Below are 110304 nucleotides of genomic sequence, written 5' to 3' on the forward strand. Positions count from 1 at the left end.
AGCTGCTGCGCGCGCCACTCGCGGAGCAGCTGCGAAAGATCCTCGCCGAGACCGGCGTGCCACCCGGCCGCATCGAGCTGGAGGTCACCGAGAGCATGGTCATGCAGAACGCCGAGCAGACGCTGGCGGTCCTGCACCAGCTGCGCGAAGTCGGCGTCCGTCTCGCCATCGATGACTTCGGCACCGGCTATTCCTCGCTCATCTACCTGAAGCGCCTGCCGATCGACACGCTGAAGATCGACAAGGAATTCATCGGCGACCTCACCGACGACCCGGACGACAAGGCGATCACGGCCACGATCATCACGATGGCGCATTCCTTGGGCCTTCACGTCGTCGCCGAAGGCGTGGAAACCCCCGCCCAGCTCGGCTACCTGCGGGGCCAAGGCTGCGACGAGATCCAGGGCTACTGGCTGTCGCGCCCACTCGAGACCCCCCAAGCCTTCGCTTTCGTCCGCGAGCGCAGCGACATCCCGCGCAGCGGGGCCAGTGCCGCTTGACCGCCTTTCCCGCCGCCGAACAAGATGCCGCCATGAGCCGCCATCCCGACCCGCGCGACGACCTCGCGACGCTCGCCGCCCGCATCGACGCCCTCGTCGCGGTCGTGCAGCGCCTCTCCGACGAGAACCGGCGGCTGGTGCAGGCGCAGGAGCAACTCGCCGGCGAGCGCGCCCAGCTGCTGTCGAAGAACGAGCAGGCGCGCAGCCGCGTCGAGGCGATGATCCAGCGCCTCAAGTCGATGGAGGCCAGCCCGTGAGCGAGGGCGTCAACATCCGCATCCTCGACCGCGAGTTCACCATCGGCTGCCCGCCGGAGGAGCGCGAGTCGCTGCAGGCTGCCGCACAGCTGCTGGACGCCCGCATGCGCGGCATCCGCGGCGACAACAAGATGGCGGCTTTCGACCGCATCGCCGTGATCGCCGCACTCAACCTCGCCGCCGAAGTGAACGCCTTCCGCCGCGAGCTCGACGGCCGCGACGGCGATCTCTCGCGCGGCATCGCCGACCTCAGCCGCAAGCTCGAGTCGCTGCTCGCCGTCCACTCGGCGCGCTGAACGACGGCGTCGCCCCGCGACGCCCGTCACGGCATGGCGACGCCATCGGGCGGCTATACTCCGCGTGCGTCCTCTGCTGTGCTCGACAGCGTGCGCTAACATTTCGCCTTGACCCATAAATACGGCCCGGGAATTCAGCTTCATCGCCGGTGTGCATGTCCGCCCTGTTGCGGAAAGCCTGAACGCGGTGACTGCACTCCCACTTGATCCTCGGGATCAAGGTCGTTTCGTACGCATCGGCACGGCGGAGGACGTCTTCTTGAACCCCAGCGAGCTTCGAGCCTCGATGCGCGAGCGCCGCCGTGCGCTGTCCGTCCGCGAGCGGCTCGACGCAGCGGCTGCCGTCGCTTCCCACCTGTTGCCCGAGCTTTCGGCATTCGAAGGCCGCGTGGCGGGTTACTGGGCCGTCGGCGGCGAGCTGCCGCTGCACGCGGTGCAGGCCAACCTGCCTGCGACGCTGCGCTGGTGCCTGCCCGTGCTGCACGAAGACGGCCGCTTGCGCTTCCGCGAGTGGTCGGCCGGCCAGGCGCTGGAACCCAACCGCCACGGCATCCCCGAACCGTCGCAGGGCCCGCTGGTCGGCGCCGAGGCGCTCACCGTCGTGCTGGTGCCCCTGCTCGCGTTCGACGCGAAGGGGAATCGCCTCGGCCAGGGCGGCGGCTGGTACGACCGCAGCTTCGCGTTCCGGCGCACAGAGCGCGATCACGCGACCTCGCCCGACCGCGCACCCTTCCCGCGGCTGATCGGCATCGCCTACGACTGGCAGCAGGCCGACGCGCTCGAGGCGGCCGCCTGGGATGTCCCGCTCGATGCCGTCGCCTCGCCTTCCGCTCTCCACCGCTTCGACCCCTGACATGCCCAAGCCCGCCCGCCAGTACTGGCTGATGAAGTCCGAGCCCGACGAGTTCTCGATCGACGATCTCGAACGCGTCGGCGCCGAGCCCTGGAGCGGCGTGCGCAACTACCAGGCGCGCAACTTCATGTGGAAGCAGATGCGCGTCGGCGACGGCGTGTTCTTCTACCACTCGAACGCGGACGTGCCCGGCATCTACGGGCTCGCGACCGTCGCTTCGACGCCCTACCCCGACCCGACGCAGTTCGACGCGAAATCCGACTACTTCGACGCCAAGAGCAGCCGCGAAGACCCGCGCTGGTGGCTGGTCGACGTCGGCTTCGAGCGCAAGCTGTCGCGCGCGATTCCCCTAGACGAGCTGCGCAGCCACGCCGACGCGCTCGACGACTTCGTGCTGCTGCGTCGCGGCACCCGCCTGTCCGTGCTGCCGGTCACGGCCGCACAGTGGAAACACATCCTCACGCTGGAGAAGAAACGCCCATGAGCACCGCCGACGAACAGAAACGCGCCTCCGCGCTCAAGGCCATCGACTACGTCGAGGACGGAATGATCATCGGCGTCGGCACCGGCTCGACGGTGAAGCACTTCATCGACGGCCTCGGCGCCATGAAGGACCGGATCGAAGCCGCCGTCTCCAGCTCCGAGCAGAGCACCGCCCAGCTGAAGTCGCTCGGCATCCGGGTGATGGACTTGAACGCCGCCGGCCCGCTGTCGCTCTACGTCGACGGCGCCGACGAGTGCGACCCGTTCAACCGGCTGATCAAGGGCGGCGGCGCCGCGCTGACGCGCGAGAAGATCATCGCGGAGGCCTCGGCGAAGTTCGTCTGCATCATCGACAGTGCGAAGGAAGTCGACGTGCTCGGCCGCTTCCCGCTGCCGGTGGAGGTGATCCCGATGGCGCGCTCGCTGGTGGGCCGCAAGATCGTCGCGATGGGCGGCCAGCCGGTGTGGCGCGAAGGTGTCACCACCGACAACGGCAACTGGATCCTCGACGTGCACAACCTGCACATCGTCGATCCCCTCACGCTCGAGCGCGAGCTGAACCAGATCCCGGGCGTGGTCGCCTGCGGGCTGTTCGCGCGGCGCGCCGCCGACGTGGTGATCAGCGCCGGCAACGTCCGCAAGAACCGCTGAAACTCAGCCCTTCGCGGCTTCGGCCATGGCCTGCTGCTGCGCCTGCAGGCGCAGCATCGCCGCCAACCCGCCGTGGATCGCGCTCACGTCGTACTCGAGGCGCGAGAGCACGAAGGCGGCGGCGGCGGAACGCTCACCGGTGTTGCAGTACACGATGACGGGACGGCCGGGCGGCAGCCGGCCCGGCGCATCCTCTCGCAGCCGGGCCAACGGGACGTTCAGCGCACCGGTGATCGAGCGTTGGGCGACCTCTTCCGGCAGGCGCACGTCGAGCACGATCGCGCCGTCCTGCGCCCGCTTCGCCGCTTCGGCCGGCAGGAGCCACTTGATGACGGGCGGCTTCAGCACCGAGTCGAAATCCGCGCGCGACAGCCGAAGCAGACGACCGCCCTGCAGCATCCGAACCGTCGCGTTGCGCGGCTGGTTCGAGAGCAGGCCGTCCTCGCCGAAGGCATCGCCTTCCGCCAGGTAGGCGACCACCTTCGGCGCACCGTCGAGAGTCTTGGTCACCGAGGCCGTGCCTTCGCGGATCACGTAGAAGTCGCCGGGCACGTCCCCTTCGCTGACCACCACTTCGCCCGGCGCGACGGGCTGCTCGACGAAGGCCTGGAACAGCTTCTCGAGGTTGCCGGTCGGCAAGCGGCTGAACGCCGGCGCCTGCAGCAGCCGGTAGGCCCAGTCGTTCCCGTTCGCGCGCTCGTCGAAGAATCGGAAGCTGGGCTGGCGGCTGATCTGGTCCCAGGCGATCAGCTTCTCGACCTGGCGGCGGTTCAGGCGCAGCAGGCGGGCGTCGCGGCTTTCGACCGTGGCGCGGAAACGCCGGGGCACTGCGTCGTTGAGCGGGTAGCGCCCATGTACCGGCGAGTCGGCCTGGTGCAGCGTGCGGCGCCCGTCCGGGTAATCACAGCGCACGTCACCGCGGATCACGTACACGGTTTCGTCGTCGATGTCGCCCGCCTGGAACACCAGCTCGCCGCGACCCACGGTGTGTTCCAGCGCTTCGCGCGCGAGGTACTGCCGCGTCTCGGGGCGAAGGCCGCCAAGGGGAAAGAGCGGGGCGAGTTCCTGGCTGGCGACGGTCATGGTGGGCGTCCTTGGGGGAGGCCCTCAGGATGCGCCACCGGGCCCTGAAACGACAAACGGCCCCGAAGGGCCGTTGGTTGCTGCTGGAGTGGCAGCCCGTGATGGATTCGAACCACCGAATGCCTGAGTCAGAGTCAGGTGCCTTACCGCTTGGCTAACGGGCTGTGGATCCAGAGCACCAGCGCCAGCAGAGCCGGCGCCGGGCCGAAGCTTAGCGCTTCGAGAACTGCGTGGCGCGACGGGCCTTGTGGAGGCCGACCTTCTTACGCTCGACTTCGCGGGCGTCGCGGGTCATGTAACCGGCCTTGCGCAGTTCCGGCTTCAGCTGGTCGTTGTACTCAACCAGGGCGCGCGAGACGCCGAGGCGGATCGCACCGGCCTGGCCGGTGGTGCCGCCGCCTTCGACCGTCACGAGGATGTCGAACTGCTCGGTGGTCTTCGTCAGCTCGAGCGGCTGGCGCACGATCATGCGCGAGGTCTCGCGGCCGAAGAACTCGTCAAGCGGACGACCGTTGACGGTGATGTTGCCCGTGCCCTTGCGCAGGAACACGCGGGCGGTCGAGGACTTGCGGCGGCCGGTGCCGTAATTCTGCTGGAGTGCCATGTGCGGTCTCTTTTACAGGTCCAGCGGCTTCGGCTGCTGGGCGGTGTGCGGGTGCTCGGCGCCGGTGTAGACCTTGAGCTTGCGGAACATCGCGCGGCCCAGCGGGTTCTTCGGCAGCATGCCCTTGACGCCGATCTCGATCACGCGCTCGGCGTGACGGTCGAGGGCCTGCTCGAGGGACTCGGACTTCAGGTTGCCGATGTAACCGGTGAACCGGTAATACATCTTGTCCTTCAGCTTGTTGCCGGTGACCGCGATCTTGTCGGCATTGATGACCACGAAGTAGTCACCGGTGTCGACGTGCGGGCTCCAGGTCGGCTTGTGTTTGCCGCGCAAACGGAACGCCAGTTCCGAGCACAGGCGGCCCAAGGTCTTGCCGGCCGCATCGACGACGAACCAGTCGCGCTGGACGGTCTCGGCCTTGGCGCTGACGGTCATGCTCTTCATGACAGCTCCAGAAAGCGAATAGTGAAAGGGTAGACGAAAAAGGATAGCTGGCCGCCCGACCCTTTGCAAGGGGCAGGGGCGTGTCCGACGTTCAGGTTCCCGCCCGGAACCGGAGTTCACAGGGCGTGGCTGGCGCGACGGCGCGGGGGTGCGCGAGCATACGGCATCGCCGCCCACCACTCCAGAGCACCGTGCCCCTGCCCACGCTCATCCGCGACAACCGTCCGCTCGACCACTGGCTTGGCGAGCTTCAGGGCGCCCTGAACACCGTGTTCGCACGGCCCGAGGCACAGCGCACCAACCCGGGCGAAGCACACGCGGAGGCCGACCTCGACGAGGCCGCCCGCCGCCATGCGGCCGGCCTGATGCGCATCAACCACACGGGCGAAGTCTGCGCGCAGGCGCTGTACTCGGGGCAGGCCGCGGTGGCGCGCGACCCCGCGGTACGTGCCCAGCTGCGCGAGGCCGCGCAGGAGGAAACCGACCACCTCGCCTGGTGCGCCGACCGCCTCGACGAGCTCCACAGCCGCCCCAGCCTGCTGAACCCGCTCTGGTACGCCGGCAGCTACGCCATCGGCGTGGCCGCGGGGCTGCGTGGCGACGGCTGGAACCTCGGATTCGTGGTCGAAACCGAACGCCAGGTCGAAGCGCATCTGGCCGAGCATCTCGAGACGCTGCCCGAGGGTGATGCCCGCTCGCGCGCGGTGCTGGAGGTGATGAAGGCCGACGAAGCGCGGCATGCCGACCACGCGCTCGAAGCCGGCGCACGCACGTTGCCGACGCCCATCCCGCAGGCGATGGCGGCCGTTTCGAAGCTGATGAAGGCGACCGCCTACCGGCTCTAGGCCGAGGTGAGCTTCAGCCCGATGATGCCGGCGAGGATCAGGCCGACGCAGAACGCGCGCGGCCAGGTGGCCGGCTCGGAGAACAGCAGCACGCCGGCGATGGCGGTGCCGACGGCGCCGATGCCCACCCACACCGCATAACCGGTCCCGAGCGGGATCTCGCGGAGGGCGCGGGCCAGGCACCAGAAGCTGGCACCCATCGCGGCGATGGTGATCGCACTGGGCCCCAGCCGGCTGAAGCCTTCGCTGTACTTCAGGCCGACCGCCCAGACGATCTCGAACAGGCCGGCCGCCAGCAACCAGAGCCAGGCGGCGCCCATGGCCCGGTCAGGTCAGGTTGCGGCCGTGGAACAGCTCTTCGATCTCGCGCTTCAGCTGCGCCTCGATGCGCATGCGGTCCTTGAAGCTGAGGTTCTTCGCCTTTTCCTCGAACAGGTAGGTGTCGAGGTCGAACTCCTTCAGGTGCATCTTCGTGTGGAAGATGTTCTCCTGGTAGACGTTCACGTCGATCATCTCGTACTTCGACTTGATGGGCTTCGCGAGGAAGTCCTGGATCGAGTTGATGCGGTGGTCGATGTAGTGCTTCGTGCCCTTCACGTCGCGGGTGAAGCCACGGACGCGGTAGTCCATGATCACGATGTCGGACTCGAAGCTCTCGATCAGGTAGTTCAGGGCCTTCAGCGGCGAGATGACGCCGCAGGTCGCCACGTCGATATCGGCGCGGAAGGTCGCGATGCCGTTGTGCGGGTGCGTTTCCGGATAGGTGTGCACCGTGATGTGCGACTTGTCGAGGTGCGCGACCACCGAGGCTTCCGGGGCCTCGTCGTGCTCGACGACGGCGTCGGCGATGATCTCCTTGCCGGCGGCCTTCTTGTCGATGACCGGCTCCTCGCTGATGAGGATCGTCACCGAGGCGCCCTGCGGGTCGTAGTCCTGGCGGGCCACGTTCAGGATGTTCGCGCCGATGATCTCGGCCACGTCGGTCAGGATCTGGGTCAGGCGCTCGGCGTTGTACGCCTCGTCGATGTACTCGATGTAGCGCTGGCGCTGCTCCTCGGTGACCGCGTAGCAGACGTCGTAGATGTTGAAGCTCAGCGCCTTGGTCAGGTTGTTGAAACCTTGCAGGCGGAGACGCGGCAGCGGCTTGACCACGGCGGGGGTCCTTGAGGAGGGGTGGCGCTAAGGGGCCGGGATTATGGGTCAAGGCGACCCCCGGGGCCACCCCGGCCGCGTGACAGGTTGAAACTGCGATTGAATCCACAGTCCCCGGGGCCATAAGCTAAGGAAACGCTTCGAAGGGACGCCCCATGATCCAGACCGCCTCCGCCACCCTGCTGACCCCGACGGTCCGCTCGCAGGTGGCCAGTTCGCCACTGGACCTCGACAAAGCCACGCTGGCGCGCTTCCTCGACCAGTGCCATCGACGCAAGTACCCGAACCGCACCGACGTGTTCCGTCCGGGCGATGCCGCCACGACGCTCTACTACGTGGTCACCGGCTCAGTCAGCGTGATCAGCGAGGAATCCGAGGATCGCGAACTGGTGTTGAGCTACGCCAACCCCGGCGACTTCGTCGGCGAGATGGGCCTCTTCGTGAAGGCGGACAAGCGCGTGGTGACGCTGCGCACCCGATCGCCGGTCGAACTCGCCGAGATCAGCTACGAGCGCCTGCACCAGTTGCTCACCGGCCCCCTCTCGGCCGATGCGCCCAAACTCCTCTACGTCATCGGCGGCCAGCTTTCGAAGCGGCTGCTCGAAACCAGCCGCAAGGCCAGCCGCCTCGCCTTCCTCGACGTGGGCAGCCGCATCGTCCGCGCGCTGCACGACCTCTGCCAGGAGCCCGACGCGATGAGCCACCCGCAGGGCACGCAGATCCGCGTGTCGCGCCAGGAGCTGGCGCGGATCGTCGGCTGCTCGCGCGAAATGGCCGGCCGCGTGCTCAAGCAGCTGCAGGAGCAGGGCCTGCTGCACGCCCGCGGCAAGACCATCGTGGTGTACGGCACGCGCTGAGGCGCCTCGAGGCCCGCCGCGCAACGCCGCCGAGCGCGCGGGCATGCCGTTGGGCGAGACGTTCCTGTGGTTCGTGGCGCTCGGCGCCATCGCCCAGCTCGTCGACGGCGCGCTGGGCATGGCCTATGGGCTCGTCTGTTCGACGGTGCTGTTGAGCCTCGGTTTCCCGCCCGCCACGGTCAGTGCCGCCGTGCACACGGCGGAAGTCGTGACCACCGGCATCTCCGGTGGTGCCCATGCCGTGTTCGGAAACGTCGACCGCGACCTCTTCGTGCGCCTGGCGCTACCCGGCGCGCTGGGCGGCGTGGCGGGGGCACTCTTCCTGGTGCACGTGGCCAGCGCCTGGATCAAGCCGTTGATCGTGCTCTACCTGCTGGCGCTATCGGTGCTCATCCTGCTGCGCGCCGCGCGACGTTGGCGCTACCACGCCACACCGCGGCACGTGCCGCCCCTCGGGCTGGTGGCCGGCACGCTCGATGCCATCGGCGGCGGCGGCTGGGGCTCGGTGACGACCTCCAGCCTGCTCGCCGGCGGCCACCCCCCGCGCAAGACCCTTGGCACCGTCGCAGCGGCGGAATTCGTCGTGACCCTCGCCATCGCGGCGACGTTCGCCAGCACGATCGGCCTGCAGCATGCGGAGATCGTTCTTGGCCTGCTGATCGGCGGCGCGCTGGCGGCGCCGTTCGCCGCCTTCGCGGTCAGCCGCCTGCCCGAGCGCGCGCTGCTTTGGATGGTCGGCGGGTTGGTGATGGTCCTCGCGCTCGTGCAGGCCGCGAAGCTGCTGGCGGGCTGATCGGCCCGCCGACGGGAATCAGTCGAACAGCGCGCGCAGGGCCGTGCCGGGATCCTCGGCACGCATGAACGCCTCGCCGACGAGGAAGGCATGCACGCCGGCGGCGCGCATCGTTTCCACGTCCGCGCGAGCGAGGATGCCGCTCTCGGTGACGAGACGGCGGTCCATGGGCACCGAGGCCTTCATGCCGAGCGTCGCATCGAGCGACACCTCGAAGGTGCGCAGGTTGCGGTTGTTGATGCCGATCAGCGGCGAGGCCGTCTGCAGCGCACGCTCGAGTTCGTCGGCGTCGTGCACTTCGACCAGCACGTCCAGGCCCAGGCCCATCGCCAGGTTGCTGAACCCGGCGAGCTGCGCGTCGTCCAGCGCCGCGACGATCAGCAGCACCGCATCGGCGCCGAGCGCGCGGGCCTCGTGGATCTGGTACTCGTCGACGGTGAAGTCCTTGCGCAGCACCGGCAGCGCGCAGGCCGCGCGGGCCTGCACGAGGTAGTCGTCGTGGCCCTGGAAGAAATCGACGTCGGTCAGCACCGAGAGGCAGGCCGCGCCGCCGCGCTGGTAGCTCGCGGCGATGTCGGCAGGGCGGAAGTCGGCACGCAGCACGCCTTTCGACGGGCTCGCCTTCTTCACCTCGGCGATCACGGCGGCGTCGCCGGCGGCGATCTTCGCTTCGAGCGCAGCGGCGAAGCCGCGGACCGGCGCGGCATCGCGGGCACACGCGACGACCTCGGCCAGCGGCGCGCGGGCGCGGCGCGCGGCCACTTCCTCGGCCTTGCGGGCGAGGATCTTCTGCAGGATGTCGCTCATGCGGCGGCTCCGGCCTTGGCGTTCGTCAGAGCGACGAACTGGTCGAGCTTGGCTCGCGGCGTGCCCTTCGCCATTTCGGCGCGAGCACGGGCGAGGCCGTCCTGGATGCTCACGGCGATGCCGGCGGCATAGAGCGCGGCGCCGGCATTCAAGGCCACGACGTCGGCGGCGGGGCCGCCTCGACCATCGATGGCTTCGAGCAGCATCGCCTTCGAGGCCTGCGGGTCGTCGACGCGCAGCGCGGAGAGTGGCGCGCGATGCAGGCCGAAGTCCTCGGGGGCGATCTCGTACTCGCTGATGTCGCCATTGCGCAGCTCACCGACCAAGGTGCGCTCGCCGAGCGAGATCTCGTCGACGCCGTCGCGGCCCCAGACCACCAGCGCGCGCTTGCTGCCCAGCTTCTTCAGCACGCGGGCCTGGATGCCGACGAGGTCGGGATGGAACACGCCCATCAGGATGTTCGGCGCACCGGCCGGATTGGTCAGCGGCCCGAGGATGTTGAACAGCGTGCGGACGGCCATTTCGCGGCGCACCGGCGCGACGTTCTTCATGGCCGGGTGGTGGATGGGCGCGTACATGAAACCCATGCCGCTCTCGGCGAGGCAGGCCGCCACTTGCGCCGGCTGCAGCTCGATGGCGCAGCCGAGTGCTTCGAGCACGTCGGCGCTGCCCGATTTCGAGCTGACGCTGCGATTGCCGTGCTTCGCCACCGTGGCGCCGGCCGCCGCCGCCACGAACATGCTGGCGGTCGAGATGTTGAAGGTGTGCGCGCCGTCGCCACCGGTGCCGACGATGTCGACGAAGTGCGCCGGATCGGCGACCTCGACCTTCGCGGAGAACTCGCGCATCACTTCCGCGGCACCGGCGATCTCGCCGACCGTTTCCTTGCGCACGCGCAGCGCGATGAAGATGGCCGCGGTCATCACCGGCGAGACATCGCCGCGCATGACCTGGCGCATCAGGTCGATCATTTCATCGTGGAAGATCTCGCGGTGCTCGATGATGCGCTGGAGCGCCTGCTGGGGGGACAAAGGCATGGTCAGGTGTCGTCGCTGGTTTCGATGTCGATGGTGATGTGCGTCGGCGCGGCGTCGGCGAGGCTGTCGAGCTCGGCCAGCGTCTTGCCGTCCAGCGCCGTGGCGAACTCCGCATCAGTGAGCGGGCGCCCGCGCTGCTCGGCCAACTTGGCCCGCACCTGCGCGAGCTTCATGTGCAGGGCGAGCTTCGCGGCACCCCCCATGTCTGCCTCGAGCGCGGCGAGGCTGTCGGCGAAGGCTTCGGCACTGGCGCCGTCGAGGCGCCCGACGCCCTCGGTCTGGGCCGTGGCGGCAGGCGCGGCGTCCGCCGTTCCGGCGCCGGACGCCGGCATCGCCACGAAGCACAGCGCGACGAGTCCCGATGCGAGCAGGAGGGCACGCATCAACGACGCTCGATGAAGTTCTTCAGCAGCGCGTGCCCGTGCTGCGTGAGGATGGATTCGGGATGGAACTGCACGCCCTCGACGGGGAACTCGCGATGGCGCAAGCCCATGATCTCGTCGATGGCGCCGCCTTCGCCTTCCGTCCACGCGGTGACTTCGAGCGCGGCGGGCAGGGTCTCCTGCTTCACGACGAGCGAGTGGTAGCGCGTGGCCTCGAACGGGTCGGGAAGGTCGGTGAACACGCCCTTGCCAGCATGCCGGATCGGCGAGGTCTTGCCGTGCATGATCACCTTCGCCCGCACCACGTCGCCGCCGAAAGCCTGCCCCAGCGACTGGTGGCCGAGGCAGACGCCGAACACCGGGATATGCGGGCCCAGCGTCTTCATCACAGCGACCGAGACGCCCGCCTCGTTCGGCGTACAGGGCCCCGGCGAGATGACGATGCGGTCGGGCTTCAGCGCGTCGATCTGGGCCACGGTGAGTTCGTCGTTGCGGACGACGCGCACCTCTTCACCCAGCTCCTGCAGGTACTGCACGAGGTTGAAGGTGAAGCTGTCGTAGTTGTCGATCATCAGCAGCACGAAGGGCTCCGGCGCGGGGTCGGCGGTGGGGGAAACGGCGGGCCGGAGAGTATGCCGGAGCCCCGGCGTGAATACGTATGCAGGGCGTTGTGGCGAACGCATCTGCGCAGAACCATTCGGCATCGCCTTCGCGCTGGACGCCGCCATGCCCACCCTGCCCCGCCCCATGGCACGCCTGCGCCGCCTCGCCGGCGCGTTCGTCTTGGCCTGCGTCGCCCTGCTGCCCAGCGCGGCTGGCGCCGAAGCCATCCTCCACGCCTTCAACTGGCGCTACGCCGACATCGAGGCGCGTGCCTCGGAAATCCGACAACTCGGCTACACGGGCGTGCTGGTGGCGCCGCCTTTGAAGAGCGAGGGCGGGCAGTGGTGGGCGCGCTACCAGCCGCAGGACTATCGCGTCATCGACCATCCGCTCGGCGACACCGAGGCCTTCGTGCGCATGAGCGCGGCCCTCGAGCTGCGCGGCCTGAAGCTCTACGCCGACCTCGTGCTGAACCACATGGCGAACGAGGCCGGCCAGCGCGCCGACCTGAACTTCCCCGGCGCCCGCGTGCGAACGGTGTATTCCGCGGACCCTTCGCGCTGGGAACGCCAACGCCTGTTCGGCGACCTCGCCACCGACCTGTTCGACGGGGCCGACTTCAACCCCGCGTTCTGCATCACCGACTACAACAACGTGACGCAGGTGCAGAGCGGCCGACTGTGCTCGGGCGGCGGCGACACCGGGTTGCCGGATCTGCAGGGCAGCGCCAAGGTGATCAACGCGCAGCGCCAGTACATCGCCGCGCTGATCGCGTTAGGCACGGACGGCTTCCGCCTCGACGCAGCGAAGCACATGACCCTCGCGCATGTGAGCGCGGTCTTCGATCCCGCGCTGATCGGCGGCCGGCCAGTGTTCGGCGAGATCATCACCGGCGGTGGCCGTGGCAACACGGAGTACGAGATCTTCCTCAAGCCCTGGATGGCACAGACGCCGCTGTCGGCCTACGACTTCCCGCTGTTCCACCGCATGCGCCAGGCCTTCGGCTTCGGCGGCGACCTGTCGATCCTCGTCACCGCGCAGGCCGACGAGCAGGCCATCGATCCGCGGCGGGCGTGGACCTTCGCAGTCAACCACGACATCCCGCTGAACGGCATTTTCCGCGGCTTGATCATGGACGCCACCGACGAGACGCTGGCTTGGGCCTGGCTGATGGCACGCGGTGAAGGCACGCCGCTCGTCTATTCCGACAACAACGAGAGCGGCGACAACCGCTGGAACAACCTCTACCGGCGCGCCGACATCGCCGCGATGCTGGGCTTCCACAACGCGGTGGCCGGCGAACCGATGCGCATGGTCTCGCAGAGCAACTGCCACCTGCTGTTCCGCCGCGGTGACCGCGCCCTGGTGGGCATCAACAAGTGCGGCGAGCCGCGGACGCTGGCCGTCGACATCGAGGCCCATCCGCTGCGCGCCCCAGGCCGCTTCCGCGACGCGCTGTCGGACCACGTGCTGGCGGTGACCGGCGGGACGCTGGCGGTGGAGCTGCCGCCCCGCTCGGCGCGGCTGTGGCGCTTCGACACGGAAGCGAGCGGCTGCGGGCCGCGGCGCTTGCGCGACAAGGTGCCGCAGCGCTGCACGCAGGGCGGCATGGATGGCCCCAGCGAAGGCTCGTTGCCGACGCGCGGCGAGGAGCGGATGCAGCGCTCGGCGCCGCCTCAGTCGACCAGCAGGAAAACCGCGTAGATCCGGTCCTTGAAGGTGGTGGTTCCGGCGCTGAAGCTCTCCGCATCGCGCAGGCGGGTGCCGGTGACGACCACCCTCTCAAGCTGGCCACCGTCCGCCGCGGCGGCCTGCCATTCGAGCCGCTCTGGCCAACGCCCTTCGCGGACCCCGTAGGAAAACTCCGGCGCCACGTCGGAAACGCTGTAGAGACCACCGAGGCGGACGCCGAAGTCCTTGGCGATGCGCTCGGCCTTGGCGCGGGCCGAGACGATGGCCTCACCGCGAAGCGCTGAGCGCAGTTCGCCCTCGTCCGAGCGCGCTGTCTCGATGCCGCTGACACTCACCTCCTCCGAGGTGCCGACCCGCGCGAGGAAAGCCCGCAGCGTCTCGATGTCGTCGAACGCGACATTCAGCTCACGCTCCACGCGCATGCCCGCGTACTTCTGACCCTCCGTCGCCCGGTCGTAGCGCTCTTCGCGCTCGATGCGCAGCGTCGTCGCCTCCACCGCACCATCGGGGACCTTCAGCGCCTGCAGCACACCGATCAACCGGCGGAAGTGCGCTTCGGCCTTATTGCGCGCGACGTCAACGTCGGGATCGAGGGTGCTGAGCGCGACTCCGATCCGGAAGCGATCGGGAACGGCACGCGCCTCAGCCTCGCCGTAGACGAGAATGTGGCGCTGCGCCGGGATGGCGTTCGCTTGGGCGGATGCAACCGACGTCGCGCACAGCGCGACGAGGCACACCAGCGCGAACCCCGGCAGGGTTCGGGACAGCTTGAGGTCCATACGGGGGCTCCGTGCGAGGGGGGATCCCACGATAGCTGAATGCCGTTGCGCGACGCTGCGCGCGGCCTCAGAGCCCCTTCGCCGCCTGCGCCACCGCGCGGAACAGCGCGCGGCTCTTGTTCATCGTCTCCTCCCACTCCTTCTCGGGGTCGGAGTCGAAGACGATGCCCGCGCCGGCCTGCACGTGCAGCTGGCCGCCAGTGATCACCGCGGTGCGGATCGCGATGGCGGTGTCGGCGTCGCCCCACCAGTTCACGTAGCCCACGGCGCCGGCGTAGATGTTGCGCTGGTGCGGCTCCAGTTCGCGGATGATCTCGAGCGCGCGGATCTTCGGCGCGCCGCTCACCGTGCCGGCCGGGAAGGTGGCCTTCAGCACATCGGCGTACGACAGACCGTCCTTCAGCCGCCCCTGCACTTCCGAGACGATGTGCATGACGTGGCTGTAGCGCTCGATGACGAAACGCTCCGGCACGCGCACGCTGCCCGCCTCGCTGACGCGGCCGGCGTCGTTGCGGCCGAGGTCGATCAGCATCAGGTGCTCGGCGCGCTCCTTCGGGTCGGCCAGCAGCTCGGCTTCCAGCGCCTTGTCGGCTTCGAGCGTGGCACCGCGCGGCCGCGTGCCGGCAATCGGGCGCACCGTGACCGTGCCCTGCTGCTGGCGCACGAGGATCTCCGGCGACGAACCCACGACCTGCAGCGCGCCGGTGTCGAGGAAGTACATGTAGGGCGAGGGATTCAGCGCCCGCAGCGCGCGATAGACATCGACCGGCCGCGCCTTGAAGGGGATCGACAGCCGCTGGCTCAGCACCACCTGGAAGGCGTCGCCGGCGGCGATGTAGTCCTTGGCCTTCAGCACGGCGGCCTTGAAGCCGTCCTTGCTGAAGCCGCTGACGAAATCCGATTCGTCGACGACGCCCGCATCGAGCACATCGGGGTAGCTGGCGCCCGCGTGGCGCAGCCGGTGCACCAGCGAATCGAGCCGCGCCTGCGCGCGGGCCAGCGCCTGCGGCTCGGCCGGGTCGGCATGCACGACGAGGTAGAGCTTGCCCTTGAGGTTGTCGAACACCGCGAGCTCTTCGCTGAGCATCAGGAAGATCTCGGGCGTGCCGAGGTGGTCGGGCGCGACGGGCTTGGCGAGCTTCGGCTCGATGTAGCCGATGCACTCGAAGCCGAACCAGCCGACGAGGCCGCCGGTGAAGCCCGGCAAGCCCTCGATGCGCGGGACCGAGTACGACGTGCGCAGGCGCTCGACTTCGCCCAGCGGATCGGGCAGCTCGCGGCTCTCGACGACCTCGCCGAACTCGCGGACGGTGAGCGCATGCCCGTGCACCGACCAGGTGCGACGCGCCGGCAGCCCGATGATGCTGTAGCGGCCCCAGTTCTCGCCGCCCTCGACCGATTCGAACAGGTAGGCGTTCGGGCCGTCGACGAGCTTCAGGTAAACCGACAGCGGCGTATCGAGGTCGGAGAGCACCTCGCGCACGACCGGGATGCGGTTGTGGCCTTGGGCGGCGAGGCGGGCGAATTCAGCGGGATTCATTGATGCGTCGCGAGCGGCAGGGGCCGCGGATCGGAGGGCCCCGCAGTATGCCAGCGCGGCCCCGACGAACTGTCATGGAGTGCCGCCAGACTTCGCCGCGCATAGCCAGGGACGAAACGGGGGCCACGGACGGCCCCAACCACCCCGATCAGGACCGAGCGCCCTCGCCCCCCGGCGCGCGCCGCCACGGCAGGCGCAGGCGGAACACCACGCCGCTGCCGTCCTCGAGGTTTTCCGCCTCGGCCCCACCGCCATGGGCCGCAGCCACCAGTTTCACCACGTGAAGGCCGAAGCCGAGGTGCACGGCGCCATCGGCGGTTCGCGAACGCTCGCGCAGCGACACCAGCGAGTCGAACAACCGGTGGCGCATCGATTCCGGCAGACGCGGCCCAGTGTTGCGGACCTCGATCAGCAGCTCGCGCGCCTGGCGCTTCAGGGCGATGCCGATCTCGCCGTCGTCCGGGGTAAAGCCGCGGGCGTTGTCGATCAGCTTGTCGAGGGCCTGCACCAGCAGCTCGGGCGCGCCCTGGAAGGCGCAAGCGGCCTCCATGCCCTCCAACGACAGGCATCGCGGCGCCAGCACGTCGCGGTAGCCCGCGCCGACATCGGCCAAAAGACGCGCGAGATCGAAAGCTTCGTGCTCGGCCGCATCAATCGCGTGCTCGATGCGCGTGGCTTCGCTCATCGTCCGCACCAGTTGGCCCATGCGCTCGACACCGTCGCGGGCGCGGGCGACATAGGGCCGCGCGTCGGCCGGGAGCGCGGCGAGGTCGAGGTTGTCGAGCGAACTGCGGACGATGGCCAATGGCGTCTGCAGCTCGTGCGAGAGCTTGCTGCTGAGCGAACGCAGGTAGCTGGTGTAGGCCGCGATCTCGTCGAGCAGCCGCGAGAAGCTGCGGGAAAGATCGCCGATCTCGTCGCGGGCGGTGGAGACCTCGAAGCGGCGCACTTCGCCGCTGCGATCGAGCGCCTGCTCGGCGGCATCACGAAGGCGGCGGATACGCTGCGAAAGCCGCGTGGCGAACAGGAAAGCCACGCCACCAGAAGCGAGGAAGGCCAGCAGGGTCAGCCCGAACAGGTGTGCCGCCGCGCGGTCGGCGAGCAGCAGGGCTTCGGCGTTGCTGCGGTCGAGCCGAAGCACGGCGCGAACCTCGCCATCAACGCGCACCGGCACCGCGCTGCTGAGGATCAGCCGCGTGCCCTGCGGATCACGACGCCAGCGCGATTCCACCCGACCCTGCGCCGCGGCGAGCCGTTCCGCCCGGTCGTCGCGCAGCGGCGAGGCTTCGGCGGCGAACGCCTCGAGCTCCGCGGCGTCGAGCATCGCGCGGTACAGCAGGCGCCGCCATGACAGCACGTCGTCGCCAGCGGCGTCCGCGCGCAGGGCGCCATCGGCGGCCAGCGCCCAGCCCCGGCCATCGACCACGACGGCGCGCACGTCGTCGGGCAGCAGTGCACCGAGCTCGCGCTGCAGGCGCGTCGACGGACGGTACAGGGCGAAGCGCGGCGAAGCGGATTCGGTAACGCCACCGCCCCCATCGGCATCGCGGCGGATGAGGCGCAAGGCGTCGAGCGACAGCCCCTGCGGCAAAGCAAGCTCGATGGCATAACCATCCGCGGTTTCGCGCCAGCCACCCTCCGCCAGCACCGACGCCGCACCGCCGTCCGCGGCCGCAGCGCGCGTGCTGCCGTCGGCGCGCGCCGCCAACTTCAGGCGCATCGGGCCGAGGCTGGTGTCGAGTTCGAGCAGCACCGCATCGATTGCCAGATCGCCGGGCCAATGCGCTTCGCCGCGCTGTGGCGTCACGTCGTCGACGGCGATGAACAGCAGCCGACGCTCGTTGTAGTGGCCCACCGCGAATCGCACGCCGGGCAGCGCCGCGTCCGTCTCCAACGGCAGGGCGACGCCGCCCCAGTCGCCGGCATCGCCGTCCAAGCGGGGCGAGGCCGCCAAGGCATGCACCGGCAGCGACGGCGCCGCCGGAGGCAGCAGGGCCGGGCGCAACGCGAGGCTGCGCGCCACCGCTTCCCCCGAGGCCTCCAGCGCCTGCTGCTGGCCCTGCCGGAGGAGGTTCTCCATCTGCACCAGCGCCTGCCACGCCGCCCACGGCAGCACCAGCGCGATCAGCGCGAGCAGCAGCAGCTGGCGGCGAAGGCTCAGTCGCACGCCGGGGCCATCGTCATCGGTGCGCGGCGGGTGCCGCTCACGGCCGCCAGCGGTAGCCGGCGCCGTGCACGGTATCGACCTCGTCGAACGCGGTGTCGATGGCCTGGAACTTCCGGCGGATGCGCTTGATGTGCGAGGTCACCGTGGCGTCGTCGACCACGACCTGTGCCTCGCGCATCAGCTGCTCGCGGTTCTTGACGTGGCCGGGGTGACGCACCAGCGCGTGCACGATCCAGAACTCGGTCACGGTGAGCGGCACGGCCTCGCCGTTCCAGCTCACCTGCATGCGCTCGAACTCGAGCTTCAAGCCGCGCAGGACGATCACCGAGTCGCGCGTCGCCGGCGCGCGCAGCGCCTCGACACGGCGCAGCAGCGCGTGGATGCGCGCGGTGATGTGCGGCAGCGAGACGCCTTTGCTCAGGTAGTCGTCGGCGCCCAGGCGGAGGCCGGAGATCACGTCGAGCTCGGAATCGCGCGCGGTGAGGAAGAGGATCGGCAGGCTGGCCGAGCGCGAGCGCAGCTCGCGGCACAGCTCGTAGCCGCCTTCCAACTCGTCGCCGAGGCCGACGTCGATCATCACGAGGTCGGGCAGCTTGGCGGCGAAGGCGGCACGCGCTTCCGGGCGCGAGGCATAGGCCGACACCGCGAAACCGTGCTTGCGCAGGGCTTCGGCGTAGTTGTCGCGGATGGCGGGTTCGTCTTCGACGATGGCGATGGCGTGGGTCATGGCGGCCAGTCTAGCGGCGCTTCCCCGCCCGGGAAGGCGCTGCCCGCGATTTGCCATGACGCGTCCGAAGCCCGCCGCGAAGCGGCCGGTGCACGGCATATCGCACGGATGAAATGCAGCTCACGGAGGATGCTACCCATGCCCAAGTTGACTTTCCGACGCGCCCCGCTGGGGCGCGAGCATCGCGTCACCGCTTCACCCCGTTTCCGTGCCGAACGCGGCGCCCTGTGGCTCGGACTCGGCCTGTGCTTCGCCACCCTGTTCGTGCTGCGCGCCACCGACCCCCGCTGAAAGGAACCCCGATGAGCCTCGAGATCGAACTGCCCCCCGGCGCCGCGCTGCCCCGCGGCGCGCACTTCGGTGAACCGCCGCGCGATGCCGCCTTGGCCCTCGCGCGCTTCCTCGGCCGCGTGCCGACGCCCCCCAGTGATGCCGAGATGGCCCGACGCTGCGGCTCAGCCGCGGGCGGCGGCCACTTCGGCGCGCATCTTCGCGATGACGGCGGCGTAGTCCGGCGCATTGAAGATGGCCGAGCCGGCGACGAACGTGTCGGCGCCCGCGGCGGCGATGCGGCCGATGTTGTCGGCCTTGACGCCACCGTCCACTTCGAGGCGGATGGGCTTGCCGCTTGAATCGATGCGCTTGCGGATCGCCTCGATCTTGCGCAGCGCCGAATCGATGAAGCTCTGGCCGCCGAAGCCGGGGTTCACGCTCATCACCAGTACGAGGTCGAGGTTCTCCAGCGTGTAGTCGAGGACCTCGAGCGGCGTCGCCGGGTTCAGCACGAGGCCAGCCTGGCAGCCGTGGGACTTGATGAGCTGGATCGTGCGGTCGACGTGGCGGCTGGCTTCGGGATGGAAGCTGATCACCGAGGCGCCGGCCTTGGCGAAATCCGGGACGATGCGGTCGACCGGCTCGACCATCAGATGCACGTCGATCGGCGCGGTGATGCCGTGCTTGCGCAGGGCCTCGCAGACCAGCGGGCCGATCGTCAGGTTCGGCACATAGTGGTTGTCCATCACGTCGAAGTGCACCCAGTCGGCGCCGGCCTTCAGCACGGCATTCACCTCATCGCCGAGGCGGGCGAAGTCGGCGGAGAGGATGGACGGGGCGATGAGGCAGTTCGACATGACGGGGCTCGCTGGGCAGATCGATTCGGGAAAGGCGCACGGGTTCCGTGCTGCGGCGCTCAGCGCTCGCGTCGCCGCTGCTGGATGAGGTCGTAGGCGCGGTTGATCTCCCGCAGTCTTTCGTCCGCCTGTGACTTGAGCTCGGGCGCCACGCCTTCGAGCTTGTCCGGGTGGTACTGCGAGACCAGCCGCTGCCAGGCGCGGCGGATGGTCTCGTCGTCGGCGCTCGGGTCGACGTCGAGCACCATGTAGGGGTCCGGCCCGCCGCGGCGGAACCAGCCGCGGTCGAAGCCCATGCCGATCAGCGCGCCGAGCACGCCACCGGCGGGGTGCCGCAGGAGCAGCCAGCCGGCGAGGAACCCGAGGATCGTGCCGTACCAGCGCATCTCAGCGCTCCGCCGGCGGGCGGAAGCCCGGCTGCGAGGCGTACCAGCGCGCGAGTGCCTCGATGTCGTCGGGCTGCAGCGCATTGCTGATGGCGTTCATGGCCGCGGCCTTGCGGCTGCCGTCGCGGTAGGCGTTCAAGGCCAGCGCAAGGTAGGCCTCGTCCTGGCCACCAAGATGCGGCGTGCCGGGCTGGCGCGCCGTGCCGTTCTCACCGTGGCAGGCCACGCAGAGGCCGAGCTGGGCGGGCTTCGCCGCGGCCACAGGCGATGGCGCGGCGGCCGGCGGCAGGCGCGGCGAACCGGCCGGTGGGCTGGTCTGGGCAAGGGCCGCGGCCGGGAGGCCGAGGGCGATAGCGGCGACGAGGAGCGGCTTCATGGCGGCGGATTCTAGCGTGCGGGCCGTGAGCGCCGGGGCGCGCCGCTACAATGGCGGCTTCCCCGCGCCGCCCTGCCCGCCGTGTCGACGACCCTGCACACCTCGAACCTCGCCCTGCCCCTGCGCCACCGCGGCAAGGTGCGCGATGTCTATGACCTGCCGCCCGGCGCTGACGGCCGCGGCCGCTTGCTGATGGTGGCCAGCGACCGGCTCTCGGCCTTCGACGTGGTGCTGCCCGACCCGATCCCCGGCAAGGGCGAGATGCTCTGCCAGATCTCGAACTTCTGGTTCAGCAAGACCGCCCACCTGATGCCGAACCACCTCACCGGCACCGACGTCGCCGGCGTGCTGCCGCCCGGCACCGACGCCGCGCTGTATGCCAAGCGCGCGGTGGTGACAAAGGCGCTGAAGCCCCTGCCCGTGGAAGCCATTGCCCGCGGCTACCTGATCGGCAGCGGCTGGAAGGACTACCAGAAGACCGGCCAGGTCTGCGGCATCGCCTTGCCCGGCGGCCTGCGCCAGGCCGAGCAACTGCCCGAACCCATCTTCACGCCCAGCACCAAAGCCGCCGTCGGCGACCACGACGAGAACGTGAGCTTCGACGCGGTCGTTGCCGCCATCGGCGGCGAGCTCGCGGAGAAGGTGCGCGAGGCCACGCTGGCGATCTACCGCTTCGCCGCGGCCTACGCGCTGGAGCGCGGCATCATCATCGCCGACACCAAGCTGGAGTTCGGCCTCGACGCCGACGGCACGCTGGTGGTGATGGACGAGATGCTCACGCCCGACTCCTCGCGCTTCTGGCCGGCCGACACCTACACGGTGGGCACCAGCCCGCCGAGCTACGACAAGCAGTACGTGCGCGATCATCTGGAAACGCTGGACTGGAACAAGACCGCGCCTGGCCCGTCGCTGCCGGCGGAAGTCATCGCCGTGACGCGCGCCAAGTACGCCGAGGCGCTGCAGCGCCTCGCCGGGATTTCGATCGACTGAACCCGCGCCACGCGGAGGAAACCATGAGCCGCCTGCACACCCTGCTCGAGCACTACGGCCGCGACCACGAGAACGCCACGAACCAGGCGATCCACCTCGTCTGCGTGCCGCTGATCCTGTGGTCGATCATCGCGATGGTGTGGACGATTCCGGTGCCGGGCACCTGGTTCCAGCCCGGCGCGTTCGCCGGCTTCCTGATGGCAGTCCTCGCCGCGTGGTACTTCCGCGGCTCGCGCCCGCTGGGTCTCGGCGCGGTCGTCGCCTTCACGCTCGCCGGCCTGCTGTGCTGGGCGCTCGCGGGCGCCATCGGCATGCGCGGCCTGCTCATCACGGCGGTCATCGTGTTCGTCGCGGCGTGGATCGGGCAATTCATCGGCCACCGCATCGAAGGCAAGCGCCCGAGCTTCTTCACCGACCTCGTGTACCTGCTCGTCGGCCCGGCGTGGACGTTGTCTAAGCTCTACCGGCGCCTCGGCATTCCGTATTGAACGCCCTTCCTCCGCGCGATATCGGCCTGGTCGCGATCGTCTGCGTCGTCTGGGCGATCAATTTCCTGACCTCCGCCTACGCGCTGCAGGAATTCCCGCCGCTGCTGTTCACCGGCCTGCGGATGGCGCTGCTGGCCGCGGTGCTCTGGCCCTTCCTGAAGCCTCCCGCGCCCGGGCAATGGCCGCGCCTGCTCGGCATCAGCGTGGGACTCGGCGTCGTGCACTTCGGCCTGAGCTTCTGGGCGCTGAAACTGGCCGGTGACCTGTCGTCGGTGGCCATCGTCATGCAGAGTTATGTGCCGATGTCGGCGCTGCTGGCGTGGTGGCTGCTCGGTGAGCGCTTCGCGTGGCGGACGGGGCTGGCCATCGCCGTGAGCTTCGCCGGCGTCCTCGTGCTCGGCTTCGACCCGCTGGTGCTCGACCGCCCGGCCTCCCTGCTACTGATGCTGTGCTCGGCAGGCTTCCTCGCGCTCGCCACCGTGATGATGCGCGGGCTGCAGGGCCAGACGCCGTGGAGCCAGCAGGGCTGGCTGGCGCTCATCAGCGTCGGCCCGCTGCTGGGCCTGTCGTTCCTCATCGAAGGCCCCCTCACTCAGAGCCTGGCCGGCGGCACCTGGATCGGCTGGAGCGGCGTGGCGTACTCGGCCCTGGTGTCGTCGCTGCTGGGCCACGGGCTTTACTACGTGCTGGTGCAGCGCCATCCGGTGGCCCAGGTCACGCCGTGGCTGCTGCTCGCCCCGGTGTTGGCCATCGGGCTGGGCGTGGCGTTCTGGGGCGACCGGCCCGGCCCGAAGCTGTGGATCGGCGGCGCCATGGTGCTGGGCGGCGTGCTCGCCATCGCCCTGCGCAGCTGGCAGAAGACGCGACAGACCGTCGCCAGCGCCTGAACGGAACCGGCGCCGGCCCGATTCACCGCAGTTTCACGCGACGCTGACAAGACTTCACCCACGACTGCGGGCCCCTCTGGTCATGCGTGATGCATGGCGATGTCGGAGTCGTTCATCGATCCACCGGCCCGCCGCACGGACGCTCCTCAGCCTCGTCACGAGGCCGGGCATCGATGACCCATCGACCTGCCTTCGGAGTAACTCATGGAACTGTTGACCGGCCTCTGGCTGGGCATGCCCGTCTGGGTGTGGCTCGCCTTCCTCGGCGCCGTCCTCGCCATCCTCGCGTTCGATCTCGGCGTCCTGCACAAGGAAGCCCACGAGATCGACGTCAAGGAAAGCCTGTGGATGTCGGCGCTCTACATCGGCTTGGGCCTGCTTTGGGCCGTCGCCGTGTGGTTCATCTACTACGAGTACGGTGGCGACAAGGCCATCGACCCGCAGATCGCCTCCTTGCCTACCCCCGAGGCGAAGGCCTGGGAGGCGACCAAGCTCTACTTGACCGGCTATCTGGTCGAGAAGGCGCTGGCAATGGACAACGTGTTCGTCATCTCGATGATCTTCACGTACTTCGCCGTGCCGCGGATCTACCAGCACCGCGTGCTGTTCTGGGGCATCCTCGGCGTCATCGTGTTGCGCGCGATCATGATCGGCCTCGGCGCCGCGCTGGTGATGAATTTCTCGTGGATCCTCTACGTCTTCGCGGTGATCCTGATCGCCACCGGCGTCAAGATGCTGATGTCGATCGACGACGAGCCCGACATCGCCAACAACCGCGTGCTCGCCTTCCTGAAGGGGCGGATGCGGCTCACCAACGAAATGCACGGCGAGCGCTTCTTCGTGAAGCAGCCGGACGCCAGCGGCAAGCTGCTCTGGTTCGCGACGCCCCTGTTCCTCTGCCTCGTGCTGGTCGAGATCGCCGACGTGGTGTTCGCGATCGATTCGGTGCCGGCGATCTTCGCGATCACCCCGGACCCGTTCATCGTCTACACCTCGAACATCTTCGCGATCCTCGGCCTGCGCGCCCTGTACTTCGCGCTGGCTGCGATGGTGCACCGCTTCCACTACCTGAAGTACGCGCTGGCCTTCGTGCTGATCTTCATCGGCAGCAAGATCTTCGTCGGCGACTGGCTGTTCGACGGTAAGGTGCCGGCCGAGATCAGCCTCGGCGTGACCTTCGGACTGCTGGTCGGCGGCGTCGTGTACTCGCTGTGGAAGTCGCGCGACCAATCGCCCGCCCCACACGCCTGAACCGGCCCGAGCGAAACGAGAAGCCCGCATCCGTGCGGGCTTCCTCGTTCAGGGCAACGAGCAGCCGAGATCCATTGAGCGATGGATGAAGCGGTAGCAAGGCTGCAACATGCCAGTGATGAATCGCTGCATCACCAGCAGCGAGGATGAAGCGACCGGCCCGTTCTCCATGCCATGGCCGTGGAGCTCGCGCTGTTGCACGGCGAACACGGCTGGTCCGAGCGTCTTCTGGAGCTCGCCATCCGGCCACGCCCGGAGCGATGGCGCCGTAAGGCGAGGCGCGCCGTAGCGCTCCAGCTCAAGCACGGCCGTGGCTCGCAGGCAGGCGAGCGTCGCATGGTCATGCACCTCATTGGCGACAAGCCCGTGGTAGCCGCCTGTCACCGACGCATGGAGCCTAAGGCACAGCTGGGTGAGCTCGCCGATCATGGCGTCGATGGCGTCACTGCGCAGGATCGACCGATGCATCGCAGTTCCGACGATGTGGAACACCTCATCACGGTACGTGCGCCCCGACGAATCCTGCGCCTGTGCATCCGGATGGTTCACCAACTCGTGGAGGGCACCGAGCCCGGTCTTGAGCCCGTTGCGCTCTGATGTCGCCGCGACCAGCAACAGCGTGGGTGCCGCGGCGATGGCACGCTCCGGGTACCCGAGGGAGTGGCGGCACCACGCGCCCGATGCGGGCGGGATTTCCGCCAGGACCAAGGCCTGGCAAGCGGCGGGGGCCTTGTCGAACGCTTCGCGCCATTCGGCGTTACGCGCCTCGATCCATGCGCTGTACTCCTCATTGGCCAACGACATCGACGGCGTCAGGGGCACGGCCGCCGATGACCATGCCGATGAGGGGAGCGCGGCAGAGGACGCCAGCAGAACGAAGAGGGTGGTGCGACGGAACGGGGAGGCGAGCGTCACAGGACGTCCTTGCCGGTGCGGGGGGGGGGCGGAAAGCGTAACGCACCGCCTCGCTGCCACCTACCCACCAAAGACGAAGGGGCCTCGCGGCCCCTTTGTCATTGCCCCGACCCGCCTTGCGGCGGGCTTGGCTATAGCCTGACCGCGCGGCTTACGCCGGCGGCTTCCAGGTGTCCTTCTCGGTCGGACGCAGCAGGAAGCGGCACAGCGCCGGCAGGAAGACGATGGCGGCCACCATGTTCACCACGAACAGGAAGGTGAGCATCAGGCCCATGTCGGCCTGGAACTTCAGGTCCGAGAGGATCCACGTGGCCACGCCCACCGCCAGCGTCAGCGCGGTGTAGAAGATGGCGATGCCGGTGGTCTTCAGCGCGATGAAGTAGCTCTCCGACAGCGTCTTGCCCGAGAGCATGGCCTCGCGCATGCGGGCGAAGATGTAGATCGCGTAGTCCACGCCGATGCCGACGCCCAAAGCCACCACGGTGAGCGTGTTGACCTTCATGCCGATGTCGAGCTCCACCATCAGCGAGTGGCCGAGTTCGGTCACGAGGATCAGCGGCAGCACGATGCAGGCGGCGGCGAGCGGGTTCTTGAAGCTCAGCAGGCACATCACGAAGACCGCGGCGTACAGCAGCCACAGCATGATGTGCTCCTGCTCGCGCACCTCGTCGTTGATCGCCGCCATCACGCCGACGTTGCCGGTGCCGATGCGCGGGTTGACGACGTTGAGCGCCGGCGCCGACGGGTCGCTCATCGCGGCCATGTGCGCCTCGGCGAGCTTCTCGCGGATGCCGGTGCGGTCGAGGTCCGGGATCGCGGCGTCCTCGGCAAGGCCGAGCACGGTGCGGATGCCGGCCACGTTCTCGGCTTCGGCGTCGCGGAAGTCCTTGATGGCCTTCACCACGCGGTCGATCGTCGTGGCCTTGTGGTCGGTGAGGAACACCGTCACCGGCATCACCGAGCAGTCGGCGTTGAGCAGGCCGGTGTCGGTCTCGAAGCTCTGCGTCGCGGTGCGCAGGTTGTCCGGCACGCGCGGCAGCTCGCGCCAGCGCACGTTGCCTTCGTTCCAGCCGGCGTTGGCGATCTTCGCGGCCATCGGCAGGCTGATCACCTGCTGCACGCCCTCGACGTTGGCGAGGTGCCACGACAGGCGGTCGATGACCTCCATCACGCGGTAGTTGGTGCAGGCGTCCGGGCTGGTCTCGACGATCACGTTGATGGTGTCGATGCCGAGCGCGAAGCGCTGGGTGATCTGCGCGGCATCCTGGTTGAAGCGCGACTCCGGACGCAGCTCGGCCACGCCGGACTCGGCGTCGCCGATCATCACGTTGTCGCCGTGCGCTTCAGCGAAGAACCAGATCGCCACGCCGGCCACGACGACAATCGCGGCGGGCCCGGGCTTCGAAAGCCGCGAAAGCACCGCCCAGACCTTGTCGAACTGGGTGAGCTGGCGCAGGCGGAACTCGCGCTTCTTCTCCATGTTGCGGAGCGTGGTGTAGCTCAGCAGCACGGGCAGGAGCACGAGATTGGTGAGCACGGTCAGGCCCACGCCGACGGTCGCCGTGATGGCGAGCTCGCGCACCATCTGGATCTCGATCAGCATGATGGTGGCGAAGCCGATGCAGCCGGCCGCGAGGGCGACGGTGCCCGGGATCAGCAGCATGCGGAAGCTGGCCTTCGCGGCCTCGAGCGGCGAGATGCCGTGGCGCTGGCGCAGCTCTTCGGGGCTGCCGTCCTCCATGCCGCCGAAGAAGATCTCACCGCGGAAGCGGTTGATCATCTGCTCGCCGTGGCTGACCGCGATCGCGAAGATCAGGAACGGCGTGAGCATGTTCATCGGGTCGATGCCGTAGCCCAGCAGGCGCAGCGCGCCGAGCATCCAGATCACCGCCACGAACGAGGCGAACACCGTCAGCGTCGCGAGCTTCGCCGAGGTCGAGTAGATGAACAGCAGCAGCCAGGTGAAGGCGATGGTGATCGCGAAGAAGATCACCACCGAGGCGGCGCCGTCGGCGATGTCGTCCACCATCTTGGCGAAGCCGATGATGTGCACCGAGTACTGGTCGTTCTCGTACTTGGCGCGGATGCCCTCCAGCTGGTCGCCGATGACCTGGTAGTCGAGCTTGCCGCCCGGCGCCTGGTCTTCGGGGATCAGCTCGGCCCACACCATCGTCGCCGACCAATCGCGGGCGACGAGGCGGCCGAGGATGTTGGCCTTCACGATGTTGCCGCGGATGCGGTCGAAGTCCTCCGGCGCGGCGGTGTAGCCCTCGACGTTCGGCGAGAAGGTGTCGGGGATGACGTTGCCGCCCGCGAAGCCGTCCTCGACCACTTCGACGAATCGGGTGTTCGGCGTGAACAGCGAGCGCACGCGCGCGTCGTCCGTCGCCTCCATGGCCATCACGTCCTTGGTCACGTTCTCCAAGGTCGCCATGTACTGCTGGTCGAAAATGTCGCCGTCCTTCGCGACCACCGCCACCAGCACGCGGTTGGCGCCGCCGAACTCCGCCATGTACTCGACGAAGGTCGACATGTACGGGTGTTCGCGCGGGATCTGCTTCATGAAGCCCGCATCGACGCGCAACTGGCTGGCGAAGAACGCCATCGCCACCGTCACGATGGCGAAGAACACCATGACGATCCCGCGGTTGTTGAAGATCACGCGCTCCAGCGCGCGGTGGAAGGCGCTGTCGCCCGAGGAATTACCGAGCGCCATGGCGGTCCGCTCCCTTGTCGCCGATCAGGATGAGCCCGCCCGCGGCATCGGGGATGGCGCCCGAAAGGACCGGCGTTTCGCCGTCCGCGTTCTGGAAGGTGGTGCGTTCGAACGGCGAGGCGCCGTCCGCGCGCTGCAGGATGGTGCCTTCGTTGCCGGCCAGCACCGCGCCGCCACCGGGCAGCGCCGTGCCGCCCATCAGGGCGACCTCGGTGCCGGTGTCGAGGCGACTCCAGCTGTCGCCGCCGTCGGTGGATTCGTAGACGTTGCCGCGCAGGCCGAAGGCCAGCACGTGGCCGGCATCCCAGGCGACGATGCCGAACATGGAGCCCTCGTAGGGGAATCCGAGACGCTGCCAGGTGTCTCCGTTGTCGCGCGAGCGGAACATCGCACCACGTTCGCCGGCGAGGTAGAGGGTGCCGGCGGCGTCGCGGCCGATGGCGTTGAGGTGCGGGTCCACTTCGTCCTCGAGGACGAGGTCGTCGGCGAGCAGCACGCCGCTGTCGTCCATGCCCATGTCCATGCCTTCGTCGGCCGGCGCGGTGTCATCCGCCGGTGCGGCATCGGCGGCCGGGGCCCTGCCCTTCAACGAGAGCGCGACCCAAGACTGGCCGCCATCGGTGGTGCGCAGCAGGGTGCTGAAGGCGCCGACCGCGAAACCGTTGCTGGCGTCGACGAACAGCAGGTCGAGGATCGGCGCGCCCTGCGAAGGTTCGATGCTTTCCGGGTTCCAGATGTCGATCCGCTGCCGCGCCCAGGTGTCGCCGTTGTCGCTCGAGCGCAGGATCACGCCGGAGTGGCCGGCCACCCACAGCTCGCCGTCGGCGCTGGCCACGCTGGTGAGGGCCACGCGCGTCGGCGTGGCGAGCTGGCTCCACTGCCCGGCGTCGTCGCCGCGCAGCACGATGCCGTGCTCACCGACGGCGAACAGGCCGGCGCTGGTCCGCGCCAGATCGAGCAGCAGGGCCTTCGGCGCCAAGGGCAGGAGTTCGGAAGGCTGCACCGAGGGATCGGTGGCCGGCGGCTCTTGGGCCGTCGCTACGCTCGCCCAGAGCAGGGCAGCGCCCAAGGCGAGGACGAGCGGCGTCCGGGATCTCGCGAGATTCGAAGACATGGAACCCTCAAGAAAAACGGGCGGCGCCGTGAAGCGCCGCCCGCGGAGAATGACGCGCCACGATGGAGGTCGTGGCGCGACGGATCAGCGGACGCCCGCGGCGCGCAGGTTCTGCGGCGAGAAATCCGCCGGCGTGGCCTGGTAGCCGAAGTCGAACGGCCGGTCCTCTTCGTTGTCCAGCAGGCCCGCCAGGTAGCGACCCGACTTCAGGTCGTAGTGGGCTTCGATGGTCGACCAGAACGTCGGCACTTCGTAGTAGTTGATCGACGGGGCCTCCGACACGCGCCAGATCGCACCCTGGCCGTCGTAGTGGTCGATCGCGAGGATCTGGTAGCTGTCCTCGTCGAGGTAGAAGGTGCGGCGGCTGTTGATGTGACGCGCACCGGCCTTCAGCTTGGCCTCGACCACCCACACGCGATGCAGCTCGTAGCGCATGAAGTCGGGGTTCAAGTGGCCCGGGCGGACCAGGTCGGCGACCTTCGTGTTGTTGCTGTGCGCCTTGTAGGAGTTGTACGGGACGTACATTTCCTTCTTGCCGACCAGCGTCCAGTCGAAGCGGTCCATCGCGCCGTTGAACATGTCGGTCATGTCGTTCGTCGACAGGCCGTCGGAGGCGGTGGCCGGGTTGTCGTAGGCGACGTTCGGAGCGCGGCGCACGCGGCGCTGGCCGGGGTTGTAGATCCACGCCTGACGCGGTGCCACCGAGTTGTTCAGGGTTTCATGGACCAGCAGCACCTGGCCGGCGAGACGCGCCGGGCCGAGCACGTCCTGCAGGAAGTACAGCAGGATGTTGTTGATGTTCTCCGAGGTGTTGTTGGGCTTGTAGTACAGGCCCAGCAGGCGTTCCTGCAGGCGGATCATCGTGTACTGGCCGCCCGGCGTCGGCGCGACGCGGTTCGCCCAGCGACGGCCCGAGACGCCCTTGTACTTGAGCTTGTGGTTCCAGATCAGCTCGTAGGCGTTCTGCGGCACCGGGAACGGGAAGCCCTCGGCGCAGTTCTGGATGCCTTCGCCATTGGCGACCAAGCGGCAACGGGTCGCGTTGGTCTTGGTGAAGTCATAGGTGCGCTGCGGGAACGCGGCCGAACGGCGCGTCGGGTAGACGTCCATGCGGAAGGTCGGGTAGCGCGTGAACATGGCCTTCTGGCCGGCCGTCAGGTTGTTGCCGTACTGGCCGACGTTGGCGCGGGTGATCTGGAACTTCGGACGGTCCGCCGCGAACGGATCCGGGTGGAACATGCCGTTGCGGTAACCCGCCGGCGGACGGGTGACGCCGCCTTCCCAGGCCGGGATGGTGCCGGCGGCATTGCCGGCCTTCTCGGCGCCGACCGGGGTCAGCGTCTGGCCGAGCTGGGCGGCCTTCGCCGCATCCACCGCGGCGTTGGCGACGCTGGCCGACAGGGCCAGCGCGCCGAGGGTGGCTGCGAGTGCAGCCTTGGTGGTCAATTTCATGCTGTTCCCTCCCAGGAGCATCAGAACGAGTAACGGACGCTGGCGGACGCGAAGTCGCGGTCGGCGATCTGGTTGTAGATACCGCCGCCCGAGAACGACGTGTAGGACAGGTCGAAAATCCACGAGTTCAGGTAATTGAACTCGGCACCCAGCGTGAGGGACTTGCGGCCTTCGAGGAAGTTGCCACCCGGACCCGGCGAGATGCCATCGACGTCATGGTTGTACGCGAGACGCGGCGAGAAGGTGAACGCGGTGCCGAGGAAGCTGTTGTAGTCGGCGCGCGCCGCGAGGCGGTAGCCCCACGAGAACTTCGTCGGGAAGCCGCCGGTGAGCGTCTGCGGATTGCGGGCGCAACCGGCGAGCGCCGGGTTGAACACCGCCGGCAGGCCGCCGGAGAGGGCCGCCGCGACGTTGGCGACGCTGCAGCCACCACCCGTGTCGGTGCCTTCGCCCTCGTAGCGGACATTGCTGTCGAGGTCGACGTCGGTCCAGCCCACTTCGGCCACCGTCGAGATCTGGTCGGCGCCCAGCACCTGGCCGAAGACCTTGGTGAAGGTCATCTGCACCTGGGTCTGCGCGTGCTCGCGCCAGCCGCGGATTTCCTGGCCGAGCGCGGCCGTGCCGAGCTGGCTGCGGAACTCATAGGCCGGCGGGGCGCCCTGCGCGCGGATGAAGGTGTTGAGCGGCGTGAGCGCAGCGAACAGCAGCTCGACGTCGTCCATCTGGATCGGCGCGTTCGGGCGGTAGCTGACTTCACCCTGGAAGGCGATGCCGGCCGGCAGGTTGGTGTTCCAGCTCATGCCGTACAGCTGGACGTCTTCCGGGTACTCCACGAAGAAACGGCCGGTGTTGGCCGACGTACCCGTGACCGCGCGGCCCGAGAGCAGCGGCAGGCGGCTGTGGTAGTTCATGAAGTAGAAACCGAACTCGGTTTCGTTGAGGTTCTCGGCGTACCAGCGCACCGCGCCGCCGTACTGGCCGTCGTCGCGGGCGTTGCGGTTCGGCAGGCGGGCCACGGCGCCGCCGCAGCCGATGCCGGCGATGGTGGCGTTGGACACGCCCGGCGGCAGGCCGGTGAAGTTGAGGTCGGTGTTGAGCGGGCCGGTCGGGCCGCCGAAGCAGGTCGCGAAGAAGCGCTCCGGGTTGTTGACCGGCTGCGGCACGGTGCCGAAGCCCAGCATCACGTAGGTGCCGCCCGGGGTCGCGAAGTCGTTCGCGCTGAAGTAGGTGCCGGCGGCGTCGACTTCGATCTCTTCGAACTCGAAGAGGTAGAAGCCTTCGATCGCGACGTTCTGCGTCAGGTTGAACGAGCCGTAGATCGCATCGACCGGCAGGAAGGCTTCCTTCAGCTCGGCACCGGCGACGCGGAGCGCCGAAAGGTCGACCGGGTTGACGGAGTTGATGCCGTTCTGGATGAAGGTGCTCTCACCCCAGCTGATCACCTGGCGGCCGAGGCGCCACGTGCCGCTCTGCTCGCCGATGTTGAAGTCGCGGAAGATGAAGGCGTCGAGCAGGCGGAAGCGCTCGCCGATGCGGTCCTTGGCTTCGGACGTGAGGTCAGCGCGGTCGGCGTTTTCGAAGTCGTAGAAGTACGTGGCGCGGGTGAAGGCACCCCAGTTGCGCCAGCCGAGCTTCATCTCGGAGGTGATCTTGAAGGTGTTGGCGATCGCGTCGCCCTTGTCGTACTTCAGGTTGCCGTCGTCACGGTTGACCGAGAAGCGACCCCGCGCGGCGATCTGCGCGGCCGAACCCGGGAAGCCGCCGGAACAGGCCGGGAACGGGTTGGCCGGCGACGGGGCCGGCAGCGGAATGATGGCCTGGTTCTGCGCGCAGATCAGCGGATTGAACTGCGCCTTGCCGATCAGGTTCGGGTCCTGGTCTTCGGTGCGCCACGAGTAGCCGTAGGACACGGTGGTATCGATCGTGCCGGTGAATTCACCGCTGCCGAACTCGAAGGCCTGGGCCGTCGGGGCCATCAGCGCCAAGCCGACGGCGGCGGCCAGCGGAGCGAGCGCGATGCCGCCGCGCAGGTGGGTTTTGGACTTCATCAGGACTTCCTCGGGACAGGATCAGATAACAGGACAACCCCCGGGGCCTCCGGGGAGAGGGCTCGATCCCTCGAACCGGGGCGCGCGATGGGCTCGCGGCGCCCTAGATCAAAAGCTCGAAAGTGACGACGACCCCATATTAAGAGTCCGTTAGGAAAAGGCAATGCTCCGGCGTATGGCGGACGCGCTGCGTCGCAACATGCCGCCGCCCCCGGCCTCAGGCAGGAAAGTCCGCCGCCGCGGGGACGAAGCCGCGCGGCGCCCAGCCCAAGGCCTCGCGGGCCGGGCGGTCGTCGAACACCAGGTCGTCCGCGAGGCGCGAGGCCCAGCCCCCGAGCCGCCCATCGACCCGGCCGGCCCACGCCACCGTCGCCCACGGCAGGGGCCACGGCCGGCACGCCGGGGCCCCCGCGACCACGCTGCGACGCAGCATCTCGCCGAAGGCCACCCGCTCTCCGCCCGGCAGGTCGAAGGCGCCGGCAGCACGGGCATCGGCCGATAGCGCAGCCACCGCGGCCTCGGCGAGATCGAGGGCATGGACGGGCTGGCGGAGGCCCGGCGCACCGAGAGGGAGGGGCAGCAGCGGCCAACGGCGGGCGAGACGGACGACGCGGCTCACGGTGGCGTCCCGGCCCATGCCCCAGACCAGGGTGGGCCGAAGCACGATGCAGGGCGTGCCGCTGGCCCGGCAGGCGGCGAACAGCGCCGCCTCGGCCTCGGCCAGGCGTTGTGCGACGTCACGCTCGGCGGCATCGGGCGAGCGCCCCTTCACGTGCAGGCTGGTCGAACCGAAGGCGACGATGCGGCCGGCCCGCACGCGCCCCGCGGCCACGGCACGGGCGAAGGCGTCGAGGGGCCCGAGGCTGAGGGCCGCCTCGAAACGGTGCGGCTCCTCGAAGGTGTCGAGGCCGCCGCCCTGCCATACCACGCCGTCCTCGCCCGTCTGCGGTGCACGCGGCTGCCGCGAGATCGCCAGCGCCGAGCACGGCAGTCCTCGGCGGCGCAGGGCGTCACCGAGTTGGCCACTGAGGCCGAAGACGAGAAGCGGCGGACGACGCACGGCATGGCCTCGGAAAACGACGGCGAGGATGCCATGCGGGCCAGCGACCGTGCCGTGCCCATGCGATGCTCCGCGCCGACCGAGGCCACCTGACTCCCGATGACCGACCCCCTCGAAGCCTCGCCGCCCTCACGACCCTGGTCCCTGGCGCTGGTGCCTGCGATCGCCCTCGCGGCGTATGTCGCGCTGCGCGCAGGAGGATCGGCGCACGCCCTCGCGTTCACCGCGGCCCTGACCCTGTGGTGCGCGGGCTGGTGGGTGCGCGAACCGGTGGCCCCGGCGGTGACGGCCCTTCTGCCGCTGGCCCTGCTGCCGATGGCGGGACTGCTAACGCCCCAGCAGGTGGCGCAGGCCTACGGCAACGAACTGATCCTGCTGCTGCTCGGCGGCTTCGTGCTTTCGATGGCGGTCGAGAAAAGCGGCGCGCACCGGCGACTCGCGCTCGGCATGGTGCGCGCGGTGGGCGGTGGCTCGGGGCGCGCGGTGCTATGGGGCTTCATGATCGCGGCCGCGGCCTTGAGCATGTGGATCTCGAACTCGGCGACGACGCTGCTGCTGCTGCCCGTGGCGCTCGCCGTCCTTGCCGACTACCGCGACGCGCGCCTCGCGGCACCGCTGATCCTCGGCATCGCCTATGCCGCGAGCATCGGCGGTCTCGGCACGCCGGTCGGCACGCCGCCCAACCTCGTGTTCATGAGCGTTTACGAGGAGACCACCGGGAAGGCCTTCGGCTTCGTCGATTGGATGCTGATCGGCGTGCCGATCGTCCTGCTGCTGGTGCCGCTGATGGCGCTGTGGCTCGGGCGCTCGCTCGGCGGCACGCCACACGCGGCACTGCCGGAGCTGCCGGCGTGGTCGCGCGGCGAACGGCGTGTGCTGGCGGTGTTCGCGGTGACCGCCTGCGCCTGGGTGTTCCGCGAACTGCCGTTCGGCGGCTGGAGCGCATGGCTGGGCGTTCCGGGCGCGACCGACGCGAGCGTCGCACTGTGCGGCGCTTTCGCGATGCTGCTGGTGAGCGACGGGAAGGGTGCGCGCGTGCTGGCATGGAAGGATGCCGAACGCCTGCCCTGGGGCGTACTGGTGCTGTTCGGCGGCGGCATCGCCCTGTCGATGGCTTTCCAAGCCAGCGGCTTGAGCGACCTCATCGCCCAGCAGCTGCGCGGCCTCGCCGCCCTGCCCCTGCTGCCGATGCTGGTGATCATCGTCGGGGTGGTGGTGCTGCTCTCCGAGATCGTCAGCAACACCGCGACCGCGGTGCTGCTGATGCCGATCATGGCCAGCGTGGCGCAGGCCATCGACGTCGACCCCGCCCTGCTGATGTTCCCGACCGTGATGGCGGCGAGTGTCGGTTTCATGCTGCCGGTGGCGACGGCGCCGAATGCCATTGCCTACGGCTCCGGGCAGGTACCGGCGCAGCGGATGCTGCGCGAGGGCGCGGTGATGGACCTGCTGGGCGTCGTCGTGGTGTGCGCAGTCTGCTACGCGATGTTCCGCTGAGCGCCGCGCGCGATCAGCCGGCGAGGAAGAGCACCGCGGCGAGCAGGGCGACGGTGGCCGCGAGGAGGACGAGGCCGAGACCGCGTCCAAGCGGCTTGGCCGGCACGGCTACGGCGGCGAGCAGGCCCAGCAGCGCCAGGCCTTGCGGCAGCGGGTGCGCGAGCAGGCTCAGGTCGAACCCGGGCATCGCGACCAGGAACGCCGTCATCGAGGCAGCGACGACGAGCAGCGCACCGCCGCCGAGGATCGCCGCATAGGCCGCGGCGGCATCGCCAAAGCGGGCGTTGAAGGTCGCGACGATCGCGACCGCCGCGCCGATGCCGACGAGGGCCGAGACGACGAGCGCACCGTCCGCGTCGAGGCCGGGCAGGCCCGCGAAGAAGGGCGCACCGGCCAACACGCCGCGTGCGCCGAGGGCCAGCAGGGCCGCGCCGAGCAGGAGACGGAACGCGTTGCGCGTCCAGCCCTCGCGGCTGGCCGCGAACTCGGCGAGTTCGGCCTGCGCCTTGTCGCCGTCAAGCATCCGCCACGGCCGCACGCGCAGCACGACGCCGGTGCTGATCAGCAGGCCGGCCGCACCGAGGCCCAAGGTGCCGAGCATCGCGCCTTGCGCGACCGTCGCGGCCACCGGCAAGCCCTGCCATGCGGCCGCACCGGCAATGAGCGCCAAGCCCGGCAACGCATAGCCGACGGCAACCAGCACGAGGCCCGCGGTGAGCGCCGAGGCCCCGGCCTGCTGGACCAGTCCGGACAGGCCCTTGGTGGCGGTGTCGGTGCCGAGCAGCAAGGCGATCAGGCCGCCGAGGAGGTAGAGGAATTCCATGGGCGTCACCTCGGGCGGGCGCGGCGACGAGGCCGCGCGCCGCTTACTTCTTCTTTGGGATGTAGAGGTCGGTGATGGTGCCTTCGGCCACTTCCGCCGCCATCGCCACCGTTTCGATCAGCGTCGGGTGCGGATGGATGGTGTGGCCGATGTCGCCCACCTCGGCGCCCATCTCGATGGCCAGCGCGATCTCGCCGATGAGATCACCCGCATTCGTGCCGACGACGCCGCCGCCGATCACTCGGTGCGTCTCCGCATCGAGGATGAGCTTCGTCGAGCCTTCGGTGCGGCCGTTGCCGATGGCGCGGCCCGAGGCCGCCCACGGGAACTTGCCGACCTCGATGGCGAGGCCCTTGGCCTTGGCTTCGGTCTCGGTGACGCCGACCCACGCCACTTCCGGGTCGGTGTAGGCCACCGACGGAATCACGCGCGCGACCCACTCGCGCTTCTCACCCGCCGCGACTTCCGCGGCGAGCTTGCCCTCGTGCGTGGCCTTGTGGGCCAGCATCGGCTGGCCGACGAGATCACCGATGGCGAAGATGTGCGGCACGTTGGTGCGCATCTGCCGATCGACGGGAATGAAGCCGCGCTCCGTCACCTGCACGCCGGCCTTCTCGGCGGCGAGCTTGCCGCCGTTCGGACTGCGGCCCACCGAGACCAGCACGCGGTCGAACGCCGCGCTGCTCGGCGCTTTCTCGCCTTCGAGGCGCGCGTGCAGGCCGTCGGGCTTGGCGACGACCTCCGGCACCTTGGTATTGAGGTGCACGATGACGCCGCGGCTCTTGAGCAGGTCGGCCAGCGGCTTGACGAGGTCGAGGTCGGCGCCCGGCATCAGCTGGGGCCCAAGCTCCACCACCGTGACCGCGCTGCCGAGGCCGGCATACACGCAGGCCATCTCGAGACCGATGATGCCGCCGCCGACGACGAGAAGCGTCTTCGGAATGTCGGCGAGCTGCAGCGCGTCAGTGGAATCCATCACGCGCGGGTCGCCCCACGGGAAGCCCGGCAGCTTCACCGGCTGCGAGCCGGCGGCGATGATCGCCTTCTCGAAGGCGAGGCGCTGCGTACCCTCGGCGCTGGCGATGTCGAGTTCATTCGGCGAGACGAAGCTCGCCGTGCCCTGCAACACGCGCACCTTGCGCTGCTTGGCCATGCCGGCGAGGCCCTTGGTGAGCGTGCCGATCACCTTTTCCTTGTAGCCCCGCAGCTTGTCGACATCGATCTTGGGCGCGCCGAAGCTCACGCCGACCGCGTCCATGTGCTTCGCTTCCTGGATGACAGCGGCGGTGTGCAGCAGGGCCTTCGACGGAATGCAGCCGACGTTGAGGCAGACGCCGCCGAGCGCCGGGTAGCGTTCGATCAGAACGACGTCGAGGCCGAGGTCGGCGGCGCGGAAGGCGGCGGTGTAGCCGCCGGGGCCGGCGCCGATCACGACCAGCTGGCAGCGGTGGTCGGCGGCCTTGCCGTCGCTGGACGCGGCTTTGGGGGCGGGCGCGGCCGGCGCCGCGGCGGCAACAGGCGCCGGTGCGGGGGCGGCGGGCGCGGGCTTCGGCGCCGCGGGCGGCGATGCGACGACGCCAGCTTCGGAGATCTCCAGCGTCGCGATCAAGTGGCCTTCCGAGACCTCGTCGCCGAGCTTCACCTTGAGCGCGGTGATCACGCCGGCGGCCGGCGACGGCACTTCCATCGTCGCCTTGTCGCTTTCGAGGGTGACGAGGCCCTGGTCCTTCTTCACCGTGTCGCCGGCCTTCACCAGAAGCTCGATGACGGGAATACCGGCGCTGCCGCCGATGTCGGGAACCTTGACGTCAATGCTGGCCATGCGTGTTCTCTCTTGAATCAGGCGCCGCGCAGAGCGGCATAAAGATCGGGGCGACGGTCGATGAGGTTGCGGACGCTGCCGCGCTCGCGGGCGCGCTTCAGCGCGGCGCCGTCGAGCTCGGCGACGACGAGCTGCGCCACGTTCGGCGTCGCGGCCTGGGCCACGCCGTCGGCGGCGAAGGCGCTGATCGCGTCGTCGCAGGGCGTGAGCACGGCGGACTCGGCGTACTGCTGGTCGAAGTTGGCCACGCCGGGGCAGAAGCCGGTATTGCCGGCGGTGACGACGTAGACCTGGTTCTCCACCGCGCGTGCCTGCGCGCTGTGGCGCACGCGAAGGTGGCCGCCGCGCAGGTCGGTGCAGTAGGGAACGGCGAACAGCCACGCCCCCGCATCCACCTGCGCGCGACCCAGTTCGGGGAATTCGCTGTCGTAGCAGATCTGCACACCGACCTTGCCGACGGGCGTATCGACCGGTGCCACATCGTGGGCGTCGCCGCCCTCAACCGCCCAGCTGCCGGCCTCGCTCGGCGTGATGTGCAGCTTGTCGCGGCGTTGCAAGGCACCGTCGGGCGTGGCCACCCAGCAGACGTTGCGCGGGCGGCTGTCGATCCACGTCAGGTGGGTGCCACCGACAAGGGTCAGGCGGTGCTGCTTCGCGAGGTCGCCGAGCAGGCCGGTCCACGCGGACGTGTGCGCGGACAGGCGATCCAGCGCTTCGGCGGGGCCGAGCCGCGTCGGCTCGGCGCTGAGCAACTGGCAGGTGATGAGTTCCGGCACCACCAGCAACTCGACGCCGTAATCCGCGGCCACGCGCACCCACTCGGCGAACTCGCCGGCGAAGTCCTCGAAACCCGTGACGCGGCGCTGTGCCCACTGCAGCGCGCCGACCGTGGCGCGCGCCGGAATGGCGTCGGACCCGGGCGGCAGCGGGATCATCAGAGCAGCAGGCGGCGCAGGTCGCCCAGCGACTTGGCGAGGAAGCTGGTGAAGCGCGCGGCGTCGGCGCCGTCGATCACGCGGTGGTCGTAGCTCAGGGACAGCGGCAGCATCAGGCGCGGCGCGAAGTCCTTGCCGTTCCACACCGGCTTCGTGGCACTACGGGAAACGCCAAGAATCGCGACTTCCGGCGCGTTGATGATCGGCGTGAACGCGGTACCGCCGATGCCGCCGAGCGAGCTGATGGAGAAGCAGCCGCCCTGCATGTCCGCCGGGCCCAGCTTCTTGTCGCGGGCCTTCTTGCTGATCTCCCCCAACTCACGGGCGAGATCAAGAAGCCCCTTCTGGTCGCAATCGCGGATCACCGGGACGACGAGGCCGTCCGGCGTGTCCACCGCGATACCGATGTGGAAGTAGCGCTTCAGCACGAGGGTGTCGCCGTCGAGCGAGGCGTTGAACTTCGGGAAGGCCTTCAGTGCCGCCACGGCGGCCTTGATCAGGAACACCAGCGGCGTGAGCTTCGTTTCCTTGCTCTCCTCGCCGAGCTGCTTGCGGAAGGCCTCCATCTCGGTGATGTCGGCGTCGTCGAACTGCGTGACGTGCGGGATCATCGCCCAGTTGCGGGCGAGGTTCTGTCCGGAGAGCTTCTGGATGCGCGAGAGCGGCTGCGTCTCGACCGGGCCGAACTTGGCGAAATCGACCTTCGGCCATGGGATCAGGTTCAAGCCACCGCCACCGCCGCCCGAGGGCGCCGCCATCGGCACGCCCTCCGCCATCACCTTCTTGACGAAGGCCTGCACGTCTTCCTTTGCGATTCGCCCTCCACGACCGCTGCCGGCCACTTTCGCGAGGTCGACGCCCAGCTCGCGCGCGAACACCCGCACGGCCGGCGAGGCGTGCGGCACCTTGTCGGGCAGCAGCGATTCGGCAGTGAAGGCGATCGGCGGCGTGCTCGGCGGCAGCGCTTCCGGATCGACGCCCGGGGTGTTGGCCAAGGCCGGAGCGGGGCCGGTGGCGACAGGTGCCGCCGCGACGGCCGGTGCCGGAGCGCGCTCGGCCACCGCGGGAGCGGCGATGGCGGCCGGCTTCGCGGCCGGCGCCGGCGCGGCCACCGGCGCAGCGGCGGGCGCGGGCACGCCCTCCTCGACCTCGATGCGCGCGACGACGTGGCCTTCGCTCAGCGCATCGCCGAGCTTCACCGTGATCTCGCGGACGATGCCGGCGAAGGGCGACGGCACTTCCATCGTGGCCTTGTCGGATTCCAGCGTGACGAGGCCCTGGTCTTTCTTCACCCGGTCGCCCACGGCGACGAGCAATTCGATGACGGGAACGTCGCTGCTGTTGCCGAGGTCGGGCACCTTGGCGTCGCGGATATCGGCCATGTCCCCTCCGAGGGACGCAAACAAGACCTTCATTCTGGCCTCCGCGCCGGTGGGGCGCCATCCCTGCCGGCCCCGGGCCGGTCGCGAGGGGCCCGCATACGTTTACAGCGCGGCCAATTCACGCCCCGGGGACGCGCCTTTGCCATCCCGAGGACAAATCCTTGCCGTTCGCTGCACTGCGACATGCGCAGTCTTGCGCGGCCGCTGGCGATCCCGCCGCGCTGCCCCCCTCGCCACCAGAAGGAAGCCTCCCATGCGTTCAATCCTCGCACTCACGTCGATCACCCTCGCCGCCGCGCTCGCGTCCACTGCCGTCTCCGCACAGGGCTTCGCTGTCCGCGCCGGCGCCGCGAACGTCAACCCGAAGTCGGACAACGGCACGGTCGCCGGCGCCGCCGCCTCGATCGACAGCGACACGCAGGCCGTGTTCGGCACCTCGTACTTCTTCGACGGCGGCGTCGAACTGACCTTCGACATGCCCATCAGTAAGTTCGAGCACACCGTCACTTTGGCGGGCCTCGGCCAAGTCGTCACGCTCAAGCACCAGCCGATCAGCCTTGGCGCCAACTGGCACTTCCTTGGCGGTGACGAGGGTGGCTTCAGCCCGTATGTGGGCCTCGGCTACAACTGGACCTCGCTGTCCGACGTCCGCGGCATCAACGCCTTGAACGGCGCGCCGGTGGCGATCGATGATTCGAACGGCCTCACGGCGGCGCTGGGCGTCGATTTCCTCGCCAGCGACACCTGGTTCCTGCGCGGCGAAGCGCGCTGGATCGACTTCGATGCCGACGTGACGCTCGGCGGTGCGGCCATCGGCACGGCGAACGTCGACCCCTGGGTCTATTCGGTGCAGGCCGGCCTGCGCTTCTAAGGCCTCGGCCTCGACCCGCGGCGGTGCCTCAGGCGGATGCCGCCTCGAGGGCCGCCGCCGCGTGGTCCAGCGCGTCCAAGTAGAGCGGTTCGACGAGGCGGCGGAGCATGGCCCGGTCGCGCGCCGGAAAGACGCCGCTCCGGCGGCAGCGTGCGAGCAGCAGTGCGTGGTCCTGCGCCCGACCCATCCGATCCGCCAGATCGGCGACGCCCGGCGTGGCGTGGTCCGAGGCGGGCGCGACGCGCGCCAGCGCATTTTCCTGCTGGCGCAAACGCCGAAGTCGGCGTCGCAGGGTGTGCCAAGCCTCGGCGTCCGCACCGCCACGCGCCTGCTTGAGCGCCTTTCGCAGACGCTTGCGCGAGAAGGCTTGCGCGGCCGCGATGTCGGCGTCGCGCACCTGCGCCCACGGGAGAAGCCCGATCCGCACCTGTGCCTGCTGCAGCCGCGACCGCCGCCGCGCGAAATCCGGATCGCGCGCCAGGGCCGTCGCGAGGCGTCGGGCCCGGACGACGGCGACGAAGGCACAGAGGCGTTCGCATTCGATCGGCCCGATCACCGCATCGCGCGAGAGGTGCAGCAGCGCGTCGCGCAGGGCGTCGGCATCGCGGAGGGCGGAGAGCCCGCGGCACAGGCTGCGGAGCGAGGCGTCGAGGCGTTTCACCGACGGCGTGGCGGAAAACGCAGCCCCCGCGAGCGCCAGCAACGCGCGCACGCGGCGGATGGATTTCCGCGCCTGATGGATGCCCTGGTGGCGCTCCTCGCCGGGGCGCGCCAACTGGCGCGCCGCCCGCTCCATCTCTTGCTCGGCTTCCGCCTGAAGCACTACCCCCAGACCCACGATCGCCCCGCCACGTCTTCGAACTCCGAGAGGCTAGCAGCCCCTCGACGCGCGCAGGTTACAGCGCGGGCGGCGTGCTCAGCCGGCGCGCGACGCGCGACGCGCCTCGCGTTCCGCCTTCAGGTGCTCGCGCAGTTCGTCCGGAATGATGCGGCCGTCGCGATTGCGGTCGATGGTGGCGAACTGGCCGGCGAGACGCGGCGCGTCGGTGCCGATCTCGGCCAACGTCAGGCTGCGGTCGCCATCCGCGTCGAGGAAAATGAATCGCGCGCGCATCGCTTCGCGCTGGGCTTTCGCCAAGTCGCGGCGTGCCTCGGCCAAACGGGCAGCCTTGCGCAGTTCCTGCGGGGCGAGACGCTGGTCGCCATTGCGATCGATGCGCTCGAAGCGCTCGGCCAACCGGGGGGCCGTAGCGGCTTCACCGCGATCGATCACGCCGTCGCGATTGCGGTCGAGCTCGGCGAAGCGGCCGCCCGGCGTCGCGCCCGCTTCGGGGCGGACGGGGACAGCGCTGGCGACGGACGCCGCCAAAAGGGTGATCGCGAGGGCATACAGGAGAGGACGGGACATGGCGGGACTCCTTCGGGTGGTGAGTCCATCAACGCGCCACGCGCGCGCCGGTTGACCGGCCGACCGGGCGCCTCGGATCAGCGCCGGGCCAGCCAACGCCCACGGCGACCCATGGGCGTCGCGCCCGGCCCGAAGCTCCGCTCTTCGAACCACAGCCCGTCGTCGCCCACCAGCACCACGGTGCTGGCCCGCGTCCCGTAGGCCTCGCCGCGGATGAAGGCGGCCGAGAGCCGGCGCTCCCATTCGAGGCCCACGCCGGTGTCCGGCAGCATGGCGTCCGGCGCTTCGTGCGGATCGGCAAGCGCCTCGAAGAGGGGTTCGAGCAGGTCGCCCCCTTCGCGAGGCGTGCGGCGATCGACGCCCGTCAACCAACGCGTCATTGCCACCCGCAGGGCCTCGGTCTTCGGCCACGGCGTGTCGAGGTCGGCGTTCGACAGTGCGTGCACCCCGGGCGCCAGGGTCCGCGCACCGTGCGCGGGATGGTTGGACGCGTAGTGGGCCGCGCCATCCCACAGCAGCAGGTTGAAGCGGCCGTACTCCGACGCGACCGGCTGCAAGGCGTCGAGGTAGGGGTTCGCCGTCGCCGTGCCGAGGACGAAGTCGGCCACCAGCGCGCCCCGCGATCGTGCGAATGCTTCCGCGCGGCCGAGGCGAACGTTGGTGACCGCGGCCACGCGCCCATCGCGCGCCACCTGCAGCCAGCCGCCACCGGCCTGCAGATCGCGGCCGCCATAGGTGGCTTCATCCCCGTCGAGGAAGCCCGCCGCCGCGGTGGGGCGCGCGTGGAACTCGTCGCGGTTGCCGGCAAGCACGAAGCGCCAGCGCGGATGCGCGTCGACGGCGACAGCGATCAGGCACATGCGCGTTCGCCCTCTGGGGCGTGCAAGGCCGCGGACAGCGCCGCCCAAGCGTCGGCTTTCTCGATGAACGTGCGGGAAGCGTGGGCCGGGCTCGTCGACGGCAGGCGGAGGATGCGCAGCGACGCGAGGCGCGCCCCCAGCGACGGCGCGACATGGCGATCGAACAGCCGCGCCGCGGCGCCGCCGTTCAAGGCGATGACACGAAGACCGACATGATTCGCCAGCAGGCCGGTGATTTCGTTCACCGCGACGCTGGCGGGCGCGATGGCGCTGTCGAGGCTGCCCTCGCGCTCACATTCGGCGAGGACATCCCACAGGGCGACGCCGGCCTCGCCGAGCGCAGCGAGACGCACCGCATACGGCGCCTGGGAGGGCACCGCGAACAGCGCCTGCATCAGCGGCCAGAAGGCATTGCGCGGATGCGCGTAGTACTGCCCGGCGCGCAGCGAGGCGATCCCCGGCATCGACCCGAGCACGAGCGCGCGCGGGGCGGCGGGAACCGCGGGAGGAAAGGAAGCAATGCGAGGCATGCCGCGAGCATAGCGGGGTGGCCCGCGGCGGGCGTCAGCGCGGCGTTCGCGCGGCGTCCTCGTGCCGGAGGGCATCGCGAACGCCGGCGGCCAAGCCAGGTTGGTCGGCGAACACCCCGGTCACCCCCGCCGCGGCCAGCTGGCGGACCAGCGCTTCCGGCGGCTGTTCGCGGCCTTCGGCATCGACGAAACGGTACGGCGGCTCCGCCCGCACGGTGTAGGCATGCACGACGAAGCCGAGCCGGCGCGCTTCGGCCAGCCACGGCGCCATCGACGCACCCAGTCGCGGCCGAGGATCGGCCGCACCCGCGGGCGCCGGACTCGCCTGCACGAGGCTGGCGATCCACGGCCCGAGGCCATCGACGTCGCCGCGCAGGGCGGACAGCGCGGCCGGGGTCACCAGCTCGCCGTAATGCGTGGCGGCGCCGAAACCCGGCACCGTCGCCGCCAGCGCGCCATAGCGGGCCGCGAGGTCGTCGCCCTGCGCGGCGAACCAGACGAGGTCGTAGGGCTGACCGAAGTTGGTCGTCGTCGGATCGCTTTGGCCGGAGGTGTCACCGATCAGGAACACCAGCGGCAACTCGACGCCGGCCTTCGGCATCAGTGTGTGTCGGAGCCGGCGGAGGTTGTCGATCTCGAAGCTCTGGATGAACACCCGCGCCGGATCGGTGAAGTCGAGACGCACCAAGGCGTCGACCAGCATCGCGCTGGTGTCGATCGCGATGGGCGTGCCGTCGCGGTGACGGCCCTCGTGCAGGAAGAACGTGGGGTGCTTGGTCTCGGGGTAGATGCCGATCGGCCGACCGAGGCGCTCGCCCTCCGCCTTCGCCAGCGCGACCACCTCGTCGAGGGTCGCTATGCCGAAGCGTCCGTCGTAGGCGGTGTTCGCCACGCGCACGTCCGGGCGCGTCTCGCGCGCACGGAGCTGGCGGATCTCGTCGAGCGTGAAATCCTCGGCGAACCAGTCCTCGATCCACACACCGTCGATCTTCTTGCGCACCTTGCGGTCGGCGAACTCCGGGCGTGCGGCGACATCGGTGCTGCCGGAGAGCGCGTTCTCGTGGCGGGCCACCAGCACGCCGTCGCGGGTCGGGACGAGGTCGGGTTCGATGAAATCGGCGCCCTGCGCGATCGCGAGCCGGTAGGCCTCGAGCGTGTGTTCGGGGCGCTCGCCCGAAGCACCGCGATGGGCGATCACGAGCAGCGGCGGCATGGCGAAGGCGGGCATGGCCGCGAGCATAAGCGCGAACGCGGCGGACCAGGATCGGAAGGTGGCATTCATGCCGCCAGCGTGCCCTCGCCGCGTGTCGCCGGCGTGACGCCCCGGTATCCTCGCCGGCATGCGGAAGATCGTGCACATCGACATGGATGCGTTCTATGCCTCGGTGGAGCAGCGCGACGATCCCACCCTGCGCGGAAAGCCCGTGGTCGTCGCATGGAAAGGCGCACGCTCGGTCGTCTGCGCCGCCAGCTACGAAGCCCGCAAGTTCGGCGTGCGCTCGGCGATGCCTGCCGTCCGCGCCGAACGCCTCTGCCCGCAGGCCATCTTCGTGCCGCCGGACTTCGGGCGATACAAGGCGGTCTCGAAGCACGTGCGCGAGATCCTCGAGCGCCACACGGACCTGATCGAACCCCTGTCGCTCGATGAGGCCTACCTCGACGTCAGCAGCAACAAGCAGGGCCTCGCCACCGCCACCGAAGTGGCGCAGGCGATCCGCGCCAGCATCCGCGAGGAGCTGTCGCTCACCGCTTCCGCGGGAATCGCCCCGAACAAGTTCGTGGCCAAGATCGCCTCCGACCATCGCAAGCCCGACGGCCTGTACGTCGTGCGCCCCGAGCGCGTGCTGTCCTTCCTGACGCCGCTGCCCGCCGCCCGGCTGCCCGGCGTCGGCCATGTGATGGCCGAGAAGCTCGCGGCGCTGGCCATCCATACCGTCGGCGAACTGCGGGCCGTGCCGACGCCCCTGCTGGTGCACAAGTTCGGACGCTGGGGCCTGAAGCTCGCCGAACTCGCCCGCGGCATCGACGACGAGCCGGTGGTGCCTTCGCGCGTGCGCCAGTCCATCTCGTCCGAGGACACCTTCAGCGAGGACCACTTCCTCGACGAGCTCGGGCCCACGATCACGCGACTGGCAGAGCGCGTCTGGGCGCTGGCCCAGTGCGAACCGCGGCGCGCGCGCACCGTGCAGCTCAAGCTGAAGACCTCGGATTTCCAGACCCTCACCCGCAGCCTCAGTCCCGAAGCCATGCCCACCAGCGCGCAGTCGCTGGCCGAAGTGGCGCTGGCGCTGCGCGATCGCGTCGACCTGCCGCCGCGAACGCGCTTTCGGCTCGTGGGCGTGGGCCTCGCGCATTTCGACGACTCCGCCCACTCGCCGCAGGACGCGCTGTTCCGACCCGACGCCGCCGTCGCGGCCGAACCGCCCCGCCCCTGCTAGTCTCCGGGGTCCGTCATCGCACCGGAATCGCCCATGCGCCTTCGCGCCGTCCCGCTGGCCCTCGGCCTCGCGCTCGTCACCGCCCTCCCCGCATTCGCCCTCACCCCTCCGGCCACGCCGGCGGTGCAGCGCGAGGAAGTGGGCAACCGCATCAGCGAGGACATCCCCGCGCCGTCGGCCGAACTGCTCGAGCAGCTCAACCGCTACCAGAACACGCGCGGCGCCAACTTCGCCGGCTGGTCGGGCAACGACGCGATCCTCGTGACCACGCGCTTCGGCGAGACCAACCAGGTGCACGTGGTTCGCCAGCCACTGGGCATGCGCGAGCAGCTCACGTTCTATCGCGAACCCACCGTCGCCGTGCAGGCGCAGCCGGCCCGCGGCGGCTTCGTGTTCGGCAAGGACGAGGGCGGTTCGGAGTTCTGGCAGCTCTACCGCTACGACTTCGCCACGCGCGAGGCCACGCGCATCACCGACGGCCAGCGTTCGCGCAACGAGTCGCCGCTGTGGTCGCACGACGGCACGCAGGTGGCCTTCACCAGCACCATGCGCAACGGCCGCGACAGCGATATCTGGGTGAAGACCGGCGATGCGCCGGCCCGCGTCGTGCTGCAGGAAGGCGGCACGTGGTTCGCCACGGACTTCTCGAAGGACGGCCAAAAGCTGCTTGTCACCCGCACCGTCTCGATCAACGAGAGCTATCCGGGCGAACTCGACCTCGCCACCGGCAAGCTCGAGATGTTCCCCGTCGATGGCGGCAAGGCGGCGTTCGGGCCGTTCCGCTACGCCCCGGACGGCAAGGGCGCGTACTACACCAGCGACGAGGGTACCGAGTTCCGCACCCTGCGCTACCACGCGCCGGGCATGGCGAAGCCCGTGATGCTGAGCGAAAACATCCCCTGGGACGTCACCGGCTTCGACATCGCCGACGACGGCAAGCACCTCGTGTTCGCCACCAACGAGGACGGCATCGGCAAGCTGCATCTGCGCACCCTGCCCGACCATCGTGAAGTCGCCCTGCCCGAACTGCCGGTCGGCGTGATCGGCGGCATCGCGTTCTCGCCGGACGGCAGCCGCGTCGCGCTGACGCTGAACACGGCGACGTCGCCCAGCGACGTGCACGTGATCGACATCGCCGCGAAGACCCTCACCCGCTGGACGCAGAGCGAGGTCGGCGGCCTCGACACCTCGCGCTTCGTCGCGCCAAGCCTGATCCGCTACGAAAGCTTCGACGGCCTCTCGGTGCCGGCCTTCTACTACCGCCCCGCGAACGTGCCGGCCGACCGCAAGTTGCCGGTGGTGATCCAGATCCACGGCGGCCCGGAGGCGCAGGCCTTCCCGACCTTCAGCCCGAGCATCCAGTACCTCGTCAATGAGCTCGGCATCGCCGTGCTGGTGCCGAACGTGCGCGGCTCGGCCGGCTACGGCAAGAGCTACCTGCAGCTCGACAACGGCTTCAAGCGCAAGGACTCGGTGAAGGACATCGGCGCGCTGCTCGATTGGGTCGCGAAACAGCCCGAGCTCGATGCCGAGCGCGTCGGCGTGTTCGGCGGCAGCTACGGCGGCTACATGGTGCTGGCCTCGATGGTCGACTACGCCGACCGCATCGCCGCGGGCGTGGACGTCGTGGGCATCAGCCACTTCGCCACCTTCCTCGAAGCCACAGAGAGCTACCGCCGCGACCTGCGCCGCGTGGAGTACGGCGATGAGCGCGACCCGGCCATGCGCGCGTTCATGGATCAGATCGCCCCGCTCAACAACGCCGCGAAGATCACCTCGCCGCTGTTCGTCGCCCAAGGCGCCAACGATCCGCGCGTGCCGCTTTCCGAAGCCGACCAGATCGTCGAGGCGGTGCGCGGCAACGGCCGCGATGTCTGGTACCTCGTGTTCAAGGACGAAGGCCACGGCTTCGCCAAGAAGAGCAATGCCGACTGGTTCAATGCCGCCACCGTGATGTTCTGGCAGCGGCATTTGTTGGCCGAGTAAGCCGCAACCAATCCAGGGAGGGATCCATGAAGACCAACTACGTCCTCATCGACTTCGAGAACGTCCAGCCGGCGTCTGTCGCCGCGCTGGACGCCGAGCATTTCCACGTCATCGTGTTCTGCGGCGCCAACCAGACCAAGGTTGGGCTGGATCTGGCAACGGTGATGCAGAGAATGGGATCGCGGGCGCAGTACCTTCAGATTTCCGGGAACGGCTCGAATGCTTTGGACTTTCACATCGCCTTCTACATCGGCGAACTGGCGAGCCGCGACCCTAGTGCGTTCTTCCACATCATCTCGAAGGACACCGGCTTCGACCCTCTTGTCGCCCATTTGAAGTCCAGAAAAATCCTCTCTGCGCGTTCGAAGACGATCGCAGACATGCCGATCTTTAAGGCGCCCGTTATCGCAACGGTGACGGCAAGCGCCGCAAGCTCAGGACAAGCAGCGAGAGCATCATCGCCCCCTGCGAAGCCACAGGTCGAGAAATCGGCGCCAGTGAAACAAGTGGCCGCTGATCGCATCGCAGACGCCGTCAAGGACCTGATCAGGCGAGGGAACTCTCGCCCGCGGACGGTCAAGACGCTGACGAGCAAGCTGCATGCCCTGTTCCAGAAGCAAATCGGTGAACCGGAGATTGCATCTCTGATCCAGGCACTAGCTCGGGCGAAGCACATCGCCATCGCCGGAACGAAGGTCACCTACACCCTCAAGCCAGCGAAGTAGTCAGCGTGCTTCTGCTGTCATCCCAGGTCAGTCTGGATCGACCCACGCCTTGGCCCGCTGCAACGCACGCCGCCAGTAGCTGACGATCCGCTCCCGATGCTCCATCGCCATCGCCGGCGCGAAGCGCCGGTCGCGCTGCCACAGCGCGGCGATCTCCGCGGTGTCACGCCACACGCCCACCGCCAGCCCGGCGAGGAAGGCGGCCCCCATCGCCGTCGTCTCGTTGACGGCCGGCCGCTCCACCGGCACGCCGAGCACGTCGGCCTGGAACTGCATCAGGAAGCCGTTCGCCGCCGCGCCGCCGTCGACCTTGAGCGTCGTGAGCGCGATGCCGGCGTCCTCCTGCATGGCGGCGAGGACGTCATGGGCCTGCAGTCCGATCGATTCCAGCGTGGCGCGCACGAGATGCGCGCGGTTGCTCCCGCGTGTGAGCCCGAGCACCGTGCCGCGCGCGTACATGTCCCAATGCGGGGCCCCGAGACCGACGAACGCGGGGACCACGACCACGCCGCCGCTGTCGGGCACCGACTGTGCAAGCGCCTCGGAATCCTCGACGCGATCCAGCACGCGGAGCTCGTCGCGCAGCCACTGCATCGCGGCGCCGGCGACGAAGATGCTGCCCTCCAGCGCATAGTCGACGCGGCCGTCGAGCCCCCACGCGATGGTCGTCAGCAAACCGTGCTTCGACGGCACGCGCCGCGTCCCGGTGTTCATCAGCATGAAGCAGCCGGTGCCGTAGGTGCTTTTGACCATCCCAGGTTCGAAGCACGACTGCCCGAACAAGGCCGCCTGCTGGTCGCCCGCGCAGCCCGCGATCGGGATCGCCACACCGCCGAAGAGATCCGAATCGGTCTGGCCGAACACGCCGCTGGACGGGCGCACCTCGGGCAGCATCGCCGCGGGGATGTCGAGCGCGTCGAGAAGGGCCTGATCCCATCGCAGCGCCTCGATGTCGAACAGCATGGTGCGCGAGGCGTTCGAAACATCCGTGGCGTGCACCCGGCCGCCGGTGAGCTTCCACAGGAGCCAGGTATCGACGGTGCCGAACAGCAGCTCGCCGCGCCGCGCGCGTTCGCGGGCCCCCGGGTTCTGGTCGAGGATCCACTGCAGCTTGGTCGCCGAGAAATAGGCGTCGATGACGAGGCCGGTGCGTTCGCGCACGTGCGGCTCGAAGCCTCGGGCCTTCAAGGCGTCGCACAAGGCCGCGGTGCGCCGGCACTGCCAGACGATGGCGTTGCCCAGCGGCTTGCCGGTGTCGCGCTCCCACACGAGCGTGGTTTCGCGCTGGTTGGTGAGGCCGATGGCCGCCACTTCGTCGGCGCGCACGCCGGCCTTCGCCAGCACCTCACGGGCCACCCCGAACTGGGTCTCCCAGAGCGCAACGGGATCGTGCTCGACCCAGCCCGGCTGCGGATAGATCTGCGCGAACGGCTGCTGCGCCACGGCGACCACGCTCGCCGCGCGGTCGAACAGGATCGCGCGCGAGCTGGTGGTGCCCTGGTCGAGGGCCAGCACAAAGCGCTTTTCCATCACGGATGCTCCTCGAAGTACTCGTCGAACTTGGCCTGCGCGTCCGGCCCGAACAGGATCTCGCAAGCGTCCATGAGGCCCTTCGCGGCGCGGATGTCCTCGCGGCGGACGACGAGGGCGATCTTCGAGCGCCGACGCAGGAAGTCTTCGAGCTTGGTGATCATCTCCTGCTGCTTGGCGAGGCGAATCTCGCAGCGAAGGTAATCGGTGCCTTCGATCAACACCTCGGCCTGCCGAGGATCTTCGCGAATGTCGGCCAGCAGTTCGAAGGCCTGCTGGTCGTAGCGCCGCCACAGGCGGCTGCTCAAGCGCTCGATGGAGGTCGGCGAGGTGTAGCTGTCGAGGTCCATGAGGCGCGCCTGGTGCAGGTACTCCTCGCGCACGCTGGGGTGTGGCTCGCCGTACCAGCGGTAGCCGGCATGCGGCAAGGCCACGCCCATCGCCGCGACGTGTTCCGCGATCTCATCGCCGACGTTGATGCAGTCGGTGAGCTTGCCGCCGAACACGCTCAGGTGCGCCGTGGTCGGATTCACGTCGATCTGGTGGCGGCGCGACATCTGCAGCCAGTCGTCGCCGTCGGCGGCCGCGCCGCCCGTCTTCACCACCAGCGGCCGCACGCCGCAGCGCTCGGCGATGATGTCGTCGCGCGTCAGGGGCGTCTTGAGGTTCAGCCGCTTGTTGATGTTGTCCAAGACGAACTGGCGGTCGGCGTCGGTCACGTCGACGTTGGGCGAATCCACCCGCGTATCGGTCGTCCCGACGCAGGTGCGCATGCCCATCGGGATGGCGAAGAACAGCCGGCCGTCGTCGGCGAAGAACGTCAGGATGCGCGGGCTCGAAGTGATCCGCGGCACCACGAGGTGGATGCCCTTGGAGAAGACATGCCGATGTGCCGTGCGCTCCCCGACCAAGGCGTTATGGGCGTCGGCAAACGGTCCGGCGGCGTTGACCAGCGCTGTCGAGCGAATCTCGAATTCCGCGCCGGACATCCCGTCGCGCGCCCGCGTCACCCACTGGCCATCGACGCGCCGCGCGCCGAGGGATTCGACGTAGTTCGCCGCGATGCACCCGCGATCCATCGCCGAGCGCACGAACTGGAAGACGAAGCGCGCGTCGTTGTCGTGCAGGTAGGCGTCGGAGTATTCGAGCCCGCCCGCGTAGCGCGTCGTGCCGACGACCGGCTCCTCGCGTTCGATCGAGGCTTTCGAGAGCCAGCGCGGCGGCGCGGTGCGGGCGTCGCCGAACAGCCAGTACAGCCAGGCACCGGCCCAGACCAGACGCGGCGGAAAGCGGAAGCCGCGATCGAGCGTCGAGAAGAAGCGGATGGGCAGCACCCGCGAGGGATAGGCGTCGAGCAGGCGATTGCGGCTCTTGCAGAGGTCGCGCACCAGCCCGAACTCGCGACTCTCCAGGTACTTGATGCCGCCCCAGGCGAGGTTGCTCGAATGCTGGCTGGTGAAGCCGGCGAAATCGCGCTGGTCGATCAGGGCCACCGACGCGCCCTTGCCCGAGAGGGCCGCGGCGGCGACGGCGCCGTTGATGCCGCCGCCCACCACCAGTACGTCGAAGCGCCGCGTGGCGAGCTTTCCGAGGTTGCTGCGGCGCAGCTGCATGTCGGCTCCCGCGTGGCGACGGATCTCGTGGTCCGCACCCAGTCTAACGCTGGCGCCCGACCTCGACCGGCCGCGCGACGCTGTATTCGGGCAGCACGAGCTGGGCATCCCAACCGGTGGAGTCCTGTGGCGTGCGCTGGAACCGAGGCCCCGGGATCGTCTCTCGCCCCCCCAGCGGCCACGGCTGGCACGCACCACCCATGCACCCCCAGAACTCGCCGCGCGTCGCCGTCACGTTCACGCGCAGCATCGGCACATCCGCCAGGTGGGCCATGGTCGGCACGGGCGGCGACTGGCCAGGTAGGAGGCCACCCACACGAGTGGGTGGTGCGCGCCGTGCGTGGTAGTTGCCCACCAGCACCACGAAGCGACGGTCCGGGTCGCGCGCGAACGCCTCGCGCAATGCCTCGGCCATCCGCGGGTTCCGCACGTTGGCGTCGCCGCCACCGCTGCCGGGATCGAAGGCGAGGACACGCAGGTCTTCACCCGCGGACCGTCGTTCGCGCATCGACTCGATCAGCGCCAGCAGCGCAACGCTGCGACGGCCGTCGCTGCGCTCAGGCTTGAGTGCCCAGTAGGAACCCGAAATCAGCGCGTCGCGCGCGGCGGGCTCCCCGGACGAGTCGAGGAAAGCATCGATACGCGCCTGCTCGGTCGCGTGGATTTCCAGCGCCAAGGTCACGCCCTCGTCGGGCGCTCCGTGGGCTTTTCGCCAACGCAGGCCCGTCAGCTCGCCCGCCAGCGCGGGGGCTTCATGGGTGCCGTGCAGTTCACCGAGCACGATGATGCGCTGCTGCGGCGCACTGGCCGAGACCAGCGCCGCAGCCTCACGCACGGCTGAAGGCGCTGGCACGGCTGCGACCGTCGATAGCGACAGCAACAATCCGGCGACGAGGCCGACACACCGCCGCACACCATGGTTCTGTTTCCTCACGGTCGTCCCCCCGATGGCCGTCGGCCGATTCGAGGGAACTGGTGCCAATACGCGCGGGGCGCAAGCCCCTCAGCCCACCCGCTCGAAACTCAGGCCAGGCGTCGCGTCAACGGCGGGGGCTTCGTCAACGAGGTAATGGTCGACCAGCAGGAAGGCGAACAGGACCATCAGGTAGATGATCGAGTAGTTGAACACCCGCATCGGGTACATCGGATCAGGCGGATTGAAGAGGCGCACGGCGTAGTAGAGGAACACGCCGCCGAGCACCAGTGCGCCGCCGAGATAGAACAGCCCGCTCATGCCGCTGGCGAAAGGCAGCACCGTCGCCGCGATCAGCAGCAGCGTGTAGAACAGGATCTGCCAGCGCGTGTACACCACGCCATGCGTCACCGGCAGCATCGGGATCATCGCCTTGGCGTAGTCGTCCTTGCGGAAGATCGCCAGCGCCCAGAAATGCGGCGGCGTCCAGACGAAGATGATCAGCACCAGCAGCAGGGCGTGGTGGTAGTCGTGCGGCGCGTCGAACAGCGCGGCGAAACCCGCGCCTTCCGGCCAGCCCTTCACCGCGGCCCAGCCGAGCAGCGGCGGCGCCGCGCCAGCGAGGCCACCGATGACGATGTTCTGTGGCGTCGCGCGCTTGAGGTAGCCGGTGTAGATGATCGCGTAGCCGATCAGCGAGGCGAAGGTCAGCGCCGCGGTCAGCGGGTTCACCCACAGCGCGAGGATCAGCATCGACAGCGCGCCGAGTGCGATGGCGAAGCCCAGCACCTGGGCGCCGGTGAGCGAACCGGTCGGCAGCGGACGATGCTGGGTGCGCGCCATGACCGCATCGATGCGCTGGTCGAGCAGGTGGTTGATCGCCGCGGCGGACGCCGCAGCCAGCCAGATGCCGAGGCTTCCCAACACCAGCGCGCGCCAGCCCGGCAGTTCGGGCGTGGCGAGGAACATGCCGATCACCGCGGTGAAGACGATCAGCGCCACGACGCGCGGCTTGGTGAGTTCCCAGTACTGGCTGGCGAGGTTGGCCATCGGCTCAGGCCTCGGGCGAGCGCAGGCGCGCCAGCAGGGTGGCGACGGTGAAGAGCATCAACACGGCCACCAGCAGGTGGGCGGTCGCCACGTACAGCGGCAGGCCCATCACCACGTTGGCGATGCCCAAGGCCACCTGCGCGCACAGCAGCACGAGCAAGGAGATGCCGGAGGTGCGGAAGCCGGGCGCGAACGCCAACCGGAAGCCGAGGAACAGGAAGTACGCACTCACCACCGCGGCCCCGATGCGGTGCGCGATCTGGATGGCGGCGCGCGCCGAGGCGTCGAGCACGCCGCCTTCGTAGTCCACGCCAATGCCACGCCAGAGCACGAAGCCTTCGGCGAAGTCGGTCGACGGCCACCAGGCACCCTTGCACTTCGGGAAGTCGAGGCCGCAGGCCAGCGCCGCGTAGTTCGAGGCCACCCAGCCGCCCAAGGCGATCTGCACGGCGAGTAGGGCGAGCCCGATCCACAGCAGCCCGCGAAGGCGCGGCGCATCGACATGCACGCGGCTCGCATTGGGCGTCGTCCACCACGCCAGCACGGTCAGCAGGGAGAACGTGGCGAGGCCGCCCATCAGGTGGCTCATCACGATGACCGGCTTCACCAGCCACACCACCGTCCACATGCCGAGCAGGGCCTGGAAGGTGACGAGCATCAGCAGGCCCACCGACAGACGGCTCACGCCATCGGCCCATCGGACGATGCCGGAGAGCCACACCACCTGGCCCGCCGCGGCGAGGCCGAGCGCGAGCACGTGGTCCACTTTCATGTAGGCGAAGATCGCCGCCACCACCAGCGCCGCGCCGATGCCTACGGTGGCGACACCCTGCGGCTTGCGACGCACGGCCAGCAGCGCGAGCACCAGGACGAGCGTGCCCAGCGTCGCCGCCATGTGGCGATGCACCTGTTCCCAGACCGCCTTGCTCACCTCGACCGCGCGCTCGAAGTTGGCATTGGCGTGGGCGATGTCGGCTTCGGTCGTCGGCCAAGTCACCTTGCCGTAGCAGGTCGGCCAGTCCGGGCAGCTCAGGCCGGCATTGTTCAAACGCGTGAAGCCGCCGAGGAAGATCACGCCGAAAGCGAGGATCACCGCGACCCAGGCGATGCGGTGGAAGTGCCTCACGGGGATCATTCGGTCACCTTGAGGAGGCGCGCGAGGTCCTTGCGCAGGCCGGTCGGGTCGAAGCCGGGCGCATACCGCATCACGAGGAAGCCATTGGGATCGATCAGGTACACCGCGAGGCTGCCATCCACGTGCGAGGACGGCAGTTTGGCACGGAGCGCCGGCGACGACGCCATCGGCAGGAACGCGCGGTATTCCGGGGCCTGGGCCGGCACGTCGCCGAACCAAAGCACTTGAACGCGGTCGGCGTGGCGGCCTTCCGAAATCCACACGCGATAGAGCGAGTCGCTCAGGCGCAGGCAGGGCTCACCGCAGTCGGCGGGGGGCAGCACCACGACGCGCCACAGGCGCTTGTCGCCGTCCCACTCCGGATAGGTGCTGCCATCCGCGCGGTTCAGGCCCAGCGTTCCGAGTTCGATGGGCGCGGCCAGCAGCTCGCCGGCGTTGCGCGTCGCGGTCGGGCGCCAGCCCGAATAGATCAGGTACAGCGCGATGCCGAACGAGGTGAAGAACAGCGCGACGACCAGCAGCAGGGTCGTGCGGGAACGCAGGAGAGTGGTCATGGACGGCGTCGGAACTGGAGAAAGAGGGAGAGCAACAACAGGCCGGCGGCGAAACCGAACCACTGCAGCGCGTAGCCACGGTGCTTGTCAGGCGACAGGGTATTCGCCAGCAGGTCGAGGTCGCGTTCGTGGCCGAGCGGGGTGGCGGGATCCAGGCGCAGCACTGCGCCATCGAGCGCCTCGCCGGCCTCGCGCAGCACCTCGGGTTCAAGGCGGAGCGCCAGCCGGCCACCGTCCGGGAGCGCCGAGGCCGCGGGGCCGAGCGCCAGGCCCGCCGAGGGCGGCGGCACCAGCAGGCCCTCAAGGCGCATCGGGGTGGGCGGCATCGGCATCTCGTCCGGCACCCGGCGGTCGGCCGGCAGCGGGCGCCAACCGAGGTCCACCCAGAGGCGCCGGCCATCGTCGAGCCGGAACGCGCGATACACCTGCACACCCACCTGCGGGCCACGGCGCTGGTTGTCGAGCCGAAGCGCGGGGATCGCCTCGAAGCCCCCCTCGACGGCAACCCACGCGGGCATGGCGGCCAAGGCGTCGGCCAAGGGTTTCGGCTGGCGCTCGGCGAGCACGCGCGCGCTGTCGCCGAGCAGCGCCTCCTTCTCCGCCGCGCGGCCGGACTGCCAGAGCCCGGCGCGCACGAACGCGAGGCAAAGCCCCAGCGCGACGACCCACAGCAACGCGCGGCGCAGCGCGGGTTTCACCCGACACTCCCATCGGCCGCGGATAATCCGCGCACGCCCCGTCTTTCAGGTCCGCCCGTGGAAAAGCTGCTGGTCATCGCGTTTCTCGCCGTCATCGTCTGGAACCTCTTCGCCGCGCTGTTCCACATGGTGTCGAAGCCGCAGGCCGACGGCCGGATGGTGCGCTCGCTGAGCTGGCGCATCGGCCTGTCGATCGCGCTTCTGGCCATCATGACTGCGGGACACTTCCTGGGGTTCTGGCGTTTCCACGGCATCGGCCAGTAAGCGCCATCAGATCCCCTGAATGCGACAAGGCCGGCGCGAGCCGGCCTTGTGCATTTCCGCCGGATGGCGGGATCAGAGCACGTAGACGAACAGGAACAGGCCGAGCCACACGACGTCGACGAAGTGCCAGTACCACGCGACCGCCTCGAAGCCGAAGTGCTTCTCGGCGGTGAAGTGGCCCTTCAGCACGCGGAACCACACCACCAGCAGCATGACCGTGCCGAGGAACACGTGCAGGCCGTGGAAGCCCGTCAGCATGTAGAACGTGGCCCCGTAGATGCCCGAGCTGATGCGAAGGTTCAGGTCGCCCCAAGCGTGGATGTACTCGTAGGCCTGCACGCCGAAGAAGCAGAAGCCCAGCAGGATCGTCGCACCGAGCCAGGTGAGAACCTTGCTGCGCTGGCCGACCACCATGGCGTGGTGGGCGATGGTCAGCGTCAGGCCCGAGGTGAGCAGGATGACGGTGTTGATCAGCGGCAGGCCGAACGCCGGAAGCGTCTCGAAGGCGCCACCAATGGCCTCCGGGCCGTTGGCCGGCCATCCGGCGACGTAGCCGTTCCAGAGGAATTCGTTGGCGAGGCCGCCGTGGCCTTCACCGGAGATCCACGGCAACGCGAAGGTCCGGACATAGAACAACGCGCCAAAGAACGCCGCGAAGAACATCACCTCGGAGAAGATGAACCAGATCATCCCCTGCCGGAACGAAATGTCGACCTGGCCGTTGTAGTTGCCGCCCTCCGACTCGCGGATCACGTCGCCGAACCAGCCGAACAGCGTGTAGATCATCATCGCGATGCCGGCCATGAAGATCCAGAACGACGTGTCGCTGCCGTTGAACCAGTTGATCAGGCCGATCATCAGCACGAACAGCGAGATCGAGCCGACGAACGGCCACTTGCTGTGGTGCGGGACGAAATAGACGTCGGCATCGTGGTGGGCGGTGGCCATGGAAACCCCTAGCGGTGCAGCGGTGGAATGGTGTCAGCGTGGCGCGAAGACCGGGGCCGACGCAACCGCGGGCACCGGGCCGGCGGCGGCGCGGGCGGTGGCCGCGTCGTTCTTGAAGAAGGTGTAGGACAGGGTGATCGTCTTGACCTCGGCGGGCAGGGCCGGGTCGACGATGAAGCGGACCGGCATGGTCTTGCTCTCGCCAGCCATCAGGAGTTGCTCGGTGAAGCAGAAGCACTCGGTCTTGACGAAGTAGCCGGCCGCGACGACCGGCGCCACGGACGGGGCGGCATTGCCGACCACCGGCATGGCGTCGCGGTTGCCCGCGACATAGCTCATCTCGTAAGCCTGGCCGGGCACGACGTCCATGGTCAGCACTTCCGGCTGGAAGCTCCACGGCAGCTTGGAGTTCACCGTGCCATCGAACTCGATGCGCACCGTGCGGTTCGGATCGACCTGCATCCCGACGACGCGGTGCTCTCCGGCCGCGGTGTCTTCGAGCTTGATGCCGAAGACCTTCTCGCAGGCGATCTCGTACAGCGGCACCAGCGCGAACGCGGCGACGAAGCAGCCCGCGGAGACGAGGGCGATGGTGCGGGCGGTGGCGGCGTTCGAGCTCATGCGTTGGCCTCGGCCACGACCATGAACATCGCATAGACGTAGAGCGCCGCCGCAACCCCGCCGAGCAGCCACGCCGTGCGCCGCACCGAGGTGCGGCGGGCCGGGGTGTCGTTGGGGTCGCGAGGGGCGTCCACGTCAGTCGCTCGTCAGGCTCAGTGCGCGACGTCGCCGTGCGACAGGTCTTCGTCGCGGATGACCGGCGGCTTGGTGAAGGTGTGATGCGGGGCCGGCGACGGCACCGTCCACTCGAGGCCACGGGCACCTTCCCACGAGCGCGCCTCGGCCTTGACGCCGCCGCGGGCGCACTTCCAGACGATGTAGACGAACAGCAGCTGCATGAAGCCGAAGCCGAAGCCGCCGACCGACGACCACATGTTGAAGTCGGCGAAGGCCACGTTGTAGTCCGGGATGCGGCGCGGCATGCCGGCGAGGCCGAGGAAGTGCTGCGGGAAGAACAGCAGGTTCACGAAGATCGTGCTGCCCCAGAAATGCCACTTGCCCAGCGTCTCGTTGTACATGTAGCCGGTCCACTTCGGCAGCCAGTAGTACACGCCGGCCATGATGCCGAACACGGCGCCGGTCACCAGCACGTAGTGGAAGTGGGCCACCACGAAGTAGGTGTCGTGGTACTGGTAGTCGGCCGGCACCATCGCGAGCATCAGGCCCGAGAAGCCGCCGATGGTGAACATCACCACGAAGCCCAGAGCGAACAGCATCGGGGTCTCAAAGGTCATCGAGCCGCGCCACATCGTGGTGACCCAGTTGAAGACCTTCACGCCCGTCGGGATGGCGATCAGCATCGTGGCGTACATGAAGTACAGCTCGGCGCCGAGCGGCATGCCGACCGTGAACATGTGGTGCGCCCAGACGATGAACGACAGGAAGGCGATCGAGGCCGTGGCGTACACCATCGCCTGGTAGCCGAACAGCGGCTTGCGGGCGAAGGTCGGAATGATCTCCGACACGATGCCGAAGGCCGGCAGGATCATGATGTAGACCTCGGGGTGCCCGAAGAACCAGAACACGTGCTGGTACAGGACCGGGTCACCGCCGCCGGCGGCATTGAAGAACGAGGTGCCGAAGAACTTGTCGGTGAGCAGCATCGTCACCGCACCGGCGAGCACCGGCATCACCGCGATCAGCAGGAACGCCGTGATCAGCCAGGTCCAGACGAAGATCGGCATCTTCAGCAGGTCCATGCCCGGGGCGCGCATGTTGAGGATCGTGGCGATGATGTTGATCGCGCCCATGATCGAGCTGATGCCCATCAGGTGGATCGCGAAGATCGTGAACGCCACGTTCGAACCGCCCTGCAGCGACAGCGGCGGGTAGAGCGTCCAGCCGCCGGCCGGACTGCCCGAACCGATGCCGAAGGCCTGCAGCGCGAGCGGCATCAGCAGCAGCGCGAAGGCGAACGGCATGATCCAGAAGGACCAGTTGTTCATGCGCGGCAGCGCCATGTCGGGCGCGCCGACCATGAGCGGGATCATCCAGTTGGCGAGGCCGACGAAGGCCGGCATCACCGCACCGAAGATCATGACCAGCGCGTGCATCGTGGTCATCTGGTTGAAGAACGACGGGTCGACCAGCTGGAGGCCCGGCTGGAAGAGCTCGGCGCGGATGACGAGCGCCATCGAGCCACCGACCAGGAACATGACCAGCGAGAAGACCAGGTACAGCGTGCCGATGTCCTTGTGGTTCGTGGACATGAACCAGCGCTGGAAGAAGCTCTGCTGGTGGCCGTGGTCGTCGTGGTGCGTATCAGCGTGCGTGTTTGCCATGGCGGAATCTCTCTGGCTCAACCCTGCGGGCCGGCGGCGGCCGGAACGGCGGAAGCGGTGCGGGCGGTCTCGTCGTTCGCCGACTTCATCGCGGCGAGGCGGGCCTGGAACTCGGCCTTCGGCACGGCCTCGACCACGATCGGCATGAAGCCATGGTCCTTGCCGCACAGTTCGGCGCACTGGCCGCGGTAGATGCCCGGCTCGCGGATCTCGGTCCACTGCTCGTTGACGATGCCGGGGATGGCATCGCTCTTCCAGCCGAGGGCCGGGACCCACCAGGCGTGGATCACGTCGTCAGCCGTCAGGATGAAGCGGATCTTGGTGTCGGTCGGCAGCACGAGGCGGTTGTCGACCTCGAGCAGGTAGTTCGGGTTGTTCGAATCCACCACCACGCCGCTCTGGCGGAGGCGGTCCGACTCACGGTCGAGGCGGCTGGTGAAGGTCACGCCCTCGCCCACGTACTCGTAGGTCCAGAGCCACTGCTGGCCAACGATCTTCACCGTCATCTCGTGGTCCTTCGTGTCGTAGGCCTCGATGACCTTGACGGTCGCCGGGTAGGCCATGACCACGAGGATCAGGGTCGGGATGGCCGTCCAGACGATCTCGAGCTTCGTGCTGTGCACGAAGGTCTTGTCCGGCACCGCGCCCTTCGACTTGCGGAACTTGACGATCGAGTAGGCCATCGCGCCGAACACGACGATGCCGATCACCACGCAGATGACCAGCATGATCATGTGCATGTCGTAGGCGCGCTCGGCGGTGGCCGTGACGCCCGGCGTCATGTTCAGTTGCCACGGTTCCGCCTTCTCGGCGGCCCAGGCGAACGTGGCGCTCAGGCTGGCCAGGAGGCCGGCGATCGCGTGTTGGGGTCGGAACTTCTTCATGCCGATGACCTCACCTCAATGTTCGTTGGCCGGCGCACGGCCCGAGGCCGCCGCCAACATCCATCGCAGCCGCTCCGCGAGCTCACTGCGCTCGCCGGGCGGCAGGAAACTGCCGATCTCCACCTCGCGCCCCTGCGAACCCAGCCGCAGGTGGTCCGGCGCGTCACGCACGCCCTCCGTGCGCAGTCGCACCCAGTAGGGATGCGCCTGGAACACGGCGGCGTCATCGGGCGAACGGCGCACTTCAAGCCGCTGTTCTCCCACGACGATCCGCTCGTAGCGGTCGCCCGATTGCCACACCCCGCGCAGCGCCACGGCCACGATCACCAGATCGAGCAGCGCGAACCACGGTGCGTAGGCGTTGCCCAGAGCGAATCCGTAGCCCGACACCGCCGCGACCGGCACCGAAATGAGTCCGAAGAGAACGAAAAACTGCCGCGACGTCAGGATGCGGCGAGGGCGCAGCAAAAGCTGCGCCTCGGAGCCGGGAACCGACGGCGGCAGTTCATCGATCACGTGGGACGCGAACCGGACCTGCGACAAGGTGACGCAGTTTACGGCCCGGCCGTCGGGGGGGGCAAGCAAAGCCCTGTGAGTGAAGGCCCCGGGAGGCGGCACCGCGGGAATTTCCCGAGTCAAACAGCAGGGGGTTACGGGGGTTCGGGGCGGCGGGCACACTTCCGCCTTTCCTCGCCGCTGCCGGTCACCGCGTGAAGCCCATCCTCAGCCCTGAACTGCCCGCCGCGCCCGGTCCGGCGCGTGAACGCACCACCGAGGCCTATGCCCGAGACGAGTCGGACCACCTGGCCGAGCTGCTGGCCGCCGCCCGGCTTCCGGCCGACGTCCAGGCCCGGGTGCAGGCCACGGCCGAGGCGCTGGTGGAGCGCACCCGCGTCCGTGCCGCCGACCCGGAGCTGGTGCAGGCCTTCATGCGCCAGTACGACCTCAGCTCCGAGGAGGGCGTGCTGCTGATGTGCGTGGCCGAGGCCCTGCTGCGCATCCCCGACCAGCTGACCGCCGACAAGCTCATCCGCGACAAGCTGGGCGACGCCGCTTGGGAGAAGCACCTGGGCGGGTCCTCGTCCGTCCTGGTCAATGCCTCGACCTGGGGCCTGATGCTGACCGGCCGCGTGGTGAGCCTCGCCGAAGACACCCGCCGCGACTTCGGCGGTGCCTTCCGCCGGCTGGTCGCCCGGACCGGCGAGCCGGTGATCCGCCTCGCGGTGCGCCAGGCCATGAAGATCATGGGCCACCAATTCGTCATGGGGCGCACGATCACCGAGGCGCTGGAGCGCAGTCTCAAGGGCGAGAACGCCCGCTACCGCTACAGCTTCGACATGCTCGGCGAGGGGGCGCTGACGACCAAGGACGCCTCCCGCTACTTCCAGGCCTACAAGGACGCCATCGGCGCGATCGGCGCCTCGCTGCGCTCCGTGGGTGGCTCCGAGAGCGTTTTCGCAGCGCCCAGCATCTCGGTGAAGCTCTCGGCCCTGCATCCGCGCTACGAAGTCGGCAAGCGCGCCCGAGTGATGGCCGAGCTGACCCCGATGGTGCTGGAACTGGCCCAGCACGCGAAGGCGCAGTCGATCGGCTTCACTATCGACGCCGAGGAAAGCGAGCGCCTCGAGCTCTCGCTCGATGTGATCGGCACCGCGTTCGCGGACCGGAGCCTCGACGGCTGGGAGGGCTACGGCCTCGCCGTGCAGGCCTACCAGAAGCGCGCCCCCTTCGTGATCGACGAACTCGCCGCGCTGGCGCGACAGGTCGGCCGCCGCATGCCGATGCGCCTCGTCAAGGGCGCCTACTGGGATTCGGAGATCAAGAAGGCGCAGGTGGAAGGCTTCGGCGGCTACCCGGTGTTCACCCGCAAAGTGAACACGGACGTCAGCTACCTCGCCTGCGCGCGTCGCATGTTCGCCGCCACCGATGCGCTGTACCCGATGTTCGCCACGCACAACGCGCAGACCATCGCCGCGATCCATGCGATGGCGAACGAAGGCGGCACGCGCCGTGACTACGAGTACCAGCGCCTGCACGGGATGGGCGAGGACCTCTACGCCGAGGTGATCGGCGCCGACCAGCTCGGCGTGCCCTGCCGCGTCTATGCCCCGGTGGGCTCGCACGAGGACCTGCTGCCCTACCTCGTTCGCCGCCTGCTCGAGAACGGCGCGAACTCCAGCTTCGTCAACCGCATCACCGACAGCCGCGTGCGCGCCGCAGACCTCGTCGCCGACCCGGTGGCCACGGTGGAACGCAACACCATCAAGCCGCACCCGCACATCCCGCAGCCGCGCGACCTCTTCCGCTCGCAGAACGAACCCCGGACCAATTCGATGGGCATCAACCTCGCCAACGACGCGCAGCTGCGCGACCTCGCCACCCAGATCAACGCCGCCGTGAAGCCGTGGTCGGCCCAGCCGCTGGTGCCGGGCGCATCGGCCTTCGGCGCGACCGTGAAGGTGACCAATCCCGCCGACCGCCGCGAGGCCGTGGGCGAGTACCTCGCCGCCTCGGAGGCCAACGTGCAGCAGGCACTGGCCAACGGCGTGAAGGCGCAGCCCGGCTGGGACGCCCTGCCCGCCGCCAGCCGTGCGGTCATTCTTGAGAAAGCGGCGGACCTGCTGGAAGCGCGCACGCCGGATTACATGGCGATGTGCGTCAAGGAAGCCGGCAAGAGCCTCTCGGCCTCGGTGGCCGAGGTGCGCGAGGCGGTCGACTTCCTGCGCTACTACGCCCTGCAGGCGCGCGAACTGTTCGCGCCGGTGAAGCTGCCGGGCCCGACCGGCGAGTCGAACCAGCTCACCCTGCACGGCCGCGGCGTGTTCGTCTGCATCAGCCCGTGGAACTTCCCGCTCGCGATCTATCTCGGCCAGGTGGCCGCCGCGCTCGCCGCAGGCAACGCCGTGATCGCCAAGCCCGCCGAGCAGACCTCGCTGGTGGCCTTCGCCGCGACGAAGCTGCTGCACGAGGCCGGCATCCCTGAGGACGTGCTGCAGTTCCTGCCGGGCGACGGCGCAACGGTCGGCGCCGGCCTCACCCGCGACCCGCGCGTGGCCGGCGTGGCCTTCACCGGCTCGAACGAGACGGCGTGGGCCATCAACCGCACGTTGGCCGCGCGCAACGCTCCGATCGCCTCGCTGATCGCCGAGACCGGCGGCCAGAACGCGCTGATCGCCGACTCCTCCTCGCTGCCCGAGCAGGTGGTGAAGGACGCCGTGGGCTCGGCTTTCGATTCCGCCGGCCAGCGCTGCTCGGCCGCGCGCGTGCTGTTCGTGCAGGACGACATCGCCGACAAGGTAATGCACATGCTCGCCGGTGCAATGGATGAACTCGTCATCGGCGACCCCGGCCTGCTCAGCACCGACGTCGGCCCGGTGATCGACGAGGACGCCAAGCGCAACCTCGAGACGCATGCCGCGCGCATGGACAAGGAAGCCCGCCTCATCAAGATGGCGCCGCTGCCCGAAGCCGCCGCGCACGGCTGCTTCGTGGCCCCGCGCGCCTACGAGCTGAAGTCGCTCTCGCAGCTCGACCGCGAAGTCTTCGGCCCGATCCTGCACGTGGTGCGCTGGAAGGCCGATAATCTCGATGGCGTCATCAACGACATCAACGGCACCGGCTTCGGCCTGACGCTGGGCATCCACTCGCGCATCGACGCGACGATCGACCACATCGCGAAGAACGTCCGCGTCGGCAACTGCTACGTCAACCGCAACCAGATCGGTGCGGTGGTCGGCGTGCAGCCCTTCGGCGGCGAAGGCCTCTCGGGCACGGGCCCGAAGGCCGGTGGCCCGCACTACCTCGCCAAATTCGCCACCGAGCGCACGCTCACGGTGAACACCACGGCGGCCGGCGGCAACGCCTCGCTGCTGACGCTGGCCGAGTAAGCGCGCGATGACGAAGCGCGGCGGAGCAAAGCACGGCGGAACACGGCGCGGGGGCGCGACAGGGCCGGTGTCCGGCACGACCTCCCCGGCCGTCCCGGCGGTCACGGGCCAGGGGCCGCTGCGCCTGCGACGCTTCGTCGCCAACCCGGGCTTCATCGCCTTCACGCACGCGCTGATCGCGATCAACGCGGTGGCGCTCGGGGTGGAAGCCCTGCCGCGCGCCAGCGAGTCATTCGAAAGCTTGCTCGAAGGCCTGTTCGCCTTCTCGACGGCGTGGTTCGTCATCGAGATCGCGCTGCGGATGCTGGCGCACGGCAAACCGGTGGCCGGCTTCTTCCGCGACGGCTGGAACACCTTCGACACCGCCATCGTGGTGCTGTCGCTGCTGCCGCTGGCCGGCGGCGTCGCCATCCTGGCGCGCCTCGCCCGCCTGCTGCGGCTGCTGCGCCTCGTCTCCGGCAACGACCTGCTACGGAGCTTCGTGGAGCGACGGCTGCCGGCCGGGCTCCACCTTCTGGCGGCGGCGTTCCTGCTGGTGCTGTCGATCTACGCCTTCGCGCTGGCCGGCTTCCACGTGGCCGGCGGCGTGCTCGCCGAACCCGGCGCTTGGGCCGACCTGCCGAGCGCCCTGCGCAGCACGCTGGGCTGGAGTGTCATCGTCGCGGCACCGGCCCTGCCTTCGGAAGGCGCGGCCGGCACGGCGTGGCTGGTGGCCCTCGCTGCGACGCTCCTCGCGTGGCTGGTGCTGACCGTGCGCGGGCTGTTCGGCGCGGGAGCCAAGCCATGAAGGCCGTGCTGATGCTCTTCGCCCTCGTGCTGCTGGCGCTCGCCGGTGTGATCGGCGTGCAGCGGGCGAACTTCGTCCGCCAAGCCGTGCCCACCAGCGGCATCGTCGTCGACATCGAATCGCGCAACACGCGCTGCGGCCGCAAGCCGCGTCGCGCCTGTACCAAGTTCACCGCGGTAGTCGAGTACAAGGTCGCCAACGACACCCGCCGGATGCGCACCGGTGCCGGCCAGTCTCGCGGCCGGGACGAGCCCGAAAGCGAGGCCCGCTACGACGTCGGCGACGCGTTCGCACTGCGGGTGCACCCGGCGACGCGCGAAGCCCTGCCCGACGACACGATGGGCCTGTGGGGACTGCCGATCATGCTGGGCATCGGCGGCGGGTTGTTCGCGGTGTTCGGGCTGTGGGGCGTCGGCCGGCGGCGCTGAGCGCGCCTCATCCGCGAGGGGCGCGCACCAGCCGGTTGCGGCCTTCTTCTTTGGCCACGTAGAGCGCCGCGTCGGCGGCCTGCAGCAGTTTCTCGGGCGTATCGACGGCGGTGGGGCGGACGGCCTGCACGCCGATGCTCACCGTCAGCTGCAGCGGCACGCCCGCGGCATCCAGCATCGCCCCGGCGATGCGCTCGCGGAACGCCTGCAGCTGGGCGAGTGCCTCCTCAATGCTGCCGCCGGTGAGCAGCACAACGAATTCCTCGCCGCCGTAGCGCACCAGCAGGTCGTCTTCGCGGCGGAACGCGGCGCGCAGTTCGGCGGCCATGGCGCGCAGCGCGCCATCGCCCACAGGATGCCCGTGGCGATCGTTGACGTGCTTGAAGTGGTCGATGTCGACCATCGCCACGACCAGCGGCAGGCCATTGCGCGCGCACAGGTGCAGGCGCGCCGGCAGCTGCTCGTCGAGGTGCATGCGGTTACCGAGGCCGGTCAGCGGGTCGCGCCGGCTGGATTCGGCGAGCTTCGCGTTCGCGAGGCGCAGCTTGGCATTGAGCCGCCGCAGGGACACCGACCAGGCGAGCAGGGCCAACAGGCCGACAAGGATCGGCACCGTGGTTCGCCAGAACCAGCGCGGGTCGAAGCCGGTATCGAAGCGCACGGCGAGCCAACGGTTGAGGATCGGCTGGCGCTCCTCGGGGCTCAGCGAGGCGACGAGGCGGCGGAAGATCCGGCCCAGCTGCGGCTCGTCGTTGCGGGTGGCGATGGCCGGGCGCGTAAAGTCGCCGGCCCAGCCGGCGATCTTCAGGTCGACGATGCCGTCGCCCTGCAAGGCATGGCCGATGCTGGCCATGTTGCCCAGCATCCCGAACAGCTCCCCGGCCTGCACCTTTTCGAAGCCCTCGCGATAGCTGTCGACCTCGACGAGGCGGATGCCCGGGTATTGCTCGCGCAGCGTCTTCACCGTGGAGAAGCCGCGCATGATCCCCAGCGGCTCGTCGAGCACCTGCACGAGATCGGTGACGTGGTGCACGTCGCCCCGGGTGACGATGACGCCGGGGATGTCGATGTAGGGCTCGGTGAAATCGAACCAGGCCTCCCGCTCCCGCGTGCGCGTGACCATGGAGAGCAGGTCGCACTCGCGGGCCTGAGCCTTGGCCATCGACTCCGCCCAGGACGCGGTCGGCACCAACCGGAGTTCGATGCCGGCACGGGACGACAGCAGGGCCACCACATCCGCACCGATGCCGGCATGGCGCCCGGAGGCGTCGACGCTCTCGAGCGGTGCCCAGGCGGGATCGACGCACAGGCGCAGCGGTCCCTTGGCGTCGAGGTAGGCGCGCTCGGCCGGCTCGAGGACGAAGCGCGGGGGAGGGCCCGCGTTCGCGCCGGTCGCCAGCAACACCAGGAAGAGGGCCGCGCATCGCATCGGCCGAGTGTGCAAGAGGGCGCCGGCCCCCGCCAGCGCCCTGCGCATGGCCAGGCATCCGTGGCAGGCTTACCGCCCATCCCGGTGATTCCCTCGAATGCTCCTCGAGTACTACGGCTTCGCCGAAGCGCCGTTCTCGATCACACCGGACCCGCGCTTCGTGTACCTGAGCGAGCGCCACCGGGACGCGCTCGCACACCTGCACTACGGCATCACCCAGGGCGGCGGTGGCGGTTTCGTGCAGCTGACAGGCGAGGTGGGCACGGGAAAGACCACGCTGTGCCGGCTGCTGCTGGAGCAGCTGCCCGAGAATGTGCGCGTCGCCCTGGTGCTGAACCCGCTGCTTTCGCCGGTGGAGTTGCTGGAAGCCATCGCCGAAGAGCTTCGCCTCGAGATCAGCACGGTGCGCGGCAGCCTGAAGGGCCTCTACGACCGGCTGAACGCCTACCTCCTCGACGCCTATGCGCAAGGGCTTCGCGTGGTGGTGATCATCGACGAAGCGCAGAACCTCTCGAAGGACGCGCTGGAGCAGGTGCGCCTGCTCACCAACCTCGAAACCCCGACGCAGAAGCTGCTGCAGATGGTGCTGCTCGGCCAGCCCGAACTGCGCGACCTGCTGGACCGCCCGGAACTGCGCCAGCTCGCGCAGCGCATCACCGCGCGCTTCCACCTGACGCCGCTCGACGCCGACGAGGTCGAGGCTTACGTCCGCCATCGCGTCGCGGTGGCCGGCGCCACGCGCTTCCCCTTCACCCGTCTCGCGGTGAAGCGGCTGCACCACCATGCCGGCGGCGTGCCGCGGCTGGTGAACGTGATCGCCGAGCGCGCCCTGCTCGCCGGCTACGCGCGCGACGAACATCCGGTCGGCGAACGCCTCGTCGATCTCGCGGCGCGCGAGGTGCTGGTGCGCCCGCTGAAGCGTTTGCCGAAGCCCTCGACGCCGGTGGTGGTCGGCGCGGCACTGGCGGTGGGCATCGCGCTCTTCGCGCTGGCGCCGCAACGCTCTCTTGCGCCACCGACGCCCGAACCCGCCGCGGGGCTGGTCACGCCGATCCCGCCGCCGCGCCTCGATGACGCGACGCTCGCGGCGCGGCTTCGCCAACTCGACGACTCGCCAGCGCCGGCCGCGGCCGAGCTGATGCGGATGTGGGCAGTGCGGGCGCAGGAGGCCACGCCGCGCCGCCTCGCCGACTGCCCGCCCGTGCTCGCGCCCGGCCTGCTGTGCCAGACCGGCACCACCAGCCTCGACGCCCTGGTGGCGCTGCAGCGCCCCGCCCTGATCCAACTGCACGGCCCCGACGATCAACGCGTCTGGGCGGTATTGCTCGGCGCGGACGCGCTGCGCGTGCGCCTGTGGCTCGGCGACATCGCCGTCGACATCGCGCGCGTCGACTTCAACCGCTATTTCCGCGGCCGCCACTTGTCGATCTGGCGCGGCCCCTTGGCCTTGGCGCGCGTGCCTGCCGAAGGCGAAACGGGGCCGGAAGTCGATTGGCTAGCCTCACGACTGGCGGCGCAGCGGCAGGCGGCCATGCCGCAGGGCCCCTCGGAGTTCGACGCCGCCCTGACTGACGCGCTGCGCGAGGTGCAGCAGGTACACGGGCTGGCCGTCGACGGCGTGCCGGGCCCGGCCACCTTGCGTTCGCTCGGCGCGGAACGCAGCGACGGCCCGCGGCTGCGTCGGACCTTGGATTGAGGGCCCGACCATGTCACTGATCCTGGAAGCCCTGCGCCGGTCGGAAGCCGAGCGCCGCCGTGCGTCGCCGCCGAGCCTGCTGGGCGATACCGCCCCGCCCCGACCACCCCAAGCCTCGGCCTGGCCGATGGCACTCGGTGGACTGCTGTTGGGCGGGCTGCTGGCCGCCGCCGCGGCATGGTGGTGGGGCTTCGGTCGCGCGGCGCCGGAGGCCGATGCGCCTCCCGCGGTGGTCCCGGCGGCCGCGGCGCCCGACGGGCCCATCGAGCCCGTGCCGGCCGCCGCCTACGCGCCGCCGCCCGCACAGGCATCGATCACCCCGGCACCGCGGCCCACTCCCGTGGCCGCGACGCCTCCGCCCGCCGCGGAGGTCGAACCCCTCGTTCCGGCGGCGCCGGCCGCCGAGACCACCATCACCGCGCCCATCGAGCCCGAGGCGGTCAGCCCCGCAACATCGGACTCAGGGCTTGGCCCGCGCGACGGTGACCTGCCCTGGTCGACCGTGTCCGGCGAGGCGCTCCCGGCGCTGCGCGTGTCGATGCACGTCTATGCGGACGATCCGGCTCGGCGATTCGCCATTGTCGACGGGCAGCGCCGCCGCGAAGGTGAAACCCTGCAGCCCGGCCTCACGCTGCTCGAGATCCGTCGCGACGGCCTGCGCCTGGGCTGGCAGGGCCGCGTGCTCTGGATTCCGCGCTGATGGTGTTCGTCGATGCGCCAGGGCGCCGCCACGTCACGTGGCGCTGGGCCACGCCCCTCGTGCTGGTGCTGTGCGTCGGCGCCTTCGCCCTGTTGGCATTCGTCGACCGCGCCACCCATGACGCGCTGCTGCTGCGCTGGGGCGCACTCTCGGCAGCAGCCGCGGACTGGCGCAGCCTGCTGCAGCCGGAGCGCGCAGCAACCCTCGTGACCACGCTTGGCCTGCACAGCAGCGGCACCCACCTGCTCGGCAACATGCTGTTCCTGCTGGTGTTCGGCCTGCCCGCCGAGCGGGCGCTCGGGTCGTGGCGCCTGCTGGCGCTGTTCGTGGCCGGAGGCGCGGTGTCGAACTTCGTGGCGGCGCTGTCGATGGACCGGCCCGACCGCGTGATCATCGGGGCTTCGGGCGCGGTGTCGACCCTGATCGGCGCCTACCTCGCCCTGTTCCCCAACGCGCGCCTCGGCGTGGTGCTGCCGCTCGGCCTCTGGCTGGAATTCGTGCGCATGCCGGCCGTCGCGCTGATCAGCCTGTGGGTGGTGCTGCAGCTGCTGTTCACTTGGGCGGGGCCGAGCTTCGGTGCCGTCGCGTGGTGGGCACACCTCGCCGGCTTCGCCTTCGGCTTCCTCGTGGCGCTGGCGGTGCGGGAATCGTTGGCGCGGCGGTCGCGACTGCGCGCCTGAATACCGCAGTTATCCCGCGCTTGTGGCGCGTCGCGCCGTTGCCTGCCGCGCCGCGGCAGCCTGCTTCACCCGTCGAAGCGCTTCGGCCACCGCGGATTCGCCCTCGACGATCACGCCGGTCGCGTAGCCGTCGGGCACCTCGGCATCGCCGGACAGGTGCGTGGGCAGGTCCTGCTCGCGCAGGCCGCGGATGGCGGTGCCGGGCAGAGTGACATCGGGGAGGATGCCGGTGGCCTGGATCGAACGCCCCGAGGGCGTGTAGTAGCGCGCGGTGGTGAGCTTCAGCGCATCGCCGTTGCCGAGGTCGACGACGGTCTGCACTGAACCCTTGCCGAAACTGCGCGCACCGAGAAGCAAGGCACGGCGCTGGTCGCGCAGCGCGCCGGCGACGACTTCCGCCGAGCTGGCCGTGCCGACATCGAGCAGCACGGCGATGGGGGCGCCCTGCAGCGCATCGCCGGCGGCGGCCCGGTACAGGACATTCGATGTCGCTGTGCGGCCGCGGGTGCTGACGATCGGGCCGCCTTCGAGGAACAAGTCGGCGACTTCGATGGCCGTTGTGAGCAGGCCGCCGGGATTGTTGCGCAGATCGAGCACGAGGCCGGAAAGCGGCCCGCCCGAGGCCACTTGCAAGGCGGCGAGCTGGCGCTTCAGTTCGTCGGCGGTGTCGCCTTCGAAATAGCCGATGCGCAGGTAGCCGTAGCCAGGCTCAAGCAGCCGCCCGCTGACGCTCGACAGGGCGATGCTCTGGCGCACCAGCACGACGTCGCGCGGCAGGGCTTCGCCGGGGCGCAGCAGCGAGAGGCGGACGCTGGTGCCGGCGGTGCCGCGCAACGCGCGCGACGGATCGGGCTCGCGAAGGCTGCCGGCGGGGCGGCCGTCGATGGCGACGATGACGTCGCCGGTGCGCAGCCCGGCCTTGTGTGCGGGACCACCCTCGATCGCGCCGATCACCTTGAGGCTGCGGTCGGGTCGGACCTCGACCTCCACGCCGACGCCGTCGTACATGCCCTGCACTTCCTCGGCGAGGGCGCTGGCGCTGGTGGCCGGCAGGTAGGCGCTATGCGGATCGAGGTCGGCGAGCAGGGCACGCACCGCGGATTGCATCAGCGTGCGGTCGTCGATCGGGTCGACGTAGCCCTCCTGCACGGTGCGGAAGACTTCGGCGAAGCGGCGGATCTCCTCGAGCGGCACGGCCGACGATGGCGCGGGCGCCAGCGGATCGACGGCCGCATCGACCTGCGCCCGAAGGGGCGTTGAGGCGGCGAGCGCAAGGAGGATCGGAAGGGGGGAGAGTTGCATGGCGTCCACCGGAGAGGCCGCCATTATGCGGCTCAGCGCCACCAGCCGCGCGGATCCACGGGTTGGCCGTTGCGGCGCAGTTCGAAATACAGCGCGGTCTGCGGCGCGCCGCCGGAGTCGCCGGCGCGGGCGAGGGTCTCGCCCTGCCCCACCCAGTCACCCACGCCGCGACGCAGCGTGTCGTTGTGGGCGTAAAGGCTCATCCAGCCCTCGCCGTGGTCGAGGATCAGCAGCAGGCCGTAGCCCTTCAGCCAGTCGGCATAGGCCACGCGCCCTGGGGCGACGGCGCGCACCGGCGTGCCGCGGGCCACGGCGAAACGCACGCCGTCGCTCTGCAGGCCGCCGGGCAGCGCGGCACCGAAGCGCTCCAGCACGCGCCCACCGTCCACCGGCAGCGGCAGCTGGCCGCGACGGCTGGGGAAGGGGCGGTCGTCGTCCAGTCGCTTCGGGATGTCGGCGATGGCGTCGCGCAACTCGGCCAACAGGGCTTCGACCGCGCGCTGGTCGCGGCCGAGCGCGGCCAACCTCGCTTCGCGGCCCTTGAATGCGGCTTCGAGGCCCGCCAGGGTCTGGCGTCGCGCTTCCCGCTCGTCTTCCAGCGCACCGAGCGCCGCCGTGGCCGACGCCGCGGCCGCCGCGACCTCGGCCTGCTGGCGCTGCACGTCGGCGGTGAGCGCGGCCAGCGCGTCGAGTTCGGCCAGCACGCCCTGCACGCGGCGCGCGCGGTCGGCCTGCACATGGCGGTGGTAGGCGAGCGCCCGGCCCATGGCACCAACCTGATCCTGCGCCAGCAGCAGCTTCAGCTGCTCGTGGCGGCCCGCGGCATACGCGGCACGCACCAGCCGGGCCAGCACCTCGCGCTGCGCCTTCAGGGCCTCGGCCAGCGCGGCCCGTTCGGCCTCCTTCGCGGCCAAGGCATCGGCGAGACGGGCCTGTTCGGCGTCCGCGGCATCGACCGCCTGCTGCGCCTCGGCCACGCGGGCGTCGGCCTCGCGCAAGGCGGACAGCGTCTCGGACTTCTCGGCCTCCGCGCGCTTCTGTTCCGCAGCCAATGCCGCCACGCGCTGCTTGAGCGCATCGAGCTGGGCCTGCGCTTCGGCCTCGCGCGCCGCGCGCTGCGGGTCGGGGGCCTGGGCGAAGGACGGCGTCGCGACGAAGGCCGACGACGCCAGCAGCAGCGCCCACGCTCCGGCCGCGAACGCGCGGGCTGGCCTCAAGCGGGCTGCACCAGCGATTCGCCGGTCATCGCCGCCGGCTTCGGGAGGCCCATCAGCTGCAGCACCGTCGGCGCGATGTCGCGCAGGGCGCCACCCGCGCGCAGCGTGGCCTTGCGGCCGACGTAGACGAAGGGCACCGGGCCGACCGTGTGCGCGGTGTGCGGCTGGCCCGTTTCGGGGTCGCGCATCATCTCGAGGTTGCCGTGGTCGGCGGTGACGAGCATCTCGCCGCCCACCGCCTCGATGGCCTCGCGCAGGCGGCCGAGGGCGGTGTCGACCGCTTCCGCCGCCTTGATCCCGGCCTGCAGGTCGCCGGTGTGGCCGACCATATCGGGGTTGGCGATGTTGCAGGCGATGAAATCGACCTCGCCGCCGCGAATGGCGGCGACCAGCTTGTCGGTGAGTTCCGGGCAGCTCATCTCCGGCTGCAGGTCGTAGGTGGCGACCTTGGGCGAGGGCACGAGCTCGCGCGATTCGCCCGGCAGCAGGGCCTCGCGGCCGCCGCTGAAGAAGAAGGTGACGTGCGCATACTTCTCGGTCTCGGCGATGCGCAGCTGCTTGAGGCCTGCCGCAGCAATGACTTCGCCCAGCGTTTCGCGCAGGTCTTCCGGCGCATAGGCCACCTTCGCCGGCAGCTCCGACGAGTACTCGGCCATGCCGACGAAGCGCGACAGCGCGATCGCGCGCGGCTTCGCGAAACCGTCGAAGCCCGGCACGGTGAAGGCCGCCGTGATCTGGCGGGCGCGATCGGCGCGGAAGTTGAAGAACACCACCGCGTCGCCATCGCGCATCGGCTGCGCGCCTCCGATCACCGTGGGCTTCACGAACTCGTCGTTCTCGCCGCGGGCGTAGGCGGCCTCGAGCGCGGCCAGTCCATCAGCGGCGCGGAACTCGGCGACGCCTTCGGTCATGGCGCGGAACGCGAGCTCGACGCGATCCCAGCGTTTGTCACGATCCATCGCGAAATAGCGGCCGGACACACTGGCGAGGTGCGCGTTACCGGCCTTCGCCATGGCTTCGGCCAAGGCGCGCAGCGAGGGTTCGGCCGACTTCGGCGGCATGTCGCGGCCGTCGAGGAAGGCGTGCACGGCCACGCGGGCGACGCCTTCGCGCTTCGCCATCTCGATCAGCGCGAACAGGTGCGCCTCGTGCGAGTGCACGCCGCCCGGCGAGAGCAGGCCCATCAGGTGCAGGGTGCCGCCGGCGTCGCGGGCCGCGTGGCAGGCGGCGAGCAGTTCGGGATTGCGGAAGAAGTCACCGCTCTCGATCTCGGCGTCCACCCGGGTGAGGTCCTGGTAGACGATGCGGCCGGCGCCGATGTTCATGTGCCCGACCTCGGAATTGCCCATCTGGCCGTCCGGCAGGCCGACGAAGCGGCCCTCGGTGTGGACGAGGGTGTGCGGGCACTCGGCCAGCAGGCGGCGCCAGTGCGGCACCCGGGCTAGGGCGATGGCGTTGTCGGCCGTCTCGTCGCGATGGCCCCAGCCATCGAGGATCAGCAGCAGGACGGGTTTCGGACGCGACGCCATGACCTTTGCACCAGTGACGAAAGGGAGGCGACAAGTCTAGCCGGCGGGCGGCAGGATGGCCGCGTCAATCCGACCCGGAGCCCGCCATGCGCCATCCCGTCCGCCTCAGCCCGCTCGTCCTCGCCCTTGCCCTCGCCGTCGGCGCCGGGCACGCCCTGGCCGACTCCCCGCCGAGCGAGTCGAAGGTGCTGGGCAGCATCACCGCCCAGGCCGGCCAGACCTACGACAGCCTCGATTCGGTGAACGGCGGCATCAGCGTCCAGCGCGGCGCCACCGTGCGCAGCGCCGAGACGGTGAACGGCGGCATCAGCATCGACGAAGGCGCCACCGTCGGCAGCGCCGAAACCGTCAATGGCGGCATCAGCATCGCCGGCAAAGTGAAGCTGGGCAGCGCCGAAACCGTCAACGGCGGCATCAGCCTCGATGACGACGGCGAAGTGTCGGGCGACCTCGAAACCGTCAACGGCGCCATCCGCATCGGCGCGCGCAGCGTCGTCGCCGGCAAGCTGGAAACGGTGAACGGCGGCATCCGCCTCGACGGCGGCACGGTGCGCGGCGTGCTGCGCACGGTGAACGGCGACATCATCCTCGCCCGCGGCGCGCAGGCCGGCGGCATCGAGATCGAAGAGCCGAACCGCGGCTGGTGGAACTGGGGCAGCGAGAAGCTGCCGCGCATCGTTATCGGCCCGGAGGCCAAGGTGAACGGCCCGATGGTGTTCAAGCGCGAGGTGAAGCTCTACGTGCACGCCACGGCCACCATCGGCGAGGTGCGCGGCGCCACGGCCGTGCGCTACGAGGGCGAAGACGCGCCCGAGTAAGCGGCCGAGAGGCGACCCGCTTAGAATCACGGGACGTTTCCACGTTGGAGTGTCCCCGTGATGCGATCCACCCTGATGGCGGGCGCCGCCCTCCTCACCAGCGCGGCCGCCTGCGCCACGCCGGTGCCGCCGGCCGCCGCCACCGCGACGGCCCAGCACAGCTTTGGGCCCGAGATCTCGGCCGAGGATTTCAGCGCCCACGTGCGCACCCTCTCCGGCGATGACTTCGCCGGCCGTTCGCCCGGCGGCATCGGCGAGACCAAGACCGTCGAGTACCTGATCGCCCAGCTGCAGCGCCTCGGGCTGAAGCCCGGCAACAACGGTTCGTGGACGCAGGACGTCCCGATGACCGAGACCAAGGCCGACGACAAGACCAGCACCTTCACGCTCACCACGGCGAAGCAGACACTGGCCCCCGTGATCGGGCCGGACGTGGTGGTCGGCACGCGCACTGGCCAGCCGGAAGTGAGCATCGACGCCAGCGAGCTGGTGTTCGTCGGCTACGGCGTGAATGCGCCGGAAGCCGGCTGGAACGACTACGACGGCCTCGACGTGAAGGGCAAGACGGTCGTGATGCTGATCAACGACCCGGGCTTCCACGTCGGCAGCGCCGAACTGTTCGGCGGCAAGCGCATGACCTACTACGGGCGTTGGACTTACAAGTTCGAGGAAGCCGCCCGCCAGGGCGCTGCGGCGGCGCTGATCATCCATGACGATGCCGGCGCGGCCTATCCGTGGGAAGTGGTGCAGAACAGCTGGGGCGGCCCGCAGTTCGACCTGCCGCCGAGCGAGGATCCGGAACCGCGCCTGCCGGCGCAGGGCTGGATCAATGCCGCCACGGCGAATGCACTGTTCGCCGACGCCGGCCTCGACTTCGAGGCGCAGCGCACGGCCGCCAACCAGCGCGGCTTCAAGCCGGTGCCGTTGAAGGCCACGTTCTCGCTGTCGCTGAAGAGCAGCTCGCGCACGGCGACCTCGCAGAACGTCATCGCGATGCTGCCCGGCACGAAGTACCCGGACGAAGCCATCGTCTACACCGCGCACTGGGACCACCTCGGCCGCAATTTCTCGGGCGTGGGTGATCGCATCTTCAACGGCGCCGTCGACAACGCCACCGGCGTGGCTGGCGTGCTGGAGATCGCCGAGGTCTTCACCGTGCAGAACCCGGCGCCGGAACGCAGCATGGTCTTCCTGTTCGTGACGCTGGAGGAATCCGGCCTGCTCGGCTCGAAGTACTACGCCGCGCACCCGGTCATTCCGCTGGAGAAGACCGTCGCCGTCATCAACCTCGACGCGATGAGCGTCATCGGTCCGTCGAAGGAGCTGGTGGTGATCGGCCTCGGCAACTCGACGCTCGACGACGTGGCCCGCCCCTTCGCCGAAGCGCAGGACCGCGTGCTGATGGAAGAGAGCGAGCCGCAGAACGGCTACTTCTTCCGCTCCGACCACTTCAACTTCGCCAAGGCCGGCGTGCCGGCGCTGTACGCGAAGGGCGGCGTCGACCACCGCGAGAAGGGCCGCGAGTTCGGCCTCGCGTGGATGGCGGACTACACGGCGGTGCGCTACCACAAGGTCGGCGACAACTACGACGCCGGCTGGGACCTGCGCGGCACCATGCAGGACCTGAAGCTGCTCTACGACGTGGGCCGCACCTTGGGTAGCAACCGCGAATGGCCGAACTACGTGGAGGGCAACGCCTTCCGCAAAGTGGAACAGCGCGGGCAGTAATCGTTCGGCTGGCCCGATCCTCGGGCCATCGCAATGAGAAACGGGCGCCGAAAGGCGCCCGTTTCCGTTTCAGCCCATGACCGGCGGGAACGCCGCCGGCCCCGGGCTCAGTCCGCCTTGCGGACGTGGGTGTCGAGGAACTTGAGGTAGGACTCCTGCGCGGTGATGCGGTTCTCGCGGCGCAGGAACCCATGGCCCTCGTCGGGGAACAGCACGTACTCCACCGGCACGTTGTTGGCGCGCGCCGCGGCCACCAGTTCGTCCGATTCCACCTGCAGCACGCGCGGGTCGTTGGCGCCCTGCACCACCAGCATCGGCCGCACGATGTTCTTCGCATGGAACAGCGGCGAAATGCGGCGGTGGCGCTCGGCGTCGGTTGCCGGATCGCCCATCTCGTCGTAGAGCGCCTGCCGCTGCGCGCCCCACCATGCCGGGATGGATTCGAGCGTGCGCACCCAGTTGGTCACGCCGAAGATGTTGATGCCGGCCTCGAAGGCTTCCGGGTGGAAGGTGAGCGCCGCCGCCGTGATGTAGCCGCCGTAGGAGCCGCCCATCACCGCCACCTCGTCGTCGGCCACCCAGTCCTGCGCGCGCAGCCAGTCGCCGCCGGCCACGATGTCGCGCAGGTCGGCTTCGCCGTGCTTGCGGTCATCCATGTGGAAGAAGGTCTTGCCGTAGCCGGAGGAACCGCGGTTGTTGGCGCCCAGCACGGCATAGCCGTGATTGACGAGGTGCTGCACCATCGCGCTGTAGCCGCGCCGCGTCTGGCCGCCGGGGCCGCCGTGCACCAGCACCACGGCCGGCACCGGGTTCGCGGCCGAGGCGCCCTTCGGGCGGTAAAGCACCGACGGAATCTCAACGCCCCCTTCGGCCGTGTAGCGGACGATCGTCGCTTCGACGAGATGCGACTCGTCGATGGCCGGATTCAAGGCCGTGGTGAGCCGGCGCACCTTGCGGTCGGCGAGGTCGGCGACGAAGACGTCGGACGGCGACGTGTCGGAGGCCACGGTGAAGGCCACGCGCGCTTCGTCGGGCGAGAAGCGCACGCTGCCGATGTCGCCGTCCGGCAGCCCCTCGAACGCGAGCGGCTTGCCGTCGCGGGTGTCGAGGATGGTGAGCGCGGTGCTGGCGTCGGCATTGATGGCCGAGACGCGGTAGCGGCCGCTCGGCGACCAGGAAACGAACATCACGTCCCAGTCGGCTTCGATCAGCGGCTTCTGCTCGCCCGAGGCGAGGTCATGCGTCCAGGCCTGGTTGAACTCGCCGTGCGAATCGGTGGCGAACACCAGCGTCTTCGAGTCCGGCGTGAAGCCATAGACACTCGTCGATACCGCGCCTTCGCCCGGCGTGATCAGCGTGGGCTTTCCCTCGCCCTTCAGATCAACGAGGTACACGTCGGAATCGGCCGATGTGTTGGGCTTTTCCATCGCGACCCAGCGGCCGTCGTTCGAGACCTCGGCGGGCAGGAAGCCGCCAGGGTTCTGGAACAGCACGCGGCTCTCGAAGGTCGTGGTGTTGTAGGCGAGCACATCGAAGGCCTGCGGGTCGCGGGCGTTCGAGGTGACCCACAGCGTCTTGCCGTCCGGGCTCAGGCCCGCGAAGCCGGCCTTGAGTTTGTCGCCGGGCGTGAGGTCACGGAGCGTGCCGTCGGCCTCGCGCAGGTAGACGTGCGTGAGCTCGTTGCCGCCCTTGTCGCCCTGCACCAGAACGCGACCGTCGGGCAGGTAACTCGCGGCGAACACGGCGTCGGTGGTCGAGGTGGTCAGCGGTACCAAAGCGCCGCCGGCCACCGGCAGCGCGTAGGCGTTGAAGACCCCCGTGGCGTCGGAGCTGATCAGCACCGAGCGGCCATCCGGCGAGAAGGCCAGACCGCCGGCATCCGCCACGCGGAAGCTGGTGGTGTCGAAGAACTGCGCGGCCGTGTACTTCGGCACGGCTTCGGCAGCGGCGGACCCGCCGGGCGCGAGCGCACCGGCGAGCGTCAGGGCAGCGGACAACAGGACGGTGGCACGCATCGACGAACTCCCAGGCTGGAAACGCCCGCCGAGCCTACTCCGGTCCGCGCGCGCTAGAGTCGGGCTCCCCCCGCCACATCCTGCCCCCCATGGCCCCTTCCCCCCTTGCCATCGAGGCGCGCTGGCAGCGCGTCGACGGCCATCCCCAAGCGTTCTGGCGGCTCTGCGACGCGCAGGCGCAGGTGCTGGCCGAACTGCATTGCTTGGCCCGCGGCGCCGACGCGCCCGGCTGGCGCCCGCCGGTCCGCCCGGTGCCGGCCTCCCGGCTCCGCCTCGTGCACCTCGTGCAGGCGTGCGCTGATTTCGATGCGACCATCCCGGGCCTGCCCGCACCCGCGCGGCGCGATGCCGACCCGTCCGAGCTCGTGCACCGGTTGGAAGGCCCACCCGACGCGATCCGAGCCCGTTGGGAGCAGGCGGCTTGCGCCCTGCCGCTGTTGAACCGCGCACTCGAGGCCGCGGACCCGGCCGACCCGCCGGTCGACAGCCACAGCGCGCTGGCGACCCTCGGTGAATGGATGGGCCTCCAGGCACCGCCGCCTTGGCCGGGCCGGCCCGCAGAGGCGGCGTCGGCCCTTCCTCCGATCCGCCCCCCCGAAGGATCGGCCCCATCGACGCTCTTCCCCTCGCCCGCCCCGATGCCGGGGGCGGCCACTGTCGATCCATGGGCCACGCATCCGCTGTACCCGCAGGCGCGCAGCGCCGTGGAACGGATGGAGGACGGCATCGGCCGCGCCTACGACGGCACCAGCGAGCGCCTGGCGCGTTCGCTCGTCGAACTCGCGCAAGCCCACGGCCTCGCCGGCATCGACCACGTGGTGCTGAGCCGGAGGAGTGGGCAAGCGCAATCCGGCGAGAACGTGTTCGTCATCCGCGGACGGCTGGACGATCCGGCCCACCAGCGGGTGGTGATGCGCACCGATGACGCGCTGGACGGCTCAGGGCGCTGAGGGCACCAGCACCGCGGCCTGCGCGCTCAGCGCGTCGGCCACCTCCGCCACCGCCGCCATCATCGGCATGTGGCCGCAGCCCGGCAGCATCACCGTGCGCGATTCGCCCAGACCCGCCGCAAAGAGCGCCGCCGAGCTCGGGTCGATCACGCGGTCGTCGTCGCACCACAGCAGCAGCGCGGGCGCACGGATATCGCCCAACAGCGGTTGCACCGCGAAGGCCTCGTCGCCGCGCAGGCGCGCGAGGACGTCGCGCTCGAAGGCGTTGTCGGCGATGCGCCGCGCGATGAGGGCGCGGTCCGCCGGCCACGGCACGAAGGGCGGGTCGGTGAAGACGAGACCGAGGTAGCGGTCGAGCGACGCGCGGTCCTCGACGGCGAACGGGTGCCCACCGTCGAGCACGGCGCGGCCGAATTCATTCGGCGCGAAGGGCACGCCCGCCGCCGACAGCAGGGCGATGCGCCGCACGCGCTCGGGATGGCGGGCGGCGACGAGGCCGGTGATGTGGCCGCCCATCGAGTGCCCGGCCAGAAGATCGGGCGTCCGCGGCAGCGTGCCGAGCCACGCGGCGATGCGCTCGGACTGCGCCACCACGCCGTAATCGGCGCCGGGCTCGCGCTGGCTCTCGCCCCAGCCGGGCAGGTCCGGGGCGATGACGCGATGCGTGGCCGAGAGCTCGGCCATCAGCGGCAGCCAGTTCTCCTTCGTCCCGGTGAAGCCGTGCAGCAGCACGACCAGCGGCGCGTCGACGGGGCCAGCCTCGAGCTGCACGATGCGCTGGCCATCCACCTCCACGCTGCGCACCTCGGCACCGGCCTGGAGGCGCTGCGCGGCGAACCAGCCCTGCAGCGCCCACTCCGGCCGCCACGCGAGCAGGCCGATGACGATCAGGACGTCGAAGGCGAGCGCCACGAGGATGATCGTGCGGCGCCGCGAGCCACGCGGCGCAGCGGACGACACGGTCGGCACGCGCGCGGCGCGCATCGCGGCGCGCATCGCGGCTTACTTCGCCGCCGCGTCGAGCACGGCCTGCACGGCGCCGCGGGTGATCGGGTGGTAGCCCGCGCTGGCCTGCTGCAACACCTGGGTCGCGAAGGCGAGGCCATCCGGCGTCTCGGCGAGGGCCACGTAGCTCGGCAGGATCAGCTTGCGACGGCCGACCTTGCGCAGGAACTGCGCCAGCGCCGGACGCGCTTCAAAGTAACCAGCGCGCACGGTGATGGGATACCAGCGCTGCGCGATCTCGCCGTTCGTGGTGCCGGTGAAGCGGAAGGCGCCGTCCAGCTCCAGCAGGCGCTCGGCGGCGATGTCTTCCGGAAGGCCCTCGAGGAAGTGCACCCACTCCTGCGTGATCCACTTCGAGGTGTCGAGCTCGGCGACCGCGGCGCGGCGCTTCAGCCAGTCCTCGCGCGCGGCGTCGACGGCGGAGAGGCGAGGCGCCGTGGCCGCCACGGCGGTCTCAGGCAGGCCGGGGCCGGCGATCCATGCGGCCAGCTCGGCCTCGGTGAGCTTGCCCGGGTTCTTCGCGATCAGCTCGCGACGCAGGAAGGCGAGGAAGTCATCGGTGGTCACGCTCTTGAACGCATGCTCGTCGAACCACTTCCGCAGGAAGGGATCGAAGGCCTCGCGACCGAAGCGCCCCTCGAGGAACGAGAGGAACCACTGGCCCTTGATGTAGGCGACGTCGGTGAGGGCCTCGTCCGGGTCGCGGCCCGGCGACGGCGGCAGCGCCAGCACCTGCTGGGCCGGCGGCAGCGAAGCCAGTTCGGCGCGCAGGCCCGCCTGGCTCACCACGTCCTCCATGTCGGCCTGCTCGCGGCCGTACACGGCTTCGACGATGCGGTTCTCGACGTAGCTGGTGAAGCCCTCGTTGAGCCACATGTCCTTCCAGCTGGCATTGGTGACGAGGTTGCCCGACCACGAATGGGCGAGCTCGTGCGCGATCAGCGAGACCAGCGACTTGTCGCCGGTGATCACCGTCGGCGTGATGAAGGACAGGCGCGGGTTCTCCATGCCACCGAACGGGAAGCTCGCCGGCAGGATCAGCAGGTCGTAGCGCTCCCAGCGGTACGGGCCGTAGAGCGCCTCGGTGGCGGCGATCATTTTTTCGGTATCGCTGAACTCCGCGGCCGCGCGGTCGAGCACCGGGGCCTCGGCCCACACGCCGGCGCGCTCCGAGATCGCCTTGAAGCGGAAATCACCGACCGCGATCGCCAGCAGGTAGCTGGGGATCGGCTGCGCCATCGTGAAGCGGTAGTCGCCGTCGGCGCGCGCGGCCGGGTCGTTGTCGGCGCTCATCAGCGCCATCAAGCCCGCCGCCGTGCGGATGCGCGCCGTGTAGGTGAAGCGCACGCCCGGCGTGTCCTGCAGCGGCACCCAGCTGCGCGCGTGGATGGCCTGCGACTGGCTGAACAGCAGAGGCTGCTTGCCGCCCGCGGTCATCGCCGACGTCATCCACTGCAGGCCGGAGGCCTCGGGCGACGTGCGGTAGCGGATGCGCACCGCATCCATGCGCGAAGGCAGGGCGATGCGGAGCGTGCTGCCGAAGATGGCATCGCGCTCGGCAAGGCTGAACTCAACGCGCTGCCAGCGGCCTTCGCCCTTCCGGGCCTGCACGCGCTCGATGGCGAGATCGCGGGTATCGAGCACCAGTTCGGCGGGTCCGGCTGCCGCCGGATCGGCCCAAACAAGGGTATGGACCACCTCGCCGGCCAGCGTACGTGCGGCGAAATCCACCCGGAGGTCCAGCGCCATGGCGCTGATGCGCACGGTGGCGGGCTCGGCGGCGCTGTGTTCGTCATGGGCACGATCGGCCGACTGGGCGACCGCCGCGAAAAGGGCGAGGACGAAAGCGAGAAGCAGGCGCATGCAGGCTGGGCCGTTCAGGGGACGGCTTGAGTTTACTCAAAGCGCGGCGACCGCCCGCCCCCCATGCTGGAGGCATGGACTTCTTCGATCTCGACGACCCCGCCCGCCTTGACGACTACCTGGCCCGCCTCGCGAGCGGGCTCGACCCTCGGCTAGGCCACGGCCACACCCCGACCGTCGACCTGCGACGCATCGCGCCGGACCCGAAGGCCCTGGCCCAGATCCCCGGACGCGCCGCGCGGCGCCTTCACGGCCTGCCCCTCAGGCGGCATGGGCACCTGCTGGCCGTCGCGATGGCCAATCCGGATGACGCCGAATCCCGCCAGTCGATGGGCTTCCTGACCGACTGCACGGTCATCCCGTTCGCCGCCGACCCCGCACAGCTGACGCTGGCGCTCGCCGAGCACTACGACCGCCAGGACGACGTGCAGATCGCCCGCGACCTTGGCCTCGATGCCGGCGAGACGCACAACGAGCCGGGTTCGCCCATGGAGATGGAGCGCATCGCCGGGCAAGCTCCGATCATCCGCCTCATCAACGAAGCGCTGGCCGACGCCATCGCCCGACGCGCCTCCGACCTGCACCTGCGTCCCGGCGAACACCAAGCGGAACTGCTGTACCGCATCGATGACGAGCTGGTGCCCGTTCGCCGATTCCTTCCCGCGCTGCTCCCCGCACTGGTCTCGCGCATCAAGGTGATCGGCCGCATGAACCTCGCCGAGCACCGCACCGCGCAGGACGGCCGAACCGCCTTCACCCTGCCCGACGGCCGCGCCATCGACCTGCGCATCTCGGTACTGCCGAGCATCCACGGCGAGAGCGTGGCCATCCGCCTGCTCGACACCTCGCAGGGCCTCCGCGACCTCGGGCAGATCGGCCTGAGCACGCGCGACCGCGAGCGCATCGACGACCTGGTCACCCGCGACCACGGCCTGTTCCTCGTCTGCGGGCCGACCGGCTGCGGCAAGACCACCACGCTGTACGCGGTGCTGCAAGCGCTGGCGAAGCAGCGCATCAACATCCTCACCATCGAAGAACCGGTCGAGTACCGCATCGATGGCATCCAGCAGATGCAGGTGAACCGGCCGGCGGGCTTCACCTTCGCCACGGCGATGCGCAACTTCCTGCGCCACGATCCCGACGTGATCATGGTGGGTGAGATCCGCGACCGCGAGACCGCCGAGATCGCGATCGAGAGCGCGCTCACCGGCCACCTCGTGCTGAGCACGCTGCACACCAACACCGCCGCGACCGCCGTGACGCGCCTGCTCGACCTCGGCGTCGAGCCCTACCTGCTGCGCGCGAGCCTGCTCGGCGCGATGTCGCAGCGCCTGGTGCGCAAGATCTGCCCGGCCTGCCGCGAAGCCACCACGCCGGACCCGCGCATCGCCGGGCTGTTGGGCGTGCCCGCCGACGCCACGGTGTGGAAAGGCCGCGGCTGCGCGCAATGCGAAGGCCTGGGCGTGCGCGGACGCGCCGCCGCCTACGAACTGATGGTCACGTCACCGGGCATCCTGCCGCTGATCCACGCCGGCGCCGAGGCCGACCGCATCCATGCAACGGCCGTCGCCGAGGGCATGGTGCCGCTCACCACGACGGCTGCGGCAATGGCGATGCGCGGCGAGATCTCGCTCGAGGAGGCCTTCCGCGCGCGCACCGACTGAGGCCAAAGCCTCAGACGCGATAGCCGGAATGGATCGCGCAGATGCCGGCGCTGAGGTTGCGGTAGTCGCAGCGCTCGAAGCCGGCCTCGGCCATCATCGCCTTGAGTTCATCCTGCGGCGGGTGCTTGCGGATGCTCTCGGCGAGGTACTGGTAGCTGGCCGAATCGTTGGCGAACAGCTGGCCGAGGCGCGGCAGCACCTTGAAGCTGTGAAAGTCGTAGACCGGCTTGAACCACTCCGGCTTCACTTCCGAAAACTCCAGCACCAGCGCGCGTCCGCCAAGCTTCAGCACGCGATGCATCTCGCGCAGCGCCTTCGCCTTGTCGGTGACGTTGCGCAGGCCGAAGGCGATGGTGACGAGGTCGAAGCTGGCGTCCGGGAAGGGCAAGGCCTCGGCGTTCAACTGCACCCAGCGCAGGCCGCGCACGAGGCCGCGATCAGTCATGCGTTCGCGGCCGACGCCAAGCATCGCCGCGTTGATGTCGCCGACGACGACTTCGCCCGACTCGCCGACGCGCTCGTGCAGCAGGGCGGCGATGTCGCCGGTGCCGCCGGCGAGATCGAGCACGCGGTCGCCCTTCGCCACGCCCGAGGTCGCGACGAAGTAGCGCTTCCAGACCCGATGCACACCGAGGCTCATCAGGTCGTTCATCAGGTCGTACTTGCCGGCCACCGACGAAAACACCTCGCGCACCAGACCGGCTTTCTCGGTGGTGGGCACGTCGCGGAAGCCGAAATGGGTCGTGCCCTCGGGGCGGGTTTCGCTGCTCATGGCCGGGATTATCCCACCGCCGGGCGCGGGGCGGCATTTCTTGTCTTTTCTTGGACTTCGCCGCCGCCGTTGGTGCTATCACGGGCTTCTGGCGCTCCCAGGGGAGCCGCAGCGACTTCGGTCGCGCGGCGGGGCCGCCAGGCCTTCCAACCATCCAACGACCAGGGGAACACCATGCGTTCGCAGCATCTGCTTGTCCTCGCTCTTGCCTCCGCCCTCGCCTCGCCGGCCTTCGCCGCCGCACCCGCCGAAGTGCAGATGGCCGCCGCCACCGCCGTCGGCACCGACAACGCCGGCGCCCAGGGCCGGGCGTCCTTCCTGTCGAACGGGGCCGCGCCCGCCCTCGCGATGCTGGCCGCGCCCGATGCGCTGGAAACCGACGCCGTCGCCAAGCGCCGCGTCGAACAGCGCTTGAACGGCCAGCCGATGGAGATCGGCTTCGTCCGCGAGCTCGGCGAGGACGTCGCCGACAGCAGCCGCGGTGCCCTGTTGCGCACGGGCCGCAGCGGCATCCTGCGCTTCCAGCTCGGCTCGGCGGAGGCGAAGGCGCTGCGCGCCGGCTTCGCGCTGGAGCGCGCCGGCAGCCGCCTCGGCAGCGATGCCGACGCCGGCCTGCGCGGCCTCGTCGACCAGCTCAGCTTCCGCTTCGGCGATGCCGACGGCGCCTTCACGGTGGCCGGCAAGGACATCGCGCTCGACGGCCTGTTCTGGTCGCCCGTGGTGGGCAGCGAGACGATGACGGTCGAAGTGAGCGGCCCGCTCGCCGCCGTCCGCGGCCTGCGCCTGCGCCCGGTGCAGCTCTCGCACTTCGACATCGACCCGGCCGCGCCCGACATGCTGCAAGCGGTGACCGCCAAGATCGGCGAAAGCGACAGCTGCCAGATCGATTCGCGCTGCGTCACCAACGCGCCTTCGGGCTATCAGACGGCGGTCGACGCCGTGGCCCGCATGGTGTTCACGCAGGGCGGTTCGTCCTACCTTTGCACGGGCACCCTGCTGAACAACAGCAACTCACCGCGCCGCCACCTGTTCTGGTCGGCGAACCACTGCATCAGCACGCAGACGGTGGCCAACACGCTGCAAACCTACTGGTTCTACGAGGCGGCGAGCTGCGGCGGCACCACCGTCGCCACGCGCGCCCGCACGCTGACCGGCGGCGCCACGCTGCGCCACAACAACAACAGCCGCGACACCCTGCTGCTCGAGCTGAAGACCGCCCCGCCGACCGGCGCGACCTATGCCGGCTGGAGTTCAGCCGCCATCGGCAGCACCGGCACGGCAATCTGGGGCGTCCACCACCCCTCGGGCGACGTGAAGAAGACCTCGCGCGGCAGCGTCAATTCGCTGTCGGGCCGCATCGACGGCAAGGGCCCGTTCTACCGCGTGGTGTGGAGCTCGGGCGTCACCGAGGGCGGTTCGTCGGGCTCGGCCCTGTACACCGTCACGACGAGCGGCCAGTACCAGCTGCGCGGCGGCCTGTACGGTGGCCTGTCGTTCTGCAGCGCGCCGCGCGACCCTGACTACTACTCGCGCTTCAGCGACGTGTACGCCAACTTCCGCACCCTGCTCGGCAACTGATCGCCGCTGTCGTGTGAACGCACGCGCCCCGCAAGGGGCGCGTCGCGTTTCCGGGGCTCAACCGGCGTCGCGCGACAGTCCCGCGGCCGCGAGCGCGGCCTCGTAGGCCGCCCAGCGCGTGGCGTGCTCCCGGCCCAACTGGTGCAGGTAAGCCCAGGTGTAGAGGCCGGTGGAATGGCCGTCACTGAATCGCAAAGCCACGGCGTAATGGCCCACCGGCTCCACGGCTTCGATGCCGACCTCACGCTTGCCGGCGACGAGGATCTTCTGCTCGGGCGCGTGCCCCTGCACCTCGGCGCTGGGCGATTCCACCCGCAGGTACTCGGCCGGAAGGCGGACGATGCCGCCGTCGTCGAAGGCGACCTCGAGGGCGCGCGAGGCGCGGTGCAGGGTGATGGCGGTGGGGCGGGGCGTCATCCCGCGATTTCACCAGACCGGATGGGTCGCCGTCGCGGGTTGGCGGGGTTCAGGCACATCAGCGTCCGCTGAACATTGGGCCCTCGCTCAGGTCGGTGAAGGCCCAAGCGGACTATGCTCGGGACATCCACAGCTGGAGACCCGCCATGCGCAAGCCCCTTCTCCTCGCCCTCGCGCTGATCGCGATGCCCGCCCTGGCTTTCGACCAGGCCCAGGTGATGCAGCCCGCCGCGCTGTCGAACGTGCAGAGCGTCCACATCGCGCCGGTGGCGCTCGAACTCCCCGCCGCCGCGCGTCGCGGCGATCGCCGTGGCGATGCGCCGCGCCCGGTGGCTGCGCGCGACGCGGAAACGAAAGCGGCCGACCTCACTGCCGCGCTGCGTCGCGCGTTCGCCAAGGATTTCACCGTGGTGGACGCGCCCGGCCCGGGCGTGCTCGTCATCGAAGCCACGCTGACGCGCCTTGAAGCCAGCCGCCCGACGATGGCCGACTACCATCGCGAACCCGGCCTCGGCTTCGAATCGGTGTACGCCGGCGGCGCCGCCGTCGATGTGCGCCTGTCGCGCGACGGCAGCGACATCGCCGTGCTCAAGGACCGCTACGTCGGCAGCTTCGGCGACGGCACGCCGCGCATCGGCGTCTGGCAGGACACCGACCGCGCGTTCTCGCTGTGGTCGCGCCAGCTGCCGTCGTGGGTGGCGCACCCGGAAACGGCCTCGCGCTGATCCCCTTGTGTTGCATGAAGGCCCGGAGCGATCCGGGTCTTCGTCGTTTCAGGACTTGCGCTTCGCGCGGGGATGCGCGCCGTCGTAGACCTTGGCGAGGTGCTGGAAGTCGAGGTGGGTGTAGATCTGGGTGGTCGCGATGTTGGCGTGGCCCAGCAGCTCCTGCACGCCGCGCAGATCTCCGGAGCTTTCCAGCACGTGGCTGGCGAAGCTGTGCCGCAGCAGGTGCGGGTGCACGCGCTTCCACACGCCTTGGCGCATCGCCAGTTCGCGCACGCGCTTCTGCACGGCGCGTGGCGTGATCGGCCCGCCGTCGCGGCCGGGAAAGACCGGACGGACGCCGATCGTCGCCACACCCGCCGCCGCCGGCACTGCGGCCGCCGATTCGCTCGCCGCCCAGGCCGCCAGCGCTTCGCGCGCATGCCGTCCCACCGGCACGATGCGCGTCTTGCGGCCCTTGCCGAGCACGCGCACTTCGCCACCGGCGAGATCGAGATCGCCCCAGCGCAGCGCGCAGAGCTCGGAAACGCGCAAGCCGGAGGAATAGAACAGCTCCATCATCGCGCGGTCGCGCAGGCCGAGCGGCGCGGCGTCCGGCACTTCGACGAGTTGGCCCATCTCGTCGGCGTCGAGCACCTGCGGCAGCTTGCGCGGTGCCTTTGGACCGCGCAGCCCGGCACTCGGGTCGGCGGCGATCTCGCCGTGCTTCAACAGCCAGCGGAACAAGGCACGGCAGGCCGATAGCCGCCGCTGGACGCTCGGCGGCGACAGCCCGCGGGCGTGCTCGTCGGCGACGAATCCGCGCAGGGCGAGGCCGTCGAGCTGGCCCCAGTCATTGATGCCCTGCGCGCCGGCCCAAGCACGCAGCGACGCGAGGTCGCGACGGTAGGCGTCCAGCGTGTGCGGCGAGGCCTGCTTCTCGACGGCGAGGTGGTCGAGGAAGCGCGCGAGCGCCGTGTCGAGCGGCGAGCCGCCACCGGCGCCTTCACCGCCCACCGTCGCGTTCATCGCGGCGCGGAACGCCCCATCGCGGTGGCGAGGGCCTCGGCCATCATCCGCAGGAACAGCGTGCCCATACCGGGGAAGAAGCGGTTCGAATCGACGCTGCCCACCGCAACGAGACCAACGTCGGCCACCGGCAGCACGGCACAGGACGCCACGCGATCCGCGGCATCGCCGAACAGCAGGGCCTGGCGCTCCGGCGGCAAGCGGCCACAGAGCGGCTCGCCGCTGGCCATCGCCTCGCGGAAGACCTCCATCCTCGCGTCCGCGGCCGGCACCACCTGGCACCACGGCGCGTCGTCGAGGCCATCCACCGGCGCCAGCAGCGTGACGCGAACGGCGTCACCGGCGAAGTCCTCGCTCAAGCACGCCACCATCGAGCGCAACGTGTCAGCGGCGCTGCCGGCGCGCATCAAGGCCAGCGTGAGCTGGTGCGTGCGAACGGCAAGGCGCTCGTTGTCCTGCGCGTTGCCGGAAAGTTCATGCAAGCGACGCGTGAGCTCGCGATTCTTCTCGCGCAGCACTTCCAGCTGGTAGCCCGCGAGCGAGGCACTGGCGCCGCCGTCCTTGGGCACGACCAGCGTGACCGCGAGGTCCGGGAAGTGCTCGAGGAAGCGCGGATGGCGGCGCAACCACTGCGCCACCTCGTGGGCCTCGCTGCGAGCGTTGCGCTCCTCAGCCATGGGCATCGGTTCCTTCATCCCACCACTCCCCTTCGAAAACGAACGCGGCCGGGCCGCGCATGGCCACCGGCGCGTCGTCGGACGGCCAGTCGATGTGCAGGGTGCCGCCGGGCAGGTCGACGCGCACCGCGCGGTCGACGCGGCCCTGCCGCACAAGGATGGCGACGGCGGCGCAAGCCCCGCTGCCGCAGGCCAGCGTCTCGCCCACGCCGCGCTCGTAGACGCGCAGGGCGATGTGGCCGGGGGCGAGCACTTCCGCGAAACCGACATTGACGCTGTCGGGGAAGCGGCCGCAGCGCTGCAGCCACGCGCCGATACCGGCGACATCGACCTCGGCGAGGGCGCTGCCCGGCTGACCGGCCGCGCTGGCGGCCACCTCGATCAAGGCATGCGGATTGCCCATCGATGCCGCGCCGAAGGCCAGCACGCCGAAGGGGCCGTCGGCGACGTAGCGAGCCGCTTCGGCCGGCGCAACCAGAGGGATGCGCGCCGGGGCGAACACCGGCACCGACATGGCCAAGCGGAAACTGCCGTCGTCGAGCGCGTCCGCTTCGATACGTCCGGCCGGGCTGCCCATCGCGAAGCGCGTCGCGCGGGCGGCCCCGTCGCGCCGCAGCCAGGCGGCAACGCAGCGCGCGCCGTTGCCGCACTGCCCGGCGGCGCTGCCGTCGGCATTCCAGATGCGGTAGTCGGCGACGGCGCCCGGCGTCGCCGGCGGCTCGATGGTGAGCAACTGGTCGAACCCGATGCCGCGATGCCGATCGGCCATGCGCGCGGCCTCGGCCGGCGTGGGCGGCGGCGCACCGTCGCGCAGGTCGAGCACGACGAAATCGTTGCCCGCGCCGTGCATCTTGCTGAAGCGACGGCGCGGCGGCGCCGGGATGCTCATCCCGCGGCCGCTCCGGCACCCGACGGCACGTCGGCCTTGGGCTCGGGACGCACCAGGTCACCCTTGTTGCCGCAGGCGGCGAGCAGGGCGCAGGCGAGAAGCATCGGCAACAGGCGGCGGATGGTTTTCATGGCGACGAGTATAGCGACGGCGCCTCGCCGCCGATGAATACGTTTGCGCCTCGGGGGCCTCACGGGCGGGTTCCGGGCCGAAGGATTACGCTGGCAGGTCAAGCCACCATCGAGTGCTCCATGACCCAGGACGCTTCGCTCTTCGTGCTGTTCGGTGCCACCGGCGACCTCGCCCAGCGCATGCTGCTGCCCTCGCTGTACGCGCTGGAGCGCGATGGCCTCCTGCCCAGCGCCCTGCGCATCCTCGGCACGGCGCGCAGCGCGATGGACGCCGCCGGCTTCCGTGCCAACGTGGCGGAGTCGATCGGCAAGGCCATCGCCGCGGGCGAGTGCAACGAGGCCGCGCTCGAGCGCCTGCTCGGCCGCTGCGATTACCAGGCCGCCTCGGTGGACGACCCGGCCGCCCTCGCCGCCCTGGCCGCCCGAATCGCCGCGCTGCGCGGCGACGGCGACACCCTCGTGCACCTGTCCACCGCGCCGAAGTTCTACGGCCCGATCTGCGAAGCCCTGGCCGCCGGCGGCGTCGCCGATGCGCGGATGCGCGTGATGCTCGAGAAGCCGATCGGCCACGACCTCGCCAGCTCGATCGCCATCAACGAGTCGGTGGCCAAGGTGTTCCGCGAGGCGCAGGTGTTCCGCGTCGACCACTACCTCGGCAAGGAAGGTGTCCAGAACCTTCTGGCCCTGCGCTTCGGCAACGCGCTGTTCGAGCCGATCTGGAACTCGCGCTTCGTCGAGCAGGTGCAGATCACCGTCGCCGAGACGGTGGGCCTCGAGGGTCGCGGCGGCTACTACGACGAGTCCGGCGCCATGCGCGACATGGTGCAGAACCACTTGCTGCAGCTGCTGACGCTGACGGCGATGGAGCCGCCCTCGCACTTCGACCCGGGCGCGGTGCGCAACGAGAAGCTGAAGGTGCTGCGCTCGCTGCGCCCGATCGAGGGCGACGACGTCGGCACGCACACCGTCGCGGGCCAGTACACCGCCGGTGCCATCGACGGCAAGGCGGTGCCGGGCTACGCCGACGAACTGGGCCGGAAGAGCCGCACCGAGAGTTTCGTGGCCATCCGCGCCCACATCGACAACTGGCGCTGGAGCGGCGTGCCGTTCTACCTGCGCACCGGCAAGCGGCTGCCCCGCCGCACCACCGAGATCTACGTGAAGATGCGCGCCGTGCCGCATTCGATTTTCGATGGCGAAGGCGCCACGCCGGAGCCGAACGCGCTGCTGATCCGCCTGCAGCCGGAAGAGCGCATCTCGATGATGCTGATGAGCAAGACGCCGGGCCTCGACCGCGGCGGCGTCAAGCTCTCGCAGGTCGCGCTCGACCTCGACCTGCACGACGCTTTCGCCCACGAGCGCAAGCGCATCGCCTACGAGCGCCTGTACCGAGACGCGCTGGCCGGCGTTGGCACGCTGTTCGTGCGCCGCGACGAGATCGAGGCGGCATGGAGCTGGGTCGACCAGATCCTCGGCGGCTGGACGGCACGCGGTCAGGAGCCCAAGCCCTACCCGGCCGGCACCTGGGGCCCGACCAGCGCGCTGGCGCTGCCGGAACGCCACGGCCACAGCTGGCGCGAATGAGCACCGCCGCGTCCATGAGCGCCCTGCCGATCGTCCCGCACGCGAACGCCGAGGCGCTGGCTTCCGCCGTCGCCGAGGCGCTCGCCGCCGCGATTCGCGAGGGACTCGCCGCCCGCGGCGAGGCCTGGCTGGCACTGGCCGGCGGCAGCACGCCCTTCGCCGCGTATCGCCAGCTCGCGGCCATGACCCTGCCATGGGCGAAGGTGCACCTCGTCGCCAGCGATGAGCGCTGGGTGCCCGCCGCGCACGAGAAGCGCAACGAGCGCGCGCTCGCGGACGCGTTCGCCGCCGCGGTGGGCGTCACGATCCATCCGCTGGTGCCGGAATCGGAGCGCCTCTTCGACGCGGACGATGCGGGTGCCACCGCCGAGGCCAGTCTTTCGCCGCTCGCCCACCGCGCCTTCGACGCCGTGCTGCTCGGCATGGGCGCCGATGCCCACTTCGCCTCGCTGTTCCCGCAGGTCACGCCACCGTCGGCCCTCGATGCCGGCCATCGCGCGCCCGTCGTCGCGCTGGCACCCGACCCGCTGCCGCCGGAAGCGCCATTCCCGCGCGTGTCGCTCACCCTTTCGCGGCTGGTGGCGACGCGCTCGCTGCTGTTGATGATCACCGGCGAAACCAAGCGCGGCGTGCTGGAATCGGCGCGCACCCGCCCCGCCACCGACGCTCCGATCCACGCCCTGCTGGCCGCCGCGCCGGACCTCGCGATCCACTGGAGCCCCTGATGTCGCTGCATCCCGTCGTCGAACGCGTCACCGAACGGATCCGCGAGCGCAGCGCGCCGACGCGCACCGCCTACCTCGCGCGCATCGAGGCCGCCCGCGCGAAAGGCACGGCCCGTGCCCGCCTCAGCTGCGGCAACCTCGCGCACGGCTTCGCCGCCTCGGGCGACGACAAGGACGCGCTGAAGCTGCAGCTCAAGCCGAACCTGGGCATCGTCACCGCATACAACGACATGCTGTCGGCGCACCAACCGTTCGCGACCTATCCCGAGCTGATCAAGATGGCCGCGCGCAATGCCGGCGGCACCGCGCAGGTGGCCGGCGGCGTGCCGGCGATGTGCGACGGCGTCACCCAGGGCCGCACCGGCATGGAGCTCTCGCTGTGGTCGCGCGACACCATCGCGCAGGCCACCGCCGTGGCGCTCTCGCACGACATGTTCGACGCCGCGGTGATGCTCGGCGTCTGCGACAAGATCGTGCCCGGCATGCTGATGGGCGCGCTGGCCTTCGGGCATCTCCCGGTCATTTTCGTTCCCGCGGGCCCGATGCCCTCGGGCTTGCCGAACAAGGAAAAAGCTGCGGTGCGCCAGCGCTACGCCGAGGGCAAGGCCACGCGCGACGAGCTTCTCGCGGCGGAATCGGCCAGCTACCACTCGGCCGGCACCTGCACCTTCTACGGCACCGCCAACAGCAACCAGATGCTGATGGAAGTGATGGGCCTGCACCTGCCGGGCTCGGCTTTCGTGAATCCGGGCACCACGCTGCGCGACGCGCTCACCGTTGCGGCGGCCGAACAGGCCCTGCGCGTCACCGCACTCGGCGACGACTGGCGGCCGATCGGGCACACGGTGGACGAGAAGGCCATCGTCAACGCCATGGTGGGCCTCGCGGCGACGGGCGGTTCGACCAACCACGTGATCCACCTCGTCGCCATGGCGCGCGCCGCCGGCCTACGCATCACCTGGGACGACCTCGACGAGCTCTCCCGGGCCACGCCCCTGATGGCCCGCGTGTACCCGAACGGTTCGGCCGACGTGAACCACTTCCACGCCGCCGGCGGGCTGGGGTTCGTGATCCGCGAACTGATCGACGCCGGCCTGCTGCACGGCGACCTGAAGTGCGTGCACGGCGGTGACCTCCGCCAGCAGTCGCTCGAGCCGCACTTCGAGGGCACGCGGCTCACGTGGCGCGAGCCGCCGCCGGCCAGCGGCGACCTCAACGTGCTGCGCCCCGTGGCCGAGCCCTTCGACGCCGAAGGCGGCCTGCGCCTTGTCACCGGGCGGCTCGGCCGTGCCGTGGTGAAGATCTCGGCCGTCGCGCCGGAGCACCGCCGCATCACCGCGCCGGCCAAGGTCTTCGACGACCAGGACGACCTGCTCGTCGCCTTCAAGGCCGGCCAGCTCGACGGCGATTTCGTCGCCGTGATCCGCCGCCAGGGCCCGAAGGCCAACGGCATGCCCGAGCTGCACAAGCTCACGCCGACGCTCGGCCTGCTGCAGGACCGCGGCCAGCGCGTCGCCCTGCTCACCGACGGCCGCATGAGCGGCGCTTCGGGCAAGGTGCTCGCCGCCATCCATCTCGTGCCCGAGGCCGTCGCCGGCGGGGCGATCGCCAAGCTCCGCGACGGCGACGTCATCACCATCGACGCCGAAGCCTCGACCGTCGAAGTCGACGTGCCCGAGGCCGAGTGGGCCGCGCGCACGCTGGCGCCGATGGACCTCGCCGGCAACCAGTTCGGCGTGGGCCGCGAGCTGTTCGCGGTGTTCCGCGAATGCGTGGATTCGGCCGAAGACGGCGCCTGCGCGCTGTTCGGGAGCACGGGGCTGTGAGCGCAGCGATCTCCAATGCATCGGCGGCTGCGCCGGCGCTGCGGCGCCCTGCCCTGATCGCCGACATCGGCGGTACCAATGCGCGCTTCGCGCTCACCGACCTCGCGGCGACGCGCCCGGACATGCACCACGTCCGCACCCTGCCCTGTTGCGACTACGGCAGCCTGCAGCATGCCGCCGAGGCCTACCTCGCCGAGGTCGGGCAGAAGCCCACGCAGGCCGCCATCGCGGTGGCGTGCCCGGTGGACGGCGATGCGATCCGTCTCACCAACCGCGCTTGGGCCTTCTCGCGAAGCGAACTGCAGGCCGTGCTCGGCTTCGAGCGCTTTGACGTCATCAACGATTTCGGCGCAGTGGCCTGGTCGGTGCCGGCCCTGTCGCCCGAGGACGTCGTCTGCCTGCACGGCGACGCGGCCCTCCCGCAGCGCGGCCCGATCAGCGTGCTGGGGCCCGGGACGGGCCTCGGCGTAGCAATGCTGGTCGGCGATGCGGCGCGCGGCTGGCAGGTGGTCGAGACCGAGGGCGGCCACGTCAGCTTCGCCCCGATCGGGGACGAGGAGCAGAAGATCCAGCGCTGGATGAACCAGCGTTTCGGCCGCACCAGCAACGAGCGCCTGCTCTGCGGCGTCGGCCTCTCGCACATCGAGGCCGCGCTGCGCGACCCGGGCACGGGCCCGAGCCCGCTCGGCGACAGCGCCACCGTGCTGCGCGAGCCCGCCGCGATCGTGGAAGCCGCCCTCGAGGGCCACGACCTCAACGCCCGCCGCACGCTGGCGCGCTTCTGCGCCGTGCTCGGCAGCGTGGTCGGCGACACCGCGCTGATCCACGGCGCGAAGAGCGTGATGATCGCTGGCGGCATCGTGCCGCGCTTCATTCCCTTCCTGCAGAGCAGCGCCTTCCGCGAGCGCTTCCTTGCCAAGGGCCGCTTCGCCGCGTATCTCGAGAAAGTGAGCCTGCACGTCATCACCCACCCGCAACCCGGCCTGCTCGGCGCTGCCTGCGCCCTGCGCCAATCGGAGAACCCCGCATGAGTTGGACCACCGAAGCGCGCAACGCCGCCGTCGATGCCGTCTTCGCGAAGGCGCCCGTGCTTCCCGTGATCGTCATCGACCGGGTGGAGGACGCCGTGCCGCTGGCGCGCGCGCTGGTGGCCGGCGGCCTGCCGGTGCTGGAAGTGACGCTGCGCACCGCCGCGGCGCTGGACGGCATGCGCCGCATCGCCGCGGAGGTCGAAGGCGCCGTGCTCGGCGCCGGCACCGTGCTCGCGCCGGCCGACCTCGAGGCCTCGGCCGCCGCCGGCTGCACCTTCGCCATCAGCCCCGGCGCGACCGCGGCGCTCTACCACGCCGCCGACGCCAGCTCGATCGCCTGGCTACCGGCCGTCGCCACCGCCAGCGAAGTGATGCAGGGTCTGGCCCACGGGCACCAGCGCTTCAAGTTCTTCCCGGCCGTCAGCTCGGGGGGCATCCCCGCGCTGAAGGGCTTCGCGGGGCCCTTCCCGCAGGTGCGCTTCTGCCCCACCGGCGGCATCGATGCGACGAGCGCGCCGGATTTCCTCGCCCTGCCCAACGTGGGCACCGTCGGCGGCTCGTGGATGCTGCCGAAGGACGCCATCGCCGGCGGCGACTGGGCGCGCATCGAGCGCCTGGCCCGCGAGGCGGCGGGGCTGCGTCCCAAGCGCTGATCCGCAGCCGCGGAAGGCACCATCACGCGGCCACCGCGCCGCTCGCGCCGGGCGGGGTATCCTCCCGCCCGCATGAACCAGAAATCACGCCCCACCTCGTTCGACATCGCCTACCGTGCCGGCGTCTCGCAGGCCACGGTCTCGCGCGCGCTGCGTGACAGCCCGCTGGTCAGCGAGGAAACGCGCAAGCGCATCCGCGAGATCGCCCGCGAGCTGAACTACAAGGTCGACAAGAACGCCTCGAACCTGCGCCGGCAGAGCTCGGTCACGCTGGCCCTGCTGCTGTTCGAGGACCCGACCCCGAACGACACGCTGATCAATCCGTTCTTCCTCACCATGCTGGGCTCGATCACGCGCGCCTGCGCGCGGCAGGGCTACGACCTGCTGGTGAGCTTCCAGCAGTTCAGCGAGGACTGGCACGCCGACTACCAGGACGCGCACAAGGCCGACGGCCTGATCCTGCTCGGCTACGGCGACTGGTTCCTCACGCGGGACAAGCTCGACCGCCTCGTCCAGCAGGGCACGCATTTCGTCCGCTGGGGGCCGGTGTTCGAGCGCCAGCCCGGCATGTCGATCGGCAGCGACAACCGCGATGGCGGCCGCCAGGTCGGCACGCACCTCGCCGCGCTGGGCCGGAAACGCGTGGCCTACCTCGGGGCCAACCAGCCCACCGCGCCGGAATTCCGCGACCGCTACCTCGGGCTCTGCGATGCCCTGCAGGCGGCCAAGCTCAGCACGGAGGCGGCGCTGCAGATCGACGTCATCGATTCGACCGAGCTGGCCGGCTACGCCGCGGCGCAGGCGCTGTTCGCGCGCGGCGTGGCCTTCGACGCGCTGTTCTGCGCCAGCGACCTGATCGCGATTGGTGCGATGCGCGCCCTGATGGAGCATGGGCTGCGCGTGCCCGAAGACGTGGCCGTCGTCGGCTTCGACGACCAGCCGGTGGCTGCCTTCACCAACCCGCCGCTGACCTCTGTGCTGCAGGACACCAAGCTGGCCGGCGAGAAGCTCGTCGACACGCTGATCCGCGAGATCCGCGGCGAACCGGCCGTCAGTGAAGTGCTCACGCCGACGTTGGTGGTGCGTCGATCCTGCGGCGCCGGCCTTGCCGCCGCCAAGCCCGTTGGAAAATCCAGCAAGACACGCTGAGGAGTTCGCGCATGCGCCGTTTCCCGATCCTCGCCCTCGCCCTAGGCGCGACCACGCTGTCCGCCTGCATGAGCGACGGCGCGCAGCGCGCCGATGCCGCAGCGCCGCCGGCCGCCGCTGCCACGCCTGCACCGGCCACGCCGCCCACCCCGCCGTTCGAAACCCGCGTGGTGCGCGACGGGAGCGTACTGATCGCGCCGCAGCCGCTCGCCGCCGATCTTGAAGCGCTGGGCGCCAAGGGCGTGCGCCGCGTGATCAACCTGCGCACGCCAGAGGAGATGGCGACCCTCGGTTTCGACGAGGCCGCACTGGCCCAGTCGAAGGGGATGGCGTACACGCTGCTGCCCATCGCGGGCAATGCCGGCTTCACCCCCGCCGCCCTCGACGCGTTCAGCGCGGCCATGGCGAACGGCGAAGGCGACGTTCTGCTGCATTGCGCCAGCGGAACGCGTGCTGCGCACCTCTATGCCGCCTGGCTGGTGCGCGAGCAGGGCCTGAGTCCCGAGGACGCGATGCGCCGCGTTGGCCCACTGGGCCTGTGGCCGCTGCCGATGGAGCGCCTGCTCGACAAGCCGCTGAAGCTCGACTACGCGGACGCGCCTCGCGGCTGATCGGCCGCGTCAGCCGCGCAGGCTTGCGCGCCGCTCGGCCTTGTTGCGGTACATCGCCTGGTCCGCCTCGCGCAGGGCTTCGTCGATGTCGATATGCCCGCCGGCGAAGCGGTGCGCCCCCACGCTGAAGTGCAGCTCAGGCTCGCGGCCGCGCGGCACGCCGAGGTCGATGCGCAGCGCCTGCACGCGCTGCTCGAACTCCGACGCCGGGAGGTCGGTGTCCACCAGTACGAATTCGTCGCCGGCGTAACGCACCAGCCCGTCGGCGTCGGGGAACCGATCGCGCAGCGCATCGGCGAAGCGCTTCAGGCAGGCATCACCGATGTCGTGCCCGTGTTCGTCGTTGATGCGCTTGAAGTCGTCGAGATCGAAGAACATCAGGGTCGCCCCGTGACGGCCCGCCACCTCGAGCAAGGGGCCGAGGGCGCGACGGTTCGCGAGGCCGGTGAGCGGATCGCGCTGCACCGCCTCGATGAGCGCGAGGTTGGCGCGATGCAGTTCGGCATGGCTGCGGTTGAGCTCCACTTCCGAACGCCGGGCCACGGCCACCACGCAGCCCAGGACGATCAACCATTCGGCCCCGGTGTCGAAGGAGGAGTGCGCGGCCAGCGCCCGCTGCATCCACGGCGACTGGGCCACCGCGGCATCGATCTCGGTCAGCCCGTACGCGACCGCCTCGCCGAGCCCGAGCGCGGCCCGCAACGCCAGGCCGATGCCCAGCCATCCGAGGCCCGTCGCCGGGCGACGGAAGCACCACCAGGCCCCGATGCCCAGCACCGAAGCGATGAGTGCGTGCTGGGCAAGACCGAGCAGATTGATGGTGGGAACGGACACCGCACCGAAGACACCCACGCCCGCGGCCAACAGGAGGCTGCGCCTCACGGTGAAGGGGGTGTAGCCCAGCGGATGCCGGAACGCGAACACCCCGGCGGTGAGGCAAAGGATGAAGAGCGTCTTCGATCCCATGTAGGCGAAGCGGGTGACGGCGTCGGGCACCAGCTCCGGCGGCACGCCGTACCAATACAGCACGGTCACGGCCATGGCCCCGAGGTTGGCGACGTAGGCCGCCGCCCACCAGCGCGTGTCCGGCCGGCCCACGGCACGGCCGAAGGCCACCATGAAGATGGCCAGCACGATCGCGGAGGTGATCTGGACGGTGGTGCTCCACCGCCAAAGCAGGAGCTCTTCCATGGGTGGAGGGTAACCGGGCCGGGCCCGGCACTGCACTCCGCTCAGCGCGCGATGACGGCTGCCGCGACGGCGGCGCGCAGCGCCGGGGCGGTAAGCGGCTTCTCGAACAGGTAGACCTGCACGCCATTCGCCGGCACTTCGGCTTCGAAGGCCGCGCCTTCGGCCAGCAGGCGCGTGCCGCCGCCCAGTGCCTCGCGCCAGCGACCCGGCTGCGCCAGTTCATCGATGCGGAAGCGTGCCGCGGTGTCACCCTTGTTCAACAACACCAGCGCCGTCTGCGCCACGCCGTCCTGCTCCAGCACGCGGTAGAAGGCCGCGCGCTGGCCCTCGAATTCGACATTCACCTGCAGGCCGCGCTGCAAGGCCGGCGTGTTCGCCCGCAGCGTCGCAATGCGCTTGAGCGCGGCGTGGATCGGGTTCGACGGCGCGGCGTCGATGCGCGCCTGCCCGAAGTAGTTGCGGTTGCCGGCGTGCTCGGCGGTGCCGCGCATGAAGCCCACCTCCGAGCCCTGGTAGACCACCGGGATGCCGCGCACGGTGAACAGCAGGTTGTTGGCGTTGATGAACCCGGCATCGTCGGCGTCGAGCCGCGGCATGTCGTGGTTGTCGTAGAAGGTCATCAGCACGTAGGGGTTCGCGTACGGGCCGCCATCGAGGAACAGCGCCGGAACGATCGCCTCGAAGCCGGCATCGCGCTTGCCAAACACCTCGCCCATCGCCTTCTGCAGCGGGAAATCGAGCACGCTGATCTCGCCGTTCGCCGGCTGCGTGAAGGCCCCGAGCACTTCGGGCTCGTAGGTGAAGGCCTCGCCGAACATGAAGAGGCCGGGATGCTCGGCGCGCAGGCGATCCGCATAGGTCTTCCAGAACGGCAGCGGCATGTGCTTGATGGTGTCGAGGCGCAAGGCATCGGCGCCCTGCCCAAGCCACTTCAGGCTGCTGCCCACGAGGTAGTCGACGACGGCCGGGTTGTCCTCGTCGAAGTTCGACAGCTGGGCGATATCGGGCTCGACGTGGAAGAACGCGTGCAGCGGGTTGCTGCCCGGCTTCAGGCGGCGCGGCGGCAGGTTCTGGTGGTCGGCGACGAGCTCGCCCGCCTCGTTGAACAGCTTGCCGAAGGCATCGCGCTGCGTCGGCGCGGAGAACGAGGGCGAGCCGTGGTTCGCGACCACGTCGAGCACGGTCTTCAGGCCGCGCGCGCGCAGGCCGGCGGTGAGCGCGCGGAAATCGAGGCCCTCGGACGGCAGGTGCTCGTCGATCTCGTAGAAGTTGGTGGCCCAGTAGCCGTGGTAACCGGACTTGCCGCCGTCGGTGAACATCTTTCCCCACGCGGCCGGCGTGCCGCCGCTGAAGGACTCGTCAGGCTGCTCGACGATCGGCGTGAGCCACACGGCGCCGAAGCCCATGTCGCGGATGTAGCCGGCGTTGTCGAGCAGGCCGCGGAAATCGCCGCCGAGGTAACCGACGTAGTCTTCCTTGCCCGGCGGCGCCCCCGGCACGGCCCCGCCCCAGGTGCCGTGGTCGGGCAGGCCCTGTTCGCGGTGGTCGTTCGACGGGTCGCCGTTGACGAAGCGGTCCGTCATCAAGAAGTAGACGGCGTGCGCGGCCATCGGTTCAGTGGTGCCCACGAAGGTGTTCGCCGGCGGGGCCGATGCGGGCTGCTGCGCTGCAGCAGCGGAGGCGGCCAGCAGGCCGGCGAGCAGGGCGGAGAGCGGAGGGCGACGCATCGTCGGCTCGGAAGTGAGGACGGGGACGAGTGTATCGGGGTGGGACTCCAAGGCCGATGCGTGCATTTGGGATGCAATCGAATTCAGCTGCGAAGGAATCGACGTTCCTCAATCCGCCGTGCGGTAGATCGGCTGCTCGCTGCGGCGCCCGACGGCGTCGATGGCCGCTGCGACATCGGGGCGAGCGAGCAATTGCTGCCAACGCTCGTGCGACGCCCGCATCGATGGCGTCATTGGCAGTGGCCGATAGTCTTGCACCCTCGCCAGTGCCGCCCCTCGCTCCAGGGGATCCTGAAGTTGCTCGATCAACAGCGCCGCAGCTGCGTCCATGTCACCCACGTCGAGAACCGCCCCAGCCCACAAGCCCTCGGCCTCGTCGCGGTGGGAACGGAGGTAGTCGAACGCCGCCGCAGCGTCGGCCTGGCGCCCCATTTCCCGATACGCGCGATGGCGGGCCGCATGCAACTGCATGCAGCCGTAGGGGCTGACCGCGTCGGAGCATTCGAAGCCCTGAAGCACGTCCAAGGCGCGCGCGGGCTGGCCGGCGTCGTTGTAGTGCACGGCCAAGTTGAGCGTCTGGCTGACGTTCGGCCCTCGCTGCTCGTCCAACCGGCGCGCCTGCTCCATCACCGCCAAGGCCTCGTGCCAGCGTCCGAGGGCGCGCAGCGCAGCCGCTTTGTGGTTGTAGACCCAGTTCAGGGAGCGGTCGAGGTCGTCGTACGGCGGTGCGTGGTCGGGTGCGCGTTCGATCTTCGCGAGGATCGCGTCGCATTGCGCCAGGACTTCCTGATGACGTCCCTCGTCGAACAAAGCATAGGCGTGCTGGACGAAGGCGTAGAGTTCGCGGGGATGGTTCGCCATGACGCGCTGGCCGTCCGCCGACGCCCTGCGGGCGGCACCAGCAAGGTCAAATTGATCGGGATTGGCACCCACTACCGCATCGAAGCGTCGATCGACCTTCATTCGCAACAGCGTCCCGACGGATTGGATGCGCCCGGCGACGTCGAGCGCCCGTGGCAGATCCCGACGCTGCAGGGCGTCCAGCACCAGGTCCTCCCACAGTCCGTCTGGTGGCGTGTCGTAAACCATCTTGAAGTCGGCCTCAAAGAGTGCCTCGACGAGAGACAAGTAGGCCGGACGAAGCTCCTTATCCCTACCCACCCGAAAGGCGACGTGGGCGATGAATGCTGGCCGTGGCTCGAGGCTCACTTCACCGGGCCAACGCCGCGCCAGCGCGGTGAGGGCCGCCGCCGCGTCGTTCCAGTCCTCGACGCGCATCGCCCCCTCAGCGCGAAGCAGCACATCCATCGGGACGGCGCTGGGATAGTCGGTGAGCATCACCCGATAGGCGTGCGCTTCGGCGTGCTCGCCCCGCTCGTCCGCGGCGCTGGCGGCGAAGCGAAGGGCCGACACCTGATCCTCCTGTGGAAGCTTCGAGAACAGCGGCGAAACGACGACTTCCTCCCATTCGTCCATCGCCGCCGCGCGACCACTGCCTGCCACGACTTCGACCTGGAGGCGATCCGAGGCGACGGGCGTCGTCGAACACGCCGAGAGAAACAGCAGCGCCGGGGCAATGACCGTCAGTGTCCGTCCTTTCATGGTGTCTTCCTTGTGCATGCGAGAGGAGCGCCGGCCCAGTATGGCCGCTGGGTACTTCGACAGCCAACCCTTCGAGTAACAGCTTCTCCAGCAAGAAAAACCCCGGCAAAGGCCGGGGTTTTCTTTCATCGGATGAGCGTTCCCCGCCTCACTCCGCGCGCTTCTCCACGCCCAGCTGGTCGAGCATGAAGGCGTACTGCTCGGCGGCTTCGGCGAAGCGGCGGAAGCGGCCCGACTTGCCGCCGTGGCCGGCTTCCATGTTGGTGCGGAACACCAGCAAGTTGTCGTCGGTCTTCTTGGCGCGCAGGCGGGCGACGTACTTGGCCGGCTCGAAGTACTGCACCTGCGAGTCCCACAGGCCGGTACCGACGAAAGTGGCGGGATAGTCCTTCGCCTCCAGCTGGTCGTAGGGCGAGTACGACAGCATGTAGTCGTAGAACTCCTTCTTCTCCGGATTGCCCCACTCGTCGTACTCGTTGGTGGTGAGCGGGATGCTCGGATCGAGCATCGTCGTCACTACGTCGACGAAGGGCACCTGCGAGATGATGGCGTCGTACTTCTCCGGCGCCATGTTGGCCACCGCGCCCATCAGCAGGCCACCGGCGCTACCGCCCATCGCGGCCACGCGATCCTCCGCGGCGTAGCCGTTGGCCACCAGCCAGTCGGTGACGTCGATGAAGTCGGTGAAGGTGTTGATCTTGTTGAAGAGCTTGCCGCCGTCATACCAAGCGCGGCCCATCTCCTGGCCGCCGCGGATGTGCGCGATGGCGTAGACCATGCCGCGGTCGAGCAGGCTGGGCACCAGGCGGCTGAAGCCCGGGTCCGAGGAGCTGCCATAGCTGCCGTAGGCGTACTGCAGCAGGGCGGCCTCGCCGTTCTTCTCGAAGCCCTTGCGGTAGACGATCGAGACGGGGATGCGCACCGTGCCGTCGCGCGAAGGCACCCACGCGCGCTCGGTGACGTACTGCGTCGGGTCGAAGCCCGGCACCGGGTCCTGCTTGAGCTGCTTGCGCTCGCCGGTCTCGACGTTGATCTCGTAGGTCGTCGCCGGCGTGGTGAGCGAGGTGTAGGCGTAACGCACCCACGGCGTGTCCGGCATCGCGTTGACCGACAGGCCCATCGTGTAGGCCGGCTCGTCGGACTTCACGAACTGGCTGTCGCCGCCGTCCTTGAGGATGCGGATGCGGCGCAGGCCGTCGGAGCGCTCGCCGATGGCCATGTAGCCGTCGAACAGCTCAACGCCCTCGATGAACACGTCGCCGGCGTGCGGAACGAACTCCTTCCAGTTCTCGCGGCTGCCGAGCGCATCCTCGGCGGCGGTCATGATGCGGAAGTTCGGCGCGTTCCAGTTGGTGGTGATGACCCAGCGGCCGGCATAGTGGTCGGCTTCGTACTCGACATCGCGCTGGCGCGGGGCGATCACCGTGAACTCGCCCGGGCTGGCCGCCTTGGTGCAGCGCTGCTCGGAGGAGACGGTGCTGCCCACGCCGATGCAGATGTACTGCTTCGAGCGCGTGCGGCCGATGCCCATGTAGAAGCTGTTGTCGGTCTCGGTGTAGACGAGCTTGTCGTCGCTCGACGGCGTACCGATCACGTGCGTCTTGACGTGGGTGCTGAGCAAGGTTTCCGGGTCGTTCTCGACGTACCAGATCGTCTTGTTGTCGTCGCCCCATACGATGTTGCCGCTGGTGCCGGTGATGGCGGAATCCAGCAACTCACCGGTGGCGATGTCCTTCACCTTGATCGTGTACTGGCGGCGGCCGTTGAGGTCCTCCGCCCATGCCAGCTTGCTGCCGTCCGGGCTGACTTCCCAGCCACCGACCTGGAAGTAGTCCTTGCCCTCGGCCATGGCGTTCTGGTCGAGCAGGATCTCTTCCGGCGCGTCCATCGTGCCTTTGCGGCGCGCCGTGATCGCGTAGTCCTTGCCGGTCTCGAAGCGGGTGTAGTACCAGTAGCCGTCCTCGAGGTACGGCACGCTGGAATCATCCTGCTGGATGCGGCCGACGATCTCGTCGTAGATCTTCTGCTTCAGCGGCGCGAGCGGCGCGAGCATGGCATCGGCATAGGCGTTCTCGGCGTTGAGGTAGGCGAGCATCTCCGGGTTCTCGCGCTTGTCGTCGCGGAGCCAGTAGTACTCGTCGTTACGCACCGCGCCGTGCGGGGCTTTCACCTCATGCGGGCGCTGCACCGCGACGGGCGGCGTCGGTGCATCGGCCGCGAAGCTCGCCGGCGCAGCGAAGCCGGAAGCCAGCAGGATGCCGATGGCCGCGAGCGGACGGCGGGACAGGTTCGGGCGGTTCATCAGTTCGACTCCGGGAAGAGCTTCATCTTCAGGAAGGTGTACGCCAGCGCGTTCATCTTGGCGCTCTGCGCATTGTTGGCGGCGCCGCCGTGGCCGCCCTCGATGTTCTCGTAGTAGTAGACCGGGTGGCCCTGCTCCTTCATGAGCGCGAACATCTTGCGGGCGTGGCCGGGGTGCACGCGGTCATCGCGCGTCGAGGTGGTGAACAGCACCGGCGGGTACTCCACGTCGGGCTTGACGTTGTGGTACGGCGAGAAGGTGCGGATGAACTCCCACTGCGCCGGGTCGTCTGGATTGCCGTACTCGGCCATCCACGAGGCGCCGGCCAGCAGCGTGTGGTAACGGCGCATGTCGAGCAGCGGCACCTGGCAGACGACGGCGCCGAACAGCTGCGGGTACAGCACGGTCATGTTGCCGACCAGCAGGCCACCGTTGCTGCCGCCTTGGATGCCGAGGTGCGGCGGCGTGGTGATGCCGCGCTTGATCAGGTCTTCCGCCACCGCGGCGAAATCCTCGTAGATGCGCAGGCGGTTTTCCTTCAGGCCGGCCTGGTGCCAGCGCGGGCCGTACTCGCCGCCGCCGCGGATGTTGGCAACGACGTAGACGCCACCTTCCGACAGCCAGGCGCGACCGACGCCACCGGAGTAACCCGGCGTCAGCGAGACTTCGAAACCGCCATAGCCGTAGAGCAGGGTCGGGTTCTTGCCGTTCGCCTCGAGGCCCTTCTTCGCGACCATGAAGTAGGGCACGCGGGTGCCGTCCTTGCTGGTGGCGAAGTTCTGGGTGATCTCGAAGCCCGCGGCGTCGAAGAAGGCCGGCAGCTGCTTCAGCGGCTGCGGGGCCTCGCCCACCGTGCCGAGCATCAGCGTGGTCGGCGTCAGGTAATCGGTGACGGTGAGGAAGTAGTCGTTGTTGGCCTCGTCGTCGACGGCCGAGACCGACACCGTGCCGAAAGCGGGCGCGCCTTCCAGCGGGCCGCGCGTCCACTCGCCGTTCGCGTAGGTCAGCACCGACAGGCGGTTCTTGACGTCCTCGAGCACGTTGAGGATCAGGTGGTCCTTGGTCGGCGTCACGCTGACGAAGGCGGTGGTGTCGCTGGGCTCGAAGAGCACGTCGAAATCGCGCTCACCCTTCATGAAGGCGTCGAACTTCGCGGCGATCACCGCGCCCTTCGGGAACAAGCGGTCGCCGACGCGGTAGTCCTCGCGCAGCTCGAGGATCAGCCACTCGCGGTACGGCAGCTTGTTGGCCGAATTCGGCGCGTCGATCTTGGTGAGCGCGCCATCGGCGCCGCGCACGTAGAGCTCGTCGTTGTAGAAGGCGATGGTGCGGCTGACGAAATCACGCTCGAAGCCCGGCGTCAGGTCGCGGTAGCCGGCGATGTACATGTCCTGCGCCGCGCCTTCGTAAACCACCTTGGCCTCGGCCAGCGGCGTGCCGCGGGTCCACTCCTTGACGATGCGCGGGTAACCCGAGGACGTCATCGAGCCGTCGCCGAAATCGGTGTACGCGTAGACGCTGTCGGCATTGCGCCAGGTCAGCCCGCCCTTGGCCTCAGGAAGACGGAAGCCGCCATCGACGAAGGCGCGGTCGCTTTTGTCCCACTCGCGCACTTCGATCGCGTCGGCGCCGCCGCGCGACAGCGAGACCAAGCAGCGGTCGTAGGCCGGGCGCAGGCAGTCGGCGCCGCGCCACACCCAAGTGATCCCCTCGGCCTTGTTGATGGCGTCGAGGTCGATCAGCACTTCCCACTCGGGCTCGGCCTTGCGGTATTCCTCGAGCGTGGTGCGGCGCCACAGCCCGGCGGGGTTCTGCTTGTCGCGCCAGAAGTTGTAGTAGTAGTCGCCCTCCTTGTTGACGTAGGGGATGCGCGCGTTCGAATCGAGGATCGCGAGCAGGTCGTCACGGAGGGCGCCGAACCCCGGCTCGCCCTCGAGGACCTTCTGCGAATCCGCGTTCTGCGCGCGCACCCAGTCGAGGGAACGCGGCGCTTCCACGTCCTCCAGCCACTGCCAGGCGTCGGCAGGCTGCGGCGCAGTGGCCGCCGGGGCGGGCGTGTCGGCGTGGGCGAGAGGCGCGGTCATCAAGGCGAGAACAAGGGCGAGGCGCGTGCGGCGCATGAGGCCTCCATGGGGGCCGGAAGGGAGTCGTCGGAGCTTACCCCCCGCCCGCACTGCCGCATGCATGACCAAAGTCACGGCGGACGCCGCCTTCACGGCCTTGACGGTGCGTTCTCCCGGCGGCGCCCACCCTGCGTGCATCCCCCACCGGAGCCGCCCATGCGCGCCGCCGCCCGCCCCGCCCTGCTCACCACCGTGATCGCCGCCCTGGCCCTTGCGCTGGCCGCCTGCCAGACCCCACCGGAGACGCCCCGCATGCCCGCCGACGCCACGACCGCACCCGTCGACCTCGATCGCTTCATGGGCACCTGGTACGTCGTGGCGAACGTCCCCTACTTCTTCGAGAACGGGAAGGTCGCGACGCGCGATGTCTATCGCCTGCGTCCGGATGGGCGCATCGACAACGACTTCGTGTTCAAGAAGGCGTTCGGTGAAGAGGACCGCACGTGGAACGGCGTCTCCACCATCGTGGAGGCCAGCGGCGGCCGCGAATGGAAGGTGCAGTTCATCTGGCCGTTCTCGACGCGCATGCAGGTGCTGGACGTGGCACCGGACTATTCGACCGCCCTGCTCGCCACGCCGGATCGCAAGCTGGCCTGGATCTTCTCGCGCAAGCCGGAAATGGACGAGGCCACGCTGGCCGGGCTGGCCACGCGAATGGCCGCGCACGGGGTGGATCGCGCAGCCCTGCGGCGCGTGCCCCAGGTCGAAGGGCAGACGGTCGCGCCGATCGCCCCCTGATCCGGCCCGGCGCTGAACGGGCCGGACACCCGCATAGCGGGACGCGGGCGCGCGTGCTATTCCATGCGCCGCACCCCCAACCAACGAGGCCCGCCATGTCGAGTGTGTCCCGCGTCCGCCCTGTCCTTGCCTTGGCGCTGCTCGCGCTGGCCGGACTCTCCGCCACCAGCGCTTCGGCGCAACCAGCCGACGGCTACATCGGCCCCGAGACCTCGAGCGAGCCGCAGCCGGCGGTGGGAGCGAAATCGGGCCGCTACGGCGGCGGCGGATGGTCGGGCGACTGGCGGGTCTGCGCCGAGGAAGGCCGTCGCTGCACGGCGCGGGGCTGGGGCGTGGTTCGCTACGGCGCGCGCGGCAACTACGTCTATCGCGAAGTGCGCAACGCCAGCCTCCAGTGCGACAACTCGATGTTCGGCGACCCGGCGTTCGGCCGGCAGAAGCGCTGCGAGCTCCGGCTTTACGATGACGGCGGCTGGGACGGCGGCGGTGATGGCGGCTACGGCTGGACGCGCTGCGCTCGCGAGAACGAGACCTGCCGCGTCGATGGCCCCGCCACGGTCCGCTTCGGCATCGACGGCCGCTACTACGAGCGGCGCGTCCGCGGCGGCGACGTGTACTGCAGCATCCAGACTTTCGGCGACCCCGCGCCGCGCGAACGCAAGGTCTGCGAGCTTCGCTATGACTCGGGCGGCGGTCGCCCGGGCGGCGGCGGCGGATGGAGCGGCGGCTGGAACGGCGGCTGGACGCCCTGCGCGCGCGAGAACGAGGTCTGCCGCCTGCCCGGCCCGGCGACGGTCCGCTATGGCTCCGAGCGCCGCTTCACCGACCAGGAGGTCCGCGGCGGCAGCGTGCGCTGCGACAACCGCACCTTCGGCGACCCCGCTCCGGGTGAGGTCAAGCACTGCTCCTTCCGCACCGGCGGCGGCGGGCAGGGCGGCGGCTGGCAGGGCGGCGGGCCCGGCAACGGCTGGACCGATTGCGCGGCCGAAGGCGGTTTCTGCCAGTTCCGTGGCCGCCGCTCGGTCTGGTACGGCGCCGACGACGGACGGGGCGTGACGCGCGAATTCCGCGATGGCGTGGCCTGCACGAACGAGGCCTTCGGCGGCGACCCCGCACCGCGGTCACCGAAGCGCTGCGCCCTCCAGCGCTAACGAACCCAGGCGGAGAGCGCGTCCTCGGCCCACTCGCGGCCGCGCTCCCGCAGCTCCTTGGCGCGCCAGAACTCGTAGAAGCTGGCGGCATCGCGCGGTACGCGGATGACGAGGTCGGGCGGATCCTGCGCCACCTGCAATCGCGTCATCTGCGAGTGCATGGTGTCCATCGAGCGCGACATCAGGTCGAGCAGGCTGGCGATGCCGCCGCTCGACGCCGCCGACGTGGCGCCCACCGGCGGCGGCGGGGCGCTGAACCACGAGGCCACGCGCGTTTTCCAGCCCGAGGGGGCCAGCGGCACGTCGTCGTTGAACATCTCGGCCTCGCGCAGCGGCACCGGCTCGCTGGTCGGTGCGCGCGGGGATCGCGCGTTGAGGTCGACAGCCACGACGTAGTCGCAGTGGAAGCCTCGCGTCGCCGCCAGCGGCAGCGGGGCCAGCAGGCCGCCGTCGACGAGCTCGCGGCCGTTCACCTCGTGCGGCGTGAACACCATCGGGATGGCGATCGATGCGCGGATGGCGTCGAACAGCGGCCCCTGCTGGAACCACACCTCGCGCTGCGTCGCGAGGTCGGTGGCCACCGCCACGTAGGGAATCGGCAGGTCTTCGATGCGGTGCTCGCCAACGAGGTCGCGCAGGGTCGCGATGACGCGATCGCCGCGGATCAGCCCCGATGCACCGAAGGTGACATCGAGCAGGCGCAGCACATCGTTGCGTTCGAGCCGGTCGGCCCAGTCGCGGTAGGCGTCGAGCTTGCCCGCGGCGTGGATGCCGCCGACCAGCGCCCCCATCGAGGAACCCGCGATCGCGGCGATCTCGAAGCCCCGCGCTTCCAAGGCTTCGATGACACCGATGTGGGCGAGGCCTCGGGCGCCGCCAGCGCCGAGCACGAGGGCGACGCGCTTGCCGCGCGTCGCGGGCAACGCCCCCTCAACCGTCATAGGCCGCCGCGGTCAGTTGCAGCAGGGTGCGCAGCTGCTCGCGCAGCGGCGTCGGCTCGATCACTTCCGCATCCGGGCCGTAGCGCAACACGTCCATCAGCAGCTCGCGCGCATTGCTGTAGGGCACGCGCAATTCGTAGCGGCCGTCGGACAGCAGCCGGCCTTCCTGCTTCGAATGCCAATGCTCGTCGGCGACCCAGCGCGCCGCCTTGGCGCTGAAGCGGATCGTCGCCCAGGCCTTGGGCGCACCGCTGAAGATGCCGTAGCTCGAGGCGAGGTGGGCATCGAGCTCCGCATCGGGGTGGTCGATCGCCGTCGCGTCGTCGATGCGCGCATGCGCGATGCGATCGACGGAGAAGCTGCGCAGCGCCTCGCGCTCGTGGTCGTAGGCGTCGAGGTACCAGTTGTCGCGGTAGTG

At 69.7% G+C, this 110304-nt stretch carries 106 protein-coding genes, 1 tRNA gene and 1 other RNA gene (1 of these 108 only partly in view); 43 read left to right on the forward strand and 65 right to left on the reverse strand.

All coding sequences use genetic code 11. From position 1 onward, the window contains the following. The 7 genes from ACIQ6S_RS07645 to rpiA form a co-directional block, all read left to right on the forward strand. The coding region (locus tag ACIQ6S_RS07645; RefSeq protein ID WP_397607841.1) for an EAL domain-containing protein at positions 1-500 on the forward strand (500 nt) is incomplete at its 5' end. A gap of 32 nt (positions 501-532) precedes the next feature. Continuing rightward, entirely contained in the window at positions 533-757 is a 225-nt protein-coding gene (locus tag ACIQ6S_RS07650) for a TIGR02449 family protein (RefSeq protein WP_397574215.1), read from the forward strand. Then, entirely contained in the window at positions 754-1053 is a 300-nt protein-coding gene (locus ACIQ6S_RS07655) for a cell division protein ZapA (protein WP_397607842.1), read from the forward strand. The genes ACIQ6S_RS07650 and ACIQ6S_RS07655 overlap by 4 nt, the downstream gene beginning before the upstream one ends. A gap of 67 nt (positions 1054-1120) precedes the next feature. Further along, positions 1121-1308: non-coding RNA, 6S RNA (gene ssrS, locus ACIQ6S_RS07660), on the forward strand. Between the two features lie 31 nt (positions 1309-1339). Then, the gene (locus ACIQ6S_RS07665) at positions 1340-1906 is read left to right on the forward strand and encodes a 5-formyltetrahydrofolate cyclo-ligase (RefSeq protein ID WP_397607843.1); all 567 of its coding nucleotides are present in this window, start codon (positions 1340-1342) and stop codon (positions 1904-1906) included. A gap of 1 nt (position 1907) precedes the next feature. Further along, positions 1908-2390 carry an EVE domain-containing protein gene (locus tag ACIQ6S_RS07670; protein ID WP_397607844.1) on the forward strand — a complete coding sequence of 161 codons (483 nt, stop codon included), beginning with the start codon at positions 1908-1910 and terminating at the stop codon, positions 2388-2390. After that, positions 2387-3040, forward strand: coding sequence for a ribose-5-phosphate isomerase RpiA (gene rpiA, locus ACIQ6S_RS07675; protein WP_397607845.1), 654 nt, complete (start codon positions 2387-2389; stop codon positions 3038-3040). The genes ACIQ6S_RS07670 and rpiA overlap by 4 nt, the downstream gene beginning before the upstream one ends. A gap of 3 nt (positions 3041-3043) precedes the next feature. On the opposite strand, the gene ACIQ6S_RS07680 is transcribed toward rpiA, so the two are convergent. The 4 genes from ACIQ6S_RS07680 to rplM form a co-directional block, all read right to left on the reverse strand. Next, positions 3044-4123: a cyclic nucleotide-binding domain-containing protein gene (locus tag ACIQ6S_RS07680; protein ID WP_397607846.1), complete on the reverse strand. Its 1080-nt coding sequence runs from the start codon at positions 4121-4123 to the stop codon at positions 3044-3046. An 89-nt stretch (positions 4124-4212) separates the two neighbouring features. Continuing rightward, positions 4213-4287, reverse strand: a tRNA-Gln gene (locus ACIQ6S_RS07685). 47 nt (positions 4288-4334) lie between these two features. Continuing rightward, on the reverse strand, positions 4335-4727 hold the full coding sequence (gene rpsI, locus ACIQ6S_RS07690) for a 30S ribosomal protein S9 (RefSeq protein ID WP_297865680.1): 393 nt from the start codon (positions 4725-4727) through the stop codon (positions 4335-4337). A gap of 12 nt (positions 4728-4739) precedes the next feature. Then, entirely contained in the window at positions 4740-5165 is a 426-nt protein-coding gene (rplM, locus tag ACIQ6S_RS07695; protein ID WP_397574036.1) for a 50S ribosomal protein L13, read from the reverse strand. Positions 5166-5365: 200 nt separating this feature from the next. Between rplM and coq7 the strand changes: the two genes are divergently transcribed. After that, positions 5366-6019, forward strand: a complete 654-nt coding sequence (coq7, locus tag ACIQ6S_RS07700; protein WP_397574025.1) for a 2-polyprenyl-3-methyl-6-methoxy-1,4-benzoquinone monooxygenase — start codon at positions 5366-5368, stop codon at positions 6017-6019. Here coq7 and ACIQ6S_RS07705 read toward each other — a convergent pair. Continuing rightward, the gene (locus ACIQ6S_RS07705; protein ID WP_397574026.1) at positions 6016-6339 is read right to left on the reverse strand and encodes a DMT family transporter; all 324 of its coding nucleotides are present in this window, start codon (positions 6337-6339) and stop codon (positions 6016-6018) included. The genes coq7 and ACIQ6S_RS07705 overlap by 4 nt on opposite strands. 7 nt (positions 6340-6346) lie before the next feature. Then, positions 6347-7171, reverse strand: a complete 825-nt coding sequence (speD, locus tag ACIQ6S_RS07710; protein ID WP_297865676.1) for an adenosylmethionine decarboxylase — start codon at positions 7169-7171, stop codon at positions 6347-6349. Positions 7172-7326: 155 nt separating this feature from the next. On the opposite strand from speD, the gene crp reads away from it, so the two are divergent. Together crp and ACIQ6S_RS07720 are read left to right on the forward strand one after the other, a co-directional pair. Next, positions 7327-8028, forward strand: a complete 702-nt coding sequence (gene crp, locus ACIQ6S_RS07715; RefSeq protein WP_397574027.1) for a cAMP-activated global transcriptional regulator CRP — start codon at positions 7327-7329, stop codon at positions 8026-8028. A gap of 43 nt (positions 8029-8071) precedes the next feature. Next, positions 8072-8821, forward strand: coding sequence for a sulfite exporter TauE/SafE family protein (locus tag ACIQ6S_RS07720; protein WP_397607847.1), 750 nt, complete (start codon positions 8072-8074; stop codon positions 8819-8821). 18 nt (positions 8822-8839) lie between these two features. Here ACIQ6S_RS07720 and trpC read toward each other — a convergent pair whose 3' ends face one another. Genes trpC through ACIQ6S_RS07740 form a run of 4 tightly spaced genes read right to left on the reverse strand, consistent with a single transcriptional unit; the run spans position 8840 to position 11629 of the window. Continuing rightward, positions 8840-9628: an indole-3-glycerol phosphate synthase TrpC gene (trpC, locus tag ACIQ6S_RS07725; protein ID WP_397607848.1), complete on the reverse strand. Its 789-nt coding sequence runs from the start codon at positions 9626-9628 to the stop codon at positions 8840-8842. Next, positions 9625-10665: an anthranilate phosphoribosyltransferase gene (gene trpD / locus ACIQ6S_RS07730; protein WP_397607849.1), complete on the reverse strand. Its 1041-nt coding sequence runs from the start codon at positions 10663-10665 to the stop codon at positions 9625-9627. The genes trpC and trpD overlap by 4 nt, the downstream gene beginning before the upstream one ends. Before the next feature lie 2 nt (positions 10666-10667). After that, positions 10668-11048 carry a hypothetical protein gene (locus ACIQ6S_RS07735; protein WP_397607850.1) on the reverse strand — a complete coding sequence of 127 codons (381 nt, stop codon included), beginning with the start codon at positions 11046-11048 and terminating at the stop codon, positions 10668-10670. Next, positions 11048-11629, reverse strand: a complete 582-nt coding sequence (locus ACIQ6S_RS07740; protein WP_397607851.1) for an anthranilate synthase component II — start codon at positions 11627-11629, stop codon at positions 11048-11050. Before ACIQ6S_RS07740 ends, ACIQ6S_RS07735 begins: the two co-directional genes overlap by 1 nt. Before the next feature lie 145 nt (positions 11630-11774). On the opposite strand from ACIQ6S_RS07740, the gene ACIQ6S_RS07745 reads away from it, so the two are divergent. Further along, positions 11775-13355 (forward strand): alpha-amylase family protein, encoded by a 1581-nt coding sequence (locus ACIQ6S_RS07745; protein WP_397607852.1) that lies wholly within the window; start codon positions 11775-11777, stop codon positions 13353-13355. On the opposite strand, the gene ACIQ6S_RS07750 is transcribed toward ACIQ6S_RS07745, so the two are convergent. The 4 genes from ACIQ6S_RS07750 to pdsR all read right to left on the reverse strand — a co-directional run bounded on the left by ACIQ6S_RS07750 (position 13328) and on the right by pdsR (position 18556). Beyond that, positions 13328-14122, reverse strand: coding sequence for an SIMPL domain-containing protein (locus ACIQ6S_RS07750; RefSeq protein WP_397607853.1), 795 nt, complete (start codon positions 14120-14122; stop codon positions 13328-13330). The genes ACIQ6S_RS07745 and ACIQ6S_RS07750 overlap by 28 nt on opposite strands. Positions 14123-14189: 67 nt before the next feature. Further along, on the reverse strand, positions 14190-15662 hold the full coding sequence (gene trpE, locus ACIQ6S_RS07755; RefSeq protein ID WP_397607854.1) for an anthranilate synthase component I: 1473 nt from the start codon (positions 15660-15662) through the stop codon (positions 14190-14192). A gap of 148 nt (positions 15663-15810) precedes the next feature. Further along, positions 15811-17829: an ATP-binding protein gene (locus ACIQ6S_RS07760; protein WP_397607855.1), complete on the reverse strand. Its 2019-nt coding sequence runs from the start codon at positions 17827-17829 to the stop codon at positions 15811-15813. A 37-nt stretch (positions 17830-17866) separates the two neighbouring features. Further along, positions 17867-18556, reverse strand: coding sequence for a proteobacterial dedicated sortase system response regulator (pdsR, locus tag ACIQ6S_RS07765; RefSeq protein ID WP_397607856.1), 690 nt, complete (start codon positions 18554-18556; stop codon positions 17867-17869). A gap of 138 nt (positions 18557-18694) precedes the next feature. Between pdsR and ACIQ6S_RS07770 the strand changes: the two genes are divergently transcribed. Further along, a complete protein-coding gene (locus ACIQ6S_RS07770) occupies positions 18695-18847 on the forward strand; it encodes a hypothetical protein (protein ID WP_397607857.1) in 153 nt (50 codons plus the stop codon). 164 nt (positions 18848-19011) lie between these two features. Here ACIQ6S_RS07770 and rpe read toward each other — a convergent pair whose 3' ends face one another. Genes rpe through ACIQ6S_RS07785 form a run of 3 tightly spaced genes read right to left on the reverse strand, consistent with a single transcriptional unit; the run spans position 19012 to position 20448 of the window. Further along, the gene (rpe, locus tag ACIQ6S_RS07775; protein WP_297865145.1) at positions 19012-19686 is read right to left on the reverse strand and encodes a ribulose-phosphate 3-epimerase; all 675 of its coding nucleotides are present in this window, start codon (positions 19684-19686) and stop codon (positions 19012-19014) included. A 59-nt stretch (positions 19687-19745) separates the two neighbouring features. Further along, on the reverse strand, positions 19746-20072 hold the full coding sequence (locus ACIQ6S_RS07780) for a DnaJ family molecular chaperone (protein WP_397607858.1): 327 nt from the start codon (positions 20070-20072) through the stop codon (positions 19746-19748). Between the two features lies 1 nt (position 20073). Further along, positions 20074-20448, reverse strand: a complete 375-nt coding sequence (locus tag ACIQ6S_RS07785; protein WP_397607859.1) for a c-type cytochrome — start codon at positions 20446-20448, stop codon at positions 20074-20076. Positions 20449-20529: 81 nt separating this feature from the next. Here ACIQ6S_RS07785 and ACIQ6S_RS07790 point away from each other — a divergent pair, with 81 nt between their 5' ends. From ACIQ6S_RS07790 to ACIQ6S_RS07805, 4 genes are all read left to right on the forward strand, one after another. Continuing rightward, entirely contained in the window at positions 20530-21438 is a 909-nt protein-coding gene (locus tag ACIQ6S_RS07790) for a phosphoribosylaminoimidazolesuccinocarboxamide synthase (protein WP_397607860.1), read from the forward strand. 23 nt (positions 21439-21461) lie between these two features. Continuing rightward, entirely contained in the window at positions 21462-21926 is a 465-nt protein-coding gene (locus ACIQ6S_RS07795; protein WP_397607861.1) for a DUF962 domain-containing protein, read from the forward strand. Next, the gene (locus ACIQ6S_RS07800) at positions 21923-22813 is read left to right on the forward strand and encodes a DMT family transporter (RefSeq protein ID WP_397607862.1); all 891 of its coding nucleotides are present in this window, start codon (positions 21923-21925) and stop codon (positions 22811-22813) included. Before ACIQ6S_RS07795 ends, ACIQ6S_RS07800 begins: the two co-directional genes overlap by 4 nt. 204 nt (positions 22814-23017) lie before the next feature. Next, a complete protein-coding gene (locus ACIQ6S_RS07805) occupies positions 23018-24064 on the forward strand; it encodes a TerC family protein (RefSeq protein ID WP_397607863.1) in 1047 nt (348 codons plus the stop codon). 48 nt (positions 24065-24112) lie between these two features. Here ACIQ6S_RS07805 and ACIQ6S_RS07810 read toward each other — a convergent pair whose 3' ends face one another. The 6 genes from ACIQ6S_RS07810 to ACIQ6S_RS07835 all read right to left on the reverse strand — a co-directional run bounded on the left by ACIQ6S_RS07810 (position 24113) and on the right by ACIQ6S_RS07835 (position 33369). Then, positions 24113-24979: a hypothetical protein gene (locus ACIQ6S_RS07810; RefSeq protein WP_397607864.1), complete on the reverse strand. Its 867-nt coding sequence runs from the start codon at positions 24977-24979 to the stop codon at positions 24113-24115. Positions 24980-25130: 151 nt separating this feature from the next. Continuing rightward, positions 25131-27695 (reverse strand): RND family transporter, encoded by a 2565-nt coding sequence (locus ACIQ6S_RS07815; protein WP_397607865.1) that lies wholly within the window; start codon positions 27693-27695, stop codon positions 25131-25133. Continuing rightward, entirely contained in the window at positions 27682-28809 is a 1128-nt protein-coding gene (locus ACIQ6S_RS07820) for a WD40/YVTN/BNR-like repeat-containing protein (protein ID WP_397607866.1), read from the reverse strand. The genes ACIQ6S_RS07815 and ACIQ6S_RS07820 overlap by 14 nt, the downstream gene beginning before the upstream one ends. An 84-nt stretch (positions 28810-28893) precedes the next feature. Continuing rightward, entirely contained in the window at positions 28894-30261 is a 1368-nt protein-coding gene (locus ACIQ6S_RS07825; protein ID WP_397607867.1) for a DUF1329 domain-containing protein, read from the reverse strand. Positions 30262-30281: 20 nt separating this feature from the next. After that, positions 30282-32309 carry a DUF1302 domain-containing protein gene (locus tag ACIQ6S_RS07830; RefSeq protein ID WP_397607868.1) on the reverse strand — a complete coding sequence of 676 codons (2028 nt, stop codon included), beginning with the start codon at positions 32307-32309 and terminating at the stop codon, positions 30282-30284. Between the two features lie 217 nt (positions 32310-32526). After that, the gene (locus ACIQ6S_RS07835; RefSeq protein ID WP_397607869.1) at positions 32527-33369 is read right to left on the reverse strand and encodes a nucleoside-diphosphate sugar epimerase; all 843 of its coding nucleotides are present in this window, start codon (positions 33367-33369) and stop codon (positions 32527-32529) included. A 99-nt stretch (positions 33370-33468) separates the two neighbouring features. Here ACIQ6S_RS07835 and ACIQ6S_RS07840 point away from each other — a divergent pair, with 99 nt between their 5' ends. Then, entirely contained in the window at positions 33469-34866 is a 1398-nt protein-coding gene (locus tag ACIQ6S_RS07840; protein WP_397607870.1) for an SLC13 family permease, read from the forward strand. 13 nt (positions 34867-34879) lie between these two features. On the opposite strand, the gene ACIQ6S_RS07845 is transcribed toward ACIQ6S_RS07840, so the two are convergent. From ACIQ6S_RS07845 to ACIQ6S_RS07860, 4 genes are read right to left on the reverse strand one after another with little or no spacing between them, the layout of a single operon-like run. Continuing rightward, entirely contained in the window at positions 34880-35689 is an 810-nt protein-coding gene (locus ACIQ6S_RS07845) for a hypothetical protein (RefSeq protein WP_397607871.1), read from the reverse strand. A gap of 43 nt (positions 35690-35732) precedes the next feature. Then, positions 35733-37511, reverse strand: coding sequence for a dihydrolipoyl dehydrogenase (gene lpdA, locus ACIQ6S_RS07850; RefSeq protein ID WP_397607872.1), 1779 nt, complete (start codon positions 37509-37511; stop codon positions 35733-35735). Positions 37512-37528: 17 nt separating this feature from the next. After that, the gene (locus ACIQ6S_RS07855; protein ID WP_397607873.1) at positions 37529-38446 is read right to left on the reverse strand and encodes a carbon-nitrogen hydrolase family protein; all 918 of its coding nucleotides are present in this window, start codon (positions 38444-38446) and stop codon (positions 37529-37531) included. Further along, positions 38446-39861 (reverse strand): dihydrolipoyllysine-residue acetyltransferase, encoded by a 1416-nt coding sequence (locus ACIQ6S_RS07860; protein ID WP_397607874.1) that lies wholly within the window; start codon positions 39859-39861, stop codon positions 38446-38448. The genes ACIQ6S_RS07855 and ACIQ6S_RS07860 overlap by 1 nt, the downstream gene beginning before the upstream one ends. A gap of 220 nt (positions 39862-40081) precedes the next feature. On the opposite strand from ACIQ6S_RS07860, the gene ACIQ6S_RS07865 reads away from it, so the two are divergent. Next, complete coding sequence (locus tag ACIQ6S_RS07865) at positions 40082-40699, forward strand: OmpW family protein (RefSeq protein ID WP_397607875.1); 618 nt, start codon at positions 40082-40084, stop codon at positions 40697-40699. A 28-nt stretch (positions 40700-40727) separates the two neighbouring features. Here the strand turns inward: ACIQ6S_RS07865 and ACIQ6S_RS07870 are convergent, their stop codons facing one another. The 5 genes from ACIQ6S_RS07870 to ACIQ6S_RS07890 form a co-directional block, all read right to left on the reverse strand. Continuing rightward, positions 40728-41537, reverse strand: coding sequence for a CHAD domain-containing protein (locus ACIQ6S_RS07870; RefSeq protein ID WP_397607876.1), 810 nt, complete (start codon positions 41535-41537; stop codon positions 40728-40730). 78 nt (positions 41538-41615) lie between these two features. Further along, a complete protein-coding gene (locus ACIQ6S_RS07875; protein WP_397607877.1) occupies positions 41616-42107 on the reverse strand; it encodes an EF-hand domain-containing protein in 492 nt (163 codons plus the stop codon). Between the two features lie 77 nt (positions 42108-42184). Next, on the reverse strand, positions 42185-42967 hold the full coding sequence (locus tag ACIQ6S_RS07880) for an NRDE family protein (RefSeq protein WP_397607878.1): 783 nt from the start codon (positions 42965-42967) through the stop codon (positions 42185-42187). Then, positions 42958-43497 (reverse strand): DNA-deoxyinosine glycosylase, encoded by a 540-nt coding sequence (locus ACIQ6S_RS07885; protein ID WP_397607879.1) that lies wholly within the window; start codon positions 43495-43497, stop codon positions 42958-42960. The genes ACIQ6S_RS07880 and ACIQ6S_RS07885 overlap by 10 nt, the downstream gene beginning before the upstream one ends. 34 nt (positions 43498-43531) lie before the next feature. Continuing rightward, positions 43532-44779, reverse strand: a complete 1248-nt coding sequence (locus ACIQ6S_RS07890; protein WP_397607880.1) for a glycerophosphodiester phosphodiesterase family protein — start codon at positions 44777-44779, stop codon at positions 43532-43534. Between the two features lie 58 nt (positions 44780-44837). Here ACIQ6S_RS07890 and dinB point away from each other — a divergent pair, with 58 nt between their 5' ends. Genes dinB through ACIQ6S_RS07905 form a run of 3 tightly spaced genes read left to right on the forward strand, consistent with a single transcriptional unit; the run spans position 44838 to position 48646 of the window. Beyond that, positions 44838-45935, forward strand: coding sequence for a DNA polymerase IV (gene dinB, locus ACIQ6S_RS07895; protein ID WP_397607881.1), 1098 nt, complete (start codon positions 44838-44840; stop codon positions 45933-45935). A gap of 33 nt (positions 45936-45968) precedes the next feature. Continuing rightward, the gene (locus tag ACIQ6S_RS07900) at positions 45969-47921 is read left to right on the forward strand and encodes a prolyl oligopeptidase family serine peptidase (protein WP_397607882.1); all 1953 of its coding nucleotides are present in this window, start codon (positions 45969-45971) and stop codon (positions 47919-47921) included. 26 nt (positions 47922-47947) lie between these two features. Next, positions 47948-48646, forward strand: coding sequence for a PIN domain-containing protein (locus ACIQ6S_RS07905; RefSeq protein WP_397607883.1), 699 nt, complete (start codon positions 47948-47950; stop codon positions 48644-48646). 27 nt (positions 48647-48673) lie between these two features. Here ACIQ6S_RS07905 and glpK read toward each other — a convergent pair whose 3' ends face one another. The 7 genes from glpK to ACIQ6S_RS07940 all read right to left on the reverse strand — a co-directional run bounded on the left by glpK (position 48674) and on the right by ACIQ6S_RS07940 (position 56139). Beyond that, entirely contained in the window at positions 48674-50176 is a 1503-nt protein-coding gene (gene glpK, locus ACIQ6S_RS07910) for a glycerol kinase GlpK (protein ID WP_397607884.1), read from the reverse strand. Further along, entirely contained in the window at positions 50176-51789 is a 1614-nt protein-coding gene (locus ACIQ6S_RS07915; RefSeq protein ID WP_397607885.1) for an FAD-dependent oxidoreductase, read from the reverse strand. The genes glpK and ACIQ6S_RS07915 overlap by 1 nt, the downstream gene beginning before the upstream one ends. 43 nt (positions 51790-51832) lie before the next feature. Further along, complete coding sequence (locus tag ACIQ6S_RS07920; RefSeq protein ID WP_397607886.1) at positions 51833-52642, reverse strand: hypothetical protein; 810 nt, start codon at positions 52640-52642, stop codon at positions 51833-51835. Between the two features lie 150 nt (positions 52643-52792). Beyond that, positions 52793-53752 carry a heme o synthase gene (locus ACIQ6S_RS07925; RefSeq protein WP_397607887.1) on the reverse strand — a complete coding sequence of 320 codons (960 nt, stop codon included), beginning with the start codon at positions 53750-53752 and terminating at the stop codon, positions 52793-52795. A gap of 4 nt (positions 53753-53756) precedes the next feature. After that, complete coding sequence (locus tag ACIQ6S_RS07930; protein WP_397607888.1) at positions 53757-54887, reverse strand: heme A synthase; 1131 nt, start codon at positions 54885-54887, stop codon at positions 53757-53759. Then, positions 54884-55441, reverse strand: coding sequence for a hypothetical protein (locus tag ACIQ6S_RS07935; protein WP_397607889.1), 558 nt, complete (start codon positions 55439-55441; stop codon positions 54884-54886). Before ACIQ6S_RS07935 ends, ACIQ6S_RS07930 begins: the two co-directional genes overlap by 4 nt. Further along, positions 55438-56139 carry an SURF1 family protein gene (locus tag ACIQ6S_RS07940; RefSeq protein WP_397607890.1) on the reverse strand — a complete coding sequence of 234 codons (702 nt, stop codon included), beginning with the start codon at positions 56137-56139 and terminating at the stop codon, positions 55438-55440. Before ACIQ6S_RS07940 ends, ACIQ6S_RS07935 begins: the two co-directional genes overlap by 4 nt. 57 nt (positions 56140-56196) lie before the next feature. Between ACIQ6S_RS07940 and ACIQ6S_RS07945 the strand changes: the two genes are divergently transcribed. Next, positions 56197-56403 carry a DUF2909 domain-containing protein gene (locus ACIQ6S_RS07945; protein WP_297865111.1) on the forward strand — a complete coding sequence of 69 codons (207 nt, stop codon included), beginning with the start codon at positions 56197-56199 and terminating at the stop codon, positions 56401-56403. 72 nt (positions 56404-56475) lie between these two features. Here ACIQ6S_RS07945 and ACIQ6S_RS07950 read toward each other — a convergent pair whose 3' ends face one another. From ACIQ6S_RS07950 to ACIQ6S_RS07975, 6 genes are read right to left on the reverse strand one after another with little or no spacing between them, the layout of a single operon-like run. After that, positions 56476-57351: a cytochrome c oxidase subunit 3 gene (locus tag ACIQ6S_RS07950; protein ID WP_397607891.1), complete on the reverse strand. Its 876-nt coding sequence runs from the start codon at positions 57349-57351 to the stop codon at positions 56476-56478. Positions 57352-57384: 33 nt separating this feature from the next. After that, positions 57385-57972 carry a cytochrome c oxidase assembly protein gene (locus ACIQ6S_RS07955; protein ID WP_397607892.1) on the reverse strand — a complete coding sequence of 196 codons (588 nt, stop codon included), beginning with the start codon at positions 57970-57972 and terminating at the stop codon, positions 57385-57387. Then, positions 57969-58106, reverse strand: a complete 138-nt coding sequence (locus ACIQ6S_RS07960) for a hypothetical protein (protein WP_297876471.1) — start codon at positions 58104-58106, stop codon at positions 57969-57971. Before ACIQ6S_RS07960 ends, ACIQ6S_RS07955 begins: the two co-directional genes overlap by 4 nt. Positions 58107-58124: 18 nt before the next feature. Next, a complete protein-coding gene (gene ctaD, locus ACIQ6S_RS07965) occupies positions 58125-59753 on the reverse strand; it encodes a cytochrome c oxidase subunit I (RefSeq protein WP_397607893.1) in 1629 nt (542 codons plus the stop codon). A gap of 17 nt (positions 59754-59770) precedes the next feature. Beyond that, a complete protein-coding gene (gene coxB / locus ACIQ6S_RS07970; protein WP_397607894.1) occupies positions 59771-60637 on the reverse strand; it encodes a cytochrome c oxidase subunit II in 867 nt (288 codons plus the stop codon). Positions 60638-60652: 15 nt separating this feature from the next. After that, positions 60653-61153, reverse strand: a complete 501-nt coding sequence (locus tag ACIQ6S_RS07975) for a DUF2244 domain-containing protein (RefSeq protein WP_298337999.1) — start codon at positions 61151-61153, stop codon at positions 60653-60655. Between the two features lie 194 nt (positions 61154-61347). On the opposite strand from ACIQ6S_RS07975, the gene putA reads away from it, so the two are divergent. The 3 genes from putA (at position 61348) to ACIQ6S_RS07990 (ending at position 65739) form a co-directional block, all read left to right on the forward strand. After that, a complete protein-coding gene (gene putA, locus ACIQ6S_RS07980) occupies positions 61348-64524 on the forward strand; it encodes a bifunctional proline dehydrogenase/L-glutamate gamma-semialdehyde dehydrogenase PutA (RefSeq protein ID WP_397607895.1) in 3177 nt (1058 codons plus the stop codon). 67 nt (positions 64525-64591) lie between these two features. Further along, the gene (locus ACIQ6S_RS07985; protein ID WP_397607896.1) at positions 64592-65311 is read left to right on the forward strand and encodes an ion transporter; all 720 of its coding nucleotides are present in this window, start codon (positions 64592-64594) and stop codon (positions 65309-65311) included. Next, positions 65308-65739 (forward strand): DUF3592 domain-containing protein, encoded by a 432-nt coding sequence (locus tag ACIQ6S_RS07990; RefSeq protein ID WP_397607897.1) that lies wholly within the window; start codon positions 65308-65310, stop codon positions 65737-65739. The genes ACIQ6S_RS07985 and ACIQ6S_RS07990 overlap by 4 nt, the downstream gene beginning before the upstream one ends. Before the next feature lie 7 nt (positions 65740-65746). Here the strand turns inward: ACIQ6S_RS07990 and ACIQ6S_RS07995 are convergent, their stop codons facing one another. After that, complete coding sequence (locus tag ACIQ6S_RS07995) at positions 65747-67168, reverse strand: diguanylate cyclase (protein ID WP_397607898.1); 1422 nt, start codon at positions 67166-67168, stop codon at positions 65747-65749. A 97-nt stretch (positions 67169-67265) separates the two neighbouring features. Here ACIQ6S_RS07995 and ACIQ6S_RS08000 point away from each other — a divergent pair, with 97 nt between their 5' ends. Genes ACIQ6S_RS08000 through ACIQ6S_RS08010 form a run of 3 tightly spaced genes read left to right on the forward strand, consistent with a single transcriptional unit; the run spans position 67266 to position 70244 of the window. After that, positions 67266-68864 carry an AAA family ATPase gene (locus tag ACIQ6S_RS08000; protein WP_397607899.1) on the forward strand — a complete coding sequence of 533 codons (1599 nt, stop codon included), beginning with the start codon at positions 67266-67268 and terminating at the stop codon, positions 68862-68864. Positions 68865-68874: 10 nt separating this feature from the next. After that, positions 68875-69564 carry a general secretion pathway protein GspB gene (locus ACIQ6S_RS08005; protein WP_397607900.1) on the forward strand — a complete coding sequence of 230 codons (690 nt, stop codon included), beginning with the start codon at positions 68875-68877 and terminating at the stop codon, positions 69562-69564. A gap of 2 nt (positions 69565-69566) precedes the next feature. Further along, positions 69567-70244: a rhomboid family intramembrane serine protease gene (locus tag ACIQ6S_RS08010; protein ID WP_397607943.1), complete on the forward strand. Its 678-nt coding sequence runs from the start codon at positions 69567-69569 to the stop codon at positions 70242-70244. A 9-nt stretch (positions 70245-70253) separates the two neighbouring features. Here ACIQ6S_RS08010 and ACIQ6S_RS08015 read toward each other — a convergent pair whose 3' ends face one another. Genes ACIQ6S_RS08015 through gpmI form a run of 3 tightly spaced genes read right to left on the reverse strand, consistent with a single transcriptional unit; the run spans position 70254 to position 74292 of the window. Then, the gene (locus tag ACIQ6S_RS08015) at positions 70254-71546 is read right to left on the reverse strand and encodes a S41 family peptidase (protein WP_397607901.1); all 1293 of its coding nucleotides are present in this window, start codon (positions 71544-71546) and stop codon (positions 70254-70256) included. 32 nt (positions 71547-71578) lie between these two features. After that, on the reverse strand, positions 71579-72763 hold the full coding sequence (locus tag ACIQ6S_RS08020) for a murein hydrolase activator EnvC family protein (RefSeq protein WP_397607902.1): 1185 nt from the start codon (positions 72761-72763) through the stop codon (positions 71579-71581). Further along, positions 72760-74292: a 2,3-bisphosphoglycerate-independent phosphoglycerate mutase gene (gene gpmI / locus ACIQ6S_RS08025; RefSeq protein ID WP_397607903.1), complete on the reverse strand. Its 1533-nt coding sequence runs from the start codon at positions 74290-74292 to the stop codon at positions 72760-72762. The genes ACIQ6S_RS08020 and gpmI overlap by 4 nt, the downstream gene beginning before the upstream one ends. Before the next feature lie 86 nt (positions 74293-74378). Here gpmI and ACIQ6S_RS08030 point away from each other — a divergent pair, with 86 nt between their 5' ends. Then, entirely contained in the window at positions 74379-75110 is a 732-nt protein-coding gene (locus ACIQ6S_RS08030; RefSeq protein WP_397607904.1) for a hypothetical protein, read from the forward strand. 60 nt (positions 75111-75170) lie between these two features. After that, positions 75171-76838 (forward strand): M28 family metallopeptidase, encoded by a 1668-nt coding sequence (locus tag ACIQ6S_RS08035; RefSeq protein ID WP_397607944.1) that lies wholly within the window; start codon positions 75171-75173, stop codon positions 76836-76838. Between the two features lie 107 nt (positions 76839-76945). Here the strand turns inward: ACIQ6S_RS08035 and ACIQ6S_RS08040 are convergent, their stop codons facing one another. Continuing rightward, positions 76946-78853, reverse strand: a complete 1908-nt coding sequence (locus ACIQ6S_RS08040) for a S9 family peptidase (protein ID WP_397607905.1) — start codon at positions 78851-78853, stop codon at positions 76946-76948. Between the two features lie 89 nt (positions 78854-78942). On the opposite strand from ACIQ6S_RS08040, the gene ACIQ6S_RS08045 reads away from it, so the two are divergent. Beyond that, positions 78943-79803 (forward strand): XVIPCD domain-containing protein, encoded by an 861-nt coding sequence (locus ACIQ6S_RS08045; RefSeq protein WP_397607906.1) that lies wholly within the window; start codon positions 78943-78945, stop codon positions 79801-79803. Here the strand turns inward: ACIQ6S_RS08045 and ACIQ6S_RS08050 are convergent. Both ACIQ6S_RS08050 and ACIQ6S_RS08055 read right to left on the reverse strand, forming a co-directional pair. Beyond that, on the reverse strand, positions 79792-80799 hold the full coding sequence (locus ACIQ6S_RS08050; protein ID WP_397607907.1) for an alpha/beta fold hydrolase: 1008 nt from the start codon (positions 80797-80799) through the stop codon (positions 79792-79794). The genes ACIQ6S_RS08045 and ACIQ6S_RS08050 overlap by 12 nt on opposite strands. A gap of 6 nt (positions 80800-80805) precedes the next feature. Next, complete coding sequence (locus ACIQ6S_RS08055) at positions 80806-82671, reverse strand: M1 family metallopeptidase (RefSeq protein ID WP_397607908.1); 1866 nt, start codon at positions 82669-82671, stop codon at positions 80806-80808. Positions 82672-82745: 74 nt separating this feature from the next. On the opposite strand from ACIQ6S_RS08055, the gene ACIQ6S_RS08060 reads away from it, so the two are divergent. Continuing rightward, positions 82746-84335, forward strand: coding sequence for a GspE/PulE family protein (locus ACIQ6S_RS08060; protein ID WP_397607909.1), 1590 nt, complete (start codon positions 82746-82748; stop codon positions 84333-84335). 10 nt (positions 84336-84345) lie between these two features. On the opposite strand, the gene ubiE is transcribed toward ACIQ6S_RS08060, so the two are convergent. Continuing rightward, positions 84346-85107 carry a bifunctional demethylmenaquinone methyltransferase/2-methoxy-6-polyprenyl-1,4-benzoquinol methylase UbiE gene (gene ubiE / locus ACIQ6S_RS08065; protein WP_397607910.1) on the reverse strand — a complete coding sequence of 254 codons (762 nt, stop codon included), beginning with the start codon at positions 85105-85107 and terminating at the stop codon, positions 84346-84348. 174 nt (positions 85108-85281) lie between these two features. Between ubiE and ACIQ6S_RS08070 the strand changes: the two genes are divergently transcribed. Then, on the forward strand, positions 85282-86685 hold the full coding sequence (locus ACIQ6S_RS08070) for a trypsin-like serine peptidase (protein WP_397607911.1): 1404 nt from the start codon (positions 85282-85284) through the stop codon (positions 86683-86685). A 57-nt stretch (positions 86686-86742) separates the two neighbouring features. On the opposite strand, the gene ACIQ6S_RS08075 is transcribed toward ACIQ6S_RS08070, so the two are convergent. Continuing rightward, entirely contained in the window at positions 86743-87102 is a 360-nt protein-coding gene (locus ACIQ6S_RS08075) for a gamma-butyrobetaine hydroxylase-like domain-containing protein (protein WP_397607912.1), read from the reverse strand. A 146-nt stretch (positions 87103-87248) separates the two neighbouring features. On the opposite strand from ACIQ6S_RS08075, the gene ACIQ6S_RS08080 reads away from it, so the two are divergent. Beyond that, the gene (locus ACIQ6S_RS08080) at positions 87249-87827 is read left to right on the forward strand and encodes a DUF3313 family protein (protein WP_397607913.1); all 579 of its coding nucleotides are present in this window, start codon (positions 87249-87251) and stop codon (positions 87825-87827) included. Positions 87828-87875: 48 nt separating this feature from the next. Here ACIQ6S_RS08080 and xerC read toward each other — a convergent pair whose 3' ends face one another. Genes xerC through ACIQ6S_RS08100 form a run of 4 tightly spaced genes read right to left on the reverse strand, consistent with a single transcriptional unit; the run spans position 87876 to position 90532 of the window. Then, complete coding sequence (xerC, locus tag ACIQ6S_RS08085) at positions 87876-88835, reverse strand: tyrosine recombinase XerC (RefSeq protein ID WP_397607914.1); 960 nt, start codon at positions 88833-88835, stop codon at positions 87876-87878. After that, positions 88832-89518 (reverse strand): DUF484 family protein, encoded by a 687-nt coding sequence (locus tag ACIQ6S_RS08090; RefSeq protein ID WP_397607915.1) that lies wholly within the window; start codon positions 89516-89518, stop codon positions 88832-88834. Before ACIQ6S_RS08090 ends, xerC begins: the two co-directional genes overlap by 4 nt. Continuing rightward, positions 89505-90401 (reverse strand): diaminopimelate epimerase, encoded by an 897-nt coding sequence (gene dapF / locus ACIQ6S_RS08095; protein ID WP_397607916.1) that lies wholly within the window; start codon positions 90399-90401, stop codon positions 89505-89507. The genes ACIQ6S_RS08090 and dapF overlap by 14 nt, the downstream gene beginning before the upstream one ends. Next, positions 90398-90532 (reverse strand): lipoprotein, encoded by a 135-nt coding sequence (locus tag ACIQ6S_RS08100; RefSeq protein ID WP_297865084.1) that lies wholly within the window; start codon positions 90530-90532, stop codon positions 90398-90400. Before ACIQ6S_RS08100 ends, dapF begins: the two co-directional genes overlap by 4 nt. A 120-nt stretch (positions 90533-90652) precedes the next feature. Here ACIQ6S_RS08100 and zwf point away from each other — a divergent pair, with 120 nt between their 5' ends. The 7 genes from zwf to ACIQ6S_RS08135 all read left to right on the forward strand — a co-directional run bounded on the left by zwf (position 90653) and on the right by ACIQ6S_RS08135 (position 98111). Continuing rightward, positions 90653-92116: a glucose-6-phosphate dehydrogenase gene (gene zwf, locus ACIQ6S_RS08105; RefSeq protein ID WP_397607917.1), complete on the forward strand. Its 1464-nt coding sequence runs from the start codon at positions 90653-90655 to the stop codon at positions 92114-92116. After that, the gene (gene pgl / locus ACIQ6S_RS08110; RefSeq protein ID WP_397607918.1) at positions 92113-92841 is read left to right on the forward strand and encodes a 6-phosphogluconolactonase; all 729 of its coding nucleotides are present in this window, start codon (positions 92113-92115) and stop codon (positions 92839-92841) included. Before zwf ends, pgl begins: the two co-directional genes overlap by 4 nt. Further along, a complete protein-coding gene (gene edd / locus ACIQ6S_RS08115; RefSeq protein ID WP_397607919.1) occupies positions 92841-94667 on the forward strand; it encodes a phosphogluconate dehydratase in 1827 nt (608 codons plus the stop codon). Before pgl ends, edd begins: the two co-directional genes overlap by 1 nt. Then, positions 94664-95698 (forward strand): glucokinase, encoded by a 1035-nt coding sequence (glk, locus tag ACIQ6S_RS08120; protein WP_397607920.1) that lies wholly within the window; start codon positions 94664-94666, stop codon positions 95696-95698. Before edd ends, glk begins: the two co-directional genes overlap by 4 nt. Beyond that, a complete protein-coding gene (locus ACIQ6S_RS08125) occupies positions 95695-96351 on the forward strand; it encodes a bifunctional 4-hydroxy-2-oxoglutarate aldolase/2-dehydro-3-deoxy-phosphogluconate aldolase (RefSeq protein WP_397607921.1) in 657 nt (218 codons plus the stop codon). The genes glk and ACIQ6S_RS08125 overlap by 4 nt, the downstream gene beginning before the upstream one ends. Positions 96352-96423: 72 nt before the next feature. Continuing rightward, positions 96424-97500: a LacI family DNA-binding transcriptional regulator gene (locus ACIQ6S_RS08130; RefSeq protein WP_397607922.1), complete on the forward strand. Its 1077-nt coding sequence runs from the start codon at positions 96424-96426 to the stop codon at positions 97498-97500. An 11-nt stretch (positions 97501-97511) separates the two neighbouring features. Further along, the gene (locus tag ACIQ6S_RS08135) at positions 97512-98111 is read left to right on the forward strand and encodes a beta-lactamase hydrolase domain-containing protein (RefSeq protein ID WP_397607923.1); all 600 of its coding nucleotides are present in this window, start codon (positions 97512-97514) and stop codon (positions 98109-98111) included. 9 nt (positions 98112-98120) lie between these two features. Here the strand turns inward: ACIQ6S_RS08135 and ACIQ6S_RS08140 are convergent, their stop codons facing one another. The 5 genes from ACIQ6S_RS08140 to ACIQ6S_RS08160 form a co-directional block, all read right to left on the reverse strand. Then, the gene (locus tag ACIQ6S_RS08140) at positions 98121-99302 is read right to left on the reverse strand and encodes a diguanylate cyclase domain-containing protein (protein WP_397607924.1); all 1182 of its coding nucleotides are present in this window, start codon (positions 99300-99302) and stop codon (positions 98121-98123) included. 41 nt (positions 99303-99343) lie between these two features. Beyond that, positions 99344-101029 carry an alpha-amylase family glycosyl hydrolase gene (locus ACIQ6S_RS08145; RefSeq protein ID WP_397607925.1) on the reverse strand — a complete coding sequence of 562 codons (1686 nt, stop codon included), beginning with the start codon at positions 101027-101029 and terminating at the stop codon, positions 99344-99346. Between the two features lie 108 nt (positions 101030-101137). After that, a complete protein-coding gene (locus tag ACIQ6S_RS08150; protein WP_397607926.1) occupies positions 101138-102649 on the reverse strand; it encodes a hypothetical protein in 1512 nt (503 codons plus the stop codon). A 130-nt stretch (positions 102650-102779) separates the two neighbouring features. Then, positions 102780-104933, reverse strand: coding sequence for a S9 family peptidase (locus ACIQ6S_RS08155; RefSeq protein WP_397607927.1), 2154 nt, complete (start codon positions 104931-104933; stop codon positions 102780-102782). Further along, positions 104933-107053: a prolyl oligopeptidase family protein gene (locus tag ACIQ6S_RS08160; protein ID WP_397607928.1), complete on the reverse strand. Its 2121-nt coding sequence runs from the start codon at positions 107051-107053 to the stop codon at positions 104933-104935. The genes ACIQ6S_RS08155 and ACIQ6S_RS08160 overlap by 1 nt, the downstream gene beginning before the upstream one ends. 159 nt (positions 107054-107212) lie before the next feature. Here ACIQ6S_RS08160 and ACIQ6S_RS08165 point away from each other — a divergent pair, with 159 nt between their 5' ends. After that, positions 107213-107794, forward strand: a complete 582-nt coding sequence (locus ACIQ6S_RS08165) for a lipocalin family protein (protein WP_397607929.1) — start codon at positions 107213-107215, stop codon at positions 107792-107794. Between the two features lie 95 nt (positions 107795-107889). After that, positions 107890-108945, forward strand: a complete 1056-nt coding sequence (locus tag ACIQ6S_RS08170) for a hypothetical protein (protein ID WP_397607930.1) — start codon at positions 107890-107892, stop codon at positions 108943-108945. On the opposite strand, the gene ACIQ6S_RS08175 is transcribed toward ACIQ6S_RS08170, so the two are convergent. After that, positions 108942-109868, reverse strand: coding sequence for a patatin-like phospholipase family protein (locus ACIQ6S_RS08175; protein ID WP_397573411.1), 927 nt, complete (start codon positions 109866-109868; stop codon positions 108942-108944). The two genes, ACIQ6S_RS08170 and ACIQ6S_RS08175, sit on opposite strands and share 4 nt — an antisense overlap. 7 nt (positions 109869-109875) lie before the next feature. Continuing rightward, on the reverse strand, positions 109876-110304 hold the end of the coding sequence (locus ACIQ6S_RS08180; protein ID WP_397573410.1) for a helix-turn-helix transcriptional regulator. Its footprint extends 543 nt past the window's final position; the window shows 429 of its 972 coding nt (coding positions 544-972); the start codon falls outside the window, past its right edge — the gene reads right to left on this strand; it ends in the stop codon at positions 109876-109878.

The sequence above is a fragment of the Silanimonas sp. genome, assembly GCF_044377035.1.
Lineage (GTDB): Bacteria > Pseudomonadota > Gammaproteobacteria > Xanthomonadales > Xanthomonadaceae > Silanimonas.

Excerpts from the sequence above, each read along its gene's own strand:
- ACIQ6S_RS07650 (WP_397574215.1), top strand. The coding sequence starts at position 533 with ATGAGCCGCCATCCCGACCCGCGCGACGACCTCGCGACGCTCGCCGCC.
- ACIQ6S_RS07665 (WP_397607843.1), top strand. The coding sequence starts at position 1,340 with ATGCGCGAGCGCCGCCGTGCGCTGTCCGTCCGCGAGCGGCTCGACGCA.
- ACIQ6S_RS07670 (WP_397607844.1), top strand. The coding sequence starts at position 1,908 with ATGCCCAAGCCCGCCCGCCAGTACTGGCTGATGAAGTCCGAGCCCGAC.
- rpiA (WP_397607845.1), top strand. The coding sequence starts at position 2,387 with ATGAGCACCGCCGACGAACAGAAACGCGCCTCCGCGCTCAAGGCCATC.
- ACIQ6S_RS07680 (WP_397607846.1), bottom strand. The coding sequence starts at position 4,123 with ATGACCGTCGCCAGCCAGGAACTCGCCCCGCTCTTTCCCCTTGGCGGC.
- rpsI (WP_297865680.1), bottom strand. The coding sequence starts at position 4,727 with ATGGCACTCCAGCAGAATTACGGCACCGGCCGCCGCAAGTCCTCGACC.
- rplM (WP_397574036.1), bottom strand. The coding sequence starts at position 5,165 with ATGACCGTCAGCGCCAAGGCCGAGACCGTCCAGCGCGACTGGTTCGTC.
- ACIQ6S_RS07705 (WP_397574026.1), bottom strand. The coding sequence starts at position 6,339 with ATGGGCGCCGCCTGGCTCTGGTTGCTGGCGGCCGGCCTGTTCGAGATC.
- crp (WP_397574027.1), top strand. The coding sequence starts at position 7,327 with ATGATCCAGACCGCCTCCGCCACCCTGCTGACCCCGACGGTCCGCTCG.
- ACIQ6S_RS07720 (WP_397607847.1), top strand. The coding sequence starts at position 8,072 with ATGCCGTTGGGCGAGACGTTCCTGTGGTTCGTGGCGCTCGGCGCCATC.
- trpC (WP_397607848.1), bottom strand. The coding sequence starts at position 9,628 with ATGAGCGACATCCTGCAGAAGATCCTCGCCCGCAAGGCCGAGGAAGTG.
- trpD (WP_397607849.1), bottom strand. The coding sequence starts at position 10,665 with ATGCCTTTGTCCCCCCAGCAGGCGCTCCAGCGCATCATCGAGCACCGC.
- ACIQ6S_RS07735 (WP_397607850.1), bottom strand. The coding sequence starts at position 11,048 with ATGCGTGCCCTCCTGCTCGCATCGGGACTCGTCGCGCTGTGCTTCGTG.
- ACIQ6S_RS07745 (WP_397607852.1), top strand. The coding sequence starts at position 11,775 with ATGCCCACCCTGCCCCGCCCCATGGCACGCCTGCGCCGCCTCGCCGGC.
- ACIQ6S_RS07750 (WP_397607853.1), bottom strand. The coding sequence starts at position 14,122 with ATGGACCTCAAGCTGTCCCGAACCCTGCCGGGGTTCGCGCTGGTGTGC.
- trpE (WP_397607854.1), bottom strand. The coding sequence starts at position 15,662 with ATGAATCCCGCTGAATTCGCCCGCCTCGCCGCCCAAGGCCACAACCGC.
- pdsR (WP_397607856.1), bottom strand. The coding sequence starts at position 18,556 with ATGACCCACGCCATCGCCATCGTCGAAGACGAACCCGCCATCCGCGAC.
- ACIQ6S_RS07770 (WP_397607857.1), top strand. The coding sequence starts at position 18,695 with ATGCCCAAGTTGACTTTCCGACGCGCCCCGCTGGGGCGCGAGCATCGC.
- rpe (WP_297865145.1), bottom strand. The coding sequence starts at position 19,686 with ATGTCGAACTGCCTCATCGCCCCGTCCATCCTCTCCGCCGACTTCGCC.
- ACIQ6S_RS07780 (WP_397607858.1), bottom strand. The coding sequence starts at position 20,072 with ATGCGCTGGTACGGCACGATCCTCGGGTTCCTCGCCGGCTGGCTGCTC.
- ACIQ6S_RS07785 (WP_397607859.1), bottom strand. The coding sequence starts at position 20,448 with ATGAAGCCGCTCCTCGTCGCCGCTATCGCCCTCGGCCTCCCGGCCGCG.
- ACIQ6S_RS07795 (WP_397607861.1), top strand. The coding sequence starts at position 21,462 with ATGAGCCGCCTGCACACCCTGCTCGAGCACTACGGCCGCGACCACGAG.
- ACIQ6S_RS07805 (WP_397607863.1), top strand. The coding sequence starts at position 23,018 with ATGGAACTGTTGACCGGCCTCTGGCTGGGCATGCCCGTCTGGGTGTGG.
- ACIQ6S_RS07815 (WP_397607865.1), bottom strand. The coding sequence starts at position 27,695 with ATGGCGCTCGGTAATTCCTCGGGCGACAGCGCCTTCCACCGCGCGCTG.
- ACIQ6S_RS07820 (WP_397607866.1), bottom strand. The coding sequence starts at position 28,809 with ATGTCTTCGAATCTCGCGAGATCCCGGACGCCGCTCGTCCTCGCCTTG.
- ACIQ6S_RS07825 (WP_397607867.1), bottom strand. The coding sequence starts at position 30,261 with ATGAAATTGACCACCAAGGCTGCACTCGCAGCCACCCTCGGCGCGCTG.
- ACIQ6S_RS07830 (WP_397607868.1), bottom strand. The coding sequence starts at position 32,309 with ATGAAGTCCAAAACCCACCTGCGCGGCGGCATCGCGCTCGCTCCGCTG.
- ACIQ6S_RS07840 (WP_397607870.1), top strand. The coding sequence starts at position 33,469 with ATGACCGACCCCCTCGAAGCCTCGCCGCCCTCACGACCCTGGTCCCTG.
- ACIQ6S_RS07845 (WP_397607871.1), bottom strand. The coding sequence starts at position 35,689 with ATGGAATTCCTCTACCTCCTCGGCGGCCTGATCGCCTTGCTGCTCGGC.
- lpdA (WP_397607872.1), bottom strand. The coding sequence starts at position 37,511 with ATGGCCAGCATTGACGTCAAGGTTCCCGACATCGGCGGCAGCGCCGGT.
- ACIQ6S_RS07855 (WP_397607873.1), bottom strand. The coding sequence starts at position 38,446 with ATGATCCCGCTGCCGCCCGGGTCCGACGCCATTCCGGCGCGCGCCACG.
- ACIQ6S_RS07860 (WP_397607874.1), bottom strand. The coding sequence starts at position 39,861 with ATGAAGGTCTTGTTTGCGTCCCTCGGAGGGGACATGGCCGATATCCGC.
- ACIQ6S_RS07865 (WP_397607875.1), top strand. The coding sequence starts at position 40,082 with ATGCGTTCAATCCTCGCACTCACGTCGATCACCCTCGCCGCCGCGCTC.
- ACIQ6S_RS07875 (WP_397607877.1), bottom strand. The coding sequence starts at position 42,107 with ATGTCCCGTCCTCTCCTGTATGCCCTCGCGATCACCCTTTTGGCGGCG.
- ACIQ6S_RS07880 (WP_397607878.1), bottom strand. The coding sequence starts at position 42,967 with ATGTGCCTGATCGCTGTCGCCGTCGACGCGCATCCGCGCTGGCGCTTC.
- ACIQ6S_RS07885 (WP_397607879.1), bottom strand. The coding sequence starts at position 43,497 with ATGCCTCGCATTGCTTCCTTTCCTCCCGCGGTTCCCGCCGCCCCGCGC.
- ACIQ6S_RS07890 (WP_397607880.1), bottom strand. The coding sequence starts at position 44,779 with ATGAATGCCACCTTCCGATCCTGGTCCGCCGCGTTCGCGCTTATGCTC.
- dinB (WP_397607881.1), top strand. The coding sequence starts at position 44,838 with ATGCGGAAGATCGTGCACATCGACATGGATGCGTTCTATGCCTCGGTG.
- ACIQ6S_RS07900 (WP_397607882.1), top strand. The coding sequence starts at position 45,969 with ATGCGCCTTCGCGCCGTCCCGCTGGCCCTCGGCCTCGCGCTCGTCACC.
- ACIQ6S_RS07905 (WP_397607883.1), top strand. The coding sequence starts at position 47,948 with ATGAAGACCAACTACGTCCTCATCGACTTCGAGAACGTCCAGCCGGCG.
- glpK (WP_397607884.1), bottom strand. The coding sequence starts at position 50,176 with ATGGAAAAGCGCTTTGTGCTGGCCCTCGACCAGGGCACCACCAGCTCG.
- ACIQ6S_RS07915 (WP_397607885.1), bottom strand. The coding sequence starts at position 51,789 with ATGCAGCTGCGCCGCAGCAACCTCGGAAAGCTCGCCACGCGGCGCTTC.
- ACIQ6S_RS07925 (WP_397607887.1), bottom strand. The coding sequence starts at position 53,752 with ATGGCCAACCTCGCCAGCCAGTACTGGGAACTCACCAAGCCGCGCGTC.
- ACIQ6S_RS07930 (WP_397607888.1), bottom strand. The coding sequence starts at position 54,887 with ATGATCCCCGTGAGGCACTTCCACCGCATCGCCTGGGTCGCGGTGATC.
- ACIQ6S_RS07935 (WP_397607889.1), bottom strand. The coding sequence starts at position 55,441 with ATGACCACTCTCCTGCGTTCCCGCACGACCCTGCTGCTGGTCGTCGCG.
- ACIQ6S_RS07950 (WP_397607891.1), bottom strand. The coding sequence starts at position 57,351 with ATGGCCACCGCCCACCACGATGCCGACGTCTATTTCGTCCCGCACCAC.
- ACIQ6S_RS07955 (WP_397607892.1), bottom strand. The coding sequence starts at position 57,972 with ATGAGCTCGAACGCCGCCACCGCCCGCACCATCGCCCTCGTCTCCGCG.
- ctaD (WP_397607893.1), bottom strand. The coding sequence starts at position 59,753 with ATGGCAAACACGCACGCTGATACGCACCACGACGACCACGGCCACCAG.
- coxB (WP_397607894.1), bottom strand. The coding sequence starts at position 60,637 with ATGAAGAAGTTCCGACCCCAACACGCGATCGCCGGCCTCCTGGCCAGC.
- ACIQ6S_RS07990 (WP_397607897.1), top strand. The coding sequence starts at position 65,308 with ATGAAGGCCGTGCTGATGCTCTTCGCCCTCGTGCTGCTGGCGCTCGCC.
- ACIQ6S_RS07995 (WP_397607898.1), bottom strand. The coding sequence starts at position 67,168 with ATGCGATGCGCGGCCCTCTTCCTGGTGTTGCTGGCGACCGGCGCGAAC.
- ACIQ6S_RS08000 (WP_397607899.1), top strand. The coding sequence starts at position 67,266 with ATGCTCCTCGAGTACTACGGCTTCGCCGAAGCGCCGTTCTCGATCACA.
- ACIQ6S_RS08005 (WP_397607900.1), top strand. The coding sequence starts at position 68,875 with ATGTCACTGATCCTGGAAGCCCTGCGCCGGTCGGAAGCCGAGCGCCGC.
- ACIQ6S_RS08015 (WP_397607901.1), bottom strand. The coding sequence starts at position 71,546 with ATGCAACTCTCCCCCCTTCCGATCCTCCTTGCGCTCGCCGCCTCAACG.
- gpmI (WP_397607903.1), bottom strand. The coding sequence starts at position 74,292 with ATGGCGTCGCGTCCGAAACCCGTCCTGCTGCTGATCCTCGATGGCTGG.
- ACIQ6S_RS08030 (WP_397607904.1), top strand. The coding sequence starts at position 74,379 with ATGCGCCATCCCGTCCGCCTCAGCCCGCTCGTCCTCGCCCTTGCCCTC.
- ACIQ6S_RS08035 (WP_397607944.1), top strand. The coding sequence starts at position 75,171 with ATGCGATCCACCCTGATGGCGGGCGCCGCCCTCCTCACCAGCGCGGCC.
- ACIQ6S_RS08040 (WP_397607905.1), bottom strand. The coding sequence starts at position 78,853 with ATGCGTGCCACCGTCCTGTTGTCCGCTGCCCTGACGCTCGCCGGTGCG.
- ACIQ6S_RS08045 (WP_397607906.1), top strand. The coding sequence starts at position 78,943 with ATGGCCCCTTCCCCCCTTGCCATCGAGGCGCGCTGGCAGCGCGTCGAC.
- ACIQ6S_RS08050 (WP_397607907.1), bottom strand. The coding sequence starts at position 80,799 with ATGCGCGCCGCGATGCGCGCCGCGCGCGTGCCGACCGTGTCGTCCGCT.
- ACIQ6S_RS08055 (WP_397607908.1), bottom strand. The coding sequence starts at position 82,671 with ATGCGCCTGCTTCTCGCTTTCGTCCTCGCCCTTTTCGCGGCGGTCGCC.
- ACIQ6S_RS08060 (WP_397607909.1), top strand. The coding sequence starts at position 82,746 with ATGGACTTCTTCGATCTCGACGACCCCGCCCGCCTTGACGACTACCTG.
- ubiE (WP_397607910.1), bottom strand. The coding sequence starts at position 85,107 with ATGAGCAGCGAAACCCGCCCCGAGGGCACGACCCATTTCGGCTTCCGC.
- ACIQ6S_RS08070 (WP_397607911.1), top strand. The coding sequence starts at position 85,282 with ATGCGTTCGCAGCATCTGCTTGTCCTCGCTCTTGCCTCCGCCCTCGCC.
- ACIQ6S_RS08075 (WP_397607912.1), bottom strand. The coding sequence starts at position 87,102 with ATGACGCCCCGCCCCACCGCCATCACCCTGCACCGCGCCTCGCGCGCC.
- ACIQ6S_RS08080 (WP_397607913.1), top strand. The coding sequence starts at position 87,249 with ATGCGCAAGCCCCTTCTCCTCGCCCTCGCGCTGATCGCGATGCCCGCC.
- xerC (WP_397607914.1), bottom strand. The coding sequence starts at position 88,835 with ATGAACGCGACGGTGGGCGGTGAAGGCGCCGGTGGCGGCTCGCCGCTC.
- ACIQ6S_RS08090 (WP_397607915.1), bottom strand. The coding sequence starts at position 89,518 with ATGCCCATGGCTGAGGAGCGCAACGCTCGCAGCGAGGCCCACGAGGTG.
- dapF (WP_397607916.1), bottom strand. The coding sequence starts at position 90,401 with ATGAGCATCCCGGCGCCGCCGCGCCGTCGCTTCAGCAAGATGCACGGC.
- ACIQ6S_RS08100 (WP_297865084.1), bottom strand. The coding sequence starts at position 90,532 with ATGAAAACCATCCGCCGCCTGTTGCCGATGCTTCTCGCCTGCGCCCTG.
- zwf (WP_397607917.1), top strand. The coding sequence starts at position 90,653 with ATGACCCAGGACGCTTCGCTCTTCGTGCTGTTCGGTGCCACCGGCGAC.
- pgl (WP_397607918.1), top strand. The coding sequence starts at position 92,113 with ATGAGCACCGCCGCGTCCATGAGCGCCCTGCCGATCGTCCCGCACGCG.
- edd (WP_397607919.1), top strand. The coding sequence starts at position 92,841 with ATGTCGCTGCATCCCGTCGTCGAACGCGTCACCGAACGGATCCGCGAG.
- ACIQ6S_RS08125 (WP_397607921.1), top strand. The coding sequence starts at position 95,695 with ATGAGTTGGACCACCGAAGCGCGCAACGCCGCCGTCGATGCCGTCTTC.
- ACIQ6S_RS08130 (WP_397607922.1), top strand. The coding sequence starts at position 96,424 with ATGAACCAGAAATCACGCCCCACCTCGTTCGACATCGCCTACCGTGCC.
- ACIQ6S_RS08135 (WP_397607923.1), top strand. The coding sequence starts at position 97,512 with ATGCGCCGTTTCCCGATCCTCGCCCTCGCCCTAGGCGCGACCACGCTG.
- ACIQ6S_RS08140 (WP_397607924.1), bottom strand. The coding sequence starts at position 99,302 with ATGGAAGAGCTCCTGCTTTGGCGGTGGAGCACCACCGTCCAGATCACC.
- ACIQ6S_RS08145 (WP_397607925.1), bottom strand. The coding sequence starts at position 101,029 with ATGCGTCGCCCTCCGCTCTCCGCCCTGCTCGCCGGCCTGCTGGCCGCC.
- ACIQ6S_RS08150 (WP_397607926.1), bottom strand. The coding sequence starts at position 102,649 with ATGCACAAGGAAGACACCATGAAAGGACGGACACTGACGGTCATTGCC.
- ACIQ6S_RS08155 (WP_397607927.1), bottom strand. The coding sequence starts at position 104,933 with ATGAACCGCCCGAACCTGTCCCGCCGTCCGCTCGCGGCCATCGGCATC.
- ACIQ6S_RS08160 (WP_397607928.1), bottom strand. The coding sequence starts at position 107,053 with ATGCGCCGCACGCGCCTCGCCCTTGTTCTCGCCTTGATGACCGCGCCT.
- ACIQ6S_RS08165 (WP_397607929.1), top strand. The coding sequence starts at position 107,213 with ATGCGCGCCGCCGCCCGCCCCGCCCTGCTCACCACCGTGATCGCCGCC.
- ACIQ6S_RS08170 (WP_397607930.1), top strand. The coding sequence starts at position 107,890 with ATGTCGAGTGTGTCCCGCGTCCGCCCTGTCCTTGCCTTGGCGCTGCTC.